Below are 115,343 nucleotides of genomic sequence, written 5' to 3'. Positions count from 1 at the left end.
CAGAGAACGTTTCCATTTATCGGAGTAAACGCCTATGTCCCGTCTTGTGTTGCGCCGCTTCCCTACCCTTGCTTTGCCGCTAATTTCTTTTGTAGCGGGTGCTGTTTTATTGGTGTATGGTGCGGCTTCTGCTGGGGCGCGCGAGCGGTGGACTCCGGAGCAGGCGAAGACGTGGAGCGCGCATCAGGCGTGGGTGACGGGCGGGAATTTTCTGCCTTCGAATGCGATCAACCAGCTTGAGATGTGGCAGGCGGATTCGTTCGATCCGGTGACGATTGATCGCGAGCTGGGTTGGGCTGAAGGTGTGGGGATGAAGACGATGCGGGTCTTCCTGCATGATCTGCTTTGGCAGCAGGACCCGGAAGGGTTTACGAAGCGCATCGATATCTTCCTGGGCATTGCGGCGAAGCATCACATCAAGCCTGTGCTGGTGTTCTTCGATTCGTGCTGGGATCCGTATGCGAAGCTAGGGCCGCAGCGGCCGCCGATACCTGGAGTGCATAACTCGGGATGGGTGCAGAGCCCGGGGAAGATTGCGCTGATGGATCCGGCGCAGGAGCCGCGGCTTGAAGGGTATGTCAAAGGCGTGATTGGCAAGTTTGCGAATGACGACCGGATCTATGCGTGGGATCTTTGGAACGAGCCGGACAACACGAATGGCAATGAGTATCACCGGCAGGAGCCAGCGGGCAAGGTCGAGCGCGTTGGGGTGCTGCTACCGAAGGTGTTTGCATGGGCCCGGTCGGTGAATCCGAAGCAGCCGTTGACGAGCGGAATCTGGCAGGGGGATTGGTCGAGTGTGGAAACGATGAATCCTGTGGGGAAGATTCAGGCTACGGAGTCGGACATTATCTCGTTCCATAACTATGGGTGGCCGGAAGAGTTTGAGATGAAGGTGGAGCAGCTGGAGAAGCTGGGGCGGCCTCTGCTGTGCACGGAATACATGGCGCGCGGGGCGGGCAGCACGTTCGATACGATTCTGCCGATTGCGTGGAAGCATCATGTGGGCGCGATCAACTGGGGCCTGGTGGTTGGCAAGAGCCAGACAAATCTGCCGTGGGACTCGTGGACGCGGCCTTATGTGTTGGAGCAGCCTACGCTGTGGTTCCACGATGTGTTTCGCGCAGATGGTACGCCTTATCGATTGCGTGAGGCGGAGTTGCTCAAGGAATACAACTCGAAGTATTTGATTGCAGCACAGGGGTTATTAAGATGAAGCCGGTTTATATTGCTGCGTATCACCAGTCGAAGTTTGGCAAGCTGTTGGCGATGACGCAGGAGCAGATGATTGTTGCTGCTGTTGCTGGTGTTTGCGCGGAGATCGGTGTTACGCCGGAGCTGCTGGACTCGGGGTCGATTGCTGCAGCTTGTAACTTTTCGCTGCACAGCCAAGGGCTGATGGCGGGCTTGCTGGCGGGTGTGCCGGGGATGGCTGCGAAGCCACTGGAGGCTGTGGAGAATGCCTGCGCTTCGGGTGGACAGGCGGTGCTTTCGGGGATCTACAAGCTGCAGGCTGGGATTGGCGAGACGGCGCTGGCTGTGGGCATTGAGAAGATGCGCGACGATGAAGGGCGCGCGGATGGCAAGCGGGTTGGCGAGGCGCTGGGGTACTTTTCTGATCCTGCGGAGAGGCCGGGAAAGACGTTTGTTTTTCCGCATATCTTTGCGGAGATCATGCAGCTCTACATGCAGACTTACCAGGTGAGCGAGGCTGACCTGGCGCAGATTGCGGTGCAGGAATACGCGAATGCGCGAAGCAATCGTTATGCGCAGATGAAGGTGGAGCTGACGCTGGAGCAGGCTACTACGATTGGCGGGATTAATCGTTACTTGGTCGAAGGGTTGCCGTTGAAGACTTACGACTCTTCGCAGATTACCGATGGATATGCGGCGCTGATTCTGGCGACGGAAGAGGGGCTGGCGAAGCTGGGCGTGGACAAGCGCGACTGCGTGCAGATTGCGGGATGGGGGCAGGCGGTTGATCCGCTGCAGAAGGATCAGCGCAATGTGCTGGCGCCGCCGGGAGCGTATCGCGCGATGGGCTCGGCGTATGCGATGGCTGGGGTGACTCCGGGGGATGTGCAGGTGGCGGAGATTCATGACTGCTTCACGGTGATGGCGGCGCTGGGGACGGAGATTATCGGCAAGGCGCGGCCGGGGTGCGGAGCGGCGTACTGGGCTGCTGACGCGAATGTGCATTGTGGAATCAATACTTCGGGTGGGTTGATTGCCAAGGGGCATCCGGTGGGCGCTACGGGGATTGCGATGATTGGCTGGGCGGCTTGGCAGCTGCTGGGGAAGGTGCCGGCGGAGTTGCAAGTGAAGGGCGCGGAACATGCGGCTACGTTCAATATCGGCGGGCCGGTTTGTGCTTCGGTTTGCACGGTGCTGCGCGGACCTCAGTTAGTGCTGACGCGGTAGTTTCATTCTTGATTGAACACATCTTGCAAGAAAAGAGTTTTATGCTCATGACTGTCCGTCGTTCCATGTCTCTTCAACTTCTGGGAGTGGTTGCAACTTCCTTGATTGCTCTTGCATGTCCTGCTGCGCGTGGGCAACAAAGTGGTATTGCAGCCACGCCGCCGATGGGCTGGAACAGTTGGAATCACTTCGCCGCCAAGGTTACGGATGCTGATGTGCGGTCAGCCGCGGATGCCATGGTGGCAACCGGCATGCGGGATGCCGGGTATGTCTACGTCAATATCGATGACGGATGGGAAGCAGGACGCGACGCTGAGGGCAATATCAAGGCGAACAGCAAGTTCCCTGACATGAAAGCTCTCTCCGATTATGTTCACTCGAAAGGGCTGAAGCTGGGCATCTACTCTTCTCCGGGAGCTAAGACCTGCGCGGGATATGAAGGTAGTCTTGGACATGAAGAGCAGGATGCCAAGACCTATGCCGAATGGGGCGTCGATTACTTAAAATATGATCTCTGCAGTTACAGAGATGATATGAAGCTGCACGACCCCGGCATGGACCCTAAGATAGCGTACGCGATGATGAAATCGGCATACAAGAAGATGCATGAGGCCCTGGTAAGTACGCATCGACCGATTCTTTATAGCCTTTGCCAATATGGCGTTGCGTCGGTATGGGAGTGGGCGCCCGAGGTTGGAGCGAACACCTGGCGGACTACGGATGATATCAGCGATTCCTATCGCAGTATGGCGCTGATCGGCTTCTCACAAGCGGGGTTGGAGAAGTTTGCAGGGCCCGGACATTGGAACGATCCGGACATGCTGGAGATTGGCAATGGCGGTATGAATGCCGATCAGTACCGGACGCAGATGAGTCTCTGGTCCATGCTGGCCGCGCCGCTGCTTGCTGGCAACGACCTGTCCAAGATGGATGAGACGACGAAGGGCATCCTGATGAACAAGGAAGTGATCGCGGTTGATCAGGACAAGCTTGGGGTTCAGGCCACTCGTGTAGGGCCGCCGCAGATCTGGGTAAAGCCGTTAAGCGGCGGCGCGAAAGCGGTTGCGATTTTCAACTACGTGACGGATGACGTGGCGGAGCCTATGACGCTGCGGCTGAAGGATGTTGGCATTATGGGGCCGGTCCACGCGCGGGATCTTTGGGCGCACAAGGATCTGGGGGTTCTGCACGATTCTTATACTGTCATCGTGCCTCAGGGTGGGGTTGTTATGCTTCGTTTGTGGCCATAGATGGCGACTAGCAGTTGCGGGATCACGTTTCCACCAAGCTGATTATAGGTGCTCCGAAGTAAAGCTATTCTGTGATCACGTGGTCTGCCCACTCGATGAGCGATACGAATATCGTCGGGTTACCGTACTTCGCGCCGTAGTTGGCTAGGTCTGCTTCGGTGACGCCCCTGGCGCGCGAGCACGCTCCGCAGGCGTAGATCTGGATATGTTTGGCGGCGACTTTCTCCATCGTCTCGCCCAGGGGCGGCCATCCGACCGGCGTGACTGCGTTGGCGAGGGTTTTTCGCATCAGCGAAACTGCTTCTCCCAGCAGGAAAATCTGGACCTGGTGCCCTGCTTCGGCCAGTGCCAAGCCATGCAGGAAGGGGAAGGCTGCTTTGGTTGGGTCATCGGAGCCCCAGGCGCTCTTCATTGCTATCTTGAGGGTCTTGCGGGAGGACTGCCCCTCCAGAGGACGGCCGGCCATCACCAAAGGCAGAGCGGCCAACTGTGCCAATCTTGTCAGAAATAGACGACGCCCCATTAGGTTTCTCCTTTGGGGGCCATCTTATATCAGGACCATTCTCTGAAATAGCTTTGAGGGAATTTAGTCGAGAAAAGATGGCAATCGAGAGACGCCGAAAATGCGAGAGCGAGGCGGGGATAGTTGACTGGCATTCCTTTCTGAACGGGAGTGGGGTCGTGAGAAGTTTACATTGATAGGCTCAGATGATTTGGTAACTCCGCGATTGCAGAAGAATGTGGAAATCTATCAATACAAGCTAACTTGACATTCGGCTCGCGCCTGCGCAATACTCGCGTCGTATGCACAAACAAGAGAGAAGCGTCGACTTTACGACGAGGAACACCACGCAGACAAATTACCCACAGGACAAGCCTCAACGCGGTCCTAAAGTCCAGACTGGTAGCATCGGGCTACTCATACTACTTACGATTGCGTGCTTCGCCCCAACATTATTGGCGCAGCGGCTTGGTCCAACCAAGAACGCGCCAACTGGGATACTGACAGGCCATGTTTACTTTGCCGACAGCAATGCTCCTGCTCGCTTTGCCACGGTCATGATCGAGCCCGCCAAGGAGATAGAAACTTACCAGTCCGACGGAAAAGATCAAGGAATTCATGCTGTATCCGCGCAAACTTTACTGGACGGTTCGTTCCTCATGCCAAAGGTAGCTCCGGGAACTTACTACGTCGTGGCATCCGCGCCTGGATATGTCTCCGCATTTGCCGCTCTTGGGGAATCTCTGGCTTCGCTTCAGAATCCGGACAACGCACTTAAGGAAAAAATCGCAAAGTTGATTCCACGAGTTACTGTGCAGGCGAGTCTTCCTTCGAGCATGGATATTCGTTTAGAGCGGGGTGCAACCATCAGCGGGGCTGTGCGTTACGACGATGGCAGTTCTGCAAGTGGCCTGCAGGTGCATCTGCTCATGAAACAGAAGAAGGTTAAGGATCAGAAAGAAGGTTGGGTTCCGATTGCTGTGAACGGCTTTTTGAACAGCCAGAGAGCGGAGACAGATGATCAGGGAAATTATCGTCTCACTGGCTTGCCTGCGGGGGAATATCTCGTTCAGATTGACCTGAGTCTTACAGTTACGCAGTACAACATGTCGAATAATGGAAGCGGCACGGCCAATGAGTTGCAATACTCCCTGCCTGTTTTCAGCGGCGGCGCGTTTCGACCGAAAGACGGAACTCCCCTAGTGCTGAAGCTCGGCGATCAGCAAGCCGGCGAAGATATTCAAGTTCCGCTCAGTAAGATTCACAGTGTGAGCGGCATGATTCTTGCTGCTCGCGATGGCCATATCGTCAACAGCGGTAATGTTGCACTGCTGAACGCTGACGATCAATCCGAAGTGGCGACAACGAGGCTGAAGAAGGATAGCACTACGTTTGCCTTCACCTTCGTTCCAGAAGGAGACTATATCCTCAGAGCTACCGGGGCTAAAGATGTTGACTTTGAGGAGATCTTTTTCCCGCCTGGAACCTCGCCGGTTTCTTATACCAAGGAACATCCGCTTCACGCATATGGAACTGCGGACATGACTGTGCATGTCGGAGGCGACACTAGTGGACTGACCCTCTCAGTTCCAGAGGCCTCTACCACGCAAACGGCGAAGTGAAGAGGGTAAGCCTCCATTATTCCCTCGTGATACGAGTGAGGTGCGTTGAATTCTCCACAAATCTCATAAGGGCAACTACCTTCTATTCGAAGAAGGCAAATTTGGATTGGTTTTCTGAGTGGTCAGCCCAGCGGAATCCAGCTGGAGAGCGCGCCTGGGAGGACTCCCAGGACCAGGACTGCGGCTGCTATCAGGACCAGCGTGATGTATTCGACTGCTGAGACTTGTAGTGGCTCGGGCTGGGTGGGTTTTAGGACGTAGATGCGTTTCAGGACTTGCAGGTAGTAGTAGAGAGAGATGGCGCTGGCGGCTAGGGCGGCGGCTACGAAGGCCAGTCCCCAGGGGGTGGCGGCGGGGGCGGCGAGGACGGCGGCGAAGAGGTTGAACTTGGCCCAGAAGCCTACCAGTGGAGGGATGCCGGCGAGGGATAGCAGGAGGATGAGCATGACCGCTGCCAGCAGGGGGTTGCGCTGGCTGAGGCCTGCGAACGCGTCGAAGCGGTCGCTTCCAGTAGTGCGCTCGACGATGGCAATGACGGCGAAGGCTCCTACGGTGGTGAGGGCGTAGGTGAGCGCGTAGTAGAGGACGGCTGCGCCGGCGCGGGGGGTGTTGGCGGCGATGCCGAGGAGCATGTATCCGGCGTGGGCGATGGCGGAGTAGGCGAGCAGGCGGCGGACGCTGGTCTGGGCGAGTGCGCCGAGGTTGCCGAGGACTATGGAGGCGGCGGCCATGGTTAGCAGGAGGACGGTCCATGCGGAGCCGTTAGCGCTGTCATGTCCGACGATGCTGGTGGTGACTGAGACCAGCAAGGCGAAGCTGGCTACTTTTGAACCTGAGGCGATGAGCGCGGTGACTGGTGCTGGTGCTCCCTGGTAGGTGTCCGGTGCCCAGAGATGAAAGGGTACGGCGGCGACTTTGAATCCCAGGCCTGCAGCGACGAGGACGAGAGCGACGATGGTGAGTGGGAGGGTTTCACCGGAGAGCGGCAGGGTCATCAACGCCAGGTTGGTGGTGCCGGTAATGCCGTAGAGATAGCTGAAGCCGAAGAGCATGAAGGCTGCGGACATGCCTCCGAAGAGGTAGTACTTGAGGGCGGCTTCGGCGGAGGTGGCGGAGGACTTGGTGAAGGCGGTGAGGACGTAGAGGGAGAGGCTGAGGAGTTCGAGCGCGACGAAGATGATGAGCAGGTCGCGGGCGGCGGTGACCAGCATCATCCCGGTGGTAGCGAGCAGGACGATGGTGACGAATTCGCCGGGGTTGCGGGTGAATTCGACCTTGATGCTGAGGAGGAGAACGAGCGCGGTCAGGAGCAGGATGCCGATCTGGGCGGCGGCTACGAGCGGGGTGGCTACGAGGGCGCTGGCGGCGAAAGTGGCGTGTTGGGGCGTGGCTACGAGGAAGAAGACGGCGAGCAGTGAGGCGAGAACGCCGAGGATGCAGGCGGTGGTCATCCGCGCTTTGCGCGTGCTGTTGCGGAGGAAGCCGAGGTCGGCGATGAGGATGAGGAGCGAGGCTACTTCGAGGATCGTCTCGGGGAGCGTGATGCGGAAGAGGCCGGTGTAGTCCGCGGCTGTCTGCAAGGATTGCAGGATCATGGGCGGCCTCCGTTGATGAGCGCGTGGGGCAGGGCCTGGACGGCGGGGTGGATGGCGTCAAGCAGGATGCGCGGGTAGAGACCGATGAGGAGGCTGGTGCCGGCGAGAAGGAGGACTCCGGTGCGCTCGGGCCAGGTGATGGGCTCGAACTCATGGTGGGCATCGTTCGGGACTTCAGTCGCGGCTACGGGCGCGTCGCTGAAAAAGACTCTTTGCATAGCGCGCCAGGTGTAGGCGACTCCGACGACGATGCCGATGCCGGCGATGATGGCGAACCAGGGGAAGGCGCTCCATGCGCCGATGAGCACCTGCACTTCTGCAACGAAGCCGCTGAAGCCGGGCAGGCCCATGGACGCCATGCCAGCGATGACGAAGAGCCAAGCGGCGAAGGGCATGGTCTTGTTGAGGTTCATGGTGCTGAGGGCGTTGAGATCGCGGGTGTGGGTGCGCTCGTAGACGATGCGGCCGACGATGGCGAAGAGCAGCCCGGCGAGGACGCCGTGGGAGAACATCTGGAGGACGGCGCCGTCGATGCCGATCTGCGAGAGGGTAAGCAGGCCGAGGAGGACGAGTCCCATATGGCTGACGCTGGAGTAGCCGATGACGAATTTGAAATCGTTCTGGATGAGAGCGACGGCGGCGCCGTAGACGATGCCGATGACGGCGAAGAGGGCGAAGAGGGTGCGCCAGGAGTCGATGCCGAGGAAGGAGAATCCCCAGGGGTCGAGGCCGTGCGGGAAGAGGGTCATGGCGACGCGAAGGCAGCCGTATGCACCGAGCTTCATGACGACTCCGGCGAGGAGCATGGAGGCGGCGGTGGGCGCGGCGACGTGGCCGGTGGGCGCCCAGGTGTGGAAGGGCCACATACCGGCGAGGATAGCGAATCCGGTGAAGACGAGCGGGAAGGCCCACATCTGGAAGCTCACCGGGAAGTCATGCTGGGCGAGCTGAGTGAGGTTCATGGTGGTGCCGCCAGCCTGGGCGTAGGCGGCGAGCAGGCCGATGAGGACCATGGCGGAGCCGGCGAAGGAGTAGAGGGCGAGCTTCATGGCTCCGTACTCGCGGCGGGGGGAGCCCCAGATGGCGATGAGGAAGTACTTGGGGACGATGGCGATCTCGTAGAAGACGAAGAGGAGGAAGAGGTCGGCGGAGAGGAAGACTCCGTAGACGCCGCCGATGAGGGCGAGGAAGAGGGCGAAGAACTCGCTGGGCCTCCCGGGTTCTTTGTCGCTGATGTTCCACGAGAAGAGGATGCCGGCGACGGCGGCGAGGCCGGTGAGGACGACGAGGACCTGGCTTATGCCGTCGGCGACGAGGGTGTAGTGGATGCCGAGCGATGGGACCCAGGGGAGGTCGGCGATGGGGATGGCTGTGACTTGCCCGCGTGCGGAGAAGAAACCGGTGAGGGCCACTGCGAGTCCGGCGAGGGCGATGAGCAGGGCGAAGACGCGCGCGGAGGCGGCCCAACTGCGGGGCCAGAGGCCGAGGGCGACGACTCCTGCGAACGAGAGGTAGATGGTGTAGGCGAGCATCAGAAGTTCCACCCCGCGATGAGGTGCGTGGCCAGGGTGTTGACCGGGTTGAGGATGAGGCCGGGGGCGAGGCCGAGGACGAGCATGAGGATGAGCGCAGGCGCGACGACGAGGCGCTCGGCGGTGGTCATGTCGGGGAAGCTGGCCCAGCGGTCGGGTAGTGGGCCGGTGAAGACGCGCTGGATGACGGTGAGGATGACGGCGGCGGTGATGAGCAGGCCGAGAACGGAGATGGTGGCGGGCAGCCAGGCGAGGGGGAAGACTCCGCGGAAGATGAGAAACTCGCTGACGAAGCCGTTGAGGCCGGGCAGGCCGAGCGAGCTGAAGAGCGCGATGCCCATGAGGCCGCAGAAGACAGGGGCGGGTTTGCGGAGGCCGCCGAAGTTGTCGAGATTGAGATTGCCGCTTAGGTTCCCGCCTGAGCGTTCTTCCAGCATGCTGAGGAACCAGAAGATGACAGCGGCGGTCAGGCCGTGGTTGAACATCTGGAGCACTACGCCGTCGAGGGCGGCGGTCTGGGTGAGGGTGCTTGCGCCGTTTGCGTTAGGGATGGCGATGGCAAAGATGGCGAGCAGGCAGTAGCCGAGGTGGTTGATGGAGGAGTAGGCGAAGATGCGTTTCAGGTCGCGCTGGCGGACGGCTGCCCAGGCTCCGGCGACTACGGTGAGCGTGGCAAGGGCTAGCAGCGGTGTGCGGACCTGGGCTAATTGTTGGCCGAAGATGGGCAGGGCGAGGCGCAGGAGGCCGTAGACGCCCATCTTGGACATGGCTCCGGTGAGCAGCATGGTTACTGGTGTTGGGGCTTTGGAGTAGGTCGCGGGGAGCCAGGTGTGGAACGGCATCAGCGGGACCTTGACGGCGAAGCCGAGGACGACGGCGAGGGCCAGCCAGAGCGAGATGGGGCCTAGGTGGCCGTTGATCGCGGTGATCAGTTCGCCGTTTGCGGCTTTCTGTGCAAGGACTAAGAAGTCCATGGCGCCGGTGCTCAGGTAGAGCGCGAGGAAGGCCAGCAACAGCGCCACCGACCCGACCATGGTGTAGACGAAGAACTGGGTCGCGGCGGGGCCGCGGCCTTCTGCTCCCCAGAGCTTGATGAGGAAGAAGGCGGGGATGAGGGAGAGTTCCCAGAAGAGGAACCAGTGGAAGAAATTGAGCGCGGTGAAGGTACCGAAGAGGCCGGACTCCAGCAGCAGGATGAGGCCGAAATAGAGGCCGGGCTGGGTGATGGCGACTTTCGCGTTCGGGCGCGAGGCGGCTACGGCCATGAGCGTGACGATGGCCGAGAGCAGGAGCATGAGGGCGCCGAGGCTGTCGACGGCGAGGTGGTATTCGATGCCGACGCCGGGGACCCAGTCGGCGCGCTCGATGAAGTGCATCAGGCCGTCGTGACCAGTGGCGGTCCAGATGTAAACGCTGAGGGCGAGCGAGGCCAAGGCGGTGATGACTGCGACGATGCGGGCGCGGCTGCCGCTCACGAGCGCGATGAGGCCGCCGGCGACGGGCAGTGCTGTGAGGATGCTTAAGACCGGAGTCATAGGCGCACCTGCCCGATGGCTGCGGCGATGAGGAAGGCTAATCCAGCCAGGACGATGACGCCGACGCCGAGCATGCGGAGGTAGCCGGGTGCGCGGCCGGCCTGGAGCCACGCGAGTACGCCGCCGGTGGTGACGAGTTCTTCGCAGCCCTTGTCGAAGGTGCCGTCGATCCACTGCGAGTCCACCGATTTGTTGAACCAGCCGAGGCCACGGAAGCTGGCGGATACGGCGGAGACGATGCCTCCCCAGAAGCGGCGGTCGAGCCAGTCGGAGAACCATGCGAGGCCCGCGTACCAGCGGATGACGGTGGCGGCGTAGAGCTCGTCCCAGTAGAGGCGGTGTGCCAGCCAGCTCCAGATTGTGGGGGCGGCGGTTTCGAGGACGTCTTTGATTTCGTGGTGGCCTGGTATCGGTTCGTCGCCGTGCTCGCTCTTGTGGTGATGCTCAGGGGCGTTGGCTGGTGCTTCGATGGGTTTACGGCCGTAGAGAAACCAGCCAAGGCCGAGGCCTGAGAAGACGAGCAGCGAGGAGCCGATCATGAGGGCGGCCATGGCGGGTTCGACTTCGGGGGTGATGGCTTTACTTTCGATGAGGCTGGCGAACCATGGCCAGTACGGTGTGCCGATGGCTCCGAGGGCGATGGCGAAGAAGGCGAGGATGGCGAGTGGCGCGGTCATGACGCGCGGGCTTTCGTGCGGCGTGCCGTGGCCGCGCCATGGTCCGAAGAAGACGTAGAGGACCTGGCGGGTCATGTAGAAGGCGGTGAGCAGTGCGCCGATGAGCAGGAGGATGAATGGGCCTTTGGAGAGCGGCCAGTTGTGGGCTGCGCCGAGGATGGCGTCCTTGCTCCAGAAGCCGGAGAAGACGAGCGGGAAGCCGCTGAGGGCGAGCATGCCGATGGAGTAGGTGAGGAAGGTTACGGGCATGGTACGGCGCAGGCCGCCCATGTGGCGGATGTCCTGCTCTTCATGGCAGCCGTGGATGACGGAGCCTGAGCCGAGGAAGAGCAGCGCCTTGAAGAAGGCGTGGGTGATGAGATGGAACATGCCGATGGCGAGGCCGCCGGTGGCGAGGCCGACCATCATGTAGCCGAGCTGCGAGACGGTGGAGTAGGCGAGGATGCGCTTGATGTCGTTCTGGGCGACGGCGACGACGGCCCCGAAGAGCGCGGTGAGTGCTCCGACCCAGGCGACTACGGTGAGTGAGATGGTGGTGCTGCCTGGGGCGGCACCTGCGCTCATTAACGGATACACTCGGGCTACTAGATAGACGCCGGCTGCGACCATCGTTGCTGCGTGAATCAGGGCGGAGACGGGTGTGGGGCCTTCCATGGCGTCGGGCAGCCAGACGTGGAGTGGGAGCTGGCCGCTCTTGCCTGCGGCTCCCGCGAAGATGAGCAGGCCGATGGCCGTGGCTGCGGTGAGGCCGATGGCTCCGTGTTGGTTTAGCAGCGTGACGATCGCGGCTGGTTCGATGGCTCCGAGACCGCCGTTGTAGAAGAGCGTGGTGCCGGTTTGCGCGAAGAGCCAGACGATGCCGAGCAGGAAGAAGATGTCGCCGATGCGGGTGGTGAGGAAGGCTTTCTTGGCGGCGGCTGCGGCGGAGGGTTTGTGGTACCAGAAGCCGATGAGGAGATAAGAGGTGAGGCCGACGATCTCCCAGCACATGAAGAGGAGTAGCAGGCTGTTAGCGATGATAACGCCGAGCATGGCTCCGGCGAAGAGCGAGAGGAAGCAGAAGAAGCGGGTGAAGTTTTCGTCATGCGCCATGTAGCCGGTGGAGTAGATGAAAATGAGCAGGCCGACGAAGGTGACCATGACCAGCATCACTGCTGCGAGCGGGTCTAGGAGCCAGCCGAGTTGGAGCGATGCGGAACCGAGGTCGAACCAGTTGAAGTTGACGACTTCGCGGGTGTTGGCGCCCAAGCCCCAGATGTAGAGAACGTGGATGAAGGCGGTGACGGCGAGAATCAGTGAGCAGGCGAGGCCGCCGATGGCCAAGGTCGCGGCGGTGCGCTTGCGAGGCTGCTTCAACAGAGCGATCAGCCCCGCTGCGAGCATCGGAATGGCGGGAATGAGCCAGAGATTGCGTGATGCAAAACTTGAACCGTAGCCGTCGATCATATTGCTCAGGTCAATGGGGACTGAGTTCTGCGCAAGACTGTGGATGAGGGAGAGCGCGTGGAGCATCATTCGGCTATCCCTTCATCCGCGTCATGAGGTCGAGGTCGGTGGTCTTGCTGTGGCGGTGCCAGGCGATGACCAGGCCCAGGCCTACGGCTGCTTCGGCGGCGGCGACGGCGATGGAGAAGATGGCGAACATGAGTCCGGTGAAGAGCTCGGGGTGGGGGCCGAAGCGCCAGAAGGCGATCAGGTTTAGATTGGCGGCGTTGAGCATGAGCTCGATGCCGATGAGGACGAGGATCGCATTGCGCCGGGTGAGGGCGATGGCGAGGCCGATGGCGAAAACGAGCGCTGCGAGCAGGAGAAAGGCGGAGAGCGGGGTCATTCGGTAGCTCCCTTCCCTGCTGGCTTTGACTTCGCTTCAGGCATGGCTACGATGACTGCGCCGATGAGCGCTACGGTGAGCAGGATGGCGATGATTTCGAGCGGGAGGACGTATGCGCCCATGAGGGACTGGCCGATGGTCTGGACTGAGATAGCCGGGGCCGCGCTGGCTGCGGTCGCGGGGATGCTGCGCAGGATGCTCCAGCCGAGCAGGGCGAAGATGGCGGCGGCAAGGATGAGGCCGAGCAGCCAGTTGCCGGAGTAGGTGCGGAGTTCGCTCGTGCTGGCGCCGCGGGTGAGCAGGATAGCGAAGACGACGAGGATGGCAACGGCGCCGATGTAGACAAGGATCTGGACGAAGCCGGCGAACTGGGCTCCGAGTTCGAGGTAGAGCAGTGCGAGGCCGGCGAAGGTGACCGAGAGACTGAGCGCGCAGTGAATGATGTTACGTAGCAGCGCTGCGGCGAGCGCGCCGGCGACGGTGACCACTGCGGTGAGCAGGAAGAGGATGCTGATGCCGAAGATCATCTAGGCACTCTCCTGGTCGGCGTAGCGGTAGGTTCTTGGGCCGAGCTTCTGGTGGCGCATGAGGACGCGGCCCAGTGCGATGTAGGCGACGAGCAGGACTGCTGCGCAAATTATCCAGCGCAGGACACCGTCTCCGAGGAAGCGCCATGCTCCGGCGACTACGAGATTGAGCAGGGCCATGGGCAGCATGAACTTCCAGGCGAAGTTCATGAGCTGGTCTTGACGGAGGCGGGGCATGGTGCCGCGCAGCCAGATGAAGAGGGCGATGGCTCCGAAGAGCTTGGCGAAGAACCACAGCCAGGACGGGATGAATTCGAGGAAGGAGAACGGCGCGCCCCAGCCGCCGAGGAAGAGCGTGATGGCGAAGCCAGCGATGGAGAGCATGCCGAGGTATTCGCCGAGGAAGAAGAGGGCGAACTTGAAGCCGGAGTACTCCGTGAAGTAGCCGGCGACAAGCTCCGATTCGCCTTCGGGCAGATCAAAAGGAGACCGATTGGTCTCGGCCAGCGCAGCAATGGTGAAGAGCAGGAAGCCGGCGAATCCCCAGGGTGTGAAGACGTACCAGTGGGGGAAGATGCCGGTGAAGCCACTTTGCGCTTCTACGATCTTCACGGTCGAGAGCGAGCCGGTGATCATGACGGCGACGACGGCGGAGAGCAGTAGCGGGACTTCGTAGCTGATCATCTGCGCGACGGCGCGGATGGCTCCGAGGAGGGAGTACTTGTTGCGGCTGGACCAGCCGGCCATGAAGATGGACAGCTCCGTGGACGCGCCGATGGCGAAGAAGAACAGCAGGCCTGCGTCGAGGTTGGCGAGGACCATGTTGCGGCCGATGGGCAGTACCGCGAAGCCGAGGAAGACGGCGACGACGAGCACGATGGGCGCGAGGAAATGCACGAGGCCGTCGGCGGTGAATGGGACGATGTCTTCCTTGGTGAGCGACTTGATGCCGTCGGCCATGGGTTGCAGGATGCCGAGCGGTCCGACGCGGTTGGGGCCGAGGCGGTTCTGCATGCGGCCGAGGCCTTTGCGTTCTAGGACGGTGGTCACAGCGAAGATTCCGGGGAATGCGGCGACGATGCCGATGACGGCGAGGAAGATCATCACGAACGGCTGCAGGGGCGCGGGGAAGAAGCCCGCGATCCAGTGCTGGAGCGTGACGAAAATCTGGTCGAGTTGAGGAGCGAATTTCACGCGCCGGGCTCCTTTGCTGGAGCTACGGGTGCTGCAGCTTCGGGCTTTGGTGCAGGCGCGGCAACTGGTGCTGCTACGGCTGGCTTTGGCGCTGCTGCCGCTGCTGCGGCTTTGGCGGCTGCGGCTTCCGCGGCGGCCTTAGCTTTGGCTTCTGTCTTGGTTTTTTCTTCGGCCAGGGCCGCATCCACCGCAGCGGCTTCCGTTGGGTGAATCTGGTTGTAGTATTCGTTCGACTTCGAGAGTTTGCTGCGGTCGAGGAGCAGGCCGCCGAAGCGGTCGTCGGTGCTCAGCTCGAACTGCGTGTCCATCTTGATGGCTTCGAAGGGGCAGACTTCGACGCAGATTTGGCAGCTCATGCAGACGGAGATGTCGATGTCGAAGCGCGTCGGGTAGTTTTGCGGCTTGCCTACGTAATCAGGCTTCTTATCCGCGCTCTTGGTGATGTAGATGCACTTGGGCGGACATTCTTTTTCGCATATCTGGCAGGCTACGCAGCGCAGTCCGGCGAGCTTCGAGGCTTCATCGGTGCCGGGGCCGTCGAAGATGAGGAATGGGAAGTCGCGCGTGTTCTCGATGGGCGCGATGCGCTCTTCGGGATACTGCACGGTGGTCATGCGGTCTTTGGAGACGAAGCTGCCGGCGAAGTTTTTCGCTGTTTCGGCCAGCCCTTTGAGCATTCCTTCGCCTAGCATCAGCGGTCCACCTCTCCGAGCACGATATCGACGCTGCCAAAGGTGAGCACGACATCGGCTACATTCTGCCCGAGACACATGTCTTCGAGGATGGTGAGATTGATGAGCGAGGGCGGGCGCACGCGGTAACGATAGGGGTTGCCGGTGCCGTCGCTGATGAGGTAGAAGCCGAGTTCACCCTTCGGCGCTTCAATGCGGCCGTAAGCCTCGCCGGGCTTGGGACGGAAGCCACGCGGCTTCGACTTGGGATCGATGATGGGCCCAGCGGGAATCTGCGGGAGGGCCTGCTTGAGGATGCCGATGGACTCGCGCATTTCGAGGACGCGGATCATGTAGCGGTCATAAATGTCGCCATGGTCGCCAAGCGGCACGCGGAAGTTGAAGCGGTCGTAGATGCCGTAGTGATCAACCTTGCGGATGTCGTAGTTGACGCCGGCGGCGCGCAGCATGGGGCCGGTGACGCCGGCGTTGATGGCGAGATCGGCGGGCAGGATGCCAACGCCCTGAGCGCGGGCCATGAGGATTTCGTTCGAGGTGAGCAGAGCTTCGGTCTCATCGACGAAGCGCGGCAGCTCATTGACGACCACAGCCACGCGCTCCAGCCATCCGGCGGGCAGATCGACGCGGCAGCCGCCGAAGCGCATGTAATTGCACATCATGCGCGAGCCGGTGAGCTGTTCGAAGAGGTCGAGAATTTTTTCGCGCTCGCGGAAAGCGTACATGAGCGGTGTGCCGCTGGCACCCATCTCCTGCATGAGGAAGCCGATGGCGCTGGCGTGATTTTGAAATCGGGTGAGCTCGGCGGTGATGACGCGGATGTACTCGGCGCGCTCGGGGACTTCAAAGCCGTGGAGCTTTTCGACGGCGAGGGCGTAGGCCCAGTTGTTGGTGAGGGAGCAGAAGTAATCGAGGCGGTCGGTATAGGGCATCGACCCGAGATAGCTGGCTTTTTCGGCGATTTTCTCGTGGTTGCGATGCAGGTAGCCAAAGACGGGCTTGAGACGGACGACACGTTCGCCGTCCAGGGCCACGTCCATGCGGAAAACGCCATGGGTGGACGGGTGATGCGGCCCCATGGCTACTTCGAGCAGCTCATCGCCTTCTTCAGTTACTTCGAGAACCGGTGGCCGGTAGCTTTGGAAGGCGCTCATGCGGTCGCCCCCGTTGCAGCTTGATGCTCTTGCGCGCGCTTGAGGACTTCGTCGTGCGGCGTGGGCTCATACTCGTAGTCGTCGGGATCGACGTAGTCGCGGCGCATGGGGTGGTCTTCGTATTCGTCCCACATGAGGATGCGGCGGAGGTCGGGATGGCCGGTGAAGACGATGCCGAAGAGATCGAAGATTTCGCGTTCCTGGAACTCGACGGACCGCCAGACGGGCGTAAACGAAGGGACTGTCACCTGATCGGTGCGGTTCGTGGTGCGCATGCGGAGGACGACCGGGGTAATGCTGCCGGTCTTGTTGTGTGCGCCGAGCTTCATCGAATAGAGATGATAAACAGCTTCGAGGTAGCCTGGCTCGATGCGTTTGATGGTCTCTTCGACAGGGGTTTCTACGCCATCGACAAGCTTGGTGGGCTTCACCTTTTCGGTGATCTCTTTGTCTGGCCAGTCGACGCCGGTGGCGTTCGAGCAGTAGTCGAATTGCAACTGGTCGCGGAGGAAAATGGCGACGGTTAGGGCGTCGGCGTGAGCGAGCAGCAGTGAGTGCTGCGCGGAGACGCTGGGGTTGAGGATGAGCTCCACGCCGGCGCTGGGCAAGGCTGTTTTGATTGCTGCGAGTACCTCTTCGGCCGTCATCATCCGCGAGATTCTCCTGCGGGAGCCGGCAGCGGCCAGACGAGGCGGTTTACGGGCGGTTCGAGGTCATGTGCGCCCTGCACCGGAATGGGAAATTCACCCTGCGCTTCAGCGTCGAGGTGACGCGGGCGATCTACGCCGGTCAGCGGTTGCGCATCGATCTTGGCCTGCAAGGTCATGAAGGCGTGAATCAGCGCTTCCGGGCGCGGAGGGCAGCCGGGGATGTGGACATCGACGGGGATGTAGCGGTCGATGCCTTTGAGGACGTTGTAGCCCTGCTTGAAGGGGCCGCCGGAGATGGCGCAGGCGCCCATGGCGATGACGTATTTTGGCTCGGCCATCTGGTTGTAGAGCCGGACGACCTGCGGGGCCATCTTCTTGGTGATGGTGCCGGAGATGATCATGAGGTCGGCCTGGCGGGGTGAGGGGCGGAAGACTTCCGCGCCGAAGCGGGCGAGGTCATAGCGGGCCATGGTTGTGGCGATCATTTCGATGGCGCAGCATGCGAGGCCGAACTGCATGGGCCAGACAGAGTTCTTACGGCCCCAGTTGTAGATTTCGCCGATGGTGGTGGCGACGATGCCCTGCTTGCCGAGTTCGATCTTGAGACTCTCTTCGACTGCCATTTGCCACCCTCTATGTAACGTGAGACCGCACAATCAAACCCAAACGAACATCCAAAATCAGGCCCAGGTAAGGACGCCTTTGGCCCAGGCCCACGCAAGGCCCTCGGCGAGGAGAAGTACAAAGACCAGCATGGAGACGCAGGCTCCAACGCCCAGTCCGGTAAAAGCCACCGCGAACGGCAGCAGAAAGATTGCTTCCACGTCGAAGATGAGAAAAATGATCGCGTACAGGTAATAGGAAGACCGGAACTGCACCCAGGCATCCCCCCTGGACTCCAGCCCGCACTCGTAAATAGCGTTCTTGATCGCGTTCGGCTTGGCGGGCGAAACGAGCCGGGCCCAGAGCCAGGCGAGGCCCAGAGGAGCCAGGCCAAAGCCGAGCGCGGCCACGAATAAAACGGCCAGCGGGAGGTAGGGATTAGACGCCATGGTTTGTCGCAAAATTGCTACACCGATACGGTAGCAGTTCCATGCGTATTTTGGGCAACCCGTAGCGTCCCACATTGCAAACCAGACCCATTTTTGGCAATTCATGGGTCGAAATTCCCCGTTCACTGCTTTCTGGCTGGGTCGCTGAGGCTGAATTTGACCAGCTGAAAGACAAGCTGTGCCAACCGGAATTCTCCATCGGAGGGTGGATGACAGTTTCCGCTTCAGTCCACTATTGTTCTGAGTGGATAATGGCTGCTTCAGGCCATGTGGGAAGCCAGGCGGATCAATGCATCGCAGGATAGACGGGAACGGGACGGAAGGCTCATTGAAGGGAACCAACCGAGGGAATGCTCTCCGGCGTGGCGTAGCACTGCTCTTCGGCGCGGGGGCGTTGGTCATTGCGGCGTATGGCATGGTGAGCGCGGTTCAGGCCGGAAGCGGACAGCAGCAGCCGGCTCCGCAACAGCAGCCGACCGCTCTGGAAGAGGGGACGTTTGGGCCAACACCCGGTGCGCCTGGGACTTCCGGCCAGACTGCGGGGGCGGCAGCGCCTTGGCTCTCGGTTCCGCCTACGGAATATCACAAGCACATCGCTTCGAAGTACAACTACGCCTTCGGCAAGGAGTCGCCCTTTCTTCCCTCGAATGCGACGACGGTCAATGGCGAGTTCTACAGCCCGAAAAGCTTTTTGACCGCGCAGTACTGCGGACATTGCCACCAGGAGAGCTATCACCAGTGGCGGCAGTCCGCGCACTCGAACAGTTTCCGTTCGCCTTGGTACGTGAAGAACGTGAACGCACTGATTGAGGAAAAGGGCGTGCAGTTTTCGCGGCACTGCGAGAGCTGCCACAACCCTGTCGCCCTGCTCTCCGGAGATCTGTCGCAGGGCATGCCGCGCAAGCGGCCCTTCGACGATGAGGGTGTGACCTGCTCCACCTGCCACTCGATTACGGCGACGACGACGATGGGAACGGGCAGCTATACGATGGGCATTCCCGCGGTGCTGGTGGATGAGGCCGGCGCACCGCTCACGCGGCCGGTTGCGGACAGCGAGATTCTGGCCCATCTCGACCGGCACTCAAAGGCGGTGATGAAGCCGGTGCTGCATACCTCGGAGTTCTGCGCGGCGTGCCACAAAGCTGCGCTGCCGAAGACGCTGGACGACTACAAGTGGCTGCGGGCGATGACTCCCTATGACGAGTGGCAGTTGGCCAGCTTCACCAAGCAGTCGCCGCTTCCCTTCTATCGTAAGGATGTCGTTTCGACCTGCCAGACATGCCACATGGCGCGCGAGGCAATGCCTGCAACTTCGTCTGACTATGGTGCGAAGGAAGGCAAGCTGGTCAGCCATCGCTGGCTGGGCGCGAACACGCTGGTGCCGCAGTATTTCAAGTTCGATGAGCAGGCGGAGAAGACGGTTGCGTTCCTGAAGAACGGTGTGTTCAACGTAGACATTTTCGCGCTTGAGAAGGAGAACGGCAATGCGCCCGCGACGCTGGTGGCTCCTCTTGGGCTGGTACCGGTGAGCATCGCCGCAGGCGATACCTTCGTTGCCGATGTTGTCATCCAGAACAAGGGCGCGGCGCATTCGCATGTGCCGGAGCAGCGGGACTTCTACGAGTCCTGGGTGGACTTCACTGTGAAGGATGCGGGCGGCAAGACGATCTCCGAGAGCGGATTCCTCCGGCCGGATGGAGAGCTTGATCCTTCAGCTCACTCGTTTACCAATCGCATCATCAACAACAAGGGTGAATTCAACGACCGGCACCAGGTTTGGAACAATCGCGTGCTGGCCTACAACAATACGATCCAGTCAGGCAGATCGCAGCTTGTTCGCTATCGATTCCGCGTGCCGAAGGGTACGACGGGCAGCTTCAGCATTACGGCCACGGTCAAGTATCGCCGATTCAATCAGCACTTCATCGACTATGCGATGAATGCCAAGCACTATCCCGAAGTGGTTGTCGATATGGCGGGACAGACGCGGACGTTCAATATCGGTGACAACGCTCCCGTAAAGCCGGAGGCGGACGAAAACAAGGAGTGGATGCGCTGGAACAACTACGGTATCGGCTTGCTGGATGCGCAGCAGTATGCGGCTTCGGTGAAGGCATTTGAGCATGTTGCGACGCTGCGGCCGGACTACGCGGATGCTTTCACCAATCAGGCAGTGGTGCAGATTCTGTGGGAGAAGTATGACGATGCGCGGCCGAACCTGGCGAAGGCTCTGTCGCTCCTTCCGGGCGATCCGCGTGCGCTTTACTATCGTGCGCTGGTGGAGCGGAACGCTGGTCAGGTGAAGGAAGCTGTTGTGGATCTCGAAGCGGTGCTGGCGAAATATCCTCGCTCGCGCGATGCGCTGCGTGAGCTTGGCTTCAGCTACTACCAGGAGCACAACTACCCCAAGGCCCGCGATATCTACGAGCAGTTGCAGGGTGTCGATCCAGATGATCTGGCGGCCCACTACAATCTGGCGATTCTGTATCGGCGGCTTGGCCAAAAGGAAAAGGCAACGTTCGAGGCAGCTCGCTTTGCCGATGAGAAGGATGACCCGACCGCTTCGGTATACGCGCTGCAGTTCCTGCGAAACCATCCTGAAGTGGCCAACGAAAGTATCGTCTGGCATGCTCATGACATTACCGGCGACCCGGTGAAGAAGCCTGCCAAGATCGAGTACACCTACATGTCCGGCGGCGGACTTTAGCCCAGACGGAAACGCCCCGCACCTTGAGCGCAGATCTCGCGGTGCGGGGCGTTTCTCTTTGCGTTGAAGCCGGCGCGGAAGACTAGCGGCCCTTGGAACCATAGCCCAACTGGAAGGTGACCATCACGCTGCGTCCCGGTACCAGCGTGAGCGTGTCACTGGGGTTTACGACATACGGCACAGCTGGGGTAGCCGCAAGGCCCGGCGTGACGCCAACGATGTTGTGATTGTCGAAGAGGTTATTGAAGCTCAGCTTGATCTTTGACTGATCGAAGCGTGAACCATTGCGCAGGGTGTAGTTGAAGAAGAGGTTGGAGATCGAGAAAGGATCGATGGGTACTGCCTGATGCACCGAGCCATTGTCGTTGTACATGGTACCGATGCGCTTGTTGAAGAAGCCTAGATCCCAGTTCTTGTTCTGGTAGGTGAGTCCTTCGCTCTCGGTATCGTGCGGTGCGCTTGCTACCCAGGCAACCGGCGTTGCTGCAATCGCTGGAGTCGTTGCCGTTGCAGCCGTTGCGGGTGCTGCCACGTACTTTGCCGAGCCTACTGTGCCGTTGAGGAATACGCTGAGTCCGTGACCGAGGAAGACGTTGCCCTCTGCCTCAAAGCCCTTGGTGCGCGATGCCGGGTTGGCGTAGTCGTAGGAGAAGCCGGTGGGGTCAGTGAACGACGAATAGGCGTTCTGGAAGCGGCTGTAGTAGCCGTCGCAGTCCAGGCTGACGCGGTTCAGCTTGAGGACAGAACCGGCCTGATAGGTGTTGGTAGTTGTCGGATTCGGAAGCCCTTGACGGCTGCATTCTTTACGTCAAAGACGCTGCTGGGCGGAATCACGCTGCCGCGTCCATACTGTGCGTAGACAGATAGATTTGGACGAAGCCTGTAGTTTGCTTCAACCGAGGGAAGCCATGAGTTGTAGCCGGCGCTATGCCTGACGTATGGTGCCCCATTGAGGCTGCCAACGACTTTCCCGTTGTCCGCGTACTGCTTCAGGTTCATATTGTAGTAGGCATCCTTGATGCCCGCAGTGATGGTGAGTTTCGGGATCGCGACGAGCTGATATTCCGCGAAGGGCTGCACCGAGTTGGTCACGAACTCTTCGTGAAAGTTCGGCACTGCGGCATCGATCCATGTAGTAGGATCGGTCGGGATCTGGTAGCGATCGGTATGCGCCCACTCGTACCAGAGGCCTGCGCGGAAGACACCGTACTTCGAGGCTGAGCTAGCTGTGAGTGTGTCGCCACCTTTGTTGTAGGAGTTCTCTTTGTCGGTTGCGCTGGTTGGAGATATCTTGGTGCCGCTGCCGTTGTAATGCTGGTGGTTGAAGTAGGAATAGGTATAAGCCTTCTCATCCAACTTCCATCCGTGGCCCAATTCCGTATTCAGACCGATGTATTCGAAGTTCGTGGGGACGTGGTAGAAGAAGTACTTATAGTAATTGGGATTAAGTTTGCCGTTGGCCAGGTATTGATTCCCGTCGAGCAGATAGTTCAAGCCATACTGTGCAACCTGCGCTCGTGTAGGCCCGTTCGCGTTGGGCGTATTTGAATCAAGGATGACTACGCTGCTAAGCAGGAAAAGCTGCGTGCGGTCAGAGAATTTGTAGTTGAACTTCACTGCCGATGCAGTACGGATCTGATAGTTGTAAGTCTGGTAGCCGTCCGAGTTGAGATGATTCACGTCGAACCAGAGGTTTGCCTTGGGAGCCTTGCCCGGCAGCGCAAAAAGGCCCGTGTTGTAGTCCACCTGAATCAGCCTAGTGTTGAACGAGCCGTAGGAATAACCGGCCTTCAATCCTTTGTCGCTTGTCAGTTGGGGTGAGAGCAGATGAATCGAGCCGCCGAAGTTGGTGGGGCCGATGTCGGAAGCTGTGCCGGGGCTGCGATCGAAGTCTACGCCGCCAATCGTGGGGCCGGGGAAGAACGCCCACGAGTGATGCGATGGGGTGTTGGTGTCCTCGAAGGGAATACCGTCGTAAGTGATCGTGTATTGACCGTCGGCAAAGCCGCGGAAGTAGGTGTTGCTCTGGCCGAGACCTACACCGTTGGGGCTTACGCTGAAGGTGCCTGGAGCGGCCTGCAGGATGTCAGTGAAATCGGTCACCTGCGAGGTGAATTCACGGATGTATTGGTTGGTGATGACGCTGCGCGCGGAGCCTGCGTCAAGGAGTGCCTTGACCGGCGCGAGCTGCGCGGCGACGGAAGTATCCGCTTCTGCATTGACGGTGACCTGTTCGGCTACCGAGGCAAGCGTAAGTGTGAAGTTCAACGCTGCCGCGGGATTTGCTCCGATCGCGACGCCGGTGCGTGTGACTGGCGCAAATCCGGCTACCGCTACGTCTACGGTGTAGGTGCCAGGAGCTAATCCGCCAACAGAGTAACGACCCTCGCCATCTGTGACGGCGCGGCGTACTTCCTGACGAGCTTCGTTACGCACGGTGATTGCCGCGCCGGCGATCGCCTGACCGCGCTGATCCGCGACTGTTCCCTGTAAGGTGGAGGAAACTGGTGACTGTGCTTGTAGAGTGGGGGCAAACTGCCCAGACATACTTCCTGTACAAAGTAGAACCGCATATAAACAAAGATTTCCGAACGGCCTCATTCACAAGACTCCAATGAACCCGGGACGATGCCCGGCTCACGAATTTAACTTCACGTTCACCATAAGAAGGCGATGCGAACCTTTGTTAACAATCCCGTGAAAAGCCATTCATCAAACGTGTGGTGAATTTTCATATTTCCGTGAAAACGGTTGCAGCCCTCATGCGACCCGATGAAGACAACTTGAGCTGCGGTTTCCTGCAGGAAGGGTCAAAAATGAGAGACTGGTTACTGTGAATGCGCAATCCAAAACCTTCCGCATGCTGATCCTCGCCGGTGTCGCCGGGATGGCATCTCTTCCCTCGTTGGCACTCTCGAAGAAAGACAAAGAACTGGCGGGTGCAGCTCTCTACCATGACAAGGGCTGTGCCTATTGCCATGGCGATCGCGGGCAGGGCTCCGGTAAGGGACCGTCGCTCGCACATCTGCGAAAGGACTGGAAAGCGCCTCGCATTGCTGCACAGATTGAAAACGGCGGACAGAAAATGCCCAGCTTTAAGGATTCGATCTCTGAAGCCGAAATCGACCAATTGGTTGCCTATTTACGCAGCAAACACGGCCCTTCCGCTTCCTCTAAGTAGAATCTGAAGCCCTGTTCAATCCGACTCAGTAAAGCCGGAAGTGTTCTGCGACGATTCTAGTCGCGCTACTCCCCCGGCGCTGCTCTGCTGTGCAGAGCTTGGAGACGGAAATGCTTTGGACTATCTTTGTAGTACTGCTCATCCTTTGGCTTTTGGGATTCACCCTGCACGTCGGTGGCGGACTCATTCACATCATCCTTGTGGTTGCAGTCATCGTACTGATCTACAACCTCATCACCGGTAGACGAGTCGTCTAGTCTCACCGCTTAAACCACTTGTTCGAGCCAGCCGTAAACAGCTTGACCTCGCCCTCGGGGGCTCATCTGAATGCTCGCGTCCGCTAAGAATTCAGATGAGCTCCGCAGGACCGCCGGACTACCAGCCGGGTCGGAAGCAAAACATCCCGCGTTGGCAGCTCCGGGTGTTCGAGCCGTTCCAGCATCGTTGCCATCGCGATCACCCCGATTGCAGTGCAATTTTGATGCATCGTGGTAAGCGGTACAGGCAGCAGACTGGCGTACTTCACATCATCTATTCCCACGACACGAATCTCTTCCGGAATGTTGCGTCCCATGGTGAACAGCGTCTGCATGATTCGGGCGGCTGTCACATCGTTTCCGCAGATGATGCCCTCAGGATTGGAGCGGTCGAGCATCTCCTGAACGAAATTCAGGTCCAGCGGGCTGCCTCGCCATGCTGGCTCAACATCCGGCCGAACACCGAACCGGCGCAATGCTTCATGAAATCCTGTGATACGCCCATCGATCGTGGTTGCGGAATGCACCTCAGCGATGAAGACGAGACGCGTCAGACCCATCTTGAGAAGATGCTCGGTGGCCAGATAGCCTGTGCGGCGGTTGTCGATCCCGACGAGATCGTGCGCTGAGCGATCGGGATACGGCATGTAGCAGCGATCGAGGAGGACGGTCGGCACTCTTGCCCGCTCCAGGGCTCGTATGATGCGCTTGTTGGTTGAGTCTTTCTCAGGAATCATCTCGAGTGGCGCAAAGAATACACCGGAGACCTTCTGGGTCATGAAGTATTGCGCCATGTGCTCTGCTTCTTCTGCTGTCTCTTCGCCGGTGAGCGAACCGCCCGAGCCAGCATTGCCCCAGAGCAGCGCATCGGGCCGCGCGAACGGGGAACGCATCATTCCATGACAGATCGGCTCGAAGATCTCGGTACGCCCAAGTTCCGGGATGAGCAGGCCGAATGTATATCCATCCGCTTGCTTCTTTGCCTGCACATGCGTGCCCGCGCCGGGACGCCTGGTCACCAGATTCATCCGTTGCAGCTCAAGAACGGCCTTCGCCACGGTGATGCGCGAGGCGTCGAACATCGTGCCCAGTTCCGCTTCGCTGGGTAGCCGGTCACCGGGTTTGTATGCACCGGATTGGATGCTGCTGTGCAGGAAGTCGAAAACCACCTGATGTTTTGGTACTTTTCGCGTGCTGTCGGAACGCACCAGCTCAGAAATTGCCACGGCTTCCGTCGGCGGACTCTTACGTTGTTTCACCATGCACCAATCCAGGTTTTCTGAAGTTTGTGCGGACCGCGCCCACCCAATCTGAGTGGGCTTCGTGCCGTTTTGCTGTCTGACAGGGGAGTCGGAGAGTTCTCTAAGTTCACGCTTATGCTACACGAATGTATGCTTCATTGTTGATACATTTCCACAAGGAGGAGCGGCTCGCGCCAAGGCCAAAGCGCGGTGCCACGGAGACCTATTGCCTCTCCTCAACCTTCGATCTGGGCCGTAATCCGCCGGAGTGTCTCAGCATCGATCGGAGGCATGGCGCCATGTTGCGACGCGACAAAACTGCCCCAGCGATTCCCTGCCTCGTTTAATACCGAGAGCGGCGCACCGCGCAGCAGGTAGGTGGTCATGGCGGCAGTGAAGGCATCACCGGCGCCGATGGTGTCGGCTACCTTGATGGCGATTCCCGGATGCCGGTGCGACCCTGACCGGCTGACCAGAAGGCTGCCCTCGCCGCCGCAGGTGATCGCAACAAGACTCAAAAAAGGAAATTCAGCCAGCAGGATCTCCGCTGCATCCTGGAGCGAGCCGGACGAGGCCAGGCCCAGCAGGCTCAGCACCATCGGCACCTCAACATCATTCATCTTCATGACCGACGCCAGTTCCAGCGATTCGCGAACGATCCCGGCGCTGTAGAAGGGTGCGCGCAGATTCACGTCGAAGATTCTCTGGCACTCAGGCTTGGTGGCCCGTACGAGCGCATGAATCGTCTCACGCGACTGCGGGCTGCGCTGTGCGAGCGACCCAAAACAGACCGCATCGGCGGAGGACGCAGCAGCCAGCCACGCATCACTCAATTCGAAGAAGTCCCACGCCACCGGTTGATGGATGGTGTAGCTGGGCTGGCCGTGCTCAAGATGCACTGTCACCTTGCCGGTTGGCTGCTCCGCATCCATCTGTATTTGGCTGCAATCTACCGGAAATGGCCGAAGCACTTCAAGCGCCTGCTCTCCTAGTGCGTCGCGCCCGATGCGGCTGATGATCGTGGCGTGATTGCCCAGTCGGCCTGCCATCACGGTGTAATTTGCAGGAGCGCCACCCAATTGCGGCCCCTCCGGAAGCATGTCCCAAAGCAACTCGCCAATCCCCAGAATCTTATACACGAACGTTCCTCGCGGCCATCAACATCCAATCGATTGTATGACCCGGATGTCTGTTTTTGGAGAATTCCGTGCATCTTCGTGACACCTGTCCCTTGTTCGCGTTACCCTGATGGGTAACTGCAAAGCGAATTTCGACTCGACAGAAACGACAGAACAGAGAGGTCCTCAACTCATGCCCATCCAGCCGACAGAAAAAATCTGGCGCAATGGTCAGCTCATTCCCTGGGAACAGGCGAATATTCACGTGATGAGCCACGTAGTTCACTACGGCTCCAGCGTTTTCGAAGGTATCCGTTGCTACGGTCAGCCCTCGGGCGCGGCCATCTTCCGGCTGCCGGAACACATGCAGCGGCTGATTGATTCGGCCAAGATTTACCGCATGACGCTGCCCTACTCGCTGGACGAGCTGTGCGCGGCGGTGGTGGACGTCGTCGAAAACAACGGCGTGGCTCCCTGCTACATTCGCCCGATCGCCCTGCGCGGCTACGGCGAAATTGGTGTGAACCCGACGGGATCGCCGATCGATATTTACATTGCGAACTTCCCATGGGGCAAGTACGTTGCGGGTGGACACGGCGGCGCGGATGTCTGCGTGAGCAGCTGGAACCGCCTGGCACCGAACACCATGCCGGCGCTGGCCAAGGCGGGTGCGAACTACATGAACTCGCAGCTGATCCGCATGGAAGCCGACATCAACGGTTACTCCGAGGGCATCGGGCTGGACGTGAATGGCCTGGTCTCCGAGGGCTCCGGCGAGAACATCTTCGTGGTGCGCAACGGTGTTGTCTATACTCCGCCGCTGGCCAATTCAGCGCTTTCCGGCATCACGCGGGACTCGGTTGTGACCATCGCCCGCCATCTCGGCCTGCCTGTGGTCGAGCAGTCGATGCCGCGCGAGTTGCTGTACATTGCCGACGAAGTCTTCTTCACCGGGACCGCTGCCGAGGTTGCGCCGATCCGCTCGATTGACCGCATTGTCATCGGCGATGGCACTCCGGGGCCGGTCAGCAAGCAGATTGCGGATGAATTCTTTGGCATTGCGAACGGACTGAAGCCGGATCGATTTGGCTGGCTTACGCCGGTCAAGGTGGACGCTGCTGTGCCTGCCAACGTTTAAGTAACGAGCTGAAAAGGCATGAGGGGATGAGCCTAGGCTCATCCCCTTTTCCTTTCACACCGCTTTGCTGAGACAGCTAGATGCCGAAGAGCTTAGCGAGGCCACGCGACTTCTTCGCTGAGGGCTGGATGGCTTCTTCGATTTGCGGGGCGATTGCTTCCACCACTGCTGCCGGAGCCGCGTAACCGGTCACGACAACAGCGGTGGCGACAGTTTCCGTGTGCGAGATGCTGACGACGTGCGGCAGGCGCTCAGGGCCGCTAGCGGAATCGAGCGTGAGGTATGGCTGGCCATTCGACTCGTGAGCTACAGCTGTCGCTGCCGGGCTTACGTCGCGAAAGCCACTGTCGCATTTACGCAGCGCTTCCTTAGCGCACCAGAAGCCGGCGAAATGCGTGCGTGGCTCGGCTTGCAGGACGGCGTAGGCGATCTCAGACTTGGCGAACGAGTCTTTGTAAAACTCGTGCTCCCAATAGTCGACGGCGACGGGCAGCGATGGTACGTCTTCCACATCCAGACCTACCTGCAGTGTGCCGGAGGTGCCAGCGGCGGCTGCAGGAACAGCGGCAGTGTAAGACGCCGTGGGAGCAGCAGCCGTTGCTGTTTCGCCGGAGAGCAGTGTCACTAACCCGGCGAAGGTAGCGGGCTTTGAGCCGAGCGGCAGTGCCAGTCCGAGGCGCTTGAGGCCGAGACGGACCTTGGCTGAGCCGAGCGAAGTGTTGAGTGACGCCAGCGAAGTTGTGTCCGTTATCTCCGCCGGGGAGACCATCATCATTGTCGCGATCAGACCACGGATTTCTTCTTTGTTGATCATGACAACTCCGCGAGGCAGACCGAGCAGACGTACCCGGCTGGGATCTCCGACTTCACCAGCATGCCGCGAATGGACTTGAGCGTGGCTACGTCGCGCTGGCAGAGGGCGCAGTATGGTTCGCCTTGCACCGGCGCGGGCTGGACTGGCGCGGGTTCGAGAGCGGCGTGAGCTTCCAGTCTTCCAGCGAGTTCGCGAACGAACTGCGCGGCTTTGCGGCCTTCGGCGAGTTGATGATCGAACGCGAGGGTGAGGAAGAGAGTCTCGTTGCCTGCCCCATCGAGTTCGCCACCGACGCCGAGGATAGCTGACTGCCCCTGGCTGATGAGCGGGTGGAACTGGCTGATCCCGTCCGCTGAAAGGTCAGAGATGGTGAAGGTTCCGCCGAGGAAGTCTGCCGTGGCGAGCTTGCCCTCGACGTAGCTGTCCACGTGCCGCTGCATGATCTCGACGATCTCCTGCACGGTCTTCTGGTCCGCCTGCGGGACGACGGGGACCATGAGACCCTGGCCGCCGTCGATGGCGAAGCCTACGTTGACGTCAGAGTAAGTGCCGATCTTGCCGCGATCGTGGATAGCGTTGAACTCTGGATACTTACGGAGGAGCCGGGCAGCTTCAAAGATCGTCAGAGCGCCGAGGCCCATTTCGGTGAGACCGAGGCGTTCCAGGCGTGCGCGCAGACGCGGCGCGCGGACCGGTGACGTGACCTGGCTTTGGATCGTGCGTGCCTGGCCCTGGCCGAGGATCTTGGCCTCGAAGGTCTTGCGGCGCGGCAGGTCTGCCCAGTTGACGCCGACGCCAGCAACAGGTGCGTTCTCGACCGGCTCGGCTGCGACCGGAGCTGTGGCTTTCGCCGGAGCGGCTGCTTTGGGAGGAGCTGCTGATTCTGCGGGCAGCTTGCCGGCGCGGCGCAAAACGTCGTCGCGGCGAACGAGCGATCCGCGCTTGAAGCTTTCCTTTTCGAAGCCGAATTCGGCGGCGAGCTTTGCGGCGAGCGGTGTAAGGCGGGCTGGCGGCAGGTCGGCGTCGTCGATGACTGCGTCGGTCGCGGTGTCGGTTGGCACGCCAGCCTTCAGAGTAGGTGCTGCCGGTGCGGTAGCTTCGGGAACTGGGGTAGGCGCTGTCTGCGCGGCGGGGGTTGGAGCCGCTGCGGGCGCAGTGGGTTTCGCCGATTCAGGAACAGCCACGCCTTCCGGCGCGATCTGGCAGAGCGTGGAGCCGACGGGAACCTCGTCGCCAGCTTTCGCCGTATACATCACCGTGCCCGCTTCAGGGGCCTCGATGTCCATCACCGCTTTGCTGGTTTCGATCTCGCAGATCTGCTGATCTTTGGTGACCTTCGAGCCCGATTCGACCTTCCACGAGAGGATGCGGACACTCTCGTCGTTCACCGTTTCCTGCGGGATTGTTACTGTGATCATCTCAGGCATAAGTCACCAACTCGGCTACTGCGGCAACGATAGCATCGGCACCGGGCAGGCTATCCAGTTCTGCGGCCTTGCTTGAGGCCAGGGGGTGGGGCTTGGCACCGAGGCGCTTGGCTACGAGCGGCTCGCCGGCCATCGCCTGATAGACCTCAGAGACTACCTCCGCCCCGAATCCGGCGAAGGCCTGGCCTTCTTCGACGACGAAGAGGCGGCCGGTCTTCTTCACCGAGTCGAGGATGGGCCGGTAGTTCAGCGGGTAAAGCTGGATGGGGCAGATGATCTCGACCACAACCTCGTGCTCATCAAAGAGCTTGTCCGCAGCCTTCTCCGCTTCGGCCAGTGTGCCGCCGTAGCAGACGATGGTGACATCGGGCTTAGCGTTCGAGCGAATGCGTGTGGTGGGGAATGTTTCGTTCGAATGCTCGGCCCAATAGCCTGCGACCGTTGCATGGCTGACCCACTCGCCGTACATGATCTTGTTCTCGATCACGATTGTGGGACGGTCGATGGTCTCGAAGAGCTTCTCGTAGACGAGGTAAGGATCGAAGCGTGCATTCAGTGCCAGCAGGCGCGTGCCGGGTAGACCGAGGAAATGCTTTTCGAGGCACTGGCTGTGGGTTGCGCCATAGCCGCGACGGCCGCCCATCGGGGTGCGAATGATCGTCGGCACCGTGACCTGGTCGTTGTACATCCACTTGAACTTTGAAGCGTGATTGATGACCTGGTCGGCAGCCAGCGTCATGAAGTCGCCGAACATGATTTCGCAGACCGGGTGCATGCCGACCAGGGCGAGGCCGTTGCCGATGCCGACAATGGCTGCCTCGCTGATGGGCGTGTTCTTGACCCGTCCGGGGAAGGTGAGGCTCAGGTCCTTGGTGACTTTGAAAGCGCCGCCGTATGGGCCTTCGATGTCCTCGCCGAGGATGAACGCACGCTTGTCTGCGCCCATCTGCTGTTTGAGCGCCTGGTAGATGCGGGTTACGACGCGCTCCTTGCCTTCGATGGTGGTCTTGGTCCAGATGGGCGCGGAAAGATCGACTTCTTCATCGACGCCGTTTTCGGCAAAGCCTGCTGGCGTAGCCAGTTCTACTGCGCGATCGATCTTTGCTTCGGCTTCGGCTTTGATCTTTGCTGCTTCTTCGGGGAACTGCTCGGTGAAGCGGGTGATTGGATCGTTCGCCCAATAGCGGGCGAGCTCATCCTTGGGCCGGTCATCATCGCCCTTGGAGTGCGCCATGAGACGCGAAGTATCGACGCGGAAGAAGGCCGGGCGGCTCTCCTTGCGCATCTTGCTCACAGCGGTCGCCATCAGGTCGTGGAGCTCTTTCGGATTGGCGGTGTTGCCGTGATAACTGTCGATACCGAAGGCTTCCGCGCGGGCGCAGATATCGCCGGAGAGCGTCAGCGTCTGTGAAGTGCTTTGCGCGTACAAATTGTTTTCAAGCACGATCATCATCGGAAGATCCCACTTCGAGATGATGTTCAGTGTCTCGTAGAGTGTGCCTTCGCCGAGCGTACCGTCGCCGATAAACGTAACCACGACATTGCCGGTGTTGTTGAGTTTCTGAGCCAGCGCCATGCCTGCGGAGACAGGCGTCATGCCGCCTTGAATGCCGTTCGAATAGACGCCATGCGCGCAGATATGCTGGCTGCCGCCGCGGCCGCCGCAGATGCCGGTAATACGGCCCATAACTTCCGCCATCAGGCCATCGGCATCGCCGGTGCGGGCAAGGTAGTGACCGTGGCAGCGATGATTGCTAACCATCAAATCGCCATCGATAAGTTGGCTGGAGACGGCAACACCGGTAAACTCCTGACCGATACAGGTATGCACCGTGCCGAAGAGTTTACCTTCAGAAAATAGCTTTAGTAGTCGTTCTTCAAAAGACCGGATAAGAAAGGCATGCGACCAGGAAACAGCGTCGCAGGATAAGACCTCATAGTTCAATCGAGCCATCCTCACTCTTCGCTAGCCAATCAGGCGCAGGAAGATGATCGTAAGAAGTTCAGGATGCGGGAGGGATTTCGAATCCGCATCGGGGTGAACAACTCTATGCGTTGCTTACACCTACGCAGGGTATTCGGCAGGCATAACGGACGGGAACCACACCCTCATGGTTTCACGGAGGACCCTGTGTGTCAACGCGAATAGAGTACTGGGACGTTACCTTCTGGTACTGGTAATGAGACGCGCTTCGTGCATGTAACGATGCCTGGTGTGGAATAAGAACGGTAGATGAAAAGATATCGGTAAACAAAAAACCAGCCCGGGGAAATCTGCCCGGGCCGGTACCTAAAGTTAGGTGGTGTACGGCGGAATTTAGTATGGGCGATAGTAATATCCCGGCGGAGGAGGCGGAGGCGGATAACCGCGGCGATAGAGCGTCGGGCGCGGGGCCGGATACGGAGCATTCGCTGCCAGACGTTGTGCTTCCGCACGGCTCACCGGCATCACGGTGATCGGCGCGGTCAGATGAAAGTCCATCGGGGCCTCAGCCGAGATCCAGACGCGTGGCCCGGGAGTTGCAGCGGAAGCTGCTGTTCCGCCCGCTGCACCGGCTCCAGCTCCGATCGCTGCGCCTTCGCCGCCGCCCACTGCGCCGCCAATGATCGCGCCAAAGAGAGCACCACCGATAGCGTTTCCTACAGTACGGCCAGCCTTGTTCGGACCCTTGACTTCAAACGGTTCAACAGCCAGATCGTATGCTTTGCCTTCCAGCTGCAATGACTGCAGGGTAAGAGCCAATTCCGGGCTCCCGCCAAGAGCTCCCGCCTTCTTGACGTCCGTCACCTGACCAAGGACCGTAGCGCCACGCGGAATCGCCAGCACACCGCCAACGTAAACATCGCGCATTATGGTGTACTCCACGGGAGTGCCGGGCTTGGCCTTCTTGCTATCCAAAGACTCGCTGGTTCTTACCTTGATCAGCGTGCCCTGCGGAATCGTTACCGGCTCGCGCGGCGGCTCGGGCAACTGCGCCATCTGCGGCTGATACGGAGCAGGACGATAGCTGGGCCGCGGCGTTGGAGCATATCCCGGCTGGCCATTCGGCTGATTCCCCGGTTGCGGCGCGGGTTGCGGCGCATAGTTCGGGTCAGCATTCGGATAGGGAGCAGGCTGCGGAGGATTGTCATTGCCCGCGACCTGGGGGGCAGGCTCGGGCTGCTGGCCAACACCACTTGCGTCTGCCGCCTGCTGTGGATCACCCACCTTGAGGCTGTTGACGACCTTTGTTACGCCGGGAACTTTGCTCGCGGTTGCCTCGGCAAGCTGCCGGTTCGCTTCGCTGGCAGAGGTGCCGGAGAGGGTCACTTCGCCCTGTACCGTGGCAGCCGTGATCCAATCCTGCTGCAATGCCTGCTGAGCGTCGAGCGCATGCACGACATCCACTTCAATCTGACTGTCTGTGCGCTGTCCGGTTGCGGGTTCGGTCTGCTGAGCTGCAGGAGCTTGCCCGTTCTGGTCCTGCGCGAAAGCGCTGGCAGCGCCCAAGGTGAAAGTTCCGCCCAAGCCCAGCGTCAACGCTACCGAACCAAAAATGCGGAGTGAGTAATTCGTATTCATCGCCATATGTCTCCAACCCGGCCTTGTTCTCACCAACATATAGGGCCGACGTTTCCTTTGCTCCCGAGCGTGACCTTCCGCCGGAAGCTGACATCCTGTTAGACCCAACTCCAAAAGAAAAGTTCCGCAGGAATTCTTCGTCCGCAAACGAACGGGGCAACTCCGATTGGAGCTGCCCCGCCGATTGACACATTTGGAAGAAAGTATTGCGTAGAAATGATTTGATCTTGCACTGCAAAATGCTGGAGCTGAAAGCTAGAGGCTGACGACCGGCAACCGGTCCCGGTACTTCAATAAGAGAGGCGCCAGGTGCCGCGCGTCCCAGTAACGCGGAAAAAATCGTTTTGGATCGGCAATCGTCCGGTACAGCCATCCCAGGCCAAGCGTGTCCGCCCAGGCTGGGATATGGACCTGATCGCCGCTCAAAAACGCAATCGCCGCGCCGATGCAGTGAATCGCGGGAGTGTAGCTCAGGTGCTGCTTGAGATACAGCCCAAGCCGCTCCTGCGTGCCACCACCGATACCCAGGATGATGTGCTTCGGTTTCCGCTCCTCGAGCCTCTCCAACAATTCCTCGTCGGAGATCACCGCGCCGTAAAGCGGAGCCAGGTAAACATCCTCATTGGCAACACTGACGCCCTCCTGCCGCAGGTAGCGCAGATTACGCTGCGCGCTGTTGGCAGTGGGCATAACCCAGAAAGTATTGCCGAGCTCCTTGAAATGAGGCTCCTCGATCAGTGCCCGGAGATACTTCAATCCCGACAGCTTGGGAATGCGGTTGCTGTCAATCAAGTTCCAGAGCAACACCATGAAGGCGCTGTCAGCGATGGCAAAATCCGCCCCCAGCAGCGCTTCACGATAGCCCTTGTCAACAGCAAGATTCTTGAGCGCTGGCGCCGCAGGCACGACGACGAGACCGCCGCGCTGCGACACCGCTTCAATGGCACCCTGGGCGTCACCGACAAAAAACCGAACGCCCAGTATCTGCTGGAACCGAGGAGGTGAACTCATGCATGACTCCTACTTGGTGGTTACGCCGGCAAGCATCTGCTGATCGATCCAGGCCATGGTCTTTTCCAGCCCGTCGCGGAGTTTGATGCTGGGCTCCCAGCCCAGATATTTTTGGATCAGGGTGTTATCGCTGTTGCGGCCATTCACGCCCTTGGGAGCGCTCAGGTTATAGATCCGCTTCAACTTCACACCGGCCAGATCCTCTGCGATATCGACGAGCTGGTTGATGGTCACCAGCTCACTCGAACCGAGATTGATCGGCTCGAGAATGTCGCTGTGATAGATGTCCAGAACACCCTTGGTGCAGTCGTCGACGTACATGAAGCTGCGTGTCTGATGCCCATCGCCCCAGATCTCAATCTCGTGAACGCCGGAAGCCTTGGCTTCGAGGACCTTACGGCAGATCGCCGCAGGAGCCTTTTCGCGGCCGCCGTGCCACGTGCCGAGAGGCCCGTAAACATTGTGGAAACGAGCTACGCGTGTCTCCAGACCGTAGTCTTCACGGAAGTGACGGCACATGCGCTCACTGAATAACTTCTCCCAGCCATAACCATCTTCCGGCAACGCGGGATACGCATCTTCTTCCTTCAACGCAACAACGTCGGGGTTGGTCTGCTTGTCGCCGTTGTACACACAGGCGGATGACGAATAGAAGAATCGCTTGACGCCCTGCGCGCGGGCTGCAACCAGCATGTGGGTGTTGGTAAGAACACTCAGCATGCAAAGAGCCTTGTTATTCTCGATGAAGCCCATGCCGCCCATATCAGCAGCTAGTTGGAACACGGAGTCGATGCCTTCCGTAGCCTGCATGCAGTTGTCTTTTTCCTGCAAATCCAGGCTGAGGCTTTCCGCCTTCTTATTTTGCTGGTACCACTCGTCCAACGGTTTCACATCAACCGCACGAACGCTCGCTGCGCCCTCCTCAAAGAGTCTGTTGACGAGATGGCCTCCGATGAAACCACCAGCACCGCAAACTAGAGCGTGTGCGCCACGAATGTGCATAGGCTAAGTAGTCCTTTCTTGGGTATAAGTGCCGAGAATGTTGGGCTGCTGCCAGACTATGAACATCGGCCACGGGACAAAGCAAACCGAACAATGACGCGGGTGCGACGCTCGATTCAACTCCGTGGCACGTTAAGCAAGTATACCAAGACATTTGAAGTCAGGATACAGAACTAATGTACCCAAAAATACTTCAGAAACCAGGCAACGAATCATCCGGCAAGCAACATCTAAGTGCGCTGAAACCCACTTAGCTGCCTAGTAATGACGGTGAACTCCACGCAGGTAGTAGGTCGCCCCGATGGTGAATCCTGCGGGATTCAATGCTTGCGATCCGCTGCGAAAACCCTTCCAGAACTGATATTCGTATTGCCCGCGGACGTAGAGCGTTCGCCACGTTTTGTACTCTAGCCCGCCGCCGATGGAATAGAGAGCTGACGTTTCGCTGGTGTAGAACGGATTGGTTGTTGGGAAATCCACCTTGCCGATTCCGCCCATACCCTTGACGAAGGGGCGTACATGAAAGACAGGGTGATACTTGTAAATCACGCCAACCTGAACTGTCTCTTGCTTCAAACTGCCGTAGATCGGCTCGTCCGGATAGGGAGACACCGCTTTCGGCTTGTTAGCGAAAATCGATGTTCCTTCCGCCTCAACGCCGATTCCGTGAAACAAATTGTAGTTCGCCCAGGCCGAAATACCAATCATTCGACCGCTCCAGTAAGGCAGATCAGGACGGTAGTAGTCCGTATCGTAGTCGACAATGCCGACACCCACACCCAACGGTAAACCGCTGACTTTCGCCGCGGGCGCCACTTGGGCAAAAACAGGCAGGGTTGCGAGGGATAAAAGCGCTGCCAGGACAAGCTTCGAACGCATTCGATATCTCCTTGTGATTGCAGACCTCCTCCCCCGAGGCCGATCTTGTGCCAAGTGTACAACGGACCAGTCAAAATCCGATGCAAAGAAATTGCAAAGACTTGCAATTAAACAAGCTACACACACCCAATCGATCAACGTGCCCACTTCTGCTCAATCAGACAGGCATAGTCCCAAATCGGGTTGCTGTCCTCCTGGTGCTGTTCCCAGGCTCAGATTTTTAGTACAACAACTCTCCCGCTTCCTCATGGATGGCAGTCAAAAGACGTCGCAGGGCTTCGACCCGCGGACCTGCGAGCGCCCTGGCCCGCGGTAGACTCAGCTTCCCAGGAAGATCCTCAACAGCTTGTTCCAGGACAGGAATTACGTCGGAATAGCTCCGGTAGCGCGTATCCCGGCCAACTTTGACCAGAGCCCGCAGCGCCCCGACGGAACCCAGTTGCTCCAGGATGTCGGCATCCCGAAGCACGACGGCCTCGGGAATCACCGCCTGATCCTTGGGCTGGTGTGTCCGGATCGCTTCCGCCACGACATCCAGCTTTTCCGCCGGAAAACCCCACTTCATCAACAGTTCCCTGCTCTTGCCAATCGTGTACGGGACGTGATCCCACTTCGCCAGCGCTTCCGGATCGGCGGGGCGATGCCCCAAAAACACGCCCAGGTCATGCATCCAGGCCGAGGCGAACAGCACATCGTCGTCGCACCCTTGTCCTTCGGCGATCTGGCGGGCCAATTCATACAGCCGCGGCTGATGGCCAAATTTATCCGCTGGTGCAGCTTCGGCACGGATATACGCCACAACGCTGTCCCGCCAATCCGCCATTAGGCAACTTCCTCTGGCCATCGCGGGGTGATACGAATCAGCTTCAGACCGCCGAGGTCCTCGATCTGCCATTCCGGCGAGGAGGCCGGCACCGCGACGATTCCCCGGCTGGGCAGATCAACCGGACCAAATTCTCCCTCGGCTGCCGAAGTCACGACTCCCGCGCCTTCTGCTGCGAAAAGATAGGTCAAGCCGGGTCCGGTCTCGTCGTCCGACAGCATCGACGGACCGCTTCGCTTGCCGTCAACCTTGATCTCCTCGACACAGAAATAGGCGCGATCCACCAGAACGGTCCTGTCGCTAAGCACCTCGGGCGGCACTTTCCCTGCACCCGTCTGCAGGCGAATCGCCTCGATCGCCTTGGCTACATGCAGTTCTCGGGGACGGCCGTAGTCGTAAAGGCGGTAGGTGAGATCGCAGTTCTGCTGGGTTTCCAGCAGGACGGAACCCGGCCAGATCGCATGCACCGTTCCTGCATCCACAAACACCATATCCCCTGCGGCAACGGGAACAACTTCGAGGCTTTCTTCGAGCGTCCCATCGGCCACGCCACGTTCAACATCCTCGAGGGTGACGCCAGGCAACAGTCCTGCGGCCACTTCGGCTCCGGGCTCAGCCGTAAGGGCATACCAGCACTCGGTCTTGCCGCGCGGTTCGCCGTACTTCTGGGCAAGTTTGTCGTCCGGATGCACCTGCACACTGAGCTTGTCCTTGGCAAAAATCACCTTCAGCAACAGGGGCGACTGGCCCTCCATGCGCTTTGCCGCTGTCGGCCCCAGCATCGCCTCAGCATGCGAGGCGAAGATTTCGGCCAGTGTCTTGCCCTTGGAATCCCCTGTCGCAACACGCGAAGCATCGCCGGTGAGCCAGACTTCGCCGATGGGCGCGGCGTTACCGGTTGTTACGTGGTCGTACCACGGGCGCAGGTCTGGGGTTCCCCAGATCCGCTCGACAAACAGTGGCTCCAGCCGGAATGGCGCCAAAATTTCCAATTCAGAAGTTCCGCTCATAAACCTTCACTCTCGATTGCGTAAAAAACGTAACGATTACCTCACTCTAGCAAACGAACTTTCTTGCAGCATGAAAATCGGGCGCCACGGCAAACATAAGAAACTCATTAAAAACGATGATGTGCAGCGATTTTGCGCCAACCGGACTTGTCAACAAATGATATCGAATACCACTATATGATATTTCTTTAGGCCGCAGGTTACTCCCGGATCATTGAAAACATTGCTCCAAACCGGGAATTCCAGTTACCCTGAGAGTGACCGGCGAAGCTGAAGCCTTCACCAGCAGCTCTCGCGCGCTGACCATCTTTGCTCCAGGGAAGACTTCAGGCTTGTAGCAAGCTTGAATCAGGCTTGTATTGACCGCGACGGGAATGCCGCTGGCCAGAGACCGCTCCAGCCTCCCCCGCAACCGCCGTCAAAGCGCCCTGCCACCCCTAACCGCCGCAGGCGAACTCCGCCTTTCCGGCTCCGGAATATGCCGCCGTTTACCGCCAAGGAGAGTCCTACGCATGTCGAAGCAAGTGTCTATCTGTGTTCTCGGATCAGGGTACGTTGGACTGGTCGCCGCTGTATGCTTTGCTGAGATCGGCCACCGCGTCATCTGCGTCGATAACAATGAAGCTAAAGTAAAGATGTTGAACGAAGGCGGGGTGCCGATCTACGAAGAGCACCTCGAGGACATGCTGGCCAAGCACCTGAACCGTGGTGTTGAGTTCACGACTGATCTGGCTTATGGTGTCGAGCAGTGCGAAGCGGTTTTTATCGCCGTAGGCACGCCTCAGGGTTCGACCGGCTCCGCCGATCTATCGTATGTGGAAGCGGTGGTCAGCGAAATTGCCCGCGCTGTGAACTCCTATAAGGTCATCGTAGAGAAGAGCACTGTCCCTGTTTATACGAACGAGTGGATCAGCCGCGTGATGCACCGTCACGGTGTTCCTCCACAGAATTTTGACGTCGTGTCGAATCCCGAGTTCCTGCGGGAGGGAACAGCGATTGAAGACTTCCTGCATCCTGATCGCATCGTGGTGGGAGCCAATAATGAGCGGGCTGCCGAAGTCCTGCGCCGCATTTATGCTCCATTGACCGATGGCAGCTACTACTCGGCCAAGGATGCTCTGCCGGGCATGCTGAGCGCTGAGAATCCGGCGAAGCTGCTGGTGACCTCTGCGCAAAGCTCGGAGATTATCAAGCACGCTTCGAACGCCTTCCTGGCGCTCAAAATCTCCTTCATCAACGCAGTTGCCAACCTTGCTGAATCCGTCGATGCGGACATTGAAGATATCGCTGCCGGCATGGGCCTTGACTCGCGTATTGGACCGAAGTTCCTGCGCGCTGGCCTTGGGTATGGCGGCTCCTGCTTCCCCAAGGACGTGGCGGCCTTCTATTACGTGGCGCAGCAGCAGGGCGTCGACTTCCAGATCCTGGAAGAAGTAAAGAAGGTCAATGCGACCCAGCAGGATATCTTCTTCAACAAGGTGCGCACGGCGCTCTGGACGCTGCGCGGCAAGAAGCTGGCTGCTCTCGGTCTCGCCTTCAAGGGAGATACGGACGACATTCGTGACTCTCCCGCGATCGAGATCATTCGCAAGCTGATCGATGCGGGCGTTACGATCACGGCGTACGATCCAGCCGCGATCGAGAAGGCCAAAGGCGTGCTGCCTGCTTCCAACAGCATGAAGTACGCTTCAAGCGCGTACGAGGCTGCAGAAGGCGCGGACGCACTACTGATCCTGACCGACTGGAAGGAGTTCGGCAAGCTGGATCTGCCGAAACTCAACCAGGCGCTCAAGTTCCCGATCATCATCGATGGCCGCAACATGTACAAGCCTGCCTACATGCAGGAGCAGGGCTTCACCTACGTCAGCGTAGGCCGTCCCGCAGCCTACACGGCGCAGCAGGGCAAGCCGCGCAAGCTGGTGCTTTCGTAGTCATGATGCAGGCCGGGAAGTTCCCTTCCCGGCCTTTTATTTCTTACCTGCTTTTCCGGCCCTGTCATACTACGACTAGACTTCTGCAACTCTGACCACACTTTCGGAGCGTTCCCCTTTGACTACTTCGCCTATGCGCGTACTTGTAACCGGCGCTGCCGGATTTCTCGGCTCCCACCTTACGGACCGCCTGATTGGCGAAGGCCACTCTGTGATCGGCGTGGACAATCTCTCGACCGGCGATCTGGGCAACATAGCCCACCTCAAGAATGAGTCGCGCTTTGCGTTTGAGCAACTCGACATTTGCCAGCCTTTCGATCCAGGCAAGGTGGATGCTGTGTACAACATGGCTTCGCCGGCGAGCCCGCCGGAGTACTTGAAGCTGGCGATTGAGACGCTGCGCGTTGGCTCCGTTGGGACGGAGAACACTCTGGAGATTGCGCACAAGTATGACGCTGCTTTCCTGCATGCTTCGACTTCGGAGTGCTACGGCGATCCGCTGGAGCATCCTCAGACGGAGAGCTACTGGGGCAACGTGAATCCGGTTGGGCCGCGTTCGGTGTATGACGAGGCCAAGCGCTATGCCGAGTCGCTGACGATGGCTTATCACCGCTACAAGGGCGTGAATACGCACCTAGTGCGGATTTTCAACACTTACGGTCCGCGGCTGCATCCGAGCGATGGACGTGTGATTTCGAACTTCATGATGCAGGCTCTGCGGAACGAGCGGCTGACCGTTTATGGCGATGGCCAGCAGACGCGCAGCTTCTGCTTTGTTGCGGATCTGATCGAAGGCATTCTGCGGCTTTCGCGGTCAGACGAGCATATGCCGACGAACATTGGCAATCCGGTTGAGTTCACCATTCTGGAATGCGCTGAAGCTGTGCTTGAGGTTACTGGTTCGAAGAGCGAACTGGTCTTTGAGCCGCTGCCGCAGGACGATCCTACGCGCCGCAAGCCGGATATTTCGAAGGCTAAGAGGATTCTGGATTGGGAGCCGAAGATCAGCCTGCGTGAGGGGCTGAAGCTTTCGCTGGAGTTCTTCCAGTCGAAGGTCTAGGGCTTCGTTCTCTTCTTTCAGCGAAACAGGGATATTTTCACCTTGGGGGGTGGGGGTATCCCTGTTTTGCTTGTATCGCATTCATTCCAATTGGCTTATTGCTTGTTTTGTGGCGCGTTTGATGCTCTTTTGTGCACTCAATGAGTGCATTCCGCAAAACGTTGAACAGCAGATTCCCTTCGGGAATGACAACAATCGAGGAAAAGCTTGGTGTGAGATTATGCTTGGAATCATTATGCGCTTTTTTCAATCAATAACACGCAACTCAATGCGAAGTTTTTTTGGGGTAGTTAGTTTGGCATAACTCGACAGTGGTATACCGAAACGGTGCGAAAGATGATTCACTTGAGCGGTGTTCCCTCTTGTTCAGTTCGGGGTGGTGTGTATCGTGGTTGCGTATTTGACGCAATACGGCCGCTACTGCCGGAGGCGCAATCGCCAGAGCTGGGATGACATCACCCAACAGATCAGGACCGACGCGGGTGCGTGGGCTCAGTTTCACCATGCCCGCCTCGTGATGGAAATGTGTGACTATGCGGAAACGCATGGGGCTATGCAACTGGGCGAGTTGACCGCATTACGGACGGACGCGATGCAGGTTCGCGCTTCTGTTTTGACGGCGTGGACGACGAAAAGGCCACAGGCCTGAAGGCTACTGCTCCCTCCCTACTCCCTTTCGGGACAATCGGTTTCGGTTTGCGCGATCCGGTCATTTTGGTGGGCTGAGATGATTGGGCCTGTGCGGGTTGTCCTATACTCGCTGCAATGGATTCTCTACTTCGACGGAAATTGAGTTGGGCTGCTATTGCGGTGCTTTCTGTGCCGGCGCTGGGGCTGTTTGGGTATTCGCTGCGGCATCCTGGGGTTCGGGGGAAGGATGACCGGCTGTTCCCGGTTGCTGCTCAGGCTGCGGCGAGTAAGGCTGCTTCGCCTTGGGTGATGCAGGATTCCGGCACGACTGCCGGGTTGCGTGGGATTTATTCGGTGGATGGGAAGATCGCCTGGGCGAGCGGGACTGGCGGGACGGTGCTTCGTACCGTGGATGGCGGGGAGCATTGGGCGAAGTGCGCTGTGCCGGATGGCGACAAGGATGGGGCTACGCTCGATTTTCGTGGGGTGCAGGCTTGGGATGACAAGACGGCGGTTGTGATGGCGAGCGGGCCGGGGGAGAAGAGCAGGCTCTATAAGACGACCGATGGGTGCGTCAGTTGGACGCTTCTCTTCAAGAACCCTGACAAGGATGGATTTTGGGATGCTTTTAACGCACAAGAGCCTTACCTGATAATCGGCGATCCAGTCGACGGTCATTTCACCACGTTCGGTTCTGATGATGATGGAAAAACTTGGAAGCACCTTCACGAGCCGGGCTTGGAGAATCAAGAAAAGGAAGGCGCATTCGCCGCTAGTAATTCTGCTCTTTACTGGGCTGCTGTCGATGATGTCGAAGCATTTGGTTCAGGCGGTCAGTCGGGAGCTCGGATCTTCTTTCATTGCGAGGATTGCACGCAGGTCAAATGGATTGCGGTCGCAATGCCAATGTTTCCTCGGAGAGACTCTGCAGGGATTTTTTCTTTAAATACGAATGCCTCCGGCCATTGGCTTGCCGTCGGCGGAGACTATGCCAAACCAAACGACAGCACCGGAACAGCCGCTTATTCGAGTGACGATGGCAAGACATGGGCTACGGCGATAAAGCCGCCGCATGGGTATCGCTCTTCCGTGGCTTGGAGTGGGGAGCTCAAGGCTTGGATTGCTGCCGGGACGAATGGTTCGGATATCAGCCGGGATGATGGGAAGACCTGGGAGCCGCTGGATGATGGGAACTGGAATGCGCTTTCGTTGCCGTTTGTGGTTGGGCCGAAGGGGCGGATTGGGCGGCTGGGACGCCAGGGTATAGCATTCAACGTTTACTGACTGCTTCGCTCTGCTCGAGGAATTTCAAAATGGTCCCGGCACAAGACTTTTAGGGTGGTTGGATGGCTTCAATGGTCGAAAATGGTCTCGCGGGAAATATCGTCCAAGGCGCGATTGTAATTGTGGTTGGGATTTTGTGTATATGTTTCCCGAAGCAAGTGTCGTTTGCTAGATCTCTTCGAAACGCTCCGGAAGCCGCCATAGGACTCGTTCGATTCTGCGGGTGGATCATCGCACTGAGCGGTCTATGGTTAGTGGGAGTAGGCGTTTGGTCGATATTGTTCGGTCCGTAGATGAAGGAAGCGTGACCATTTCCTCTTGATAGGTGTAGACAAGCAGATTCTGCTGAGTCGAATGACAGGAAGAAAAGCCAGAGCAACGGCAAAGACAACTTCAACCGCAGGTCCTTCGACTTCGCTACGCTTCGCTCAGGATGACAGCATCTTTTGATTTGTTGATAGTGCAACGGCAAGAGCAAATGCAACAGCAGATTCCCTTCGGGAATGACAAACCAAAAATGCCAGGGCAATTGCAAAAGCAAGGACAACGGCAGCGACTCCCTGCCTTTTGTCACTCCCACCTTAACCACGAGTCACCCCAACGACGAAGACCTGTCGTTGGGGACCCCGACTGCGCGGTGAAGGTGGGGCACCCGGATTTCGTCCCTTCCGCCCGGTGGTTTGTGATGGTGCTGGCGGAAGTGCTCGGATTTGTAGGGATTGGGGAGAGGCTGCCGGTGGCGGTTCTGCTTCCAAATGAGGCTGTTGTGCATCCAACGAAAGTAGCACTTTATCTTTGCGCTGTTGCTGGCGTTCTTCCCACTTTGCCGCGTTAGGATATGAGTCATAGGAATGAAACAATCCTTCTCCACCTCGGGTTCGTATGGGAGCAGTGTAGGCGCTCCTGTGCTTGAGCCGGTGGGGTATGGAACCGGACCGGATTCCAGCCAAATTGAGCCGTTGCTGCGGGTTAGCGGGCTTTTCAAGGAATATGCGGGCAACTCGAAGTCCGGGCGCGGCGCACTGCATCTCTTCAACGGGCTTGATCTGGAAGTAAAGCGCGGCGAGCTGGTGGCGATTGTTGGCCAGTCGGGAAGCGGTAAAAGCACACTTTTGCACATGCTGGGGGCTCTTGATGCGCCTTCGGCGGGAACGATATACTGCGCCTCCACTCAGGTGACAAAACTGAGCGTGCGGGAGGCTTCGCGCTTCCGCAATGAGAAGGTTGGGTACGTCTGGCAGTTTCATTACCTGCTGCCCGAGTTTACGGCGCAGGAAAACGTGGCGATGCCGTTGCTGGCGCGGGGAGGCAATTCCGGAATTGCCCGGCGCGAGGCGATGCAGGAAGCGGCGGCTTGGCTCGGGGAAGTCGGTTTGGCGGACCGGGCGGCACATCGTCCCGGTGAGCTGAGCGGTGGTGAGCAGCAGCGCGTGGCTCTGGCACGGGCGCTGGTGACAAAGCCGCAGTTGTTGCTGGCGGATGAGCCGACGGGCGATCTGGATGGTGCGTCGGCGGATCTGGTGTTTGGTTTGATTGAACGGCTGCACGCGGTGCACGGTCTTACCTCCGTGCTGGTAACGCACAACCTGGAACTGGCCGGGCGATGTACCCGGACTCTACGATTAGTGGGTGGCAGGCTCGAACCTGTCGCCTGAGGCAATTCCACCAAGGACAGTGCGTTCGTTACTCAACACAATTCGCGGTAAACCCCCAATCTGTTCCTTCCGGGAATTCGTTCTCTGGATGAATAGCCACCGCAGCCGATAGTCACAGAAAAGGAGCACCATGTTCGAACGCTATACGGAGAAGGCGCGACGCGTTATCTTCTTTGCACGGTATGAGGCCAGCCAGTTCGGTTCGCCTTATATCGAGACTGAACACCTGCTGCTTGGCCTGTTGCGTGAAGACAAGGCATTGACCAACCGGTTCCTGCGCTCGCATGCTTCGGTTGAGTCGATACGGAAGCAGATCGAGGCGCATACGACGATTCGGGAGAAGGTTTCGACTTCGGTCGATCTGCCGCTCTCGAATGAATGCAAGCGCGTGCTGGCCTATGCCGCGGAAGAGGCGGAGCGGCTGGGGCACAAGCATATTGGCACGGAGCATCTACTGCTTGGGCTGTTGCGCGAGGAGAAGTGCTTTGCCGCGGAGATTTTGCAGGAGCGAGGGCTGAAGCTGGCGGCGATTCGCGAGGAACTGGCGCGGGTGACGCAGGAGAAGGCTCCGACGCAGGCACGGCAGCGGGAGTCGAGCTTGCTGGCGGAGTTCAGCCGCGACTTGACGCAGTCTGCGATGGACAATCAGCTTGATCCGCTGGTGGGTCGCGATGGCGAGCTGGAGCGGGTGATCCAGATACTCTGCCGTCGCACGAAGAACAATCCTGTGCTGATTGGCGAGCCTGGTGTGGGCAAGACGGCCATTGTCGAAGGGCTGGCGCAGCGCATTGCTGATGGCGAAGTGCCGAGCTTCCTGGCGGACAAGCGGGTGCTGGCGCTGGATCTTTCGCTGATCGTGGCGGGCACGAAGTATCGCGGACAGTTTGAAGAGCGGCTGAAGACGATCATGAAGGAGCTGATGGAGAATCAGAACTCCATCGTGTTCATCGACGAGCTGCATACGCTGGTGGGTGCTGGTTCTGCTGAGGGTTCGCTCGACGCAGCCAACATCCTGAAGCCGGCTCTATCGCGTGGCGAGATTCAGTGCATTGGCGCTACGACGCCGGCGGAGTTCCGCAAGTCGATTGAGAAGGATCGTTCGCTGGAACGGCGCTTCCAGGCTGTGAAGGTGCCGCCGCCGAACGAGGTAGACGCGATTCGGATCATCATGGGCATCAAGGATCGCTATGAGAAATTTCATGCGGTGAGCTACACGGACGCTGCGATTGAGTTTGCTGTGTCGCATTCGAACCGGTATATTCCGGACCGGTTTCTGCCGGACAAGGCTATCGATCTGATCGATGAGGCGGGGGCTCGCGTGAAGCTGCGCCAGACTTCCCTGCCGGAAGAGATCACTGAGGTACAGAAGCGGATCAAGTTCATTGTGCATCGCATGGATTCTGCGATTGCCAATCATGAGTTTGAAAAGGCGCGGTTCTATTCGGATGAGGAGCGCAAGGAGCGCGAGAATCTTCGCACGCTGCGCGAGAAGTATCATCTGGATGATTCGGCTGCGGGGATTGTCGGGCGCGAGGACATTGAGGATGTGGTCAGCCGCTGGACTGGCGTGCCGATTACTTCGATCAAGGAAGAAGAGACGCAGAAGCTGTTGCGCGTGGAGGAAGAGCTGCACCGGCGTGTGATTTCGCAGGACAAGGCGATTTCGGCGCTGGCGCGGGCGATTCGCCGCTCGCGGGCTGGGCTGAAGTCTCCGGCGCGGCCGATTGGCAGCTTCCTGTTCCTGGGACCTACGGGTGTGGGCAAGACGGAGGTTGCGAGGACGCTGGCGCAGTTCCTGTTTGGCAGCGAGAAGGCGCTGATCCGCTTCGATATGTCGGAGTTTATGGAGAAGCACTCGGTGTCGAAGCTGATTGGTTCGCCTCCGGGTTATGTGGGCTACGAGGAAGGCGGTCAGCTGACGGAGCGCGTGAAGCGTTCGCCCTACTCTGTGGTGCTGCTGGACGAAGTGGAGAAGGCGCATCCGGATGTCTTCAACTTGCTCTTGCAAGTGTTTGAAGATGGGCAGTTGACGGATGGGCTGGGCAACACGGTTGACTTCAAGAACACGATCATCATCATGACGTCGAACATTGGCGCGCGGCACTTGCAGAAGAACAAGGGCCTCGGCTTCTCGAGCGATCGCGAAGACCTGGTGATGGAGAAGATTGAGGAACTGGTGAAGGGCGAGGTCAAGCGTACCTTTAATCCTGAGTTCCTGAATCGTATCGATGAAGTGATCCTGTTCCAGTCGCTGTCGGATGCCGATCTTATCCAGATTGTCGATCTGCTGGTGGCTCAGCTCAACGCGAATCTGGCGCAGAAGTCGATTACGATTTCTGTCGATGGGGATGCGAAGAAGTGGATTCTGGACAAGACGCTGGGCGACCGCAGTTACGGTGCACGACCGTTGCGCCGTGCTCTACAGCGCTACATCGAAGATCCGCTGTCGGAAGCGCTGATCGGTGGCAAGATTATGGACCGGCCTGCGTTCCTGGAGGTCTACATTCTCAACAATCAACTCTTCTATCGCTCGGTGTCCAATATGGCTACTGAGACGGAAGAGAAGACGGATGGGATTTTGCTTTACAGCGCTTAAAGTCTGGTCCGAACCAAATGAAGGCCCCGGCGATCATGCCGGGGCCATTTGTTTTGCCTAATTTCTGCCATTGTTCTTTTGGTTTGCCGTTAGAGTCATACACTATCGCGGGTTCGTAGTATTTTGGGAGTAAGCCCATGACTCGCATCGCAGCAATTTCTCTTGCAGCAGCCATTCTCCTTATCGCTCCGCTGTTTGCTCAACAATCTGAGCGCGGACCCGATGGAACCTCAAACACGACTGTGCCGGGCATCTCGATCTTGCCCATCAGCGGTCAACCGTTTTCCGGCGTCGACAACATCGAGTGGACGCGAACGACCTCTAACGGTTCCAGCATTACGAAGCATCTCAAGGCCACTCTGGCTCGCGACAGCCAGGGCCGCATCTACCGCGAGCATCATCGCTTTGTATCCGGCGACATCGACGAACACTCGCCCATCACTTATATCTCCATTTCCGATCCGGTCGCTCGTACGAAGATGACCTGCTACGCCCGCACCTTTGTTTGCAACCTCTCTGACTACGCGGCGCCACCCGTACCCGCACTGGCCGCCATCGGTTCGCTTGATTCCGGCGCACGGTTTCGGACACGCGAGAACCTGGGAGCAGACAGGGTCGAGGGCATGGACGTGAACCACATCCGTGAGATCACCACTACTCGACCCGGCGCTAACGGGAACGATCGCGAGCTTGTCGAGACTCGCGAATTTTGGTTCAACGAGAAGCTACAGACAAATCTCAAAATCCTTCGTGACGACCCTGTTGCCGGCAAACAAGTCGTTTACGTATCCGACTTGTCACTTGGTGATCCTAACCCGGCGCTCTTCCAGACCCCAATCGGCTTCTCGGTTCGTGACATCCGGAGCGCAGGTCGCCATGCCGCGATGCTAAAGTGACTGTCTCCGCGAACATGGCTACCGAGACGGAAGAGAAGACGGATGGGATTTTGCTATATAGCGCGTAGCAATCGGCTCCATTTCAGCAAAACTGCCTTGAACCCCACCTTGAATGCGTCGACGGCGCGTTCCAAGGTGGGGTATCTTTTTAGGAGGCTAAATCAGGAGGACACGGCTCGTGGGTTCGATTGAAGTTGTCCTGCAATTCATGGATCGAATCAACCAGCGAAATGCTGACAAACTCGCAGAGCTGGTTACGGAGGATCATCTTTTCGCCGACTCCCTGGGAAATTCAATCCGGGGCCGGGAGAAGATTCGCAATGCCTGGCGAGGCTATTACGCATTTTGTCCGGACTATTGGGTTTCGCACGACGAGATATTTTCAGATGGCGACAAGGTTGCCGTTTTCGGTTCAGCAGGCGGCACCATTGCAGCGGGCGGCAAGATGCCGGCTGAAAACAAATGGCGCACACCGGCAGCGTGGCTGGTGAAGGTAGACAAAGATCTGGTGCAGGAATGGCGCGTCTACGCTGACAACAAACCGATCTACGACATCATCGACAAAGCAGGAGGCTCAAACCTTCCTTGAGTCCAATCGCCATCGCAGGCTTTATACAAAACTCCCGTTTTCTTCATTTGTTCAATATTGGCTGGCATACGGGATATTTTCAGGCTACTGCACGCGAGTGTAGCGCCTGTGCTTTACCCATTCGATGCGTGCCAACTGCACTGCCCCTTTTTTGAAGGGCTCGACAGGACAAACAAGAAAGTCACCATACAGATAGACCATAGAGGCAGGGACGGCGTACTTCTCCTTGTCCGCATCTTTCACGCCAGCTTCTAACCAAGCGATAACCTTCTCGTCGGAAGATGGATCGGGTTCGTACTCATGATGTGTTCCGACGTGCCAGATGCGAAGCTGGCCATCTCCGCCATAGAAGTGAGCGCGACCGTGCATCACCATGCAGGGTTCGTCTGCTTTGGCCGGAAGCGTCATCACTATTGCCAAACCGACTAAGAGAAGTCGTCTGATCATAAATCGAAGTCTCGACTTGAAGCTCAAGAATGGTTTGTCTAACCTTTACAGCGAGTTGGACACTGTGTCCAGTTCAATTTTCTGAGTGCGGTGTTAGGATGTTTGGAACATTGAACGAGGAGAGTTGCGCTATGAGCGAGATTGCCGAGTTGGGAACGCTTACGTCGGAAGAAGTTGTCAGCATTACGCGGGCTAATAACTTTGGCACGTGGCGCATCCAGAAGACGTGGAAGCCGCTGCATGTAGTGGATGCTGAGGGGTGCTACTTCATCGATGCGGCGGGCAAGCGGTATCTTGATTTCTCTTCGCAGCTCATGTGCGTGAACCTTGGGCACAAGAATCCTCGGGTGATTGAGGCGATTGCGGACCAGGCGCGGGAGTTGCCTTATGTCGCACCGGGATATGCGACGACGGCGCGGGCGAAGCTGAGCCAGAAGCTGCTGGAAGTGTTGCCGGAGGGGCTGGAGAAGTTCTTCTTTGCTACTTCGGGGACGGAGGCGAATGAGGCCGCTTTCAAGATTGCGCGGATGTATACGGGCAAGACGAAGATCATCTCGCGGTATCGCAGCTATCATGGCTCGACTACTTCTTCGATCTCCTCGACGGGCGATCCGCGGCGCTGGGCGATGGAGCCTAGCGGCAAGGCTGCCGGGCATATCTTTGCGCCCGAGACGAACTGTTACAAGTGTCCCATCGGGCATACCTATCCGAGTTGCAATGTTGCCTGTGCGGACTACATCGAGCACATGATTCGCAATGAGAGCGATGTGGCTGCGGTGATTGTTGAGCCGATTGTTGGGACCAATGGTGTACTGGTGCCGCCGAAGGAATACATGCCTCGGCTGAAGGCTATCTGCGAGAAGTATGGCGTGCTGATGATTGCCGATGAAGTAATGACTGGTTGGGGGCGCACGGGCAAGTGGTTCTGCGTGGATAACTGGGGTGTGAAGCCGGACATTCTTGTGACTGCGAAGGGGATCACTTCGGCGTATGTGCCGCTAGGGCTTTGCGCTACGACGAAGGCGATTGCGGATTACTTTGAAGAGAACTACTTTGCGCATGGGCATACGTATGAGGCGCATCCGATGACGACCGGGCCGGCGGTGGCGACGATTGAAGAGATGCAGCGGCTGGGGCTTGTGGAGCGGGCTGCTTCGCTGGCGCCTTATGTCCAGGCAAAGTTGGAGGCACTGAAGGAGAAGCATCCTTCGGTCGGCGATGTGCGCGGGATGGGCCTTTTCTGGGCGGTTGAGTTAGTCAAGAATCGCGAGACGAAAGAGCCGTTCAACACCATGCGCGACAAGGTTGAGGGCAAGCCGCTGGTGGTGGATCAGATTGCTGCGAAGATGATGGGCATGGGCGTTGCGCAGCAGGCGTGGGTGAGCCACTTTGTGATTGCGCCGCCGCTGATTGTGAGCGAGGCTGAGCTGGACGAAGGTATCGGCGCGCTGGATGAGGCGCTATCGCTGGCGGATGCGCTGGTGGAGTAAGGACGGCGAACCGGTTGAAGTTAGTTAGCTTTAACCGGTTCGCTTATAGGAACCTTTGATAGATGCATGAGCAACGCATAGACTAAGCCCGCAACGAAGAATCCTACGAACCAGGCGTAGTCGTAGAGGAAGCTGAGGCTTTGGACCCAGACGCCTATGATAGCGACGGTGACTCCGGCGACGAGCGCGAGGATGGCTCGCGGGTTGATGCCTTTGGTGTAGTGGTAGATTCCTTCGCGGTGATAGAGCGAGTTGACGGATAGCTTAGTGTGGCGGATGAAGAAGTAGTCGCAGACCATGATGCCGGCTACGGGGCCTAACAGGCCGCTGTAGGCTACGAGCCAGCCGATGTATTTGTCGGGGGTAGCCATGAGCTTCCAGGGGCGGATGGCGAGGCCGAGGACTCCGGTGATCATGCCGCCGGTGCGGTAGCTGATGAGGCGTGGATAGAGGTTGGAAAAGTCGTTCGAGGGGCTGACTACGTTGGCGCCGATGTTGACGTTGAGGGTGGCTACCAGGATCGCGATCAATGCGACGAATGCTACGACGGGCTGATGGAAGAGGCCGAGGAGTTCGATGGGGTTCCAGATCGGCCGGCCGAAAAGGACAACCGACGCTGAGGTGACGCTGATGCCGACGAAGGTATAGAGCGTCATGGCGACGGGCAGGCCGAAGCCTTGGCCTACGATTTGTGCGCCCTGCGATTTGGAGTAGCGGGTAAAGTCGGGAATGTTGAGCGCGAGGGTGGCCCAGTAGCCGACCATGCCGGTGAGTGCGGGAAAGAAGACGGGGAGGAACTCGTGCCAGCTATGGAACTTGCTGGGCGAGGAGAGCATGGAACCAAAGCCTCCGGCTTTGACGCGCACGAAGATCAGCAGCGCGAGCGCCATGACGAACATGAAGGGTGCGCCGAAGCCCTGGAGGAAGCGGATGGATTCGACGCCGCGCCAGACTACGGCCATGTTGAGCAGCCAGAAGCCAATGAAGCAGGCTCCGATGGCCCAGTCCACGCTCGCGACCGAGGGCCAGAGGACGAGGATCATGGAGTGGATAGCGGTGCCGCCGATCCAGGTCTGGATGCCGAACCATCCGCAGGCTACGAGAGCGCGCAGCAGGGCGGGGATGTTGGCGCCGCGAACGCCGAAGGGCGCGCGGATGAAGACGGGGAATGGGATGCCGTATTTGGCGCCGGCGTGGGCATTGAGCAGCATCGGGATGAGCACGATGAGGTTGCCGAGAGCGACGGTGCCGACGGCCTGCTTCCAGTCCATGCCCTTGGCGATGAGGGAGGACGCGAGCTGGTAGGTAGTGATCTCCATGGACATGGAGAACCAGAGGGCGATGTAGTTGTAGGTGCCCCAGGTGCGCTGCGCAGGTGTTGTGGGCGCGAGGTCGTCGTTGATGAGCGAGGAATCGATCTTGCTGGATACTGCTGTGCTCAATGCTCCTCCGGGGGAAGTGCTGCGCAGGTGTAAAAGTGCAGGATGAGACTCTGAAAATATCGCAAAGCAGGGCGGACGGCAACGAAAATCATGCTTCGTCGCTGATCGCCGGACAGAGTGTCCAACGAAGTCGTTGCGTTGTTGGGCTATCCGCGATATGAAGGAGAGATGCGTAAAGTATTGCTCACCTGCTCTCTTCTCCTATGCTCTGTTGTGGCGATTCTCTTCCCTGTTCCAGATGCTCATGCTCAGGTCACAGCGCCTCCGCTGAAGGAGCGGCAGGCGCGGCTGATCATTCGGAATGCGAAGCTGTTCACGATGGCTTCGGGACAGAAAGAGCCTTTTACCGGGTACATCGTTGTGGACGCTATGGGGAAGATCTCCGGTATTGGATCGGGTGAGCCGCCTGCGGATGCCAAGGCTGCGCAGACGTGGGATGCGGGCGGGCACTGGATTGTTCCTGGTTTTCTTTCGGCGCACAGCCATCTTTGGCAGGCGGCGTTTCGCGGCATTGCGGCGGACAAGACGCTGCTGGCCTGGATTGATGGGCTGTACACGGGCAAGGCGCTTCATGCCAAGCCCGAGGATTTTTACTGGTTCACGCTGGATGGGGCGTTGGATCATCTGCAGCATGGCATCACGGGTGCTTATGACTTCACCTATGGTGGGTCGTCGCGTGGGAACTGCATGGGAATTGAGTGCGATAAGTGGAGTTACAAGGCGGACATCGATTCGGGGATTCGCTTTGTGTATGGGTATCAGCCGGACCGCATCAGCGCGACCGATACGCAGGAGATGGCGATGGCGCGGCTGCAGCAGTTCATGGACTGGCAGAAGGGGCAGCCGGAGTCGAGCCAGTTGCTAAGCGTGATGGTGAACGGGATGACTTCGTTTAATGACACGTATCAGCAGTCCGTGGCGGAGAAGGCGATGATGGACAAGTTCCATCTGGGGAACCAGAGCCACTTTCTGGAGCCGCCGGGGAATGTGCCTGCGGATCAGGCGAAGTTCAAGTGGTATGTGGATAGCGGGCTGCTGGGGACGAATGGGCTTTACTTCGGACACTTCATTCATACGAATGACGCGATTCTTGAGGCTACCGCGAAGGCGGGTGGAGGGATGAGTTGGAATCCGCTGTCCAATGGGCGGCTGGCTTCGGGGGTGGCGGATATACCGAAGTATCTGAAGATGGGTGTGCGCGTGGGCATGGGCGTGGATGGCGAGGCTAGCGCTGACCTTGCTGATCCGTTCGAGAATATGCGGACGGGGCTGTATGCGATTCGCGACAAGTATGAGGATGCGACGATTATGAGCCCCTACCAGGTGCTGTATCTGCATACGATGGGTTCGGCGGATGTGATGGGCGTGAAGAACAAGCTGGGTAGTTTGGAGACGGGTAAGTTTGCTGATTTTCTGGTGATTGATCCGACGCGGTTTGGGACGGTCTTCGATCCGTATGCGAGCCTGGTGCTGGTGGCGGCAGAGCGGGACATGGAGCGTGTTTACGTGGGCGGCGTGCTGAAGGTGGACCATGGCCGGATGCTTGGACAGGACATGGGGAAGGTGCAGGCGGAGACGAATGTGCGGTCCGCTGCGACGGCGAGAACTGCTGACAGCAAATAGCGCATCACTTTACCTGAAGTCATCCTTTTGATGGACGCATTGCTGCGTATGGGCTTGGTAGTCTCGGCTGCATGGCTATCCCCACTGAATCGATTGGCAGTATCCCTCGTCCTCCGCAACTGCTGGAAGCGCTTGGGCTGTTTCAATCCGGCAACCTGGCGGCTTCACAGTTGGACAGCGTTTACAAAGCTGCACTACAGGACACGATCACGCGGCTGGAACAGACTGGGTCGCCGGTGTTGACCGATGGCGAGCAGACCAAGCCGAGCTTCGCCACGTATCCGCTGAGCGGGTTGACCAATCTTGCTTCGGATGGGGCGGTCATTCCGTTTGCAGATGGACACCAGCGACAGTTGCCGCGGCTCGCGGCTGGGCCCTTCCGCTATGGCGTTCATGCGGGGAGCTATACTTCGGCGGCGAAAGCGCTCACGCATAAGCCGATCAAGCAAGCGGTGATCTCTGCCTCGGCGCTGAGTCTGCTCTATCCAGCCGATGGCGTTGCAGGATATTCGCGCGAGGAGTTTGTTGCCGATCTTTTGAACGAGGCTGAGGCTGACATTCGCGGCGCGCTGGATGCCGGGGCGGACAGCGTGCAGATTGACTTTACAGAGGGGCGGCTTTCGCTCAAGCTCGATCCTCCTGGCGGGCTGCTGCGTAGCTTCATTGCTCTGAACAACCAGGTGCTGGAGCGCTTCACTTCTGCGGAGCGGCCCAAAATCGGGGTCCACGTTTGCCCCGGTGGCGACCACGATTCGACGCACTCGGCGGATATCGACTATGCCGGGCTGCTGCCTGAGCTCTTCAAGATGAATGTGGGCCGCTTTTATCTGCAGATGGCCAGCGAGCCGGATCGTGGGCGCGTGCTGCAATTGGTGAGCGAACTGGCTGGGCCGCAGCATCACGTGTTTATCGGGGTGATTGACCCGATCTCGCGAGCGGTCGAGACGCCGGCGGAAGTTCGCGACCGGGTGCTGGAGGCGGCGAAGTATCTTCCGCTCGATCGGCTAGGAACAACGGATGATTGCGGGTTCTCGCCCTTTGCCGACGATGTCTCGACGGCGCGCGATGTGGCTTTTGGGAAGATTCAGGCACGGGTCGAGGGGACGGCGCTTGCCGCGCAGGCGCTGGGGGTTGGGTAAGATGGGCGGGGCAAGCCAGCGACTTATCGCTGTCGAGTTCCTGAACGCATCCTCTTGCTGGCTTCTTCCAATAGCTCGGGACTTACTTCCGCAGGATCACCGGAACCAAGAGCGCTGAGCAGCACTTGTTCGAGCTGCTGTTTTGCCTGGCGCTTTTGTTCGGCGCGGACCAGTTCCCGGAAGTACTCACTGGCGCTGGAGTAGCCGCCTATTTCTATCTGTGTTTCCACGAATTCCTGCATTGAGGCCGGCAGGGATATTTCCATCTTTGAGACCTCTAAGGTATTTGGCAGACCGTTTTCAGTAATCAACCTTGGTTGGCAGCGTTAGCCACGTCGCGAATGCTTCCCATGCTTCCTCGGGAAGCAACTGAACAGACGGGATGCTGCGTTCGGGGATCTGCTTGCTCACCTCTTCATAAAGGAACGCATCGTCGAAGCCGGCTTTCGCTGCCTGTTGCTGATCACAGCCAAAATAGACTGCGCCGAGGCGCGCCCAGTAGATGGCGGCGAGGCACATGGGGCAGGGTTCGCAGCTGGAGTAGATTTCGCAGCCGGCGAGCGTGAATGTGCCGAGCGCTGCGCAGGCCTTGCGGATGGCGTTGATTTCGCCGTGGGCGGTGGGGTCGTTGGTGGTGGTGACGGAGTTGGCGGCTTCTGCGATGACTTCGCCGTCGCGGACGATGAGCGCGGCGAATGGGCCACCGGTTCCGGCGAGGACGTTTTCGCGCGCGAGCAGGATGGCGCGTCGTAGATATTCAGGGTTGGGGTGTTGCGACATCAGTCCTCGGGCCTCCGATACACTTGAACTTCAGTGCTTGCACATCAGGATCAGGGACAGTATGGCACACACGGCAAATGAGAACTGGAAAACGACGCTGACCTGGGCCTTCCGCTCGACGCGTGTCGTTACTCCGGAGGGTTTGAGGGCGGCGACGGTCCTCGTCAAGGCGGGCCGCATCATCGAGGTTGCCGGGTGGGATGATGTTCCTGCTACGGCGCATCTTCGTGACTACGGCGACTATGTATTGATGCCCGGGCTGGTCGACACCCACGTTCATATGAATCAGGCTGGACCGGAAGGTGATCCGGCGCTGGCTGCGATTGCGGATCGCAGCGACTGGGAAGGGTTTGCGACGGCAACGAGAGCGGCAGCAGCTGGCGGGGTCACGACCGTGGTGGATATGCCGCTGAATTGCGTGCCGGAAACGATCTCGGTTGCGGCTCTGGAAGCAAAACGCGCGTCTGCTGCCGGGCAAGTCTGGGTGGACTGGATGACGTGGGGCGGCGTTGTTGGCAACGGTGGCGCTGGGGGAAATGAAGCCGAGATGCCGGGGATGATTGCAGCCGGAGTTCCCGGGTTCAAGTGCTTTCTGGTGCACTCGGGCATTGATGGATTCGATTGGGTGGACGAGGCGCAGTTGCGCAAGGCGCTTGCGGCACTGCGCGGGACTGGCCTTCCATTGCTGGCGCATGCCGAGGTTGCTGGCCCGGTGGACCGGGCGGCCGCTGCGATCCATGCAAATGAGGCTAGCGATTGGCGCATATACGGAACGTACCTTGCCTCGCGCCCTGATGAGGCTGAGTTGGAGGCGATCGAGATGCTGATCGGCCTTGCTACCCTTTTTGATACGCCAATTCACATTGTGCATTTAGCGACTGCCAAGGCGCTTCCGGCTCTGCGGAAGGCACGGGCCGCCGGGCTGAAGATTACCGTAGAGACATGCCCGCAGTATCTGTGGTTTGCCGCGAATGAGATTCCTGACGGCGCGACTGAGTACAAATGTGCACCGCCGATCCGCGATGGGGAGAACCGTGAAGCACTTTGGCAGGCGCTGCGGGAAGGCGTGATCGATATGATCGCAACCGACCACTCCCCTTGCCCGCCGGAGCTGAAGAACCGCGAATCCGGGCGCTTCGATCAGGCATGGGGCGGAATTGCCAGCCTTGGACTGGCGCTATCGGTTGTCTGGACCGGTTTACATCAACGCGGCGGCGGCTTGGAGTTGCTGGCCAAGTGGATGGCTTCGGAGCCGGCGCGGCTGGCGGGACTGACCGGACGAAAAGGCGCGCTGGCTACCGGGTACGACGCAGATATTGTCGTGCTGGAGCCTGATACCGAGTGGACTGTTGCCGAAGAGGATCTTCGTTTTCGACATAAGCTTTCGCCGTATCTGGGGGCGCGGCTCCGTGGGCGTGTGCTTGAAACCTACCTGCGCGGGGAGTGCATCTTCTGGGGGCGTGGCTCGGGCGGCATCGTGGATCCGGTCGCCCACGGACAGGAGCTGCGGCCGGCCGTATGAGCGAACCCGTTGAAGTGACAATTCGAAATGTTGCCGTGGAGTCCATTGCCGAGTGCCGCCTGCTGGCTACGATGAGCGAGGAAGCGGGCAAGACGACGCGGCGTTTTCTTACTCGCCCGGTGGCCGATGTGCATCAGCACCTGCGCGGGCGCATGGTGGCTCTCGGGATGAGCGTTCAGACGGATGCAGCCGGGAATCTCCGAGGTCTATGGCGCCCGGCCGGGGTTCTGACGAAACGGCTGCTCATCGGGTCTCATATTGATACAGTGCCGGACGCAGGGGCTTTCGACGGTGTACTCGGGGTTGTTCTGGCGCTGACGCTGGTGGAGCAGGCTCAGGCGGATGGGATTCCGCTGGCCATCGAGGTCGTCGCCTTTTCTGAAGAAGAGGGAGTCCGGTTTGGGGTTCCATTCCTCGGAAGCCGGGCTGTTGCTGGGCGGTTTGATCCAGCGCTGCTTGAGCTGTCCGATTCCGATGGGGTCTCGCTTGGGCAGGCTATTGGGGATTTTGGTTTGGATCCTGGGGAGATCGATCAGGCGCTGGTTGGCGATGACGCTATCGGTTTCTTTGAAATTCACATCGAGCAGGGGCCGGTGCTTGAGGCGGAACGTCTTTCGCTGGCAGCGGTGACCGCCATCGTTGGGCAGACACGGTGCGAGCTGAGATTTACCGGCCAGGCAAATCATGCCGGTACGACACCGATGCACCTTCGCCAGGACGCTCTGGCTGCGGCCTCGGAATGGATTACCGCGGCGGAGACTTTCGCGCGCAAGCATGTATCGGCGAGCGATGAGTCGGGCCTGGTGGCTACTGTGGGGAAATTGCGCGTCGAACCGAATGCGGGAAATGTGATTCCGGGAAGCGTGGTGCTCAGCCTGGATGTGCGCGATGCGAGCGACGGCGAACGGCAGAGTGCTGTGACGGCTTTGCTTGATGACGCGATGCGGATTGCGCAGCGGCGCGGCGTACAGTGCGAATGGTCTCAGCAGATGTCCCAGCCTGCGGTGCCGATGGACGAACAGCTCACGGCGCTACTTGCCGAGTCACTGGAGGCGGCAGGTTTTCCCTCCAGGCGGATGCCGTCCGGTGCGGGTCACGATGCAATGGTGATGGCCACACGCATACCCACGGCGATGCTCTTTCTCCGCTCCCTGGGCGGCATTAGCCACCACCCGGCAGAGGATGTGCTTGAAGAAGATGTGCGGAATGCCCTATCGACGGCCCGAATCTTCCTGCGTCGATTGGCGTCGTACTACTCACATTAGATTCCTTTCATTCAATGACTTACGTGGATTTATGAAAGAGGTACTTGATGCTTTATCAGCTTGGGGAGTCGCGCAGCAGCCTCAAATCCGATCATTTGCTGCAAACGCCTGACACCTTTATCCGGACTCCGCTGCCGAACGCCAGCAAGGTTGATTTCATCATTCATTGTGGGTCGCGTATTAGGGCGAAGTTCGCGCAAATGACTGCTGAGTTTGCTGCTGGTGGAAGGATTTGGGCTAGTGAGCGTGGGATCCAACGGTTTTTATACGTCCTTGAGGGCTCCCTTAGCGTTACTCTCCATGATGATTCGAGTCAGAAATATACACTTGTCGCGGGCGGACATATCTATATTCCGGCTGGGAAACTGCACTCGATCGATGCTCCGGCCGCTGCCAAGGCGGTTGTGATCGAAAAGGTGTATCAGCACCACGTCGGAACAGTTGTCGGCGAACCTGAAGTGGTAGTCGGGAACGAATCGGATGCCGTCTCCGAGCCGCTTGGCGGCGATCCTGATCTGCAGGTGCGGCGATTGATGCCGGACGGGCCGTTATGGGATTTTGCTGTGAATACAATGACTTACGCCCCTGGAGCTACACTGGCACAGACGGAAATCCATGTGATGGAACACGGGCTGCTGATGCTTGAGGGCGGCGGCATCTATAAGCTGGGCGACTATTGGTATCCGGTTACGGCCGGGGATTTTATCTGGATGGGGCCGTATTGTCCGCAGTGGTTTGGTGCGCTGGGTAAGACGCCTGCGAAATATCTGATTTATAAAGACTGGTACCGCCATCCCCTGGAAGTGAGCCACCATGACCTTCGGCCGTTCGCTGGAAATCGATAGCAAGCTGTTGACGGAAGAGCTGGCAGAGCTGGCTCGGATATCTGAAGTGGAACCGCCGGTTGTGACTCGTATCGTATTCAGTGAGGGTGACTTACGGGCGCGGGAATATGTGAAGCGACTTGCTCATGATGCGAGTCTTGCGGTGCATGAGGATGCTGTCGGTAACACCTTTCTTCGATGGGTTGGGAATGAGCCCGAACTGCCGGCGGTGGCGACGGGCTCACATATTGATGCGATTCCGAATGCTGGGGCCTACGACGGGACGGTTGGCGTGCTGGGCGGGCTGGAGGCGATTCGGGCTCTGCAGCGGGCGGGCTTTCAGCCGCGCAGGTCGATCGAGTTAGTTCTCTTTACATCGGAGGAGCCGACGCGCTTTGGCATCGGTTGCCTCGGCAGCCGGATGATGGGTGGGGTGCTGTCGCCTGAGCAGGCGCTTGCGCTGCGGGACAAGCAGGGTCAAGGGCTGGACGAACTTCGAACGGCGGCGGGATTTTCTGGCGATCTGGCTTCTGTAGCCCTGCCGCAGGGGCATTACCACGCTTTTGTCGAGCTTCACATCGAGCAGGGTCCGCTGCTTGAGCGGGACGGAATCGATCTCGGCGTTGTGACTCATATTGCTGCACCGGCTTCGCTCCGGGTGTTGATTGAGGGTGAGGGCGGTCACGCCGGGGCGATGTTGATGCCGGATCGGCATGATGCGCTGGCGGCGGCGGCGGAGTTGATTCTGGCGCTGGAGCTTGCGGCGAAAACTTCCGGCGCGGTGGATACTGTCGCTACTGTGGGGGTATGCGAGGTTTTTCCTGGAGCCGTGAATTCCGTGCCGTCGCGGGTGCGGCTGGAGACCGATGTTCGCGACACGGATGGAGAGCGGCGAAATCTGGTGCTACGGAAGCTGAAGGAGGCGGCGGCTGAGGTAGCGGAACGGCGCGGAGTAAAGATCAGCTTCGAAACTGTGAATGCTGATCCGCCGGCGGCTTGCGATTCTTCGATTCTGGCGGCTATTCATGACGCTGTTGCCGCTTCTGGATTGAGCAGCCAGACGATGGTCAGCAGGGCTTACCACGATTCGCTTTTCGTAGCTCGATTTGCTCCGGTTGCGATGATTTTTACGCCATGCCGGGGTGGAGTAAGCCATAGGCCTGACGAGTATGCTTCGCCTGAGCGGGTGGCGAACGGGGTTGAAGTGCTGGCCAGAACGATGGCACTGCTGGCAAGCTAACGCATTTAGGCAGGCAAACAAATATCGATACATCAATACTTTAACCTGCAATAGCTCATGTAATATATCCTAAAAACAGGCCGCCTCCGAATGAATCGGAGGCGGTCTGTCTTCCGGGGGAGGAACTTAGGCGACGGATCCGAGCGCGATTCCGACGCTGGCTTCGGCGTCCTGTGGACGAGCGTGGAGGAGTGGCAGAGCTGCTGCCAGAACCTCCTCGACGCGGCTGGCGTAGTGGATGGTGACGCCCTCGGTCTGGGCGGGGGTCAGATCCTCTTCGACATCCTGGCGGTTTTCGGCTGGCAGAATGACGTGTTTGACTCCGGCGCGACGGGCAGCGAGGAACTTCTCCTTGATGCCGCCAACGGGGAGAACATTACCACTGAGCGTCACTTCGCCGGTCATCGCGGTGAACGGACGGACAGGGGTGTTGGTCATGAGCGAAACCAGCGTTGTCACCATGGTCACGCCTGCGGACGGTCCATCCTTGGGGATGGCGCCTGCCGGGACGTGGATGTGTAGATCGACCTGCGAGTTGAAGTCCTCTTCGAGACCGACGCTGGCCGCGTTGGACCGAACCCAGGTAAGCGCGGCCTGCATGGATTCCTGCATGACTTCGCCGATCTGTCCGGTGACGGTGAAGCCGCCCTTGCCCTTCATCTTGTTGGCTTCGATGAAGAGAACGTCTCCACCAGCGGGAGTCCAGGCGAGTCCTACTGCCACGCCGGCGCGGCGCGTCCGCTCGAAAACTTCCATGTCGACGCGAACCTTGATACCGCCGAGGAACTCCTGCAGCAGGTCTCTATCGATAACCAGCTTGGCAAAGTCAGGCGTGCCGTCCGCCTTTTTGGGAGCTTCCACGTACTTGCGGGCCACCTTGCGGCAGACCGTCCCGAGCACCTGCTCCATCCGGCGTACGCCAGCTTCACGGGTGTAGTGGCGAACGAGATGGCGCACTGCGTCTTCGGGGAACTCGATCAGTTCCTTGGGGATGCCGTTGGCCTCGATCTGCCGCGGAATCAAATAGGTGTACGCGATCTTGACCTTTTCCTCCTCGGTATAGCCCTGGAGCGAGATGATCTCCATGCGGTCGAGCAGCGGCTCGGGGATGGGGTCGAGCATGTTCGCGGTGCAGATAAAGAGCACCTTGGAGAGGTCGAACGGCACATCCAGATAGTTGTCGCGGAAGGTTGAGTTCTGCTCTGGATCGAGAGTTTCGAGCAGGGCCGCAGCCGGGTCGCCACGGAAGTCGCGACCAAGCTTGTCTAGCTCGTCGAGCATGATGACCGGGTCATTGGTGTCGGCGCGGCGGATCGACTGCATGATCTGGCCGGGCAGAGCGCCAATATAGGTGCGGCGATGGCCACGAATTTCCGCTTCGTCGTGCATGCCGCCGAGGGAGATGCGCTGGAACTTGCGGCCGAGCGCCTTGGCGATGGAGCGGCCAAGCGAGGTTTTGCCCACGCCGGGAGGTCCGACGAAGCAGAGAATCGGTCCCTTCATGTCGGGCTTCAGCTCGAGCACGCTGAGATAGTCGAGAATGCGATCTTTGACCTTCTTGAGGCCATAATGATCGTCGGCGAGGATCTCCTGCGCTTTGCCGATGTCGACTTTTTCGCCCGAGCTGCGCGCCCAGGGGAGCGCGGCGAGCCATTCGACATAATTGCGGACCAGCGAGGAGTCAGAAGCCATGGGGGACATGCGCGAGAGGCGGTTCAGCTCCTTGAGAGCTTCCTTCTTGACGTCTTCGGGCATTCCGGCGGCTTCGATCTTTTCGCGCAACTCTTCGATATCTCGTTGTCCTTCATCGACTTCGCCGAGTTCCTTTTGAATTGCCTTGAGCTGTTCGCGCAGGTAGTAGTCGCGTTGCGACTGCTGGACCTGGTCCTGGACTTCGGTCTGGATCTTGTTACGGAGCTGCTGGACTTCGATCTCTTTGGCGAGGCACTGGTTCACCTTTTCGAGGCGCGCGGCAACGTCGGAGAGTTCGAGCAACTCCTGCTTATCGGTCGTGGTGAGAAACGGCAGGGATGAGGCGATAAAGTCGGCGAGACGGCTCGGCTCATGAATGTTGGCCGCAATCGTCTGCAGCTCGTCCGAGAGGGTTGGCGAGGCGGAGACGATCTGCTGGAACTGGAAGATGACGTTGCGCTGCAGAGCCTCGAGCGCTGCGGCATCGGCACTTTCCTTGTCCGATATCGTTTCGTACTCGGCCATCAGATATGGCTCGGTCTGGCTGAAGCGACTCAGCTTGATACGTTCCGTGCCTTCAGTGAAGACGAACCGGCTCTGATTCGGCATCTTGACGACCTTGTGAACGGTCGCGAGCGTGCCGTATTCGTAGAGCTCGTGAGGCTGTGGGGAATCCTGACGGGCATCACGCTGGGCTACAACGATGATTGTGCGCTGGTCGCCGAGCGACTCAATCAACTGGATCGAGCTCTCGCGACCTACCGTCAATGGCAAAACAGCATGGGGAAACAGGACTGTGTCGCGTACCGGGAGAACGGGCAAGGCTCGGGTGGATGCAGGAGACTGGGGAGTCTGAGCGGCTTTCTGGTCTTGCGATGAACTAAACATGAGCATCCTCGTATCAACTTTCCTTATTAGACACCGTACAACCCTGAAAGTTTCAAAAAGGGATCGCGGTCTCTATCCCCCAATGCAAAGGTCCACGCACAGAGTTACGTATGGGAAGCGACCTCCTGTTCCCGGATTTGACCATGGAAGCTCTGCAACTTCTGACGCACGACGTGTCCCGCCACGCCGTGCCTGCATGAGTTCTCTAGCGATTCGGGCGAAATGCTATAGCGGTTTGATCGGCAGGCGGGGCGCCAAACTTTAGGCTAAGGCGCAAACAAATTTCGATAAATGATTGATTTTATTGACGATATTCTTACAAACGGATGATTACCCGCGTGCTTTGCATTCTCTAATGAGGAATCAATTTTGACGGCGTGGGAGAGACTACCGGACCGCTTCCCGGTAGCGTCCGAGTTCTTTGACCATGGAGCAATGCTGCTGTAGGGCCTGAATGGCGCGGGTAGCGTCCTCCGAGGAGTGAAGCTGGCAATCGACGTAAAAGACGTACTCCCAGGGGCGTCCGTGGACGGGGCGGGACTCAATCTTGGTGAGGTTAGTTCCCTCTTTGGCGAGTTCAGAGAGGGCGGCGACGAGGGTTCCTACCCGGTTTTCCACAGTGAAGGCCAGGCTCAGCTTGTTGGCGGCCGGATCGGGCTGAGCGTCGGCGGAGCGGGTGATGTAGAAGAAGCGGGTGAAGTTCTCAGGGTTGTCCTCAATGCCTGCAACCAGAATCTGGGCACCGTAGTAGCGGGCGGCTTCTTCGCTGGCAATGGCTCCGGCGTGGCGGTCACGGAGTTCGACTAGCTGCTTGACGCTGCCCGCAGTGTCGTAGAAGGCGAAGGATTCCATCTTGGGGTGCTCGGCGAGGAAGCGGCGGCACTGGGCGAGAGCGACGGGATGGGAGAAGACGCGGTCGATCTGGTTGAGTTGCGCGCCGGAGATGGCGATGAGGTTGTGGCGAATGCGGAGCAGGGTTTCGCGCACGATCGTCACGTCGTGGGTGAGCATGAGGTCGAAGTGCTCGGTAACGGAGCCTGCGAGGGAGTTCTCGATGGGGATGACGGCGACGTCGACTTCCCCGCGGGTGAGGGCGGCGAAGACCTCGGCCGAGAGGGAGAAGGGGACGATGCGGGCGGCATCGCCTGCGTTGGCGGCAAACTTGGTGGCAGCCTCATGGCTGAACGAGCCAGGTTCCCCCTGGATGGCGATCTTGATCAAAATGCGCTCCTGCGCGACAGAAAGAACGTGTATCCGAAAAATACCATAGGTGCCGCTGATCTCAGCTTGCGTCCGCCGGAAGGTGGGAGTTGCTTAATGGGCAAGCCACAGATCAGCTGCGACGAAGACAAGGAAGACCATGCCGATGATTCCGTTCATGGTGAAGAAGGCGGCATTGAGTTTGCGCAGGTCGCGCGGGGAGACGAGGAGGTGCTCGTAGAGGAGTAAGAGCGCTACCGTCGCGACGCCGACTTTGCCGGCGATGCCGAAGTTAAAGAGGACTGAGAACCAGGCGAGCAGGAGTACTACCGCGAAATGCAGGATGCGGGCGATCCAGAAAGCTGCTTCCAGACCGAGCGCCTGGGGGATGCTGAAGAGGCCTGCAGTGCGGTCGTGGTCCATGTCCTGGCACGCGTAGAGGATGTCGAAACCGGCGACCCAGCAGGTGACGACGGCGGTGAGGATGGTGATGCGCCAGTCGAGCGAGCCGCGGACGGCGATCCATGCGGCGGATGGTGCGATGCCGAGAGCGAGGCCGAGGACGATGTGGGTCCAGCGCGTAATGCGCTTCATATAGGAGTAGCCGAGGAGGACGAGTAAGGCAACTGGGGCCAGCTCCAGCGTGAGGCGATTAAGCCGCCACGCAGCCAGCAGAAAGACTGCGACCATGATGAGTGTGAAGGCGAGGACGAAGGCGCGGGTGAGCTGCCCGGCGGGGATGGCGCGTGTGCGGGTGCGAGGGTTGGCTGCGTCGAGGGCGGCGTCTGCCCAGCGATTGAAGGCCATGGCAGCCGAGCGCGCGGAGACCATGCAGACGAGTATCCAGCCGAGTGTTGTCCACGCGGGAAGTCCGTGCGCGGCGAGCAGTGCCCCGGTAAGCGCGAAGGGCAGCGCGAAGACCGAGTGCTCCCACTTGATCATTTCGAGGGTTGTTTTTGTCTTGGTCCAGAGTGCTGCCATTGTTCTAGTTCCCCACTCTTCAGTGTACTGGAGAGGTACAGGATGGTAGGTTGGAACGGAAAGCAGTTGGAGGCTCATTGAAAAACCTGTCGCGAGCGATCCAGCGCTGCCAAGGGCAATCCCGGTTTTGGCTATTCCTCGTCGCGGCCGTGGTGATGGTGTCGGCTCTTGGGCACGAGCTACGGGCGCAAGAGCGGGCTGGCGCTGTCGATGCAACGCATCTGGAGCGGCCGGTTGAGTTGAATGGCATCTGGATGTTCAAAGCGGAAGAGGGGCCTGCAGACGCGCCAACAGATATGCGATCTGGCGCGCTGGCCTATTCCGCAGCTGGATTTGACGATTCGCAATGGAGAGCGCTCGATCTCAGCGAGTCTCTGCACACGATCTTCCCCGCAAATCACCCTCGGGTCGCGTGGTACCGAAGACGTATCCAAGTGGATCCATCCCAGACCGGCCTCGGCCTGCGGGCTGGCACGATCGCTCGTGCGTTTGAAGTGTATGTCAATGGTGAACGCCTCATCACCTCTTGCCGAGTGATGCCTTTGGTCTCGTGTACTTATGATGCGCAACTGTTGGCGCGTATTCCTGACCGGATGGTTGCCACGGGCTCGCTGGTCGTCGCAGTGCGATTGGCCATTACCGATCAGGATTGGGTGAACCAGTTTCCCGGCCTTTCCCCTGGGAACCTCATGCTTGGGCAGGCGGACACGATGCAGAGGGAGTTCTGGCTGGACGTGATCGGCCAAAATCTTTTCCACTTGCTGGATAGCAGCCTCATCATTGGGCTGGGTTTTGTGGCTCTGGTTCTTTTTGTGGCCCAGCCCCGCCAGTACGAGTATCTCTGGATATTCGGTCTGGGAATGATGCGGTTGGCTGAACTTCCGGTCCAAGTCATCACCTTGTTCGACAACATTCCACTGGGGTGGAGATACTTTTCGGTTTCTTTCTCTATCGCGTCACCGATTCTCTGGGTTGGGATGTACTTTGCCTTCGTCAACGTGAGGATCGGCTGGAAGCTACGAGTCATTCTTGGGGCAGCCGGCCTACTGAATGCCTACAGCCAGCTTGCGAACCAAGCCCTTGTCCCACACCTGCCGGGCAGCTACGGATTGCTGACGAATCTTCCATTCGTCGTGATGCTGGCGATTGTGATTCCAACCGTTTTGATTGTGCATTGGCGCCGCGGTAACCGGGAAGCTGGGATTCTCGTGATTCCCACGGTGCTGTTCAGTCTTTACATTTACGCGAACTACTTCCTCGTGCTGCTACAGCAGGTGCCCGCGTGGACTCGATTCGCCCGTCAGGGGCTAGTGCTGATCCAGAATTTTCCTGCTGGACCCTTCCTGATCTCACTCGATAACGTGTCCGGAATCGCGTCTACGCTTAACCTGGCCATCATCATGGTTCTGCGTGCGACGCGGACGAGCCGGCAGCAGGCTCAGCTTGAAAGCGAACTGGAAGCTGCGCGCGAAGTGCAGCTGGTGATGCTTCCGGAGCAGGGCGATGCGATTCCTGGATTTGAGATTGAGAGTGCGTACTTGCCGGCGCAGCAGGTGGGTGGTGACTTCTTTCAGGTGATACCGACGAACGATGGCGGTGTGCTGCTGGTGATTGGAGACGTTGCCGGCAAAGGACTGCCGGCGGCGATGATGGTGTCCGTACTGGTGGGTGCAACGCGCACTGCTGCGGCCTACAGCAATGACCCTAGTGAGATTATGGCGCAGCTCAACGAGCGTCTAGTTGGGCGCTCGCGGGGCGGATTTTCGACTGCGCTTGCGGTTCACATCACCGCAGATGGCGTGGTAACTCTAGCCAACGCCGGGCATCTTTCACCGTATCTGGATGGGGGTGAGGTTGAGTCACCGGGCGCGCTGCCGCTGGGCATCCTTGACGTGGCTCAGTATCCCAGTACGCAGTTCTGGCTCGCTCCTGGGAGCAGGCTTACGTTTTACACCGATGGCGTGGTGGAAGCGCAGGATACGCGGGGCCGCTTGCTTGGTTTCGATCAAGGACAGCGGATGTCGACGCGTCCTGCGGCGGAGATTGTTGAGACGGCCAGGCTGTTTGGACAATCGGACGATATCACCGTGGTGGCTATTACGCGGACCGTCTAGTTACTCAATTTATTTCTTGCCGTACTCTTCGATCCACTTAGGAGGCTCCGGCTCGTTGTTTCCTTTGACGGATATGTTGCGTTCGCGCGCCCAGCGGTAGCCCCACATTGGGCCGAACCTGGTGATGTCTGTCTCAGGTGCCTGGTAGACCGGGTCCACCTCTGCCTGCGCCAGCGTGACGAAACGATAGCCGCGCTTCTCAAACAGTGCAAGCAAATCGTCGATTACATCTGCATTCAGAGGGTTGTCATGGATCAACATGATATGCGGCGGATCATATCCGAGGACCTGTCTGTTCAGCGCTGTGTAGTAGTCGATCTCCGCCGCAGCATAGGCGAGGAAAGCATTGCGTACCTTTGCTGCTGTTGCTTCGTCGTGATGGGCATGCGCACGAAAGTAGGTGGCGTTGAAGAGCCAGTCTTCGTCGTCGATGGTGCATGGGGCAGTCTTGTATCCGCGATCTTTGAGAAAGGTCGCAACTGCGTCGTGTTTCTCCTTCGTATCTCCGGTGTTGTTGAAGGGAAAGCGGAAGAACCTTGCATCGTGTCCGGCCGCTTTCATCAATGGCATAAAGGTCTTTTCGCCGCGAACAATCTCGTCTTCGAATTGGGCTACCGTGAGGTCGTTGAAGCTTGGGTGTGAGTATGTGTGGTTGCCGAGATCGAAGCCGCGTTGTGTCCATTCGCGCAGAATCTTCGTTCCGGCAGGAGCACCCAATGATTCGACTCCTGATTCATTGACGAGTCCTACTACCGGCACGTGATGGCGTGCGAAGCCCATCAGAAGCTTATGATTCGAAGCTGCAGCCCACTTTGCATCCGCAGGTGAAAGCGGCTTGGTGTTGTCGCCGGATACGAATGGCAGATCGTCAATGGTTATCGCAACCGTTCTGGTTTGCCCGTGCAGCACGACTGAAACAGTGACTAGCGCGATGACAGCAAATATTCGTTTCAAACTCATCGGAACATGATACCTAGCAGTGGCTGAAATGGGCTAAACTGAGGCATGATTTCGCGCTACTTCGCACTTAGCCTCTTGCTGATGCCTGCACCGGCAATTGTCGCGCAGAGTCCATCCGAAGCTGCGCACCAATACACTGCCGCGCACCGGGATGAGCTTATTGAGGAGTACAGCAAGCTGCTCGCGATTCCCAACGTTGCAGCTGATCCGGCCAACCTTCAGCGTAACGCGGATACGCTTGTCTCCATGCTCAAGCAGCGCGGAGCGGAAGCACGACTCTTATCGGTTGCAGGTGCGCCGCCGGTCGTCTACGGGGAAATCAAGACACCCGGCGCGAAGCATACCATTGTCTTCTATGCTCATTATGACGGGCAGCCGGTGACGCCGTCTGAGTGGACCGTCACTCCTCCGTTCACTCCGTTGCTGAAAGAAGTGCACGGTGAGCAGCGCATCTATGCGCGAGGGGCTGGGGACGACAAGGCCGCGATCTTTGCGCAGCTTACCGCGCTGGATGCTCTGCGCTCCTCGAAGATTCCGCTGCGAGCGAACATCCGTTTTCTCTGGGATGGAGAAGAAGAGGCTGGCTCGCCGCATCTTGAGGCCATTCTCTCCGCACACAAGGAACTCGTCAGCGGGGATGTGATGTTGGTTTGCGATGGCCCAGTCGATCAAGGCGGCAAGCAGACCGTGGTCTTTGGCGCTCGCGGCGATACGCATATCGATATCACCGTCTATGGTCCGAGTCACGGCTTGCATAGTGGGATCTATGGCAACTGGGCACCGAACCCCGCGTTGATGCTGGCGCAATTACTGGCAGGTATGAAGGATGAGTCTGGCCATGTCCTCATTCCACATTTTTACGATGGGATTGCGCCACTCACCGACATAGAAAAGCAGGCTTTGGCTCACGCTCCTGTGAATGATCGAATGCTCATGGATGCTTTCGCACTGGGACATACGGACGGCAACGGCGAACATCTGCTCTCGCTTATCAATCAGCCGTCGCTGAATATTCGTGGCATGTCTTCTGGTCAGATCGGCGCACATGCTGCAAACGTCATTCCTGCGACGGCCATTGGCGATCTTGACCTTCGCCTGGTGGTTGGCATTGACTGGCGGGAGCAACAACAACGCGTCGTCGAATACATCCGCTCGCAAGGTTATTTTGTCACTGCGGACGAGCCTTCGCGCGAGACGCTTCTTGCCCATCGCAAGGTGGCCCGCGTTGTGCTTGACCAGGCAAGCTATAACGCCGTTCGAACCCCCATGGATCTGCCAGTCGCACAGCAGGTGATCCATGCAGTGGAGTCTGCTCACGGTGATGTTGTACTCCTGCCAACGATGGGAGGCAGCGTGCCTCTCGGCGCCATGGAACGTAGCACAGGGGCGCGAACAATCACCATTCCCATCGCCAACTATGATGACAACCAGCATGCGGCTGACGAAAACCTCCGGCTGAAAAACCTGTGGGATGGCGTGGAAACGATGGCGGCGTTGCTGCATATGGAATAACTGGATTGCATTGGAGCACTTTTCAGGCCTAAACCGACCCAGTACGCGAGACTCGCCGGGCCTCATCTGAATCATATTCCTCTGGGATAATTGCCATCCTCCTTGAAATTTACGCGTACGTCACTTTTTTACAATCATGCCATGCCGCAATCCTCCACAATGCTTGTGTATGGAGGAACCTATGACTGAGGACGCGAAATCACTTCCCGATGACTATCACAATCTGCAACCTTACTTGATCTTTGCCAACTGCAAGGAGGCTATCGCTTTCTATGCCAGAGTCTTTGGAGCAACCGAGCGTCTGCACATGGACGATGGGAAGGGCAGAACTACACACGCCGAACTGCAGCTTGGCGATTCGATCTTGATGATGGCCGATGAGCACCCGGAAATCGGCGCATTCTCTCCTGGACACTTTGGTGGATCGCCTATCGCTCTGATGCTGTATGTGGAGCAATGCGACTCTACGTATCAGGCTGCGCTTGCCGCGGGAGCGACGAGCCTGCGCGAGCCTGCTAATCAGCCCTACGGCGATCGCATGGCTGGCGTTCTGGACCCATTTGGTTATAAATGGTGGATTGCGCATCCCCTCCCCAAAGCATGAACGCCCGCGTCGCAGACCATCGAAAGATAGCTTGATTGAAAGAGCTAGTCCGCTTAGTCTTAACGCGATGGCACATGTGAGTATCAATTCTGGTAATGGGGCAGCGAACGGCCCTTCGCTGCTGCTGCGTGGGCTGCGCAAGGCCTTTGCAGACGTCGTAGCCGTGAATGGCCTCGACCTCGAAGTGGCGCGTGGCGAATGCTTTGGCCTGCTTGGTCCGAATGGCGCCGGTAAGACGACCACGATTGAGATTTGCGAAGGACTGACGGATCCGGACTCGGGCACAGTTGAGCTGCTTGGTCTGAACTGGCGAAGCAATGCCGATGAGTTGCGTCAGCGCATCGGCATTCAACTGCAGGAGACACAGTTTCCGGACAAGCTTACGGTCGAGGAGACGATTCGGCTCTTCAGAAGCTTCTTCAAACGTGGCATCTCTGTCGAAGAGTCGATCAAGACGGCACAGCTTGAGGAGAAGCGAAACTCACGCGTCGGGGGCCTCTCGGGCGGACAGAAGCAGCGACTTGCGATGGCTTGTGCACTCGTGGGTGATCCTGAATTGCTTTTTCTCGATGAGCCTACGACCGGTCTTGACCCGCAGGCTCGGCGGCATCTGTGGGACCTGGTCGATGAGTTGAAGAAAGCAGGACGCACGATCATCCTGACGACGCATTACATGGACGAGGCTGAGCGGCTCAGTGATCGCGTTGCGATCATGGATCATGGCAAGATCATCGCCCTCGGTACGCCGCAACAACTCATCGCTTCGGTTGGCGGAGAGCATGTTGTCGAGTTTGCAGTGAGCGGACAGGCTGCAGTCGATACCACGGCTTTGTTAGCCATTCCGGGCATTCAGTCCCATCGTGTGGATGCCGGGCTGCATCAACTTTCTGTATCGGAACTGCATATCGCGGTGCCGCGCATCTTCGCTGATTTAGCCGCGCAAGGTTTGCATCTCAGCGAATTTCGTACGCACTCCGCATCGCTGGAAGACGTCTTTGTCGGCCTGACAGGAAGGAACCTCAGAGATGAGTAACGGAGCCATGGATCACAGCAGCCTCTTTCAGCTCACGGCCGTGCGCTTTCGGCTTTTCCTGCGCGAGCCTGAGGCCATCTTCTGGACGTTTATTTTTCCTATCATCCTCGCGGTCGGGCTTGGTCTGGCGTTCCGGAATCGACCCGCGGATGTGCTGCAGGTGGCGGCGACAACGCCGCAACTCACGCAGAAGCTGGCCAGCGACAAAGGCCTGACTGCGTCCACGATGAACGCGTCTGAGGCGCAGCACGCGCTGGCGACTGGAAGCATTCTGCTCTTTGCCATCGACAAGCCAGACGGTTCTGTGACGTACAAATACGACGACACCAATCCAGACGCACGCACGGCGAGACTTATTGCCGATCGAGCAATTCAAACCTCATCCGGACAACAGGACAAGGTACATACGGAAAATCAGCTCACGCACGAGAAGGGTGCTCGCTACATTGACTTCGTCGTGCCCGGACTGCTGGGAATGAATCTGATGGGACCGGCGATTTGGGGGCTTGGCTTTGCCATCGTTGAGGCTCGCCAGAAGAAGCTGCTGAAACGGCTCGTTGCGTCGCCAATGCCCAAGTGGCAATACCTGGCGTCCTTCCTGCTCTCACGCATCGTGATGCTGGCGATTGAAGTAGTGGTCTTCCTGGGCTTCGCTGCTGTTGCCTTTGGGGTTCCCTTTCGCGGGTCTCTCTGGCAACTTGGACTGCTGTGCATCCTGATATCACTTAGCTTCTCCGCGCTTGGACTACTCACAGCGTCGCGAGCCAAGACCATGGAAGCTGCGTCGGGGTTGATGAATCTCGTCATGCTGCCGATGTGGATTCTCTCTGGTGTGTTCTTCTCCGCCTCGCGCTTCCCTGCTGTGATCCAGCCATTTGTGCGCGCGCTGCCGCTGACGGCTGCCATCGATACGCTGCGCGGTAACATGCTTCAGGGGCAGAGTATGAGCCAGATGATCACACCTATCGCAATCCTGCTGGCGTGGCTGGTTGTACCGTTTGCAGTATCGCTAAAAATCTTTCGCTGGCGATAGACATCCCGACCTTGGGTACGGCGTACATCTTGCTCGCCAAGTTAACCGGATGCAGCAGATCCGCAAACCATCGTCGATTGAGCGAACCTGAAGCTTATGCAGTCGCAAAGGAGGATTCAGGCCTTTGTGATGAGCGCGATTCCGCCTACAAGCAGCGCCGCCCCGACGATCTTCAGCAGGGAGATCGGATGTGTTTCCATGCGGAACCAACCGAAGTGATCGATGACGAGTGACATGATAAGGGCGGCCGTTACCGTGAGGCCAACGAATGGCCCTGCGCCTACCTTGGTCACAAGCGTAAGACCCGCGAAGACCTGCACAGCTCCCACCAATCCGCCCAGCACGGCCCACCATGGCATGGCCGCCAGGTCCTTCGAGGAAGGAAGCGGATGCGGCATGGCAAAAAACAGGCCAGCGAAGAAAAAGGTGATGACGGCAAATGATACCGCAGATGCCAGCCAGGGGTTTACAAGCGATTTATTCAGCTGACCGTTCATCGCTGCTCCGCAGGACTGCATAGCACCGCCTACAAGAATGAATGGGACCATCCAACCGATATTCATACGTGTCTCCATTTGAGATGGATTGAACGACTACGAGGTGTGAAATAAGATTTGCATTGCGATAGCTCCGCCTAGAGCGAATAGAAGTGCAATCGGCATGGCGACAACTCCAACGCTCAGAAAGCGCCAGAAGCTCACGTCCTGTTGCTCTTTTCGCAATGCGAGCAGCCACAGGATCGTGGCCAATGAGCCAGTCACTGACAGATTCGGACCTAGATCCACACCAATCAAAACTGCGTCCGCAACGAGGCCCTGGGCGTGAGCCGCTGCCAGTGTTCCTCCCGCGATCAGGCCGAGTGGAAGATTATTCACCAGGTTATTCGCCACGGCGACGACGAAGCCAGTCGTGAGTGCGCCGACGGCCGGAGCCAATCCCTGTGCCCACGTAAGCCACTGCTTCGTGAGCGTCAGTGCTCCGATGCTCTCGACTGCATCGACCATGATGAAAAGGCCTGCAACCAAAGCCAGAGTGCCCCAACTGATTTCTCGAAGTAGTGGTAGAGGATTGGTCTTCGCAGTTATGGACACGATGGCCGTAATTCCCAGGGCTGCAAGGCACGTCGGCAGGCCCAGATCCTTATCCAACGCTGAGGCAATCATCAGCACCGCTATCATCCCTGCAAGTCCATACAGGACGAGCTTGCCTTGCGTGGAAAGGCTGACATGGGTGGGCTCTTCGCTTTGCAGAGGGGTACCCAAATCCTTGCGAAACAGCCACCGCAGAACGAAGTAGGTAGACAGAATTGACAGCGCAGATGGAACTCCGAACGACATCATCCATCGGCCCAATGGAGGCATTCGATCGTGAAAGACGACGAGGTTTGCAGGATTCGAAATCGGCAGCACGAAGGAGGCTGCGTTGGCGATCAATGCGCAGACGAAGAGGTATGGCAGCGGCTTCACTCTTGCTTTGCCAGCCGCATGCAGAATTGCGGGTGTCAGCACGACTGCGGTTGCATCGTTGGACATAAAAATTGTGACCAACGTGCCTACCGCGTATACGAGCGTGAACAAGCGCATGCTTGATCCTCGCGCCAGCTGTACTGCGAGGGACGAGACCCAGTCAAAGACTCCATGCTCACGCGCCAGTTCTGACAGGAGCATCATGCCAATGAGAAAGAGATAGACATCTGTGCCATCAGCAACTGCTTTTCCAGCCAGGTGCAACGGCACCAGGCCAAGGACGATCAGCAGCAGCGCACCGCCGCCGATCCAATAGACCTCAGCAATGCCTCGTGGACGAATCAACATTAGGACGATACTGAGAGCGATGATCAGCGGGAGAACGATATGAACAAGTTCAGGAGACAGCATTTACCATTTTCTCCCATTCTTGTTCGGTCCCAATTGGGTGCCGAGTAGTCCGTGCTCAGGCCAGGCGCCAATATCGTTATCCTGATCGCGCTCTTGAAAGGTTCTCAAAGGCTTATCCGTCTCGCCAATCGCAATGCGGATCACGTCTTCCGCACCGCCGCCATTTGTATCCACGGCAGATACGGTCAAATCATGTAAACCACTCTCAAGGTCTTGCACAGAGAGATCAGCTTCCCAGACACGGCTCCCTGCGATCTGTTTCATCTCAGCGTTTCTATCGCCCACGAGTGCATAAACGCTGTGGATTTCTGCGCTGCTCCAGACCTTGGCCCGCACGCGGAGTGAATTCTTCACGGCGGTTCCAGCGGTGCCAATTCTTAAGCGATGGTCTGCAGGCGAGGTAATCATCACCGCGGGCACGTGCTCTGGTTCAAAGAATTTCCAACTCACCACGTCACGATCAACACATGTGACGGAAAAACCGACGGGGCCCTCTTCGATCTGCCCTGTCGAACGTGTCGCTGCGTATAACATATCGCCATCGTTGGCGATTTCGTTATAGTGCGTGTGGCCCATCTCGACGAGCATCACGCGATACTTGCGCAACATTGCCTGTAACCGTTCACCGCCGGATTTCAGATCACTCGGATAGCAATGCAGCAAGATGATCTTCTGCTGATCCAACGCAGAGGCTTGCTGGAGTTCCCTCTCAAGCCAGCTTAGCTGCTCTTCTTCGATGGCGAAGGATGCGGGATGGGCAATGTCGAATGCATTCAGCGCAAGAAATCGTACCTTGTCGACGGTAAATGCATAATGTGTCTTCTCTGACATGGCCTCCAGAAAGTTCGCATGGCTTTTCTCGTGAACGTCATGGTCCCCTACGATTGCGCACCATGGCACATGCAGCTTATCCAAGGCATGTCTCGCAACTGCGTACGCTTCGCGATCTCCATGCTCTGCAATATCGCCGGGCAGGTAGACGAAGCATATGCTGTCCGCATAGAGAGCATTGATTTGCTTGACGATGGCCTTCAAATCGATGTCGTTTTGCTCTCCCGCTGCGGTCATATGGAGATCGCCGACGTGGATCCATGAGATGACGCCGGCGCAATCCACTGGATTCGGCATAAAGGATTGCAGGGAACTTGTGACTGTCATACTGCTTTCTCCAGGTCAGGTTTAGGCTGAGGCGAAACCTCTCGTGGTGGTTTGTCTGCCAGAGTTTCTGGAACTCCCAGCCACAGAACCAGCAACGCTATGGCGGCGACCGCCCCAAGACCCAGGAATGATGCGGAATAGCCGTAGTACTGAATCAACTTGCCCCCGAACGTCGTGCTTAAGGCAGCACCCATGCCCACCGCTGTTGCCAGCGCGCCCTGCACAAGATTGAATCTGCCGCTACCGCGGGTTAGGTCGGCAATTACCAGCACGGAGACTACGCCAAAGATTGCGTTCGCAACTCCGTCGAGAAGTTGGATTGCGACGAGACTTCCTGTTTTGTGCGTGAGCGTATAAAGCACGGCGCGTACGGGTAACACAGCAAATCCAAGCAGGAGCAGGGGTTTACGACCGCGCCTGTTAGCCATGCTGCCTATCCACGCCGCGGAGCACATGATGACGACCTGCGTGACGATGATGCATGCCGACATGAACGGCGCGGCAGTGGCGTCTCTTCCTTGCGAGAGCATCTCGCCTAGTTGCGGCAGCATCGCTGCGTTGGCGAAATGAAAGAAGAAGGCACAGACTAAAAAGGTCAGCAACACGCGGTCGCCCAGCAGTGCCTTCAGCATGGATTCCGCTTTCGGCTCCGATGCGTGATCGGACACTTCCCTTCCGCCACGCGAGAGTTCGTAGTCAATATGGTCGCTGCGGATTGCGAGGACAGAGACTACGGTTGGTATCGTCAATACCGCTGCGATGATGAAGATTGCCCGGTTGCCGTAGAAGTGACTTATGGCAGCAATGAGCAGTGCGCAAGCGACATTGCCTGCGGAGTTGAACGATTGGTTGCGTCCGAACTGCCGGTCAAAGAGCTTGATGCCGACGAGGCCCATCGTAATCGCCGCGAGGGTTGGCGCGAGAAATGGGCCTGCTCCACCAATCAGGATCTGCGAAGAATAGACAGCCCATGGTGCCGAGGTAATGGCGAGTAATATCGCGCCGATCGCCAGTACAACGGTGCCGGTGATCAGCACGGCGCGCTTCGCGCGGACGCGGTCTACCAAAGCTCCTGCTGGGGTTTGCAGCAGAACCGTGATGACCCCGCCGAGAGTAAGCACCACACCTACACGGCCGGGCTTCCATCCCGCTCCTGCAAGATACGCAGCAAGAAAGGGACCGAGGCCGGTTTGTACATCCGCCAGAAAAAAATTGGAAGCCTCCAAGGCGCGGAGGCTTCTCTTCTTGTCCGTATTTTGCTCCAGGACAACGGGCATTCCTAAGCCTCTATGAGATCAAGTCAACAGGTCGACCAGTAATTGCAGCTAAACCGCAAGCTTCAACTGAGGTTTCTCACTTCCGCCTGTCAATTTAAGAGGTCCGTGGTTCTTTACATGCGCCAGAGCTTCAGCGGCCCTGGCGAACTCCAGGGATTTGTAGAAATGGCCACTCTTGTAGGCCTTGACCGCGCCTTTGCGCGCGCTTTGATAGATCACTGTCAGCGCTTCGGGACGGGTGTCTTCATAGTTCCAATGCTCATCGGCGCGACGATTCAATTCTTCGTACTTGTCCGCGATGGCGTCGGGGAGCGGTTTGGCAAGCTGTTGGCTCTTGGCGTCTTCGCCAGCGAGCGCAGCAAAACTGAGGTGCTCTGCGCCACGCAGCAGGTCGGCTGCATCCTTGCCGTAACCGGCGTTGATTTCTTCCTGCGCCAGGCGGACGAGCATGCGCACCGCTTCACCGAATGCGTCCGGCAGTGTGCGCTCCAGCACTTCGACCCGGCCCAGATGCTCGTAGGCGCGACGTAAATCATTGGCTTCGTGATGACCTGCGTGGTGCTTGTGATCAGAGTGTTTCGCGGATTTTTTGGCTGCCTTTTTTGCAGCTTTTTTCGGTGGAGGCATGGGTTCAATCCTTTAGGACATTGAAATTGAAATAGTCAGTTGTTCCTTAAGCTGAGATGCCTAAAGGTAGCTGTCAGATTCCCTAACGGCGCCTTAACCTGAGCAGAATGGAACAATCCACGATGGCGCGATTGAAACAGATTTTTTCCTCCAGCGGCGAACGTTAAGGATTGGCGAAAAATCGCGTATTGCGCAAAGCGATGTATACGGTTACATTGCTTGCGGGGGACTTTTCATGTTGCGTTCTGCTTTTTGCCGATTTGTCACTGCCTTGTTGCTTTCGTGTGCTTCGCTGGTGTCTGCCCGTGCCGCCGAAGCGCCGCGTATTGTGTCTTCCCCTCAGAAGGATGGTCACTTTGCGCTTCTGGTGGATGGCAAGCCATTCCTGATCCTTGGCGGCCAGATCCATAATTCAAGCGGCTGGCCCAGTGAATTGCCGCAGGTATGGAAGTCGATGGCAGCGCTGCATGCGAACACCGTCGAGGCCCCCGTGTATTGGGAGCAGATCGAAGCGCAACCTGGCCATTTTGATTTCAGCAATGTGGATCAGATCGTAGAAGGCGCCCGCGCTCATGATTTGCGCGTCATCCTGCTCTGGTTTGGCACCTGGAAAAACGGTAACAATCACTATGCACCGCAATGGGTGAAAGCAGATACGAAGCGTTTCCCACGCATGATCCGCCCGGATGGCGAACCCATCGACGTCTTTTCGGCCAGCGGTCCCGGCTCGCGCAATACGCTGGCTGCGGATAAGGCCGCCTTTGTCGCGCTTACCAGGCATCTGAAGCAGATCGACGGAGACAAGCACACCGTGATCATGATTCAGGTGGAGAACGAGTCGGGCGGCGTGGGAAGCGTGCGCGACTTCTCCGCCGACTCCAACCGCGAGTTCGACGGCCCTGTTCCTGCGGACCTTCTTGCCGCAACGCATAAGCAGGCCGGCAACTGGAGCCAGGTATTCGGGAGCGAAGCCGACGAGACATTTCAGGCTTATCACCAGGCCAAGTACATCAATGAAATCGCAGCTGCCGGAAAGACGGAGCTCACAATTCCCTTCTACATCAACGTGTGGGTCAGCTACCCTGCCGCCGAGCTTCCTCAGCGGCAGGTGGCGATCCCGGGAATTCAGTATCCGAGCGGCGGCGCGGTGCAGAAGTTTGTTGGGCTATGGCGGACTCTTGTGCCGTCGATCGATCTGATCGGACCCGACATTTACAGCGATGATTCAGGCTTTTATCGCGAGCTGATTCACACTTACCATCGTCCCGACAATCCGCTCTGGATTCCTGAAACTGGCCGTGGCGACAGCTTTGGCAAGTACTTCTTTTATGCGCTGGGTGACGGGGCCATTGGCTTTTCGCCCTTTGGCGTGGATGAGACGGGATGGAACATTACTGGCGACGATCCCTGGAAGGCTCACTCGAACAATTTTGCGTTGGTCGGCCCCATGAGCCGAGAGATTGCGCAGTGGAACTTCGATGGCAAGCTCAAGACTGCCGTGGAGGAGCCGGGGGCAGCCCAGCAGGAACTGGACTTTGGGCCGTGGCAAGCGACCGTGTCCTTCGGGTACCCGCAGAATGACGGACGCCGTCCCCCAGGTACGAAAGACGCACATGGCGCGGCTATCGTCGCACAGATCGGGCCGGATGAATTTGTCGTGACGGGCGTGGATGCGAGCATCAGCTTCCATCTGCCGGGTAAGCTGCCGTGGATGCGCAGCGAGATTCTGTCCGCAGAAGAGGGATCCTACGAGAACGGAGTGTGGAAGCCGGTGCGGCTGTGGAATGGGGACGAAACCGATCGTGGGCTCAGCTTTCACCAGAAGCCGGAAGTGGTTCGTGTGAAGCTGGGCAAGTTCTAAGCTACCTGAATACCGGCAGGAATGGAGCACCCCATTCGCGGCAGCGGATGGGGCGCTCTTGCTCAGGCCTTGTCTGCTTCTTCGACCGAAGACGAGAGAGGGATGACGGAATCGACCTTGGTCATCTTGAAGAGCTCCATGACGCGCGGGCTGACGCCGGCGGCGACCATGCGGATATTATGCCGTTGGCAATAGACGAAGTAGTTGATCACCGCGCCCATGCCGGTTGAGTCCATGTAAGGCACGCCGCTCAGGTCGAGGATGACCTTCTGCGGAGGCTCGCCGGCGCGCAACTCATCCTGAAAATGAAAGAGATTGCGCATGGTTATGGGGCCGTTGAGGGTCAGGATGCGAGTTCCGGCAACAGTGCCGTCTTTGCGTTCGATGGAGAGAGGAGCATCAAGGGACATGGCTCGATAAGTGTAAGCAACTGAGCGCGCTGCGTATATTACAAATGTGTGAATCGCTCAAAATGGACGACAATTCGCCGACCAGACACAAACAGGCCCGAATCAGGAGATTCGGGCCGGGGTTGCTAGGGGAGGGTCTGGTTGAAGCAACCAAGCCTTAATTGCTCTTGGGCTTCTCGGTCGGCTGGTTGGCGACCTGCAGGTAGTTCTTCACGCTGAAGACTCCCGGGACGCCGTTGGCGCGCAGGTAAGCTACGTCGCTATCCGACTTGTTGTCCACCACGCCGTACAGTTCGACATTACCGTTCTGCACCGAGATGCGGATGCTCTTCGCCGGGTCAATCGCGTACTTCTGCAGCGACGGATAGCCGTAGACAGCGCGTGCTACCTGGAGCCGAATCCGGTCGTCCATGATGGAGACGGGGTCCACCTGAACTTCCTCGACCACGTCCTTGACGCCAGGATACGTGCTGACCAGGGCGATCGCGGAATCACGATCTACTTCCGTCCGGGCATGTCCGCCTAGAGTTACGACGCCATTCTGGACACCCAGAGAGATAGCGTTGAAGGCATTGCCGTAGCCTACGCGGTCATACTGCAGCTTTTCGAGCAACTTATCCTTCAACTCCTGGTCCGAAACCTGCGGACCGGCAACCTGGATTTCGTTGCGAACTGCCGTGATGCCCTTGACCTTGTGGGCCTTCTGGTCTGCCTGCGCCTTGTACTCGTACAGGTCGACTGTGCCGGACAGGGTGGCCACGCCGTTGCTGACCGCTACCTTCACGTCTTTGAAGTTCTTGTTGTTGAGCTTAGCTGTGATGGCTGCCGCGGCCGAACTCTCATCTTCCATGATTGCAATCGTGCCGCCCGAGCGGAGGGTGGCATAAGACACCTGGGGAAGGCTGAGGAGGGCCCCAACGACAAAACCGGCCAAGGCTAGACTGCCAGTAATACGAGTGGGAATCATACGTACATCCTCCTGGGATGTGGGATCGGCGATGGCTGACCTCTTCATGAACTCCGGATCGATTCCGGATTGGTTCCAGGCCTGCTACATCAACCGTTCTGCAACTATAGACACAGGGGTATAGCAAAAGTTACGCAATTTAGAACAGGCTGCTGAAAGCTGTATAAAAATGAACTGAATTCAACTATTTGTAACGCCTGCGAGCCTTGACGACGACTGAGAAGATACCCGACTCGTCCTGTGTAACGAGCAGAGAAACATGGCGGTTAATGGCGATCTCGGCCTGGATAAGCTGCTGGGTGGTGGTATTTACATTGCTGGCATAGGTGAAGGTAAGATTCTTGCCGATCTGTTCGACGACGGTGACGCGAGCAGTTGAGTTACCCAGCGAGCCGATGAAGTTGGGGTCAACTTTGATCGCTCCCGTGCCGAAGAGGCGCTGCACACGGTTCGAAACTGTCGCGTTGAGCGCGCCGCCAAGCAGCGCGTCCGTCATCGGGTTGTCGCCGGCCTGCTGCTGTTGCTGGGAGTAGGCCCGCTGCTCGTCCTGCGTACGCCCGAGGGCCAGCAGCGCGATTACGTCTGCCTCAGGCAGTGGCGGTTCGGAGCGATAGGTCAGGTTGTACTTGTCGGTGGTGCCGTGCAGGCCCAGAGTAATATCGTAGTCCTCCACGCGCGCCGTCGCGTCAAGATCGATGTTGGGCTGAATGCGCACCGGGTTGCTGAAGACGATGTCGCCGCGTTGCAACTCGTACTTGGTGCCGCCGAAGGTTGCGCTGCCCTCGGTGAGCGAGATCTTGCCGAGAACCGAAGGCGAGGCCAACGTGCCGCGAACATGCAGGTCCACATCTCCGGCCAGCTTGGCCAGCGCGTTCTGGAAGTTCAACTGCGGCGCGGATGTCAGGTGAATATCAAGCGAGAGATGATTCGAAGGTGCATCCGGCGAAACGATCGACTGAACGCCGCCGGTTGATCCGGCGAACGCCGACAGGTCCAGGTCGGCGTTGATGGCGAAGCGCGTCACCAGTACATTGCCGCTCAGACGCAGATTATTCTGCGGTCCCTGTAGACGCAGCGAAGCGTCCGCCAGCGAACTGATGCCCTGTGGATAGCGGATTCGGATCGCTTTGCCTGTTGCTGTCAGGTCGGCGTACAGACCCTTCTGGAAGCCGAGATAGCCGGCTACGCTCAACTGGCCACCGCCGCTCATGGCTGTGAGCGAGCGCACTTCCAGCCGGTTCTGGATGAACTCAAGAGTCCCCTTGATCTGGCTCAGGCCGTTGGGGAAGTCCTGCAAGGCAACGGCTGCGTTCTGGAACTCGACCTTCCCTTGCAGAATGGGCGCCGACATCGGACCATGGGCTTCCATCTGGAAGCTGGTTACGCCGGAGGCGATCAGGTCGGGGTCCAGCGACTCGGCCAGGCGCAGATTGACGGAGCCGCTGGCCTGCAGATCGAGCTGCTGCTTGCCCGTCACCGCCAGAGTACCGTTCAACTTCAGGTCAGTGTCTTCGCCGGTAATTTCCAGAGGGTCAAGCCGCACAATGCCGTTTGTCAGGCTGGCGTGGACTGCGCCCTTGCTCTGCAGATGGACGCTTTCCACGCTGACGGCCAGCTCTTTCAGGGTCGCGTCTCCAGAGAGCTTTTCCGGATGCGCCAGAGGACCGGAGACCTTAGCCGTGCCCTCAAGATCCGACTGCCCGTTGATGCCTGTAACTTTCAGCAGCTTGAGCATTGCGCCGACGTCGAACTTGGCGAATTGCAGGCTGGCCTGCGTTGTGTAGTCGGTGTCGAATCTGGTTACGCCGTGCGCCGAGAATTCGCCTGCCGGCTGCTTGGAACTCAGATCGTAGGTCACTGCCTGCTGCGCGGTGGTTGCTGATACCACCAGATCCGATACCGGCTCGCCGCCGAGCATCATCCCACTGAAGGTCGCCTTGGCCTGCACATGCGGATCCTTGAGGGTGCCGTTCCCGATTGCGGTAAAACCAAGCTTGCCGGTCACGCCAAGGCCAGCCTGCTTTACCTGCTGAATGCTTCCGAGGTCGATGGCCGATCCACGCGCATCGATGCGGAAACTCTTCTTTTCGAGGTCATAGCTTCCTGTTGCCATCAGTTGACCATTCGCCGCGCCTTTGCCCTCCGCGGGCTGCTGGGCGGACAGACTCGAAATCGTAAGCGTCTGGCCGTTGACGGCACCCGTTGCATGGAAGTGCTCTACTGTCTCGCCGTAGACCACGGCTTTAGCCACGTCCACACTGCCAGAGCCTGAGAGCGATTTCAGTTGGCCGCGAATATCCACCTGGGCGTTGAGCATGCCCTTGACCGGTACCGATATTCCAGCGAGAGGCAGCAACTCTTCCAGAGGGTATTGCTGCACCGTGGCGCGCAGGCTTGTCGCGGAACTTGCATCGAACTCCGGCTCGGTCTTGCTTAGATTGTAGGTCGGGTCGTCGGCGTCCAAATGCCCTTCCATGGTCACCGTTGCCGACCCGCGCTTCAAAACGCCATGATGCACGACGATCAACGCTGGGCTATAAAGAGCGTCGAGATCGATGGAGTCAAAGTGCACGAATTGCAAGGGTGTGTCCGCTGCGGGCGTTGCGGACGGAGCGGAAGTGCCCGGCGTTGTCGCCGGCACCTCGATACCGATATTCGTCGCGCTCAGTTGTCCCTCGACGCGCGGGGTGAGCCAGGAGCTGTTCAGCTGCCCGTGGAACTCAGCCTCGCCCTTCAGCATCACCGGTAGAGCGGCTGCGCCCTTCCGGCTGCCTTGCTTCAGATCGAGGGTGCGCAGTACTCCGTCGAACTCGGAAAGATCGTTGGACTTGAAATCGAGATCCATCTCCGAGGCGCGGTCGACCGGGTGGACACCCAGCGATCCTTTGCCCTCGATTGAACTGTGCGGCAGCCGGACGTCGAGAGTGCGTACCTTTACCGAACCGGAATCGACATGATACGTAGCGTCCGCCGAGCCGGTCAGTGGAATTTCTCCGGCAGGCGTCACCTTTGAAGGCGAGAAGCCGAGTTGGCCGCCAATGGCCAGATCGTCGGCGAGCCCGGTCCATTCCGCTGTTGCGGGGCCGGAAACCAGCGTATCGAAGCCGAGATGCCGGTATTCGGGCGCGGCGAGCACCGTCAAGACTGTATCCAGCGAGATGCCCGACAACTTGGTACGAACAACCCCGGTAGGCACAGGCCATGTCTTGTGCTCGCTGCGTAATTGACGCTGGACCGCAGGCTTGGGCGTGCTGTCTAACCAGTTGTCATACTGAAACTCGCCATCGATATCCCCGCCCTGTGCCATGTGTACATGGATACCTGAGACCAGTAACTTCTTTGTATCCGCGCGGAATTTCGCCGAGAAGGCCCGCGTCTGCGCATCGACCACCGTGTCCTGATAGTGCACGCCGTCGGAGGAGAAGTCGCCGGCGGTCAGAAAATCAGCTCCCTTGCCGCTGGCCGTTGCGTTCAAGTTGACCACGCCGCTACGCGTGTTCACAAAGCCGGCTAGCGGCCCCAGAATTCGCAAATCTACCTGCCCACTGGCCTGTCCCCACCAGACCGGATGCGCGAAGCTGTCAACTTTACCGTGCACTTGCAACGTGTGATCCATGGCTGCGAGTCTCAGCGAATCCAGCCTTGCGCCATCGCGCAGGAGTTCCACCGATGCGTCCAGACGGCTCTTAACCGGATTGAATGTGCCCTGGGAAAAGCTCAGCTCGCCGAGGCCGATCAGGATCCGGTAGCTGTCGTCCTTATTTCCAATTGGGTTTCCTGTTGGATTTCCTGCTGGTCCCGGAACCCAGTTGAGCTTGAGATCGGTATCCTTTGCCTGCAGATCGAGCGGGACCACATAGTTGGCGATATGCGCGGTTCCGTTCTCGACATAGAGCTGGCCAATCTGCACATCGAAGAGCGTGTCGATGACCGGCTTGCTGGATTTGGTCACCTTCTTCGGATGAGGCTGATTGGTTGTTCCGTCGGAGTACACGATGAGATGAAATTGAGGCCGTACGATTTCGGCCTCGCGGAGAATCACGTGCGTCGGCTGACCGATGGTGAAGAGATTCAGAATCGAAATTTGCAGCCGCAGCTTGTCGACATGGGCGTAGGGAGCCTCGTTTGCGGCTTCCAGCCCATGAATCGTGATCCCGTCGGCCTCCACGCGCAGATGCAGCAGATCCCAGCGAAATGCGCCTATCTCCACCTTGCCGCCGGTCGCGTTTTCGAGGGCGGTGATCACGCGGGTGCGCACTTCGTTCTCAAATGCAGCCGAGCTGGCGACGTAGTAAAACCCAACCACCAGCGCAACCAGCAAGAGAGCGGATATTCCGAAGGTCCAGACCGTGCGCTGCATCCACCGGGACTTGCGGGGAGTGGCGACAGGATCGGAGATTGTTTCCGAAACTGGTGCAGGGTTCGATTCCTGGTCTGGCAGATCGTCGGGCGTGGTCACAATGCACCTCCCTTCCCGGAAGGCTTCACCGCAGGCTTGGCAGTCTCGTTGCCGGTTGGAGTGGCTGGTGTCGAGGTGTTGGGCTTATCGACAGTGTCGGCGGGAAGGGCAAGCGAAGAATCCAAAATCTCCACCTGGCCCTGGTCCTTGAGGCTTTTCAGCCAGTCGTTAAAGAGAGCGGTAACCTGCTGTTGGAGCAGGATTTCCTGGATGCGCGGCGAAATTCGCGCCAGTGGCGGAGCGTCATCCGGGTGGGTATATTGCGGCAACAGCGTTTCCGTGTAGTACTTCTGAATCTCCTCGGGAGCTATGTGGATACCGCTGCGGAAGCGCTGCTCAATAAATCTGAGGACAGCAATGCGGTTCGCCCAGTAAGTGGCCACGCGGTCGGGGGTCAGACCCAGTGTCGCAAGATAGGCTGCCCAGCCAACAGCTGAGGAGCAGTCCCGCCGCTTGCATCCGGGTAGATTCTGCTTGAGTTCGGTAAGGCTCGTCTCCAATGCCTCCGGAGTCACTTCCAGACCATTTGGATCCTCCAGCAAAATCTGCTGTTCGATCAGTGCCCGCGTCGTGAGCCGCTCCAACGCTTTCGGAGGCGAAGAGTCTCGCTGGTCGTTGATGGGCAGAAGCCGGAAAAGGTGAATCTCCAGTTCCAGATCGCTGGCCAGGATCACCTGGTTATTCACCACGGCGACCACCCGGTCCAATTGCTCTGTCGTTCCAGCCTCCTGGGCAGCTGCGGGCAAAAGACATACAGCCGCCATCGCCCAGCACTGGAGAACCGCGGCAATCTTCGGAATGTGGGACCACGGTCGCATCAGAAGCTCTGCCCCAGACTGAAGAAGAAGTTGAAGTGTGCGCCCTCGCCCACATAGGGCTTCACGAGGTTGACCTTGTTGACTGCATCATAGGTGACCGGGTAGATCGGTGGATTCAGGTTGTAACTGAAGTCCACGCGAATCGGCCCTACCGGCGTTCCGTACCGCAAGCCAAGTCCCACCGCATGCGAGAAGTAGTTGAAGGTACAAGTTCCCTGCTGGCCGGTCGAGGTCTGCGGGCCGGTGGGATTGCCCGGCGTCAGATTGCGGCAACCCTCGCGGTTCTGTTGCCGGAACCGCAGGAAGCTTGGCCAGATATCCGAGGCATTCGTGAAGATGTTGCCCATGTCATGAAAAGGCACAAAACTGATGCTCTTGCCCACGTATGGCAGGGTCGGCGGGGGCAACCGGAGCTCTGAAGTATTGATGAATGCCCCGGCACCTCCGATGGGAAAGCCCGTTTGCGGATCGCGCGGGCCAGCCGAGTTGATTCCGAAGCCGCGATGGGATGTTCCGCCGCCACCATAGAGGCGCTCCGGCAGCGGGATCAGTTCCTGCGAATCCGACCCGAAGGCCCGCTCCTGGCCGTAGCGGGTATTCCGCGCTACGACGATGCGGCCCTTGTCGATCCTGTAATAGCTTGAATTGGTGACGTCGAGCTGGTTGAAATCCGCCTCCGAGCCGAAGGTGCCTGCGGAAACGAATTCCTGAAAACTTGTATAGGTTCCACGATGCGCATCCAGCGGCGTATCGCGTGTGTCTCGCAGCCACGTAAAGCTCGGGCCGCCCACGCGGACCGCCTGCGACAGCAGAGGAATCTCATCGACGGGCACCTGGATACTGCTTGCGTCGACCTTTACACGACGGAAGATGAATTGATAGATGAAGGTGTTCGCCTTACTCAAGAGCTGGTTTTCGCCGTTGAAGTGCTCGGTAAGACGAACACTTGCTTCGAGTTTTGAAGCGGCGTAGGTAGTCACGTCCTGGCTGTTGTTATATCCGCCCGAGACACTGATACCGAAGTTCTTACTGCCATGAATGTGCGGGTACTGATAGATCAGGTTGATCCGCTGCTCAAGCAGGCCGTAGGTGCCCCTTAGAGAAGCAGACTGCTCACGCCCGAAGAGATTGATCCGGCTGACGTCGAAAAGAACGCGAGGACTTGCGCCGGTCGTGCCGTTTGGATTGTTCACCGTCGAGCCGTTGACTGTGCCGGTCTGTACCTCGAAGCCGAGGCCGTAACTGAGGTCCCAACGGCGCGCTTCGGTGGTTTGCAGCAGCACTGTTTTGCGCGGCTCTTCTCCGGTTGGGTTCTGGATCACTGGATTTACCTCGTTGAAGATCGCGAGGTTGTAGAGGTTGCGCTGCGTATCAAGGAGCGCGGTCTGGTTCAGCGGATCGCCCTCCTTGATGGTGATGCCCCGCGCTACCGTATTCTGCCGCGTGTAGTGCAGGCCGCTGATCAGGATGCGGCGCACGAATACCTGCTCGCCCTCGCGTATATGGAAGGTGATATTCACCTGCGAAGGGTCATTTGGCTCCTGTGACTGCGTCAGTTCCACGCGGGCCTGGTCGAAGCCTTTGCTGAGGTAGTAGGTCAGCAGCGTATCCCGATCGCCGCCAAGACTCTCCGGCGATAGCGGCTGGCCCGCTGCCGTATTCAGCATCGCCGCGAGAGGCTCGGTCGGCAACTTCTCCGCACCGTCCAACTGCACCGAATGCACCCGCTGCTGGAACCCTTCGTCCACGTGGTAAATCACGTTGAGCACGACGAACTTCCCCGCAACCGGTGTCTGCCCGCCGTTGTCGCCGTCCTGGATCTCGGGCGTGATCTTGATCTGCGAGAAACCGTTGTTCTGGTAGATCGCCTGAAGGGATCCCACGTCGGCCGACACCAGCGACTGGTTGTAGATTCCCTGCCGGTCAAAGGCATTGCGAGACTGGACGCTTAACCGCTCTTCGAGCGTCGGAAGATCGAAATACTTTGCCCCCTCGATCGACACCTTGCCTACACGATGGCGCGCTCCTCGCTGCACATGAAAAATGATCTCGACCAGGTCTTTCGTTGGCGGTTTCTGCTCGTGCTGCACTTTTGCGTCGAAGTAGCCGAGGCGCTGATAGTAATTCTGCAGGTGCCGGTTTCCTTCGTTCAGCAGATCTTCATCCACCGTTCCTTCTTCGTAAACGGGAACCAGCTTTTTCACCCGGCTCTGGCTCAGGTTTACGCCGTCGACGAGCACATGCACGATGGGCCCGCGACTGGCCGAAAACTGATAGTCGACCGTCTTCTGCGGCGGGACATACGCCTGCGCCTCCAGCTTGACGTCCGCCTCCAGACGCTCTTGCTTGCGGTATCGCTTTACGATCCCATCCAGTGCGTCGCCGGTCGTATTCTGGTTTACCTTGCGCCCGGCCTTCAGCTTGGAGTAATGCCGGAAATCTTTCTCAGAGAAGCCGCTTTCGCCCGCCACCTCAACATTTCCCCCCCGCGCCTGTGGCCCTGAGGAAACCTTGTAGGCTATGTCCACGAGTTGGTCCTCCGGATGCTCCGTGAGCGTATGGGAGAAGCTCGGCTCATGGAACCCGTTCTCGGCCAACGACTTGCGCATCGCGGCCTCCGCCTGCGTCAGGCTGGCCGCTGTGAATCGTGTGCCGGGAGTCAGCCGGCTGGTTCGCACCAAAAGCGCGTTCGCGTTTGACCCGGTGGCACCGATCACCGTTACGGTGCCGATAAAGGCGCGCGGCTTGCCCTGAAAAATCAGCACGACACCGTCGCTCTCCAACCGGCCATCCACGGCAATGGAGTCATAGAGACCGGTAGCGAAGAGTCGCCGCAGGCTTTCGCGCACATGATCGGCGCGTAGAGGGGTGTTGGGCTGCTGCGCGAGTTGCGCGGGTAACGGGTCGAGCCGGGTTGCCAAAACTCCGGCATAATCAATATGGATGACCCTCTTACCCTCCCAGGCTCTCATCCGCTCATCACTCGCCAGGCCGAACTGCGCTGCGGCTGCAGCTCCGACGCTGCTGGTTTGCGGCGCAGTGGACGGATTATCCGTATTTCCAGCACCCTCGACCTGACCCGATACGCCGGCCATCAGCCGCATGGGGAGAAGTCCGAGAATGACACCCATCACAATTGCGGAAAACAGCAAAGAGGAGCGAAAGATACACATTCGCCCAAGGGCTTCGCTCTTCGCTGTCGGCATATCTTGAATGACTCCCCGCCCTTTGCTGCGTTGAAATTCCCGATCGCAAAACCGGTCGGCTGGCGATTTTCGAAAAGACCTGCAAAATGCCTCAACAATCAGGCAAATCGTGCCAATCATAACAACCAAACCTGCATGTGCGCTGATCGTTCCGGACCAGTTGAGAGATCCTTGCGGTGCTCCATGGAGGGCTGTGCGAACGGGCAGATGTTGCACACCGCCTCTGCTCCTTATACTAATAAGCAGGAGCAGTTCCTGCGGATCATTCCGCGTTTGCCCGGCCGGTGTCTCTCGGATGCTGGTAGATGCGGAAAACGGGCAGGATTGTTTTTGCTCCATGCAAGCCGGAGGTCGTTGCTTTTGTTGAATTTAGACAGAACCACCTCTCCGCATGGCAACAATCGCTGTATAGGGCCCAGCTGTTAAAGTTTGACCAACGCAATCGGTTTTGGGCTCGAAGATCAGCCGATTTGCGTGAAGTCACAATCAGAGAAAGCTGTCGTTCGGATGCATTCTTCTCCGGTTCTTCTTAGGAGGAACGCGGGTCTGAGGGCAGTCGCAAGCGCAACACAAAGTACTCAAAGGGAGCAGTCCATGGAGCCCGGCCTGACCGAATCCGCAGTCGCCGACAAAGCCGTCGCCGCGACTGCTGCACCACCGCTACCGTTGGCGCCAGACGCCGATATCCTTGCTCGCGCGCAGGCCGGGGATCATACCGCCTTCGCCCAGCTGTATTCACTTCACAAGCGGCGCGTCTATTCCCTCTGCCTTCGCATGTTGGGAAATGTCGCCGAAGCAGAGGACCTCACACAAGAGTCGTTCCTGCAGCTGCATCGAAAAATTGCTACCTTCCGGGGGGATTCAGCGTTCTCGACGTGGCTGCATCGGCTCACAATCAATGTGGTCCTCATGCATCTACGCAAGAAGGGATTGAATCTAATCTCTCTGGATGAAGCGCTCGATCCTTCACCCGAGTACGGTCCGATGCGTAGTTTTGGAGCTCCGGATTTGCGCCTCACTGGGTCTATCGATCGCATGACACTGGAGAAGGCCGTGGAGGACCTACCCGCAGGATATCGGCTGATTTTTGTTTTGCACGATATCGAAGGGTACGAACACAACGAAATCGCAACCTTGCTCGATTGTTCTATTGGCAACTCGAAATCCCAACTGCACAAGGCCCGAATGAAGTTGCGGGAGGCATTAAGAGCCCCTGCGGATGAGGAGATGGCCAAATGACAGAATTCAATACGCTTAAGCCGGCTGATCCGGTGGTCGAATCCCGCCTGGAAGCGGAACTCGCGGCAGTTCAATATGGCGGTTCTGCAGAGCAGGCGATCGACCAGGAATGCGCCGAGTTTCAGGCCCAAATGCCGGCACGCATCGGGGCGGGGGAAGACTTGCAGACCCAGCCTCACATGCTGACCTGCGAACGGTGCCGTGCCCTTGTCCGCGACCTCGAGTACATAGCTGAGGCCGCCAAACAGCTCATGCCCATCGAAGAGGAACCACGCGAGGATCTTTGGGAGAAAATCCAGTCCGCTATCAAAAATAGCGCTCAAATGACTGACCAGGCAGCGGAAGAAGGCTATGCCTGACAGCCCTATGTCAGAGTATGTGAACGAAGCATCAGTGCGGAATCCGGCCCCTCCGGATTCCGCACTTTCGCAATTGGGGACAAAGAAAGTGCAAAGAATTGCCCTTACTGGATTCATGGGAGCCGGCAAGAGTACCGTCGGAAAGCTCCTCTCCCAACGTCTCAGTTGGAATTTCATCGACGCCGATGATGCCATCCAAGCCACTGCGGGGGCAACCATCGCCGAGATTTTTTCCAAGCACGGCGAACCCTGGTTTCGCGAGCTTGAACACCAAACGATTCGCCGTCTGGCTGCCGCAGATCACCTTGTTCTGGCTCTCGGAGGCGGAGCGATCGAGGATGAGCGCTCGCGAAACCTTCTTCGCAATAGCCCCGGGACCTGCCTGATTCACCTTGAAGCAACGCTCGAAACCGCCCTGAGCCGCTGCCAGGGCACGGAATCCACCCGCCCTGTCCTTGCCCAGGCGCTGTCTGACCGTGCCGCGCTCGAATCCCGTTACTTGCGGCGGCTTCCGCTCTATCGAGAAGCGCATCACTCTATTCCGGTCGATTCTCTGTCCCCGGAAACCGCAGTAGACGCCGTGCTCGAAGTGCTTCGCATCAATCCGAAAACCGCACTCTGAAATTTCCCAACTCAACCCTTGCTATGATCAGAAGAGCACCAAGGGTGAATCGTTCCGGGGCACCTCGCGCGAAAGCGCCCCCGCCGCATCGCTCTTCGCGAGGTAGCAGCTAAACCCGATGTCGATCGTACCCTCAGCCCCGGCCAAAACCAGCATCGCCATGCCAGCGGCTGAGCACACGGATTATGCCGCCTCTCTGCATCCCGCTCCGGGTGCGACAGCTACGCTCATCGGCGACCTCCGCGAACTCTTCAAATTCAAAGTGACGGCCATGGTCCTCGTAACCACATGGGCCGGCTTCTACCTCGGTTCGCTCGACTCCGGGATTTCAAGCGTCCAGAGCGGTCTGCTTGGCACGCTGGTCGGGGTCGCACTCGTCTCCGCCGGAGCCAGCGCTCTCAACGAGGCGCTCGAACGCAAGTCGGATGCGAAGATGATCCGCACCGCCAATCGCCCGATGGCGACCGGACGAATATCGCTCTTTCAGGGGATTTTTCTCGGCCTGGGCGCGGTCGTTCTGGGCGGCTACTTCCTCCAGCACTTCACCAACCTGCTCACAAGCGGCCTGGCTCTGCTCACGGTCTTCAGCTATGTCGCCATTTACACGCCGCTCAAGCGCGTCACCACGCTTGCAACGTTTTTGGGGGCGTTCCCCGGCGCAGCCGGCCCGTTGCTCGGGTGGACTGCCGCACGCGGGCAGATCGAATGGCCGGGGGTTGCGCTCTTCGCGATCCTCTTCGTCTGGCAGTTTCCGCACTTCATGGCCATCGCCTGGCTCTACCGCCATGACTACGCCCGGGCCGGCATCAAGATGCTCCCCGTGGTCCAGCCAGACGGCATGTCTACTGTGATTGAAGCGCTGGTTTACGCGGTTCTGATGATCCCGGTATCGCTTGCCCCGTATTGGCTGCACATGGCGGGACTTCCCTACGCGATCCTCGCTTCCGTTCTCGGCCTTGCCTATCTCGGCTACACCATTCGCTTTGGACGCATCCTCAAGGCCACCAGCGAAACCCAGAGCCGCATGTTCGCCCGGGATTTGCTCAAGGTCAGTGTCATCTATCTGCCTCTGCTGCTGACCGGTCTTATGCTTGCCGCTACTGTGAAATAAACCGTAAGAGTCCTGACGCCATGACGACACAAAATCGAGTTCTACCATCGAACGCCAGCCCGCGATCCGCCATCGTTGCCATTCTGGGCATCAGCGTTGCCGCGTCGCTCTTCCTGCTGTGGCTGATCTACCTGCATCCGGCGGCTGACTCGGCAGGCACCCGTTTTACCTTCCTGCCCGCGCTGAACGCTTTGCTGAACGGTCTGGCCGCCACGGCTCTCCTGATCGGCTATACATTTATCCGCGCTCACCGCATCAACGCCCACCGCAACGCCATGTTCACGGCCTTCGGGTTTTCAACGCTCTTCCTGCTCAGCTATATCGCGCATCATGCTTTGCACGGAGACGTCCGTTATCCGCTTCACGCCGCATTCCGGACCCCGTATCTCCTGCTCCTCAGCAGCCATATCATCTTGGCCATCATCGCCCTGCCGCTGGTCCTGATCACCTTTTTCCTGTCTCTGACCGGCCGCATCGCGATCCATCGCAAAGTCGCCCGCTGGACCTTCCCCATCTGGCTCTATGTCTCGATTACCGGTGTCATCACGTACGTGATGCTCCACATGGCGCTGGGATAACCGGACATGCCATTACGGAACGACCTCAAGCCACAACGCAATTCGGATGACGGAACCACCCAGCTGCTCAAAGGCGGCTCACTGATTCTCGCGGCAGGGGTTATCTCGTTTGGGCTGCTGATGATCGTCTTCGGCGGCGTCAGCGTGGAGGGCGCACACTCCAACCCGGGATGGCTGGCGCTGATCATCGCGGCCATGTGCCTGCCCTTCGGCCTGATGCTGACTTTGCTCGGCGTGGCGAAATGGTTCCGGAATCGGAACCTGGACCGAAAATCCTGATCACCCGGCAGCACACGTAACCACTCACTGTCTGCTATTCTTTCCACCAATACAAACGGAGCATTCTCATGGCTAAGAGCGTCAATAAAGTTATTCTTCTCGGCAATGTCGGCAAAGATCCCGAAATCAAAGCCCTCCCCAGCGGCCAGCCCGTCGCCAACTTCTCCATCGCTACCAGCGACCGCTACAAGGACCAGCAGGGCAATTTCCAGGACCGCACCGAGTGGCACAACATTACTGCCTACGGCAAGCTTGCGGAAATCGTTCGCGACTACGTGAAAAAGGGCGGCAAGCTTTACGTCGAAGGCCGCCTCACCACCCGTAGCTGGGACGACAAAGACAGCGGCAAGAAGGTCTATCGGACTGAAATCGTGGTCGCTGACCTCAGTCTGCTCTCGGGCCGCGGCGAAGAAGGCGGCAGCAGCTCCCCAGGCGGCTACAGCCAGCGCAGTAACAGCAACACGGCCAGCTTCGACCAGCGCAACAGCAGCGACGACTACGCCGGAACCCAGATCACCGACGACGATATCCCGTTCTAGTCGGGACACATACTGCAATTGAGGCCCAGTTTGATCGCATGCTCATGCGCTCCGTCTGGGCCTCACTGCTTTCCATGTCGTGGTGCACGGATCGAACCGATACTCATCCCGCAAAGCCCGATCATGATCACACCAAAGCCCAACACGCGAAAATCGTACATATTGTGCATGAGCTTCCCAAAAGCTATCGTCGCCGCAAACCAGCCTAGATTAAATATGAGCGTCAACCAGCCCAGGGCCCGGTCACCGCGCCGTCCAGCCCGCAGCAGGTTCACTGAGCCCAGCAGAAAAATGAACCCGGAAGCGCAAAGAGACCAGAGGAATAACTCAGGCTTGTTCCAATAGCCGACAAACGTTCCTGCCGTATGCCCTACGCCGCCGAGCAGCAACAGACTACCTAAGATTCGATCAAGAGCTTTCATGATGCCTCCTTCGTGCTACCTGGGAATTCTCTCCTCGTAGCTTCCCCAGTTCTTTAATATCTCGGCAGTCACGACGCTGCCCACCTTGTAATTGGCATCGAGCGCAGGAATATATCCCGGTGACGAAGCCAGGTTCTCGAACAGACTTTTCTCCGGCGAAACACCGGCTGGGGGCAGCACATAGTTACTCGCCGTGCGCAGGATCATGAGTCTTTGAAAGCTAACCTTGCCAAGCTTATCCAGTTCTGACATCGCCAGTACGATACCCTGATCTTCACAGTCGGAAATCGTCAGCTTGGCCGTGCCTCGCGTGTAAAGATGCACCCAGTCGCGGCCCCACTGGGCCATTACCTTGCCATGCCAGAAATGGTCCGTTCCGAGGCTATCGCCAACCATCACATATGGTTTCTTCTGGGCCTCGGCATATTCTTTGAACTTAGGCCGCTGCGCCGCTAGCTCGGGTGTATCCGGAATCGCAACTTCGCGAGTTAGTTTGTAAGCCCAATCGGTCAGATCGGGATTCAGTTTGTAGACGATGCGGCCAACGCCGCCTGAGCCATCCTCCGAAACACCAGCGGCGGGGGCGGATTCGACATTGGCTGGCACCTTTGCCGGCTCTTCTGCTCCCAGTGCGATGGTTCCGTAGGGCCACGCGGCCGGTATCTCCCTGCTGTCGATTTCAAACGCCGGATCGCCATCCAGAACCTCGCGAATCCACACTGCGCCTGCTGCGGGAACCGCTGCCGGATCCGCGCCGCCGATGCCGCTCAGCAGAAAGTAGGTGTGCCGCAGATCGAAGCGCGGGTCCATCGCCAGCGCCATCATCTGCACGGCGCATCGTGAAGTCGTTCCGCTGATCATGGCGTACAGGCCCTTGCCGTTGGTCAGGATGGGATGATCGATTCCGGGTACCTTGATCGACTCGTCGAGATGCTCACGCTCCACCCAATACTGCAGTTCGCCTGGAACATCGCCGCGATCCTTCCCTGTCTCATAGGTCGCGATCACCATCACCTTTGGCCGGATCGTTTCGGCCATTCCAGCCGAAACACTCATCATCCCCAGCGTCAGCAAACACAATACCCCAAAGTAAAAAGGCAATTTGCCCATGTTCACCCCGTCTAGAAGCAAAATGAATGCGCGTCTGTTGGAGCCTTTATACCATCTGCTCCGGGTGCGCCATTCATCTCTTTGTGACACACTCGTCTTAAGTTGATGAAGACACGTCTATTTCTCAAAGGGTCCCAGAATCATGTCGACAATCAGCACACGCCGCCGCTTTCTCCAGCAAACCTTCGCTTTCAGCGCCCTCGCCACACTTGGTTCCCTGCCCGGGCGGGCCAAAGACATCCCTACAGAAAAAGGCGCCACGGAACTGTTGATGATTGGAGATTGGGGCTATGAAGATGCCACAGCCCAGACTAAAGTGGCAGCGGCGATGAAAAGCTACGCCACTAAGACCAGCCTGCGTCCCGAAGCGTTGCTGCTGCTGGGGGACAACTGGTACGGAGCCCTCGAAGGCGGAGCAGATTCCCCGCGCTGGCTCTCCAACTTCGAAATGATGTATTCGGCGAGCACCTTCCCTGGCCCGGCCTACGCCATCCTCGGTAACCATGACTACCAGAACTTTCCGGGCAACAAAGTCGAGGCCGAACTGGCGTACGCGGCCACCGGCAGATCGCGATTCACCATGCCGGCTCGCTGGTATACCTTCGAGTTTCCGAAAGCCAATCCGCTCATCACCTTTATCGCGCTCGACAGTAATATGCCGCACGAAGTCAGCAGCAAGAAGGCCGGAAGGGACTTCACCCTGACCCCGGACCAGCAGGCGCAGCAACTCGTCTGGCTCGATACGCAGCTCAGCCGTCCGCGTACGACTCCATTTCTCGTCGTGATGGGTCACCACCCGGTCTACTCCGATGGTCCCCACGGCGATCACCCGGTTCTCACGAGAGACTGGGACCCGCTCTTCCGTAAGCACGGGGTTCATCTCTACCTGGCCGGACACGATCACGACCTGCAGCACTTGGAATTTGCTGGTCATCCGACCAGCTTCTTCATGTCAGGCGGTGGCGGTGCCGACCTTTACGACCTCAAGATCAAGCCCAGTGAACGCGGACCCTTTGCACAGAAGGTGTATGGCTTCAGTCATCTCTCCGTGACGAAGGAAAAGCTGACGCTGCGCCACGTAGACGCGAGCGGGCAGACGCTCCACGCCTTCTCCAAAACGCCTGCCGGGAAGGTTGAAATCCTCACCTAGAGCAGAAGTTGGTACACTTTTCCAATGATCGACGAAATCGTATTCCGCAAGGCGGCTGACGCTGCCATTGAAGACCTGAAAGAAGAGCTATACGCCACCGAAGAGGGTGGCGGCTTTGAAGTGGAAGAGCAAAATGGCGTTCTCTATGTGGTCTTTGAAAAGCCTGCCGGTAAGTTCGTGATTACACCGAACGCGCCCGTACAGCAAATCTGGATCTCGGCACGGAATACCAGCTTCAAGCTGGACCTGACGACCGACGGCTTCGTGCTCGCCAAGACTGGCGAAACGCTCACTCCGCTGATCAAGCGCCTCATCGAAGCCCACCTGAGCTATTCATAGATCGCAGACGCCGGATTCGGCAGATCGCTTTTCACACTCACACTTCACACTCTCACTTGCCTCTTGATGAAGCTCTCCATCGCCATCCTCGCCTGCAATGAAGCAGCTAATCTTCGGCGCGTTTTACCCAGTGTTGCCTGGGCGGACGAGTTGGTGCTGGTGGATTCCGGCTCGACCGACGACACGATTGCGATTGCGGAGAGCTTTGGCGTCAAGGTCTTCCGCGAGCCGTGGAAGGGCTATGGCCCGCAGATGAACTCGGCGCTTGATAAGTGCACTTCCGAATGGGTGTTCTCGCTTGACGCCGATGAGGAGATGACGCCGGCGCTGCAGGCGGAGATTCGGACGCTGTTGCAGGGCCAGCCGAAGTTCGATGCTTACTGGGTTCCGCGCAGCAACCAGATTTTTGGGCGCTGGATGCGCCACGGGGGCCAATATCCGGACTACAAGCTGCGACTCTTTCGCCAGGGAACAGCGCGTCTGCCAGAAGATACCGAGCCTCACGCGACCCCCAAGTGGGCTGGCCCCAAAGGAAAGCTGAAGGGCGACCTGCTCCACTACCAGTACCCAACCGTGGCACTTTACGTCGAGCACATGAACCGCTATAGCTCGGCCAGCGTTCCGCTGGTGCTGCGCAAGGGGCGGAATTGCCGTGGGATTGTAGAATTCGTGGCGATGACGTTCGTCAATCCGGTGCTTACTTTCGTGAAGAACTACATTTTCCGCGGCGGCTTCCTCGATGGCCGCCCGGGTCTGCTCTTCCACATGTATCACTCGGCTTATACGAGTTGGAAGTACGCCAAGGCCTGGGAAACGGTTACTCGCAACGATAGCTAGCGAAAATCGCGCAACTGTCTGCGAATCAGGCTGGTACGCTTTCCCTACCCTCTGGAAAAGCCTTTTACTGGACTGCACAATTCTGCTACAAATCATGGATGCCCAAGGCAAAGCTGCCATCTGAGTCCAGTCCTGGCTCTGACCTCAAACCAGGGCATGTCAATCTGAAGATGCTCGCCGAGCATCTCCAGTTATCACAGACGACCATCTCGCTGGTCCTCAATAATTCTCCGTCGGCAAAATCGATTCCGCCGGAGACACGCCAGCGGGTGCTGGACGCCGCTGAGAAGCTGAATTATCGGCCTAACTATTTCGCTCGTTCGCTGCGCCAGAGCCGCAGCCTCAGCGTCGGGGTGCTGGCGCCGGACCTGAGCGAGGGCTACTTTACCCGTGTCATGAGCGGCGTTGTGGAAGAGCTAACGCTGGCTAAGTACTTTTATTTCACTGCTTGCCATGATTGGAACAAGCACCTGATGGCGGAATACCCGCGCATGCTGGTGGAGCGCGCGGTCGACGGTTTTCTGCTGCTGAATACGCCTGCGGAGATCGAGGTGCCTGTGCCCGTTGTTGCCATTTCGGCGCACGGAAGCGAGCCGAACGTGACGCACATTGTCGTCGACCATTTGAAGGCGGCTGAACTGGCGTTGACGCATTTGCACGAGCTGGGACATCGGCGCATCGCTTTTATGCGCGGGCCTAAGGCTATTCCGGACTCGGATTTTCGCTGGGAAGGGATTCAGCAAGCTGCTGAATCACTTGGACTTACGCTGGATGCGGAGTTGGTGACGCGGATTGAATCGGAGAATGGCGGCGGAAGCTGGAGCGAACAGACCGGGGCTCATCCTATGTCGCCGGAGATTGGCTACGAACCGATGAAGCGGCTGCTCGGCAAGACTCGCGACTTTACGGCGGTCTTTTGTTTCAATGACATAGCGGCAATTGGAGCAATCCGGGCTATCGCGGAAGCTGGCTTGAGTGTGCCGGGCGATGTGTCCGTTGTCGGCTTCGACGATATTCTTTCGGCGGCTTACTGCACGCCGAGTCTGACGACCGTGCGCCAACCGCTCAATGAAATGGGCAAGACCGGGGCACGCATTCTTCTGGAGCGGATTGCGCATCCGGAGAAGACTGAGTTGACAGCGGAGATTGTGATGCAGCCGGAGCTGGTGGTGCGCGAGTCTACGGGAGCGGCAAGGGCCTGACGCCTGGGCAGTGCCTGTCGGACTCTGCCGATGCGTTCGAGGTTGCGCAATAACCGTCTCACGTTGCGCAATCTGTGACACGACGATGCGCAATCCGGGTGGGAGATTGCGCAGTCGAAGTGACTTTATTCAGCACATACGCACATGAGTCTTCAGCGTAGCTGGATGGTTGGTTGCGGCTACCGCGGAGCGGGCTCTGCTGAGTCGGCCAAGGCGTATGCGACAACTGTCATCACGGCGGCGTTCTCGGCCAGTTCTCTTGGATTGACCTTGTCGAAGGTGTCGGCTGGGGTGTGGTGATAGTTGAAGTAGTAGCGGCCGTCCTGGGATGGGGCGAAGCTGGGGACGCCTTTCTGGGTGAGGCCGTCGATGTCTTCGCCAGTTTCGGGCGAGCTGCGGAAGGTTTGCGCGCCAATGGGGTCGAGGACACGATAGATGGGCTGGAGCCAGTCGCCTAGTTCTGGCTTGCCGGCCCAAACTACGCCATCGGGGTGGCCGGCGCCGAGGTCGGATTCCAACGCTCCGATGTGATTGGCTACTTCGCCGGCGTGATCTTTCATGTATTGGGCTGCGCCTTGCGAGCCTTCTTCTTCGCTCATCCAGGCGACCATGCGGATGGTGCGTTTGGTGTGGATGCCGAGTTTCTGCATGAGATGGATGGCCTGCATGGCGACAACTACGCCGGCGCCATCATCGATGGCTCCGGTGCCGAGGTCCCAGGAGTCGAGGTGGCCGGAGACGATGACGATCTGCTCGGGGTGTTCAGTTCCCTTCCAATCGGCGATGACGTTGTAGCTGGGGGCGTCGGGGAGGGTCTGCGGGGTCAGGACCAGTTGCATTCTGACGGGGCCCTGGCTGGCGAGTTCGGCGAGGAGGTCGGCGTCTTCCGCTGTGACGGCTGCGGCGGGGATCTTCTCGATGCCGGGGGCGTACTGGGTCTGGCCGGTGTGGGGGATGCGGTAGTCTGCGCCGCCTACGGAGCGTACGAGGACTGCAGCGGCGCCGACGGTGGCTCCGACGACGGGAGCGGCTGCGCGGTAGATGACGGCATCACCGTAGGCGTAGATGCCTCCCTGCTGGGCTGCGAGCTGCTTATCGAAATGGCGATTGAAGAGGAGAATGCTGCCTTTCAGCTTCGCCGGGTCAATGGTCTTAAGCTCGGCGAAGTTGTTCACTACGACGATGGGGGCGGTGAGGCCGCTGGCGGGGGTAGCTACACTGCTGCCGAGGGCGGTGAGCACGATCTTCTGCGTGGTGCCGGGGGTCTGGCCCTTCCACTCGACGACGGCTCCGGTCTCGATGCCGCGGACCCAGTGGGGAACGGAGGCTTTTTCGAGCGTCACCTCCGCGCCCAACGCTTTCATCTCAGCAGCTACGTACTCGACGGCCGCCTGGGCCTGCGGAGAGCCGCTGAGGCGCGGGCCTATGTTGTAGGTGATGTGCCGTAACTCATCAAGAGCGTAGGGGTCGGCGATGGCGGCGTCGCGGAGTTTTGCCATGGTTGCTAACTGCTCTGGAGTCCATGCGCTTGAGCCGCTGCCCATGATGCGAGCCAGGAAGCGGTCTCGCATGGACTGCGGCTGCGCTGGCTTGGCTGCGGGATCGGGCGACTGGGCAGCAACGATCAAGGGAGAAACGGCCAGGGCGCAGGCCAGGAAAGCGGACGTCGAGCGAGCGCGAAAATGGGTAGGATGGGCAGAAAACATGCCCGATGTTAGCACGGTGAATTCCGATCTTTGCCCTCATTGCGATCTTCGGAAGGATTCGATACGTCTATAGATGTGGTGATGATCTGGAACTTGATCGATGCGGCACTACTCCGCGGGGGTCGCTGCTGGCTATACTAAGGAATGGCGTGGCACGGACTGCCCGCCACAACGCGGTCCGGCAAAACTGCCTCGGGCAACTTCGAACCGAGGCCACAACCGTATTCCGCAGGGAAAAGGAATAGAGGTCGAACGACGTATGCAATCATTTTTGGAACGGCTGAAGACACGCCGCCTTGTATCCGCATTTGCAGTACTTGCCACCCTTTCCGCCGTAATTCTGGTGGGTTCGTATGCTGCGCACGGAGTTCATGGGCAGGAAAAGCAGAGCGACAGCACGGATGCAACGCCGCTCAAGATTCCCAACACCTCGATTGCTCCCAATGAGTTTGCCAAGATCGCCAAGCAGGTTGGCCCGGCGGTGGTGAACATCAACACCCGCACGCTGGCCAAGGAATCGACCAGCAATCGCAAGCGCGGTATTCCCGCAAATCCTCATGCGCGGCCGATGCCTGCGCCGCAGGGTCCGGACGGCGACGACGATGACGACAGCCCGGATGGACAGGCTGTCCCGAACGCTCCGGGACCAGGTGGACAGGGCGGACAGGGTAATTTCCAGGATTTCTTTAATCGCTTCTTTGGCGGACAGGCTCCGGATGGACAGGATGATCAGGGGCAGGAGCGCGATGCGCTCGGTTCGGGATTCATCGTGGATCCGAAGGGATACATCGTTACAAATAACCACGTTGTCGAGAAGGCTGACGAGATTTGCGTGAAGCTCTCGACTGACCCCGAGAATGCCGATTGCGGGCATAAGGCTCGGGTGATTGGCGTGGACAAGCCCACCGATCTCGCCGTCATCAAGATTGAGACCGATCATCCGCTGCCTACGGTCAAGCTGGGCAACAGCGACGGCACTGCGGTGGGTGACTGGGTTATCGCGATTGGCAGCCCGTTCTCGCTTTCGCAAACCGTGACTGCGGGTATTGTTTCCGCGAAGAACCGCACGATTGAGCCGGGTGCGAGCGGACAGTTCCAGCACTTTATCCAGACCGACGCTGCGATCAATCCGGGCAACTCAGGCGGGCCGCTGCTGAACATGAACAGCGAAGTGATTGGCGTGAATACGGCAATCTTTACGCAGTCTTCGGGATACCAGGGTATCGGGTTTGCGATGCCTTCGAACACCGTGGTGCAGGTCTACAACGACCTGATCTCGCCGAGCCACAAGGTGGTTCGCGGCAGCATCGGTATCTCGTTCAAAGAGGGCCTGTCGGGCGCGATCGGGCGTGTTTATGGATTCAAGAATGGCGTGCTGGTGCAGATGGTGCAGCCCGGCCAGCCGGCTGACAAGGCTGGCATCAAGGCGCGCGACATCATTGTGTCGATCGACGGACGGCCGATCAAGGATGGGAACGATCTGGTCGCTGACATTGCCGGGCGCCGTCCTGGGTCTTCGGCGCGTATCGGCTATCTGCGTGACGGCAAGCAGTACGACACGACAGTCGTCATTGGTGACCGCGACAAGGTCTTTACCGAGCAGGCTCAGAACGATGACAATGCGCAGCCGGATCAGGGTGAGAGCTCTGAGAACAAGCTGGGTATTTCGGTCCGGGAGATTACTCCTGCCACTGCGGCTAAACTGGGTATGGGTGGCATGGTGATCCAGGCGGTCCGGCCGAGCAGCTTTGCCGATCAGCAGGGTCTGATCCCGGGTATCGTGATCACACACATTAACAAGCTTCCGACGACCAATAAGGCTGAGTTCGATAAGGCTGTTGGAAGTCTCAAGTCCGGCCAGGATGTGGTGTTTGAAGTTGTGGACCCGAAACATCCGGCTAGTGGTATTAATTTCCTCGGCGGAACATTGCCGTAGGCTGCATGCCTTGAAGAACGACCCAAAGGGATGATGGCGGACGCGAAAAGACACGGTCTGCGATTCGCCTCTCCCTCTGGTCGCAACAAAATGGTTTTATTTCTTCGGTTTTTCTTGTCGTGGGGGGATTCCTCCCATAGACTTGGCAGAAGAAAAGCCATAACTCTATTCGATGAGGTACAAAACCGCGTGAAACTTCGTACCGGTTTCGCATTTGTATTGGCTGTCGGGCTGGCTGCACTTCCTGCTGTAGCCTCCCGTGTACACCGTGCTCCGACCAGCGGTAAATCTCACTCCAGCAAGCGTCATGTTGCAGCCAAGGCTACGCCGAAGCGGCTTCATGGTCAGCAAGTGATGGAGCCTGAACGGGTTACGGCTATCCAGACGGCGCTCGTTCGCGAGCACTATCTTTCCACCGAGCCTTCTGGCAAGTGGGATGCTGACACCCAGGCGGCGATGCTGAAGTTCCAGGCAGATCAGGGTTGGCAGACGAAGCTAACGCCTGATTCGCGGGCGCTGATCAAGCTGGGATTGGGGCCTAATCACTCTGGAGCGATCAATGCCGGGGCTGGAACCAGCTTCAACACGCTGAATTCGCCGACGAATCTACCTTCTACGACCGTGGCGGGGTTTACGGCGGGGTCGGGCGTTAGTCACTGAGCTTTTGAGGATTTTGGAAAGGCCCGGCAGGGTTTGCTTGCCGGGCTTTTTTGCGTTTAGAGAACAGCGGACAGAGAACAGCTGGCAGCGGACAGCGGACAGAGAACAGCGTACAGAGAACAGCGAACAGTAGAAGCAGATTCCCTACGGGAATGACAACCAAGGATATTTCTGGTCTCGAACATCTCTGGCCTTTTTGCTGTTTGCTGTTTGCTGTTCTCTGTTCTCTGTTCTCTGTTGTCTGTTGTCTGTTCGCTGTCGGCTATCTTTTCTAGCTTTGGGTGGCGATCTGGGAGATTTTTCTTTCCTGCCAGCGGCCGCGGGTGAAGTCTGGGAATTTGACGGGGGCTGAGCCGTTGGCTACTGAGGTCTTGCTGAGGGGGCCGGGGGCGGACCAGGTGGCTGCGTCGTAGCAGTCCATGTCTGGCGGGAGCCCTTCCTTGAGGCACTGAATGAGGCGATAGAGCATGATGTAGTCCATGCCGCCGTGGCCACCGAGCTTCTTGGCGATTTCGCCTTCCTGCTTCCAAAGCGGGTGCTGGTGGTCCTTGTACTCATCGATCGGGCCCCAGGCTTCGCCGCCTTTCTGGCCGTCGAAATAGATGCGTGGGGGGTAGTCGGCGAAAACGCCCTTGGTGCCACCGATGACGTTGATGCGGTCGTAGGGGCGGGGGTTTGAGGTGTCGTGCTTGAGGGTGATGGTGAGGCCTTTTGCCGTCTTGATCAGGGACGTGTTCTGGTCGCCGGCGAGGTACTTTTCGGCCCAGCGGGGGTCGCCCTGGGGGATGTGGTCCTGGCGGTAGAGTTCGAGGCCGCGCTGCGGGGTGCTCATCGAGACGATGTAGTCGAAGCGGTCGCCGCGCTGGATTCCCATGTAGTTGGCGACTGGGCCGAGGCCGTGGGTGGGGTAGAGGTTGCCGTCGCGCTGGGTGTGGACGGTGCGGCGCCAGAGGCCTTCGCCCTTGCCGGAGAAGAGCTCTTCGCGGAGGTCGTGGAGGTAGGCGCCTTCGCCGTAGAGAAGGTCGCCGAACATGCCGGCGTGAACCATGCGGAGGATGAGGGTTTCGTTGTAGCCGTAACAGCAGTTCTCGAGCGTCATGCAGTGGCGGCGGGTCTGCTCGGAGGTGTCGACGAGCTTCCAGCAGTCTTCGATGGTGGTGGCTGCGGGGACTTCGACGGCGGTGTGTTTGCCGTGCTGCATGGAGGCGACGGCCATGGGGACGTGCCAGTTCCAGGGGGTGGCGATGATGACGAAGTCGAGGTCGTCGCGGGCGACGAGCTTTTCGAAGTCGTGGTCGCCGTTGGTGTATAGCTCGGGAGATTTCTGGCCGGCTTTGACGACGAGGGACTGGGCGTGCTCGGCTTTTTCGCGGACTACGTCGCAGAGGGCGAGAACTTTGACGTCGGCGGCGAGGAGGTTTTCGAGCAGGCTGGTGCCGCGACCGCCGGTGCCGATGAGGCCGATGCGGGGGTCTTTCACGGCGGTGAATGGGACGTCGATCATGCTCTTGGCGCGTGGGGTGGCGGCTTCTGCGCTAACAGCTGCCACGCCGACTGCGGCTGCGGTGAGGCTGCCTAGCCGCAGGAAATCCCGCCGTGACAACTCTTCGAAAGTCTCTTCTTTCATGTCTCTCCTACGCTCCGGCTGTTGAAAGCTTATGCGTTAACTCAATCACTCTACCTGCGAAGGGTATCGATACCAGCCCACAATACGCAACTCGAAATCTTCAGTGGCTTGAGGTTATGGCGGTGTGCTACCTTGCAGCCTTATAGATTTTCTGAATTTCTTCACGCTCTTGCTTTTGGGAGGGCGTGCGAAACGAGAACAGCCTTTATGCATGCGACTCTGACCGCCGATCCGACCCAGACTACGCCCGCCGCTCTTAGAACGGAGGTGGCTGCGCCGCCGCGCAATATTGCTGTGGATGCTTACCGCGGCTTTGTGATGCTGCTGATGATGGGCGAGGTGCTGCAGTTTGCCAAGGTGTCGGCGAACTTCCCGAACAGCGTTTTCTGGCGGGTGCTGGCCTATAACCAGACGCACGTGGAGTGGGCGGGGCTGGGGCTGCATGACATGATTCAGCCTTCGTTTACCTTTCTGGTGGGGGTGGCGCTGCCGTATTCGCTGGCGAGCCGGATTCGCAAGGGGCAGAGTTTTGGGCACATCATGCTGCATACGCTCTGGCGGAGTTTGCTGCTGGTGGCGCTGGGGATCTTTTTGCGGTCGACGGGGAGCACGCAGACGAATTTTACGTTTGAAGATACGCTGACGCAGATTGGGCTGGGCTACACGTTTGCGGTGCTGCTGTCGCTCTGCAAGCCGAAGTGGCAGTGGACGGCGATTGGGGGGATTCTGTTCGGGTACTGGCTGGCCTGGGCGCTGTATCCTGCGCCGGGGGCGGACTTCAACTACCCTGCCGTGGGTGTGCCGATGCACTGGCCGTATCACTACACCGGCTTCCTGTCGCACTGGAACAAGAACAGCAATCTTGGGCAGGCATTCGATGTCTGGTTCCTCAATATACTGCCGCGGCCCTCGCGGTTCCTGTTTAACGGCGGCGGATACCTCACGCTTAGCTTTATTCCTACGCTGGGGACGATGCTGCTTGGGTTGCGGGCTGGAGAGTGGTTCCGCGAGGCTGCGCCGCGCATTCCGCTTCGCAAGTTTCTGATTGCCGGTGCAATTCTGTTTGCTGCCAGTTTGGTGCTGCACTTTGGCGGGATTAATCCCATTGTTAAGCGCATCTGGACGCCGGCGTGGGTGCTGTTTTCGGGCGGGATCTGCTTCTTTTTTCTTACCGCTTTCTCGTGGATTATTGATGTGAAGGGCTACCGGAAGTGGGCTTTTCCGCTGCTGGTGGTGGGCATGAACTCGATTGCGGCTTACCTGATCGATCACCTGTTTGGTGACTTTATTCCGGCTAACCTGCACATCAATCTGGGTTATCAGATTTTCAATGTCTTCGGGACTGGCCTTGAGCCGTTTGTCTTTGGCGCGTGTGTGCTGACGATTTATTGGCTGATCCTGTTTTGGATGTACAAGCGGAAGATCTTCCTGCGGATCTGACGAGTTGGCTGCAGCTACTCTTCGCCGATGCACTCTTTCCAGAGGTCGGGGCGCTTTGTCTGGAAGTCGGCGATGAGGTCGATACATTCCTGGGAGTGCAGGTCAATGATTTCGATTCCCTGCTGACGGAGCCAGGATAAGCCGCCCTGGGCGTTGACGCTGTCGCCGACGATGATCTGGCGGAATCGGAACTGCGAGATGAGGCCGGAGCAGTACCAGCATGGGGCGAGCGTCGTGACCAGGATGGTGTCGTGCCAGTGAGGGCGACGGCCGGCGGCGCGGAAGGCATCGGTCTCGCCGTGGAGTGAGCAGTTCCCTTCCTGAACGAGACGGTTGCGACCTGCTCCCAGAAGCGTTCCGTCTACGTGGAAAATTGCGCCTCCGACTGGCACTCCGCCTTCGGCGGCGCCGATACGCGCGTGCTCGAGGGCGACGGCTAGCATGACGTTTGGATCGGGGAGAGATAGCGGGTTTCTGGTTCCGTGGGATTGGGCTGGAAGAGTCATGGCGAAAGCCTATCATCCGAGGTGAGCGGCGCATGCGGTACCGGCGTCCCCTCTGTCCGCTTTCGGACGCGGATGGCTGCTCGCGAACACTCGGCGATTTTCTCCCTGCTGCTAAGTCGCAGATATCTATAGCGAACTGCACTATTGGGTTTGGCCCCTCGAATGCTACAGACAGTAACAGTTGAACTGCCGCGGCCCTCCCCGCGTATGGGAAGCATGCGGCGGTACCAACGACTTCAGGCCGCGAGGAAGATTCAGCATGACGACTTTGCTACAGGATGTGCGCTACGCGCTACGCCAGTTGCGCAAGACTCCGGGGTTTACGATCACCGTACTGCTGACGCTGGCGCTGGGCATTGGCGCGAACGCGGCGATCTTTACGCTCGTCAATTCCGTTCTGCTGAAGAGTCTGCCTGTGGCTGATCCCAAGCTGCTGTTCCGGCTTGGGAATGAGAACGATTGCTGTGTGAGTGGCGGCAATACGCGCGATGACGGCAACTACTCTCTTTTCCCTACCGAGGTCTATGAGCAGCTGCGGAAGAATGTGCCGGAGTTTGAGGAGTTGGCGGCGATGCAGGCCGGGTTCACTTACCGTCCGGTGACGGCACGGCGCGACGGTGCGCAGACGTTGGCGCGATCGGTGATGGGGGAGTTCGTGTCCGGGAACTATTTCCGCACGTTTGGGCTTCGTCCCGAAGCTGGCAGGCTGCTGATGGATTCCGACAACATCCAGGGCGCGGCGCCGACGGCGGTGATGAGCTACGAGACATGGAAGCATGAGTTCGGTGGTGACAGCGCGGTGGTGGGCGGCACGTTCTGGGTGAATACGAAGGCGGTGACGGTGGTTGGCATTGCGCCGAAGGGCTTTTATGGCGACCGGCTGACTAGCACTCCTCCGGACTACTACCTGCCCTACGAAAGCATGGCTGTCATTGCAAGCGTGCCGTATGTTCACTTGCCCAAGACGAGCTGGCTGTACATGGTGGGCCGCGTAAAGCCGGGTACGGCGATGGGGCCGCTGCAGCAGAAGGTGAATGCGATCCTGCGGCAGACGTGGGCGAGCCGCGACGATTTCTCGACTAAGCATGGCAAGGAATTGCTGGCGAAAGCGCATATTACGCTGGCGCCGGGTGGTGCGGGCATTTCCAATCTGCAGGAGCAGTATGGCGACCACCTGCACATGCTGATGTGGATTTCCGGGTTGGTGCTGCTGATTGCCTGCGCGAATATTGCGAATCTGCTGCTGGTGCGGGGCATGGGACGGAAGAGCGAAATGTCGCTGCGCACTGCGCTGGGGGCGATGCGGAGCCGGATTATTCGCCAGTTACTGACAGAGAGTATTTTGCTGGCGGTGATGGGCGGGTTGCTTGGCCTTGTGGTTGCCTATGCGGGGACGCGCGCGCTTCTGCTGCTGGCCTTCCCTGGGGCGGAGCATGTGCCGATCGATGCTGCTCCTTCGCTGGCCGTGGTGGGATTTGCCTTTGGCGTTTCGCTGCTGACGGGGGTGCTGTTTGGTGTGGCTCCGGCGTGGCTGGCGGCGCAGGCTCAGCCGGCCGATGCGCTGCGCAGCGGCACACGGACGACGGCTACTGGCGCTTCCCTGATACAGAGAGTGCTGGTAGTAGCGCAGGCGGCGCTTTCGCTGGTGCTGCTGGTGGGTGCGGCGCTGTTTTCGCAGAACCTGAACAAGCTGCAAAACATGGATATGAAGCTGGACCCTACGAACCGCTACATGGTCCATATCAATCCACAGGCGGCGGGGTATTCGCAGACGCAGCTTGAGGCGTTGTACCGCACGATGGAAGAGCGCTTTCATGCTGTGCCGGGAGTGGTGAAGGTTGGCATCTCGAACTACACACCGATGGAGGATGACAACTGGTCGAACGGAATCGAGGTGCAGGGGCAGCCGGATATCCGTGGCCAGGCTTCGTTCATTAAGGCTAACGCCGAGTACTTTGATTCGGTGGGGACGCGGCTGGTGATGGGGCGCGGGATCGGTGTGCAGGATACGTCGACGGCGCCTACGGTTACGGTGGTGAACGAAGCGTTTGTGAAGAAGTTCTTTAAGGGCAAGAATCCTATTGGCCATCGAGTTGGGTCACATGACCATCCGGGAGATTTTGAGATTGTCGGCGTCGTTGAGGATACGGCTTACACGGATGTGCGATGGAAGGATCACACGATGTACTTTGTGCCGATCATGCAGCGCGAGCCTAGCGACAAGGATCCGATCGAGAAGGATATGTCGCTGTATGCAGGGGCGATCGTGGTGCAGACGGCGAAGCCTATGAGCGATATGGAGGCGATTGCGCGACGGACTTTATCGGGGATCAATCCGAACCTTACCGTGGTGCAGTTTGAGACGTTCGATCAGCAGATTGCCGATCGCTTTACAGAGGAGCGGTTGATTTCGCGGCTGACTACGCTGTTTGGCGGGCTGGCGCTGCTGCTGGCTTCGATTGGGCTGTATGGTGTTACGGCTTACACTGTGGTGCGGCGGACGCCGGAGATTGGCATTCGCATGGCGCTGGGCGCGAAGAGGAGCGGGGTGATTGCGATGGTGCTGCGTGGGGCGCTGTTGCAGGCTCTGATTGGACTGGCGATTGGTGTTCCTATTGCGTACTACTGTGTGCGGTTTGTGAAGACCCAACTGTATGAGACTACTTCAGCGAACACGAGTGTGATGGTCTTTGCTGTTGTCGCACTGGCTGCTGCGGCCTTCTTTGCAGGGGTGCTGCCGGCGCGGCGGGCTGCTTCGATCGATCCGGTGAAGGCGCTGCGCACCGAATAGCGTTGCCGGATGCAGGCTGGATAGCGGAGACTTCGAATAACATCAACTTCGAGGTCTCCGTTCCTGTGAAAAAGTTTCTTGCCATTGCACTGTTGTCGATTGCCGCCGCCACGTCTGCCATTTCGCAAACACCCGCTATTAAAGTGGAAACCGGGACGATTGAGGGAGCTTCCTATCGCATTGATTTTCCGGAGAAGTGGAATGGGATTCTGCTGGTCTACTATCACGGGTATTCGGAGCATCCGGTTGTCTTCTCGCAGGATAAGCCGAATGAGATGGGAGCGGGTTTCGCTGCGGCCGGGTTTGCTGTGATCCAGTCTGGGTATTCGGTAACGGGCTTCGCGCTGGAGCAGGCTATTCCTGAGACGGAGGCTCTGCGGAAATACACGATTGCGAAGTATGGCAAGCCGAAAGAGAGTTACGTGCTTGGCCACTCAATGGGTGGGCAGTTGACCATGATGACCATTGAGGGCTTTCCCAACCGCTATGATGGCGCGCTGCCGCTCTGCGGGCTGCTGGAGCCTACGGGTTGGGCGGTGGGGCATGGTGGGGCGATTCGCGCTGCGTTCGACTACTACTACCCTGGAGTGCTGCCCGGGCCGGTTGGAATTGCCAACTCCGAAGTGCTGGATGAAACGACTGTCGACAAGGTGATGAAGGTGCTGCCGACGAATGCCAAGGGGCTGGCGGAGTTGATGGCGCTGACGCGGTTCAAGACGCAGAGCGATCTGGCGGATGGGCTGGTTTTCAGTACGTTTATTCTGCGGGACTATGAGCAGAAACTAGGTGCTTCGATTCTCGACAATGGCAACTTCATCTATGCGGGTGGGGCCGATGACAATGCGCTCAACGATGGTGTGAAGCGCTATACGGCGAAGCCGGATGCGCTGGCCTACCTAAAGACCTGGTATACGCCGACCGGAGTTTTGCTGAAGCCTACGCTGGCGGTGCATACGACTTACGATCCGATTATTCCGGCGGATAGTGTGCGGCTTTATTCGGAGCAGGTGCAGCGGGCGGGGAGCAGCGCGAACTTTGTGCAGCAGTATGTGAAGCACGATGGGCATTGCCACATCTCCGGGCCGGAGACGGCTGCGGCGCTTCAGGAGCTGATTGAGTGGAAGCATACGGGCAAGCGGCCTGAGCCGGGGGCTGTGCCGGTGAAGTAAGTCAGTCGGAAAGTGAAAGAGGCCGCCGGGAATCGATTCCGGCGGCCTCTTTTCTTGTTGGGCTGATTGCCTATTTCTTTTCTGTGGCCATCCACCATTCGTAGCGGGCCCGGTTTTCATCGGGGCGTGAGGTGATGGGGTTGTCGAGGTGGAGGACCGGGTCGCCTTCACCGTACTTGGGCCAGGTGGGGAGGCCGGGGCCGTTGGGATCGCCGGACTTGGCGAAGTTAGTCCAGTAATCCATCATCTGGTCGCTGAGCTTGCGGTCTTCGTCGCGCCAGACGGAGCCGGGGCGGGTGTCCAGGGTGCCGAAGACATATTCGATGTCGTCGGAGTGGAAGGCCCAGGTACCGGGGTGGTATTTGCTGGTGGGGGCGGCGAGGTCGAGCTTGTAGCGATAGATGGTTGAACCGCCGGTTTTGCGGTGATACTCCATCCACTTCCAGGTGCCATAGGCGATGAAGGAGTCGCCGCCGAAGTCGATGGCGGACCGGACTGCTTCGGCGTCTGTCGCGCCGGGGTAGAGCTTGAGGAATTTGTCTACGTTGTCAGGGAACTGCTTTTCGGCGGTGGCTTTCCACTTTTCGGCGGTCATGCCGTTGCCGAAGAAGAAGCCTTCGTCGCGGTTGAAGCCGGCCAGCAGCGGTACATGAGATTGCTTGCCTGCTTCGTAGGTGTCGAGCGGGGACTCGGTCAGGAACTTGCCGTCGATCAGAGGCCCGATGCGGTCGGTGTTGCCTTTGGCTGCGGCGGCGGCGAGGATCTTGTCCGTTGGGATGGCGCGGAGTTCAGCGAGGCTGCTGACGCCTAGCTTGGCGACGAACGCCTGATCCTTGGGGCCGCGGACTGCGAGGGTTTCGATGGCCAGGGTGCCGGAGGAGAGCGCGCCGCCGCTTTCGCCGATGGCTTTGGCAAACAGGCCTTGTGCGGAGGGCGCGGCCATCAGGGTGCTGACGGCGAAGGAGCCGGCGGATTCGCCGAAGATGGTGACGTTGGCTGGGTCACCGCCGAAGGAGGCGATGTTCTTCTTGACCCAGGTGAGCGCGGCGACCATGTCCATGAGGCCGTAGTTGCCGGCGCTGCCGCCTTGTTCTGCTGCGAGCTCAGGTGTGGCGAGGAAGCCGAAGATGCCGAGGCGGTAGTTGATGGTGACGAGGATGACGCCTTTCTGTGGGAGGAAGTCACCGTTGTGGCGCGGCTCGCTGCTGCCGCCGCCAGCGTAGCCGCCGCCGTGGATCCAGAACATGACGGGGAGCTTGCCCTTTGGCTTGTCGGGTGCGTAGACGTTGAGGGTAAGGCAGTCTTCGGAGGGGCCTGCGTCCTGAAAAACCATGTCTTCGAAGACGGTGCCCTGAGAGCAGTGATGGCCGTACTTGGTGGCGTCGAGTTCGCTCTTCCACGGGGCGGCAGGTTGTGGGGCTTTCCAGCGCAGGTCGCCTACGGGCGGTGCGGCGTAAGGAATGCCCTGGAAGGCGCGAACTTTACCAGAGCCGATCATTTTGCCGTGGACTTTGCCGCCGTCGGTTTTGACTGTAAGTGAGTCTGCCATGGCTGCTGTGCTAAGTGTTGCGAATGCCAATGCCAACGCGACGACGGGCGCGGCTTTTTTCCCTATGCTGCCTGTGAACATGCTGTGTCCTCCCGGAGAACCATACAGGAAAACCGTTTCAGCTCGCTAGTTGGGAGGTGTGCTTAAAGCATCTCGGGTCCGAGTAGATCGGCGATGGTTTCGCGGCGGCGGATTCGTTTTGCTTTCTTGCCTTGCAGCAGGACTTCTGCTGGGCGGGGGCGGGTGTTGTAGTTGGAGGTCTGAGCCATGCCGTATGCGCCGGCGTCGAGGATGGCTACCAGGTCGCCGGGTTCTACTGGCTTGATCTTGCGGTCGCGGGCGAAGAAGTCTCCTGTTTCGCAGACGGGGCCTACGATGTCGACTGCCTTCGCTGTGCCGGGACGCGGCTCTACGGGAAGGATTTCGTGGAAAGCCTGGTAGAGAGCGGGGCGGATGAGGTCGTTCATGGCAGCGTCGGTGACGACGAAGGTCTTCTTGCCATTGCGCTTGACGTAGAGGACGCGGGCGAGAAGTGCTCCGGCCTGGGCTACGAGGAAGCGTCCGGGTTCTAGGAGTAACTGAACGTCGAGGTCCTGAAGCGAGGCTTCTACGGCTGCTGCGTACTCGGCTACTTTGGCCTCGGGATTGAAGCCGGGGGCTGCGTGGTAGTCGATGCCGAGGCCGCCGCCGGCGTCTATGGACTTGATCTGGATGCCGTCCTTGTGGAGTTCTCGGACGAGCTTGGCGACGCGGGCCATGGCCGCGCCGAAGGGTTCGGCGGAACGGATCTGCGAGCCGATATGGACGCTGATGCCGTGGGCGGATAGCCAGCGGTGGTCTTTGACCGAGTTGTAGATGCGGCGGGCTTGCTTGATGTCAATGCCGAACTTATGTTCGCGGAGGCCGGTGGAGATGTAGGGGTGGGTTTCGGCGAAGACGTCTGGGTTGACGCGGAGGGCGAAGCGGGCTTTGCGCTTGCGCTTGGCGGCGCGGGCGGCGAGGAGGGTGAGTTCGGCTTCGCTCTCGACGTTGAAGGCGAGGATGTCGGCATCGAGTGCTGCATCGATCTCTTCGATGGTCTTGCCTACGCCGGAGAAGACGACCCGGTTTGCTGCTTCCGGGGCTGCGGTGAGGACACGCTGGAGTTCGCCGCCGGAGACGATGTCGAAGCCTGCTCCGTGGTCGGCGAGGAGCTTGAGAATCGCCAACGCAGAGTTTGCTTTGACCGCGTAGCAGACGAGATGGGCGCGGTGCGCGAGGGCCTGCTGAAAGAGGGCGAGACGTTCCAGGATCTGATCGGCGCTGTAGATGTATAGCGGGGTTCCGAACTTTTTAGCGAGCGCGGCGAAGGAGTGCGGGCCGCAGCTGAGAGGAGCGCCGGCGGCGGGATATCCGAAGGGACGTACGGATGATCGGGCGAGGGATTTTTCAGTGATTTTGGGCAAGTTCGGCCTGGCAGATGGAAATATGGTCTGCCTTTGAGCCTAGCAGATGGCGATCTATCCCTACCTCGCAGCTCGGGCCTGAGAGAGAGTCTGTCAGGCCTGTTGCGGCGGTGGCGGGGCCATGGGGGGCATTTCGTAGAGCGGTTCTTCGGGGATGCCTATCCATCCGGCGAGATAGGCGATTTCGACGACGGGGCAGAAGAAGATGGCACCGAGGACGGTCACGATGCGGACGACGCCGACGTCCCAGCCGTAGGCGCGGGCTACGCCGGAGCAGACGCCGGCGAACTGGCGTCCGAAGATGGGGCGGAAGAGTCTCTGCGTTGGGTATCCCCAGGGAGCGTAACCGTACGGCGGCTGGTCTGCGTACTGGGTTCCGGTGACGGCTGTGCCGCAGCCGGAGCAGAACCGCGAAGCCGGCTGCAAAATCGTTCCACAATGGCTGCAATAGCAGGTCATGGCGCACTCTCCTGGCCAGCGCACGCCGGCCTGAGTTTTTGTACGCAAGGCTGAGTTGGAAGGTTCCGTGGTCTGACGAAATTATTCGCGGTAGGGAGATTTGAGGTATTTGCGGGCGATGTCGCCTTGCGTGGTGTCAGAGCCGTTGGCGATGGCCGCCTGGTAATCCTTGACGGCCTGGGCGCGCTCGCCGTTGAGGTCGCGGGCTTTGCCGGCGGCTACGAGTGAGCGGCGCTTCAACTCTGCACCGGAGCCTTGCGCCCACGCTGCCTGCTCATAGGCTTGTGCTGCTTCCGCGTAGTGGCGCTGGCCGCGCAGGGCTTCACCGAGGCCGAAATGGGCGAGTTCTAGATGAGATGACGGGAAGTAGCCCGGCTTGGCGGCGTCGTTGAGTAATGAGCGATAGGCTTCTACGGCGGCCATGCCTTCGCCGTTGTCTTTGCGGAGATTGGCTTCTTCGAGGCAGAAGAGGAAGTCATGGGGGTATTTGCTCTTCAGGTTGCGCACGACTTCGATACCTTCGCGGTACTTTGATTCGCGGCGGAGGAAAAGGGCGATGACGGTGCCGGCTTCTGTCGAAGTCATCGGGCCTCGGGCGAAGTCGTCGTGGAGCATCTCCATCCCCTTCGCCTTCGAACCGGTGATGCCGCCGAAACCCAGGAAAATTTTGAATGCCCAGGGAAGCGCGCCAATCACGTATTGATAGGTGCCGACGACGAGCTTGGCATCGACGTAATTGGGGTCGATCTCGAGGACTTTGGCTTCATCACTGTGAGC

Annotated in this window: 98 protein-coding genes (1 of these 98 running past the window's edge); 45 read left to right on the top strand and 53 right to left on the bottom strand. The window is 58.7% G+C overall.

What is annotated here, in order from left to right:
• Positions 1–34 precede the first annotated feature (34 nt).
• From AC5S27_RS09535 to AC5S27_RS09525, 3 genes are read left to right on the top strand one after another with little or no spacing between them, the layout of a single operon-like run.
• Positions 35–1,216, top strand: coding sequence for a glycoside hydrolase 5 family protein (locus tag AC5S27_RS09535; RefSeq protein ID WP_493934334.1), 1,182 nt, complete (start codon positions 35–37; stop codon positions 1,214–1,216).
• Positions 1,213–2,421 (top strand): thiolase family protein, encoded by a 1,209-nt coding sequence (locus AC5S27_RS09530; RefSeq protein WP_493934333.1) that lies wholly within the window; start codon positions 1,213–1,215, stop codon positions 2,419–2,421. The genes AC5S27_RS09535 and AC5S27_RS09530 overlap by 4 nt, the downstream gene beginning before the upstream one ends.
• Before the next feature lie 8 nt (positions 2,422–2,429).
• A complete protein-coding gene (locus AC5S27_RS09525) occupies positions 2,430–3,671 on the top strand; it encodes a glycoside hydrolase family 27 protein (protein ID WP_493934332.1) in 1,242 nt (413 codons plus the stop codon).
• A gap of 64 nt (positions 3,672–3,735) precedes the next feature.
• Here AC5S27_RS09525 and AC5S27_RS09520 read toward each other — a convergent pair whose 3' ends face one another.
• A complete protein-coding gene (locus AC5S27_RS09520) occupies positions 3,736–4,194 on the bottom strand; it encodes a DsrE family protein (protein WP_493934331.1) in 459 nt (152 codons plus the stop codon).
• Between the two features lie 908 nt (positions 4,195–5,102).
• Here AC5S27_RS09520 and AC5S27_RS09515 point away from each other — a divergent pair.
• Positions 5,103–5,795 (top strand): carboxypeptidase-like regulatory domain-containing protein, encoded by a 693-nt coding sequence (locus AC5S27_RS09515; protein ID WP_493934330.1) that lies wholly within the window; start codon positions 5,103–5,105, stop codon positions 5,793–5,795.
• A gap of 122 nt (positions 5,796–5,917) precedes the next feature.
• Here AC5S27_RS09515 and AC5S27_RS09510 read toward each other — a convergent pair whose 3' ends face one another.
• From AC5S27_RS09510 to AC5S27_RS09455, 12 genes are read right to left on the bottom strand one after another with little or no spacing between them, the layout of a single operon-like run.
• The gene (locus AC5S27_RS09510) at positions 5,918–7,390 is read right to left on the bottom strand and encodes an NADH-quinone oxidoreductase subunit N (protein ID WP_493934329.1); all 1,473 of its coding nucleotides are present in this window, start codon (positions 7,388–7,390) and stop codon (positions 5,918–5,920) included.
• On the bottom strand, positions 7,387–8,922 hold the full coding sequence (locus tag AC5S27_RS09505; protein WP_493934328.1) for a complex I subunit 4 family protein: 1,536 nt from the start codon (positions 8,920–8,922) through the stop codon (positions 7,387–7,389). The genes AC5S27_RS09510 and AC5S27_RS09505 overlap by 4 nt, the downstream gene beginning before the upstream one ends.
• On the bottom strand, positions 8,922–10,457 hold the full coding sequence (locus AC5S27_RS09500) for a complex I subunit 4 family protein (RefSeq protein WP_493934327.1): 1,536 nt from the start codon (positions 10,455–10,457) through the stop codon (positions 8,922–8,924). The genes AC5S27_RS09505 and AC5S27_RS09500 overlap by 1 nt, the downstream gene beginning before the upstream one ends.
• Positions 10,454–12,649: an NADH-quinone oxidoreductase subunit L gene (gene nuoL, locus AC5S27_RS09495; protein WP_493934326.1), complete on the bottom strand. Its 2,196-nt coding sequence runs from the start codon at positions 12,647–12,649 to the stop codon at positions 10,454–10,456. The genes AC5S27_RS09500 and nuoL overlap by 4 nt, the downstream gene beginning before the upstream one ends.
• Positions 12,650–12,653: 4 nt before the next feature.
• On the bottom strand, positions 12,654–12,965 hold the full coding sequence (nuoK, locus tag AC5S27_RS09490; RefSeq protein WP_493934325.1) for an NADH-quinone oxidoreductase subunit NuoK: 312 nt from the start codon (positions 12,963–12,965) through the stop codon (positions 12,654–12,656).
• The gene (locus AC5S27_RS09485; protein ID WP_493934324.1) at positions 12,962–13,492 is read right to left on the bottom strand and encodes an NADH-quinone oxidoreductase subunit J family protein; all 531 of its coding nucleotides are present in this window, start codon (positions 13,490–13,492) and stop codon (positions 12,962–12,964) included. Before AC5S27_RS09485 ends, nuoK begins: the two co-directional genes overlap by 4 nt.
• Positions 13,493–14,686 (bottom strand): NADH-quinone oxidoreductase subunit NuoH, encoded by a 1,194-nt coding sequence (nuoH, locus tag AC5S27_RS09480; protein WP_493934323.1) that lies wholly within the window; start codon positions 14,684–14,686, stop codon positions 13,493–13,495.
• Positions 14,683–15,378, bottom strand: coding sequence for a 4Fe-4S dicluster domain-containing protein (locus tag AC5S27_RS09475; protein WP_493934322.1), 696 nt, complete (start codon positions 15,376–15,378; stop codon positions 14,683–14,685). Before AC5S27_RS09475 ends, nuoH begins: the two co-directional genes overlap by 4 nt.
• On the bottom strand, positions 15,378–16,529 hold the full coding sequence (locus AC5S27_RS09470; protein ID WP_493934321.1) for an NADH-quinone oxidoreductase subunit D: 1,152 nt from the start codon (positions 16,527–16,529) through the stop codon (positions 15,378–15,380). The genes AC5S27_RS09475 and AC5S27_RS09470 overlap by 1 nt, the downstream gene beginning before the upstream one ends.
• Entirely contained in the window at positions 16,526–17,179 is a 654-nt protein-coding gene (locus AC5S27_RS09465) for an NADH-quinone oxidoreductase subunit C (protein WP_493934320.1), read from the bottom strand. The genes AC5S27_RS09470 and AC5S27_RS09465 overlap by 4 nt, the downstream gene beginning before the upstream one ends.
• The gene (locus tag AC5S27_RS09460; RefSeq protein ID WP_493934319.1) at positions 17,176–17,802 is read right to left on the bottom strand and encodes an NADH-quinone oxidoreductase subunit B; all 627 of its coding nucleotides are present in this window, start codon (positions 17,800–17,802) and stop codon (positions 17,176–17,178) included. The genes AC5S27_RS09465 and AC5S27_RS09460 overlap by 4 nt, the downstream gene beginning before the upstream one ends.
• 57 nt (positions 17,803–17,859) lie before the next feature.
• Complete coding sequence (locus tag AC5S27_RS09455) at positions 17,860–18,231, bottom strand: NADH-quinone oxidoreductase subunit A (protein WP_493934318.1); 372 nt, start codon at positions 18,229–18,231, stop codon at positions 17,860–17,862.
• Positions 18,232–18,520: 289 nt separating this feature from the next.
• Between AC5S27_RS09455 and AC5S27_RS09450 the strand changes: the two genes are divergently transcribed.
• Entirely contained in the window at positions 18,521–20,938 is a 2,418-nt protein-coding gene (locus AC5S27_RS09450; RefSeq protein ID WP_493934317.1) for a tetratricopeptide repeat protein, read from the top strand.
• An 82-nt stretch (positions 20,939–21,020) separates the two neighbouring features.
• Here the strand turns inward: AC5S27_RS09450 and AC5S27_RS09445 are convergent, their stop codons facing one another.
• Both AC5S27_RS09445 and AC5S27_RS09440 read right to left on the bottom strand, forming a co-directional pair.
• Positions 21,021–21,656: a hypothetical protein gene (locus AC5S27_RS09445; protein WP_493937294.1), complete on the bottom strand. Its 636-nt coding sequence runs from the start codon at positions 21,654–21,656 to the stop codon at positions 21,021–21,023.
• An 11-nt stretch (positions 21,657–21,667) separates the two neighbouring features.
• Entirely contained in the window at positions 21,668–23,485 is a 1,818-nt protein-coding gene (locus AC5S27_RS09440; RefSeq protein WP_493934316.1) for a TonB-dependent receptor, read from the bottom strand.
• Between the two features lie 313 nt (positions 23,486–23,798).
• Between AC5S27_RS09440 and AC5S27_RS09435 the strand changes: the two genes are divergently transcribed.
• Both AC5S27_RS09435 and AC5S27_RS09430 read left to right on the top strand, forming a co-directional pair.
• The gene (locus tag AC5S27_RS09435) at positions 23,799–24,119 is read left to right on the top strand and encodes a c-type cytochrome (protein ID WP_493934315.1); all 321 of its coding nucleotides are present in this window, start codon (positions 23,799–23,801) and stop codon (positions 24,117–24,119) included.
• 110 nt (positions 24,120–24,229) lie between these two features.
• Positions 24,230–24,376: a lmo0937 family membrane protein gene (locus AC5S27_RS09430; protein WP_493934314.1), complete on the top strand. Its 147-nt coding sequence runs from the start codon at positions 24,230–24,232 to the stop codon at positions 24,374–24,376.
• Between the two features lie 83 nt (positions 24,377–24,459).
• Here the strand turns inward: AC5S27_RS09430 and AC5S27_RS09425 are convergent, their stop codons facing one another.
• Positions 24,460–25,638, bottom strand: a complete 1,179-nt coding sequence (locus tag AC5S27_RS09425; RefSeq protein WP_493934313.1) for a LacI family DNA-binding transcriptional regulator — start codon at positions 25,636–25,638, stop codon at positions 24,460–24,462.
• A 215-nt stretch (positions 25,639–25,853) separates the two neighbouring features.
• The gene (locus AC5S27_RS09420; protein WP_493934312.1) at positions 25,854–26,756 is read right to left on the bottom strand and encodes a carbohydrate kinase family protein; all 903 of its coding nucleotides are present in this window, start codon (positions 26,754–26,756) and stop codon (positions 25,854–25,856) included.
• A 172-nt stretch (positions 26,757–26,928) separates the two neighbouring features.
• On the opposite strand from AC5S27_RS09420, the gene AC5S27_RS09415 reads away from it, so the two are divergent.
• Entirely contained in the window at positions 26,929–27,873 is a 945-nt protein-coding gene (locus AC5S27_RS09415) for a branched-chain amino acid transaminase (protein WP_493934311.1), read from the top strand.
• A gap of 76 nt (positions 27,874–27,949) precedes the next feature.
• Here the strand turns inward: AC5S27_RS09415 and AC5S27_RS09410 are convergent, their stop codons facing one another.
• The 9 genes from AC5S27_RS09410 to AC5S27_RS09370 form a co-directional block, all read right to left on the bottom strand.
• Positions 27,950–28,687 carry a 4'-phosphopantetheinyl transferase superfamily protein gene (locus AC5S27_RS09410; protein WP_493934310.1) on the bottom strand — a complete coding sequence of 246 codons (738 nt, stop codon included), beginning with the start codon at positions 28,685–28,687 and terminating at the stop codon, positions 27,950–27,952.
• Complete coding sequence (locus AC5S27_RS09405) at positions 28,684–30,105, bottom strand: 2-oxo acid dehydrogenase subunit E2 (protein WP_493934309.1); 1,422 nt, start codon at positions 30,103–30,105, stop codon at positions 28,684–28,686. Before AC5S27_RS09405 ends, AC5S27_RS09410 begins: the two co-directional genes overlap by 4 nt.
• A gap of 1 nt (position 30,106) precedes the next feature.
• Entirely contained in the window at positions 30,107–32,068 is a 1,962-nt protein-coding gene (locus AC5S27_RS09400; protein WP_493934308.1) for a dehydrogenase E1 component subunit alpha/beta, read from the bottom strand.
• A gap of 363 nt (positions 32,069–32,431) precedes the next feature.
• Complete coding sequence (locus tag AC5S27_RS09395; protein ID WP_493934307.1) at positions 32,432–33,676, bottom strand: BON domain-containing protein; 1,245 nt, start codon at positions 33,674–33,676, stop codon at positions 32,432–32,434.
• Between the two features lie 255 nt (positions 33,677–33,931).
• The gene (locus tag AC5S27_RS09390) at positions 33,932–34,687 is read right to left on the bottom strand and encodes a WecB/TagA/CpsF family glycosyltransferase (protein ID WP_493934306.1); all 756 of its coding nucleotides are present in this window, start codon (positions 34,685–34,687) and stop codon (positions 33,932–33,934) included.
• A 9-nt stretch (positions 34,688–34,696) separates the two neighbouring features.
• A complete protein-coding gene (locus AC5S27_RS09385) occupies positions 34,697–35,689 on the bottom strand; it encodes an NAD-dependent epimerase/dehydratase family protein (RefSeq protein ID WP_493934305.1) in 993 nt (330 codons plus the stop codon).
• Positions 35,690–35,947: 258 nt separating this feature from the next.
• Positions 35,948–36,568, bottom strand: coding sequence for an outer membrane beta-barrel protein (locus tag AC5S27_RS09380; RefSeq protein ID WP_493934304.1), 621 nt, complete (start codon positions 36,566–36,568; stop codon positions 35,948–35,950).
• 220 nt (positions 36,569–36,788) lie between these two features.
• On the bottom strand, positions 36,789–37,391 hold the full coding sequence (locus AC5S27_RS09375; protein ID WP_493934303.1) for an HD domain-containing protein: 603 nt from the start codon (positions 37,389–37,391) through the stop codon (positions 36,789–36,791).
• On the bottom strand, positions 37,391–38,401 hold the full coding sequence (locus tag AC5S27_RS09370; protein WP_493934302.1) for a type I phosphomannose isomerase catalytic subunit: 1,011 nt from the start codon (positions 38,399–38,401) through the stop codon (positions 37,391–37,393). Before AC5S27_RS09370 ends, AC5S27_RS09375 begins: the two co-directional genes overlap by 1 nt.
• A gap of 512 nt (positions 38,402–38,913) precedes the next feature.
• Between AC5S27_RS09370 and AC5S27_RS09365 the strand changes: the two genes are divergently transcribed.
• The 8 genes from AC5S27_RS09365 to AC5S27_RS09330 all read left to right on the top strand — a co-directional run bounded on the left by AC5S27_RS09365 (position 38,914) and on the right by AC5S27_RS09330 (position 49,042).
• Complete coding sequence (locus AC5S27_RS09365; RefSeq protein WP_493934301.1) at positions 38,914–40,332, top strand: UDP-glucose dehydrogenase family protein; 1,419 nt, start codon at positions 38,914–38,916, stop codon at positions 40,330–40,332.
• Between the two features lie 133 nt (positions 40,333–40,465).
• Positions 40,466–41,392 (top strand): UDP-glucuronic acid decarboxylase family protein, encoded by a 927-nt coding sequence (locus AC5S27_RS09360; RefSeq protein WP_493937293.1) that lies wholly within the window; start codon positions 40,466–40,468, stop codon positions 41,390–41,392.
• 352 nt (positions 41,393–41,744) lie between these two features.
• Complete coding sequence (locus AC5S27_RS09355) at positions 41,745–42,041, top strand: hypothetical protein (RefSeq protein ID WP_493934300.1); 297 nt, start codon at positions 41,745–41,747, stop codon at positions 42,039–42,041.
• Positions 42,042–42,181: 140 nt separating this feature from the next.
• Complete coding sequence (locus tag AC5S27_RS09350) at positions 42,182–43,306, top strand: hypothetical protein (protein ID WP_493934299.1); 1,125 nt, start codon at positions 42,182–42,184, stop codon at positions 43,304–43,306.
• Between the two features lie 851 nt (positions 43,307–44,157).
• Positions 44,158–44,961: an ABC transporter ATP-binding protein gene (locus tag AC5S27_RS09345; protein ID WP_493934298.1), complete on the top strand. Its 804-nt coding sequence runs from the start codon at positions 44,158–44,160 to the stop codon at positions 44,959–44,961.
• 130 nt (positions 44,962–45,091) lie between these two features.
• Complete coding sequence (locus AC5S27_RS09340) at positions 45,092–47,557, top strand: ATP-dependent Clp protease ATP-binding subunit (protein WP_493934297.1); 2,466 nt, start codon at positions 45,092–45,094, stop codon at positions 47,555–47,557.
• Positions 47,558–47,694: 137 nt separating this feature from the next.
• Positions 47,695–48,453 (top strand): hypothetical protein, encoded by a 759-nt coding sequence (locus tag AC5S27_RS09335; protein WP_493934296.1) that lies wholly within the window; start codon positions 47,695–47,697, stop codon positions 48,451–48,453.
• A 178-nt stretch (positions 48,454–48,631) separates the two neighbouring features.
• Positions 48,632–49,042, top strand: a complete 411-nt coding sequence (locus AC5S27_RS09330; RefSeq protein WP_493934295.1) for a nuclear transport factor 2 family protein — start codon at positions 48,632–48,634, stop codon at positions 49,040–49,042.
• An 84-nt stretch (positions 49,043–49,126) separates the two neighbouring features.
• On the opposite strand, the gene AC5S27_RS09325 is transcribed toward AC5S27_RS09330, so the two are convergent.
• Positions 49,127–49,489, bottom strand: coding sequence for a hypothetical protein (locus AC5S27_RS09325; RefSeq protein ID WP_493934294.1), 363 nt, complete (start codon positions 49,487–49,489; stop codon positions 49,127–49,129).
• A 131-nt stretch (positions 49,490–49,620) separates the two neighbouring features.
• On the opposite strand from AC5S27_RS09325, the gene AC5S27_RS09320 reads away from it, so the two are divergent.
• Positions 49,621–50,979 (top strand): aminotransferase family protein, encoded by a 1,359-nt coding sequence (locus AC5S27_RS09320; protein WP_493934293.1) that lies wholly within the window; start codon positions 49,621–49,623, stop codon positions 50,977–50,979.
• Between the two features lie 20 nt (positions 50,980–50,999).
• Here the strand turns inward: AC5S27_RS09320 and AC5S27_RS09315 are convergent, their stop codons facing one another.
• Positions 51,000–52,421, bottom strand: a complete 1,422-nt coding sequence (locus AC5S27_RS09315; protein ID WP_493934292.1) for an NCS1 family nucleobase:cation symporter-1 — start codon at positions 52,419–52,421, stop codon at positions 51,000–51,002.
• A 168-nt stretch (positions 52,422–52,589) separates the two neighbouring features.
• On the opposite strand from AC5S27_RS09315, the gene AC5S27_RS09310 reads away from it, so the two are divergent.
• The gene (locus tag AC5S27_RS09310) at positions 52,590–54,044 is read left to right on the top strand and encodes an amidohydrolase family protein (protein ID WP_493934291.1); all 1,455 of its coding nucleotides are present in this window, start codon (positions 52,590–52,592) and stop codon (positions 54,042–54,044) included.
• 71 nt (positions 54,045–54,115) lie between these two features.
• A complete protein-coding gene (locus AC5S27_RS09305) occupies positions 54,116–55,183 on the top strand; it encodes a cobalamin-independent methionine synthase II family protein (RefSeq protein ID WP_493934290.1) in 1,068 nt (355 codons plus the stop codon).
• Between the two features lie 23 nt (positions 55,184–55,206).
• Here AC5S27_RS09305 and AC5S27_RS09300 read toward each other — a convergent pair whose 3' ends face one another.
• Both AC5S27_RS09300 and AC5S27_RS09295 read right to left on the bottom strand, forming a co-directional pair.
• A complete protein-coding gene (locus tag AC5S27_RS09300) occupies positions 55,207–55,494 on the bottom strand; it encodes a type II toxin-antitoxin system ParD family antitoxin (RefSeq protein ID WP_493934289.1) in 288 nt (95 codons plus the stop codon).
• Positions 55,484–55,963: a nucleoside deaminase gene (locus tag AC5S27_RS09295; RefSeq protein ID WP_493934288.1), complete on the bottom strand. Its 480-nt coding sequence runs from the start codon at positions 55,961–55,963 to the stop codon at positions 55,484–55,486. Before AC5S27_RS09295 ends, AC5S27_RS09300 begins: the two co-directional genes overlap by 11 nt.
• Before the next feature lie 61 nt (positions 55,964–56,024).
• On the opposite strand from AC5S27_RS09295, the gene allB reads away from it, so the two are divergent.
• From allB to AC5S27_RS09275, 4 genes are read left to right on the top strand one after another with little or no spacing between them, the layout of a single operon-like run.
• On the top strand, positions 56,025–57,485 hold the full coding sequence (gene allB / locus AC5S27_RS09290; RefSeq protein ID WP_493934287.1) for an allantoinase AllB: 1,461 nt from the start codon (positions 56,025–56,027) through the stop codon (positions 57,483–57,485).
• Entirely contained in the window at positions 57,482–58,750 is a 1,269-nt protein-coding gene (locus AC5S27_RS09285; RefSeq protein ID WP_493934286.1) for an allantoate amidohydrolase, read from the top strand. The genes allB and AC5S27_RS09285 overlap by 4 nt, the downstream gene beginning before the upstream one ends.
• A 47-nt stretch (positions 58,751–58,797) precedes the next feature.
• Positions 58,798–59,595 (top strand): (S)-ureidoglycine aminohydrolase, encoded by a 798-nt coding sequence (gene allE, locus AC5S27_RS09280; protein ID WP_493934285.1) that lies wholly within the window; start codon positions 58,798–58,800, stop codon positions 59,593–59,595.
• The gene (locus AC5S27_RS09275) at positions 59,564–60,814 is read left to right on the top strand and encodes a M20 family metallo-hydrolase (RefSeq protein WP_493934284.1); all 1,251 of its coding nucleotides are present in this window, start codon (positions 59,564–59,566) and stop codon (positions 60,812–60,814) included. The genes allE and AC5S27_RS09275 overlap by 32 nt, the downstream gene beginning before the upstream one ends.
• A gap of 126 nt (positions 60,815–60,940) precedes the next feature.
• Here the strand turns inward: AC5S27_RS09275 and lon are convergent, their stop codons facing one another.
• From lon to AC5S27_RS09260, 3 genes are all read right to left on the bottom strand, one after another.
• Entirely contained in the window at positions 60,941–63,394 is a 2,454-nt protein-coding gene (gene lon, locus AC5S27_RS09270) for an endopeptidase La (RefSeq protein ID WP_493934283.1), read from the bottom strand.
• A 387-nt stretch (positions 63,395–63,781) separates the two neighbouring features.
• Positions 63,782–64,615 (bottom strand): prephenate dehydratase, encoded by an 834-nt coding sequence (pheA, locus tag AC5S27_RS09265; RefSeq protein WP_493934282.1) that lies wholly within the window; start codon positions 64,613–64,615, stop codon positions 63,782–63,784.
• Between the two features lie 93 nt (positions 64,616–64,708).
• Positions 64,709–65,575 (bottom strand): UbiA-like polyprenyltransferase, encoded by an 867-nt coding sequence (locus AC5S27_RS09260; protein WP_493934281.1) that lies wholly within the window; start codon positions 65,573–65,575, stop codon positions 64,709–64,711.
• A gap of 77 nt (positions 65,576–65,652) precedes the next feature.
• Here AC5S27_RS09260 and AC5S27_RS09255 point away from each other — a divergent pair, with 77 nt between their 5' ends.
• Entirely contained in the window at positions 65,653–67,689 is a 2,037-nt protein-coding gene (locus AC5S27_RS09255; protein WP_493934280.1) for a PP2C family protein-serine/threonine phosphatase, read from the top strand.
• A 9-nt stretch (positions 67,690–67,698) separates the two neighbouring features.
• Here the strand turns inward: AC5S27_RS09255 and AC5S27_RS09250 are convergent, their stop codons facing one another.
• On the bottom strand, positions 67,699–68,649 hold the full coding sequence (locus AC5S27_RS09250) for a polysaccharide deacetylase family protein (protein ID WP_493934279.1): 951 nt from the start codon (positions 68,647–68,649) through the stop codon (positions 67,699–67,701).
• Between the two features lie 45 nt (positions 68,650–68,694).
• Here AC5S27_RS09250 and AC5S27_RS09245 point away from each other — a divergent pair, with 45 nt between their 5' ends.
• The 4 genes from AC5S27_RS09245 (at position 68,695) to AC5S27_RS09230 (ending at position 72,831) form a co-directional block, all read left to right on the top strand.
• Entirely contained in the window at positions 68,695–70,161 is a 1,467-nt protein-coding gene (locus AC5S27_RS09245; RefSeq protein WP_493934278.1) for a M20/M25/M40 family metallo-hydrolase, read from the top strand.
• A 181-nt stretch (positions 70,162–70,342) separates the two neighbouring features.
• The gene (locus tag AC5S27_RS09240; RefSeq protein WP_493934277.1) at positions 70,343–70,765 is read left to right on the top strand and encodes a VOC family protein; all 423 of its coding nucleotides are present in this window, start codon (positions 70,343–70,345) and stop codon (positions 70,763–70,765) included.
• Positions 70,766–70,841: 76 nt separating this feature from the next.
• The gene (locus tag AC5S27_RS09235) at positions 70,842–71,798 is read left to right on the top strand and encodes an ABC transporter ATP-binding protein (protein WP_493934276.1); all 957 of its coding nucleotides are present in this window, start codon (positions 70,842–70,844) and stop codon (positions 71,796–71,798) included.
• Complete coding sequence (locus AC5S27_RS09230; RefSeq protein WP_493934275.1) at positions 71,791–72,831, top strand: ABC transporter permease; 1,041 nt, start codon at positions 71,791–71,793, stop codon at positions 72,829–72,831. The genes AC5S27_RS09235 and AC5S27_RS09230 overlap by 8 nt, the downstream gene beginning before the upstream one ends.
• A gap of 116 nt (positions 72,832–72,947) precedes the next feature.
• On the opposite strand, the gene AC5S27_RS09225 is transcribed toward AC5S27_RS09230, so the two are convergent.
• The 5 genes from AC5S27_RS09225 to AC5S27_RS09205 are packed head-to-tail and all read right to left on the bottom strand — an operon-like array spanning position 72,948 to position 77,770.
• Positions 72,948–73,394, bottom strand: a complete 447-nt coding sequence (locus tag AC5S27_RS09225) for a DMT family transporter (RefSeq protein WP_493934274.1) — start codon at positions 73,392–73,394, stop codon at positions 72,948–72,950.
• 30 nt (positions 73,395–73,424) lie between these two features.
• Positions 73,425–74,708, bottom strand: a complete 1,284-nt coding sequence (locus AC5S27_RS09220) for an arsenic transporter (protein ID WP_493934273.1) — start codon at positions 74,706–74,708, stop codon at positions 73,425–73,427.
• Positions 74,709–75,836, bottom strand: coding sequence for a metallophosphoesterase family protein (locus tag AC5S27_RS09215; protein ID WP_493934272.1), 1,128 nt, complete (start codon positions 75,834–75,836; stop codon positions 74,709–74,711).
• 26 nt (positions 75,837–75,862) lie between these two features.
• A complete protein-coding gene (locus AC5S27_RS09210; RefSeq protein WP_493934271.1) occupies positions 75,863–77,143 on the bottom strand; it encodes an MFS transporter in 1,281 nt (426 codons plus the stop codon).
• 48 nt (positions 77,144–77,191) lie between these two features.
• Positions 77,192–77,770, bottom strand: a complete 579-nt coding sequence (locus AC5S27_RS09205) for a hypothetical protein (protein WP_493934270.1) — start codon at positions 77,768–77,770, stop codon at positions 77,192–77,194.
• Positions 77,771–78,005: 235 nt separating this feature from the next.
• Here AC5S27_RS09205 and AC5S27_RS09200 point away from each other — a divergent pair, with 235 nt between their 5' ends.
• The gene (locus AC5S27_RS09200) at positions 78,006–79,631 is read left to right on the top strand and encodes a DUF5597 domain-containing protein (RefSeq protein WP_493934269.1); all 1,626 of its coding nucleotides are present in this window, start codon (positions 78,006–78,008) and stop codon (positions 79,629–79,631) included.
• A 62-nt stretch (positions 79,632–79,693) separates the two neighbouring features.
• On the opposite strand, the gene AC5S27_RS09195 is transcribed toward AC5S27_RS09200, so the two are convergent.
• The 5 genes from AC5S27_RS09195 to AC5S27_RS09175 form a co-directional block, all read right to left on the bottom strand.
• Positions 79,694–80,041, bottom strand: coding sequence for an STAS domain-containing protein (locus AC5S27_RS09195; RefSeq protein ID WP_493934268.1), 348 nt, complete (start codon positions 80,039–80,041; stop codon positions 79,694–79,696).
• Positions 80,042–80,198: 157 nt separating this feature from the next.
• Complete coding sequence (locus tag AC5S27_RS09190; protein WP_493934267.1) at positions 80,199–81,008, bottom strand: BON domain-containing protein; 810 nt, start codon at positions 81,006–81,008, stop codon at positions 80,199–80,201.
• A gap of 184 nt (positions 81,009–81,192) precedes the next feature.
• Positions 81,193–85,467 (bottom strand): translocation/assembly module TamB domain-containing protein, encoded by a 4,275-nt coding sequence (locus tag AC5S27_RS09185; protein WP_493934266.1) that lies wholly within the window; start codon positions 85,465–85,467, stop codon positions 81,193–81,195.
• Positions 85,464–86,285, bottom strand: a complete 822-nt coding sequence (locus AC5S27_RS09180; RefSeq protein ID WP_493934265.1) for a SurA N-terminal domain-containing protein — start codon at positions 86,283–86,285, stop codon at positions 85,464–85,466. The genes AC5S27_RS09185 and AC5S27_RS09180 overlap by 4 nt, the downstream gene beginning before the upstream one ends.
• Complete coding sequence (locus tag AC5S27_RS09175) at positions 86,285–89,491, bottom strand: BamA/OMP85 family outer membrane protein (RefSeq protein WP_493934264.1); 3,207 nt, start codon at positions 89,489–89,491, stop codon at positions 86,285–86,287. Before AC5S27_RS09175 ends, AC5S27_RS09180 begins: the two co-directional genes overlap by 1 nt.
• Positions 89,492–90,085: 594 nt before the next feature.
• Between AC5S27_RS09175 and AC5S27_RS09170 the strand changes: the two genes are divergently transcribed.
• From AC5S27_RS09170 to AC5S27_RS09140, 7 genes are all read left to right on the top strand, one after another.
• Positions 90,086–90,730: an RNA polymerase sigma factor gene (locus AC5S27_RS09170; RefSeq protein ID WP_493934263.1), complete on the top strand. Its 645-nt coding sequence runs from the start codon at positions 90,086–90,088 to the stop codon at positions 90,728–90,730.
• The gene (locus AC5S27_RS09165; protein WP_493934262.1) at positions 90,727–91,089 is read left to right on the top strand and encodes a hypothetical protein; all 363 of its coding nucleotides are present in this window, start codon (positions 90,727–90,729) and stop codon (positions 91,087–91,089) included. The genes AC5S27_RS09170 and AC5S27_RS09165 overlap by 4 nt, the downstream gene beginning before the upstream one ends.
• A gap of 88 nt (positions 91,090–91,177) precedes the next feature.
• Positions 91,178–91,711 (top strand): shikimate kinase, encoded by a 534-nt coding sequence (locus tag AC5S27_RS09160; RefSeq protein ID WP_493934261.1) that lies wholly within the window; start codon positions 91,178–91,180, stop codon positions 91,709–91,711.
• A 118-nt stretch (positions 91,712–91,829) separates the two neighbouring features.
• The gene (gene cyoE, locus AC5S27_RS09155; protein ID WP_493934260.1) at positions 91,830–92,822 is read left to right on the top strand and encodes a heme o synthase; all 993 of its coding nucleotides are present in this window, start codon (positions 91,830–91,832) and stop codon (positions 92,820–92,822) included.
• 20 nt (positions 92,823–92,842) lie between these two features.
• A complete protein-coding gene (locus AC5S27_RS09150) occupies positions 92,843–93,400 on the top strand; it encodes a DUF420 domain-containing protein (protein ID WP_493934259.1) in 558 nt (185 codons plus the stop codon).
• Positions 93,401–93,406: 6 nt separating this feature from the next.
• Positions 93,407–93,679 carry a hypothetical protein gene (locus AC5S27_RS09145; RefSeq protein ID WP_493934258.1) on the top strand — a complete coding sequence of 91 codons (273 nt, stop codon included), beginning with the start codon at positions 93,407–93,409 and terminating at the stop codon, positions 93,677–93,679.
• 68 nt (positions 93,680–93,747) lie between these two features.
• Positions 93,748–94,218, top strand: coding sequence for a single-stranded DNA-binding protein (locus tag AC5S27_RS09140; protein ID WP_493934257.1), 471 nt, complete (start codon positions 93,748–93,750; stop codon positions 94,216–94,218).
• 62 nt (positions 94,219–94,280) lie between these two features.
• Here the strand turns inward: AC5S27_RS09140 and AC5S27_RS09135 are convergent, their stop codons facing one another.
• The gene (locus AC5S27_RS09135) at positions 94,281–94,640 is read right to left on the bottom strand and encodes a hypothetical protein (protein ID WP_493934256.1); all 360 of its coding nucleotides are present in this window, start codon (positions 94,638–94,640) and stop codon (positions 94,281–94,283) included.
• 15 nt (positions 94,641–94,655) lie between these two features.
• Positions 94,656–95,750 carry a purine nucleoside permease gene (locus AC5S27_RS09130; protein ID WP_493934255.1) on the bottom strand — a complete coding sequence of 365 codons (1,095 nt, stop codon included), beginning with the start codon at positions 95,748–95,750 and terminating at the stop codon, positions 94,656–94,658.
• Positions 95,751–95,892: 142 nt separating this feature from the next.
• Between AC5S27_RS09130 and AC5S27_RS09125 the strand changes: the two genes are divergently transcribed.
• The 4 genes from AC5S27_RS09125 (at position 95,893) to AC5S27_RS09110 (ending at position 99,278) form a co-directional block, all read left to right on the top strand.
• Positions 95,893–96,900 (top strand): metallophosphoesterase, encoded by a 1,008-nt coding sequence (locus tag AC5S27_RS09125; protein ID WP_493934254.1) that lies wholly within the window; start codon positions 95,893–95,895, stop codon positions 96,898–96,900.
• A gap of 24 nt (positions 96,901–96,924) precedes the next feature.
• Positions 96,925–97,239, top strand: coding sequence for an iron donor protein CyaY (gene cyaY / locus AC5S27_RS09120; protein ID WP_493934253.1), 315 nt, complete (start codon positions 96,925–96,927; stop codon positions 97,237–97,239).
• Positions 97,240–97,305: 66 nt separating this feature from the next.
• Positions 97,306–98,076 carry a glycosyltransferase family 2 protein gene (locus AC5S27_RS09115; RefSeq protein ID WP_493934252.1) on the top strand — a complete coding sequence of 257 codons (771 nt, stop codon included), beginning with the start codon at positions 97,306–97,308 and terminating at the stop codon, positions 98,074–98,076.
• A gap of 98 nt (positions 98,077–98,174) precedes the next feature.
• Positions 98,175–99,278: a LacI family DNA-binding transcriptional regulator gene (locus AC5S27_RS09110; RefSeq protein WP_493934251.1), complete on the top strand. Its 1,104-nt coding sequence runs from the start codon at positions 98,175–98,177 to the stop codon at positions 99,276–99,278.
• Between the two features lie 179 nt (positions 99,279–99,457).
• Here AC5S27_RS09110 and AC5S27_RS09105 read toward each other — a convergent pair whose 3' ends face one another.
• On the bottom strand, positions 99,458–100,906 hold the full coding sequence (locus AC5S27_RS09105; protein WP_493934250.1) for a M20/M25/M40 family metallo-hydrolase: 1,449 nt from the start codon (positions 100,904–100,906) through the stop codon (positions 99,458–99,460).
• Between the two features lie 337 nt (positions 100,907–101,243).
• Here AC5S27_RS09105 and AC5S27_RS09100 point away from each other — a divergent pair, with 337 nt between their 5' ends.
• Both AC5S27_RS09100 and AC5S27_RS09095 read left to right on the top strand, forming a co-directional pair.
• Complete coding sequence (locus AC5S27_RS09100) at positions 101,244–102,920, top strand: trypsin-like peptidase domain-containing protein (RefSeq protein WP_493934249.1); 1,677 nt, start codon at positions 101,244–101,246, stop codon at positions 102,918–102,920.
• 189 nt (positions 102,921–103,109) lie between these two features.
• Positions 103,110–103,580 (top strand): peptidoglycan-binding protein, encoded by a 471-nt coding sequence (locus tag AC5S27_RS09095; RefSeq protein ID WP_493934248.1) that lies wholly within the window; start codon positions 103,110–103,112, stop codon positions 103,578–103,580.
• Positions 103,581–103,851: 271 nt separating this feature from the next.
• Here AC5S27_RS09095 and AC5S27_RS09090 read toward each other — a convergent pair whose 3' ends face one another.
• On the bottom strand, positions 103,852–105,207 hold the full coding sequence (locus AC5S27_RS09090) for a Gfo/Idh/MocA family protein (RefSeq protein WP_493934247.1): 1,356 nt from the start codon (positions 105,205–105,207) through the stop codon (positions 103,852–103,854).
• A 207-nt stretch (positions 105,208–105,414) separates the two neighbouring features.
• Here AC5S27_RS09090 and AC5S27_RS09085 point away from each other — a divergent pair, with 207 nt between their 5' ends.
• A complete protein-coding gene (locus AC5S27_RS09085; protein ID WP_493934246.1) occupies positions 105,415–106,647 on the top strand; it encodes an acyltransferase family protein in 1,233 nt (410 codons plus the stop codon).
• A 14-nt stretch (positions 106,648–106,661) separates the two neighbouring features.
• Here AC5S27_RS09085 and AC5S27_RS09080 read toward each other — a convergent pair whose 3' ends face one another.
• A complete protein-coding gene (locus tag AC5S27_RS09080) occupies positions 106,662–107,153 on the bottom strand; it encodes a nucleoside deaminase (RefSeq protein ID WP_493934245.1) in 492 nt (163 codons plus the stop codon).
• A 259-nt stretch (positions 107,154–107,412) separates the two neighbouring features.
• Here AC5S27_RS09080 and AC5S27_RS09075 point away from each other — a divergent pair, with 259 nt between their 5' ends.
• Positions 107,413–109,944, top strand: a complete 2,532-nt coding sequence (locus tag AC5S27_RS09075; protein ID WP_493934244.1) for an ABC transporter permease — start codon at positions 107,413–107,415, stop codon at positions 109,942–109,944.
• Between the two features lie 65 nt (positions 109,945–110,009).
• Positions 110,010–111,113 (top strand): alpha/beta hydrolase, encoded by a 1,104-nt coding sequence (locus AC5S27_RS09070; protein WP_493934243.1) that lies wholly within the window; start codon positions 110,010–110,012, stop codon positions 111,111–111,113.
• A 70-nt stretch (positions 111,114–111,183) separates the two neighbouring features.
• Here the strand turns inward: AC5S27_RS09070 and AC5S27_RS09065 are convergent, their stop codons facing one another.
• From AC5S27_RS09065 to AC5S27_RS09050, 4 genes are all read right to left on the bottom strand, one after another.
• On the bottom strand, positions 111,184–112,743 hold the full coding sequence (locus AC5S27_RS09065; RefSeq protein ID WP_493934242.1) for a carboxylesterase/lipase family protein: 1,560 nt from the start codon (positions 112,741–112,743) through the stop codon (positions 111,184–111,186).
• A gap of 62 nt (positions 112,744–112,805) precedes the next feature.
• Positions 112,806–114,107 (bottom strand): diaminopimelate decarboxylase, encoded by a 1,302-nt coding sequence (gene lysA / locus AC5S27_RS09060; protein WP_493934241.1) that lies wholly within the window; start codon positions 114,105–114,107, stop codon positions 112,806–112,808.
• A gap of 93 nt (positions 114,108–114,200) precedes the next feature.
• A complete protein-coding gene (locus AC5S27_RS09055) occupies positions 114,201–114,566 on the bottom strand; it encodes a PspC domain-containing protein (RefSeq protein ID WP_493934240.1) in 366 nt (121 codons plus the stop codon).
• 81 nt (positions 114,567–114,647) lie between these two features.
• Positions 114,648–115,343, bottom strand: partial view of a hypothetical protein gene (locus AC5S27_RS09050; RefSeq protein ID WP_493934239.1) — the 3' portion only. It continues 504 nt past the right edge of the window; the window shows 696 of its 1,200 coding nt (coding positions 505–1,200); the start codon falls outside the window, past its right edge — the gene reads right to left on this strand; its stop codon occupies positions 114,648–114,650.

The sequence above is a fragment of the Acidicapsa borealis genome, assembly GCF_059115245.1.
The sequence above is the reverse complement of the archived record's forward strand: the minus strand, read 5'-3'. Positions and strand labels throughout refer to the sequence as shown.

Coding starts and splice junctions, on each gene's coding strand:
- AC5S27_RS09205 (WP_493934270.1), bottom strand. CDS start 77,770: ATGCCTCCACCGAAAAAAGCTGCAAAAAAGGCAGCCAAAAAATCCGCG.
- AC5S27_RS09320 (WP_493934293.1), top strand. CDS start 49,621: ATGAGCGAGATTGCCGAGTTGGGAACGCTTACGTCGGAAGAAGTTGTC.
- AC5S27_RS09365 (WP_493934301.1), top strand. CDS start 38,914: ATGTCGAAGCAAGTGTCTATCTGTGTTCTCGGATCAGGGTACGTTGGA.
- AC5S27_RS09415 (WP_493934311.1), top strand. CDS start 26,929: ATGCCCATCCAGCCGACAGAAAAAATCTGGCGCAATGGTCAGCTCATT.
- cyoE (WP_493934260.1), top strand. CDS start 91,830: ATGTCGATCGTACCCTCAGCCCCGGCCAAAACCAGCATCGCCATGCCA.
- AC5S27_RS09410 (WP_493934310.1), bottom strand. CDS start 28,687: ATGATCAACAAAGAAGAAATCCGTGGTCTGATCGCGACAATGATGATG.
- AC5S27_RS09055 (WP_493934240.1), bottom strand. CDS start 114,566: ATGACCTGCTATTGCAGCCATTGTGGAACGATTTTGCAGCCGGCTTCG.
- AC5S27_RS09515 (WP_493934330.1), top strand. CDS start 5,103: ATGAAACAGAAGAAGGTTAAGGATCAGAAAGAAGGTTGGGTTCCGATT.
- nuoL (WP_493934326.1), bottom strand. CDS start 12,649: ATGATGCTCCACGCGCTCTCCCTCATCCACAGTCTTGCGCAGAACTCA.
- lon (WP_493934283.1), bottom strand. CDS start 63,394: ATGTTTAGTTCATCGCAAGACCAGAAAGCCGCTCAGACTCCCCAGTCT.
- cyaY (WP_493934253.1), top strand. CDS start 96,925: ATGATCGACGAAATCGTATTCCGCAAGGCGGCTGACGCTGCCATTGAA.
- AC5S27_RS09390 (WP_493934306.1), bottom strand. CDS start 34,687: ATGAGTTCACCTCCTCGGTTCCAGCAGATACTGGGCGTTCGGTTTTTT.
- AC5S27_RS09460 (WP_493934319.1), bottom strand. CDS start 17,802: ATGGCAGTCGAAGAGAGTCTCAAGATCGAACTCGGCAAGCAGGGCATC.
- AC5S27_RS09345 (WP_493934298.1), top strand. CDS start 44,158: ATGAAACAATCCTTCTCCACCTCGGGTTCGTATGGGAGCAGTGTAGGC.
- AC5S27_RS09140 (WP_493934257.1), top strand. CDS start 93,748: ATGGCTAAGAGCGTCAATAAAGTTATTCTTCTCGGCAATGTCGGCAAA.
- AC5S27_RS09220 (WP_493934273.1), bottom strand. CDS start 74,708: ATGCTGTCTCCTGAACTTGTTCATATCGTTCTCCCGCTGATCATCGCT.
- AC5S27_RS09135 (WP_493934256.1), bottom strand. CDS start 94,640: ATGAAAGCTCTTGATCGAATCTTAGGTAGTCTGTTGCTGCTCGGCGGC.
- AC5S27_RS09465 (WP_493934320.1), bottom strand. CDS start 17,179: ATGATGACGGCCGAAGAGGTACTCGCAGCAATCAAAACAGCCTTGCCC.
- AC5S27_RS09075 (WP_493934244.1), top strand. CDS start 107,413: ATGACGACTTTGCTACAGGATGTGCGCTACGCGCTACGCCAGTTGCGC.
- AC5S27_RS09535 (WP_493934334.1), top strand. CDS start 35: ATGTCCCGTCTTGTGTTGCGCCGCTTCCCTACCCTTGCTTTGCCGCTA.
- AC5S27_RS09370 (WP_493934302.1), bottom strand. CDS start 38,401: ATGAGCGGAACTTCTGAATTGGAAATTTTGGCGCCATTCCGGCTGGAG.
- AC5S27_RS09190 (WP_493934267.1), bottom strand. CDS start 81,008: ATGATTCCCACTCGTATTACTGGCAGTCTAGCCTTGGCCGGTTTTGTC.
- AC5S27_RS09305 (WP_493934290.1), top strand. CDS start 54,116: ATGGCTATCCCCACTGAATCGATTGGCAGTATCCCTCGTCCTCCGCAA.
- AC5S27_RS09285 (WP_493934286.1), top strand. CDS start 57,482: ATGAGCGAACCCGTTGAAGTGACAATTCGAAATGTTGCCGTGGAGTCC.
- AC5S27_RS09275 (WP_493934284.1), top strand. CDS start 59,564: ATGACCTTCGGCCGTTCGCTGGAAATCGATAGCAAGCTGTTGACGGAA.
- AC5S27_RS09375 (WP_493934303.1), bottom strand. CDS start 37,391: ATGGCGGATTGGCGGGACAGCGTTGTGGCGTATATCCGTGCCGAAGCT.
- AC5S27_RS09520 (WP_493934331.1), bottom strand. CDS start 4,194: ATGGGGCGTCGTCTATTTCTGACAAGATTGGCACAGTTGGCCGCTCTG.
- AC5S27_RS09425 (WP_493934313.1), bottom strand. CDS start 25,638: ATGGTGAAACAACGTAAGAGTCCGCCGACGGAAGCCGTGGCAATTTCT.
- AC5S27_RS09455 (WP_493934318.1), bottom strand. CDS start 18,231: ATGGCGTCTAATCCCTACCTCCCGCTGGCCGTTTTATTCGTGGCCGCG.
- AC5S27_RS09310 (WP_493934291.1), top strand. CDS start 52,590: ATGCGTAAAGTATTGCTCACCTGCTCTCTTCTCCTATGCTCTGTTGTG.
- AC5S27_RS09240 (WP_493934277.1), top strand. CDS start 70,343: ATGACTGAGGACGCGAAATCACTTCCCGATGACTATCACAATCTGCAA.
- AC5S27_RS09175 (WP_493934264.1), bottom strand. CDS start 89,491: ATGCCGACAGCGAAGAGCGAAGCCCTTGGGCGAATGTGTATCTTTCGC.
- AC5S27_RS09510 (WP_493934329.1), bottom strand. CDS start 7,390: ATGATCCTGCAATCCTTGCAGACAGCCGCGGACTACACCGGCCTCTTC.
- AC5S27_RS09325 (WP_493934294.1), bottom strand. CDS start 49,489: ATGATCAGACGACTTCTCTTAGTCGGTTTGGCAATAGTGATGACGCTT.
- AC5S27_RS09170 (WP_493934263.1), top strand. CDS start 90,086: ATGGAGCCCGGCCTGACCGAATCCGCAGTCGCCGACAAAGCCGTCGCC.
- AC5S27_RS09385 (WP_493934305.1), bottom strand. CDS start 35,689: ATGCACATTCGTGGCGCACACGCTCTAGTTTGCGGTGCTGGTGGTTTC.
- nuoK (WP_493934325.1), bottom strand. CDS start 12,965: ATGACCCCGCTCTCCGCCTTTCTCCTGCTCGCAGCGCTCGTTTTCGCC.
- AC5S27_RS09125 (WP_493934254.1), top strand. CDS start 95,893: ATGTCGACAATCAGCACACGCCGCCGCTTTCTCCAGCAAACCTTCGCT.
- AC5S27_RS09150 (WP_493934259.1), top strand. CDS start 92,843: ATGACGACACAAAATCGAGTTCTACCATCGAACGCCAGCCCGCGATCC.
- AC5S27_RS09485 (WP_493934324.1), bottom strand. CDS start 13,492: ATGATCTTCGGCATCAGCATCCTCTTCCTGCTCACCGCAGTGGTCACC.
- AC5S27_RS09210 (WP_493934271.1), bottom strand. CDS start 77,143: ATGCCCGTTGTCCTGGAGCAAAATACGGACAAGAAGAGAAGCCTCCGC.
- AC5S27_RS09505 (WP_493934328.1), bottom strand. CDS start 8,922: ATGCTCGCCTACACCATCTACCTCTCGTTCGCAGGAGTCGTCGCCCTC.
- AC5S27_RS09430 (WP_493934314.1), top strand. CDS start 24,230: ATGCTTTGGACTATCTTTGTAGTACTGCTCATCCTTTGGCTTTTGGGA.
- AC5S27_RS09260 (WP_493934281.1), bottom strand. CDS start 65,575: ATGGCAGCACTCTGGACCAAGACAAAAACAACCCTCGAAATGATCAAG.
- AC5S27_RS09530 (WP_493934333.1), top strand. CDS start 1,213: ATGAAGCCGGTTTATATTGCTGCGTATCACCAGTCGAAGTTTGGCAAG.
- AC5S27_RS09340 (WP_493934297.1), top strand. CDS start 45,092: ATGTTCGAACGCTATACGGAGAAGGCGCGACGCGTTATCTTCTTTGCA.
- AC5S27_RS09380 (WP_493934304.1), bottom strand. CDS start 36,568: ATGCGTTCGAAGCTTGTCCTGGCAGCGCTTTTATCCCTCGCAACCCTG.
- AC5S27_RS09180 (WP_493934265.1), bottom strand. CDS start 86,285: ATGCGACCGTGGTCCCACATTCCGAAGATTGCCGCGGTTCTCCAGTGC.
- AC5S27_RS09405 (WP_493934309.1), bottom strand. CDS start 30,105: ATGATCACAGTAACAATCCCGCAGGAAACGGTGAACGACGAGAGTGTC.
- AC5S27_RS09130 (WP_493934255.1), bottom strand. CDS start 95,750: ATGGGCAAATTGCCTTTTTACTTTGGGGTATTGTGTTTGCTGACGCTG.
- AC5S27_RS09360 (WP_493937293.1), top strand. CDS start 40,466: ATGCGCGTACTTGTAACCGGCGCTGCCGGATTTCTCGGCTCCCACCTT.
- AC5S27_RS09165 (WP_493934262.1), top strand. CDS start 90,727: ATGACAGAATTCAATACGCTTAAGCCGGCTGATCCGGTGGTCGAATCC.
- AC5S27_RS09400 (WP_493934308.1), bottom strand. CDS start 32,068: ATGGCTCGATTGAACTATGAGGTCTTATCCTGCGACGCTGTTTCCTGG.
- AC5S27_RS09100 (WP_493934249.1), top strand. CDS start 101,244: ATGCAATCATTTTTGGAACGGCTGAAGACACGCCGCCTTGTATCCGCA.
- AC5S27_RS09230 (WP_493934275.1), top strand. CDS start 71,791: ATGAGTAACGGAGCCATGGATCACAGCAGCCTCTTTCAGCTCACGGCC.
- AC5S27_RS09475 (WP_493934322.1), bottom strand. CDS start 15,378: ATGCTAGGCGAAGGAATGCTCAAAGGGCTGGCCGAAACAGCGAAAAAC.
- AC5S27_RS09470 (WP_493934321.1), bottom strand. CDS start 16,529: ATGAGCGCCTTCCAAAGCTACCGGCCACCGGTTCTCGAAGTAACTGAA.
- allB (WP_493934287.1), top strand. CDS start 56,025: ATGGCACACACGGCAAATGAGAACTGGAAAACGACGCTGACCTGGGCC.
- AC5S27_RS09250 (WP_493934279.1), bottom strand. CDS start 68,649: ATGAGTTTGAAACGAATATTTGCTGTCATCGCGCTAGTCACTGTTTCA.
- AC5S27_RS09225 (WP_493934274.1), bottom strand. CDS start 73,394: ATGAATATCGGTTGGATGGTCCCATTCATTCTTGTAGGCGGTGCTATG.
- AC5S27_RS09110 (WP_493934251.1), top strand. CDS start 98,175: ATGCCCAAGGCAAAGCTGCCATCTGAGTCCAGTCCTGGCTCTGACCTC.
- AC5S27_RS09440 (WP_493934316.1), bottom strand. CDS start 23,485: ATGTCTGGGCAGTTTGCCCCCACTCTACAAGCACAGTCACCAGTTTCC.
- AC5S27_RS09200 (WP_493934269.1), top strand. CDS start 78,006: ATGTTGCGTTCTGCTTTTTGCCGATTTGTCACTGCCTTGTTGCTTTCG.
- AC5S27_RS09080 (WP_493934245.1), bottom strand. CDS start 107,153: ATGACTCTTCCAGCCCAATCCCACGGAACCAGAAACCCGCTATCTCTC.
- AC5S27_RS09145 (WP_493934258.1), top strand. CDS start 93,407: ATGCCATTACGGAACGACCTCAAGCCACAACGCAATTCGGATGACGGA.
- AC5S27_RS09435 (WP_493934315.1), top strand. CDS start 23,799: ATGCTGATCCTCGCCGGTGTCGCCGGGATGGCATCTCTTCCCTCGTTG.
- AC5S27_RS09195 (WP_493934268.1), bottom strand. CDS start 80,041: ATGTCCCTTGATGCTCCTCTCTCCATCGAACGCAAAGACGGCACTGTT.
- AC5S27_RS09115 (WP_493934252.1), top strand. CDS start 97,306: ATGAAGCTCTCCATCGCCATCCTCGCCTGCAATGAAGCAGCTAATCTT.
- AC5S27_RS09215 (WP_493934272.1), bottom strand. CDS start 75,836: ATGCCGAATCCAGTGGATTGCGCCGGCGTCATCTCATGGATCCACGTC.
- AC5S27_RS09450 (WP_493934317.1), top strand. CDS start 18,521: ATGCATCGCAGGATAGACGGGAACGGGACGGAAGGCTCATTGAAGGGA.
- AC5S27_RS09500 (WP_493934327.1), bottom strand. CDS start 10,457: ATGACTCCGGTCTTAAGCATCCTCACAGCACTGCCCGTCGCCGGCGGC.
- allE (WP_493934285.1), top strand. CDS start 58,798: ATGCTTTATCAGCTTGGGGAGTCGCGCAGCAGCCTCAAATCCGATCAT.
- AC5S27_RS09065 (WP_493934242.1), bottom strand. CDS start 112,743: ATGTTCACAGGCAGCATAGGGAAAAAAGCCGCGCCCGTCGTCGCGTTG.
- AC5S27_RS09395 (WP_493934307.1), bottom strand. CDS start 33,676: ATGAATACGAATTACTCACTCCGCATTTTTGGTTCGGTAGCGTTGACG.
- AC5S27_RS09085 (WP_493934246.1), top strand. CDS start 105,415: ATGCATGCGACTCTGACCGCCGATCCGACCCAGACTACGCCCGCCGCT.
- AC5S27_RS09090 (WP_493934247.1), bottom strand. CDS start 105,207: ATGAAAGAAGAGACTTTCGAAGAGTTGTCACGGCGGGATTTCCTGCGG.
- AC5S27_RS09295 (WP_493934288.1), bottom strand. CDS start 55,963: ATGTCGCAACACCCCAACCCTGAATATCTACGACGCGCCATCCTGCTC.
- AC5S27_RS09245 (WP_493934278.1), top strand. CDS start 68,695: ATGATTTCGCGCTACTTCGCACTTAGCCTCTTGCTGATGCCTGCACCG.
- AC5S27_RS09335 (WP_493934296.1), top strand. CDS start 47,695: ATGACTCGCATCGCAGCAATTTCTCTTGCAGCAGCCATTCTCCTTATC.